This window comes from Georgenia sp. Marseille-Q6866, assembly GCF_965111665.1.
Map to the genome: position 1 here is coordinate 57,672 of NZ_CBCOOR010000009.1, position 97,167 is coordinate 154,838.

The following is a 97,167-nucleotide window of genomic DNA, read 5'->3' on the forward strand; positions in this document are numbered from 1 at the left end:
ACACGGCGCGCTGCCCCTCGGGCAGGTCCGCGGTGGGGGCGCCCTCGGCGAGTGAACCGGTCGCGGGCAGGGCCGGGTCGGCGCCGGCCGACGCGCCCGCCACCGCCCCGAGGAGCAGGGCAGCGAGGATGCTGGCGACGAGCCAGCCGTCGGGGGAGGCCGCAGCGGTCGCCGAGGCGACGTCGACCTGAGCGGCGACGCTCGCCAGCGTCATGCCGGCGAACAGCACCGAGAGCCCGACAGCCAGGCCGAGCGTGAGGCGGCGCGTGATCGCCTGGCGGCCCGCGAGGACGGAGAGGGCGGCCATGACGAGCAGCGACAGGCCGCTGATGACGGCCATCGGCACGAGGAGCTCGGCGACCGAGCCGGTGCGGTCGACCGCGCCCGTGGGGCCCCAGTGGACCGCGACGGTGTCGGGCAGGCGGGGGAGCAGGCGGACGACGACGAGCCAGGCGGCCGCCGTGACGAGCGCCGGCACGAGGACGCCGAGCACCCAGGCGCGGCGGCGGTGGGGCAGGGGGTGGGTCATGAGGTCTCCTCCGTGGAGCTGAGCAGGGCGGCGACGGCGGACATCGGCAGGCCGAGACGGCCCGCCTCGCGGCGGACGGTGGCCACGGCCTCGAGCAGCGGCGCGTAGTGCTCGACGGCGTGGGCGGTGACGACGGCGCCGCGCCCGCGGCGCAGCTCGACGAGGCCCTCGTCGCGGAGCAGCTGGTAGGCGTGGAGCACCGTGTGCTGGTTGACGTCGAGCGACTCGGCGAGGTCCCGCGCCGACGGCAGCCGCTCGCCGCTGGCCACCTCGCCGCGCAGGACGGCGGTGCGCACCTGGCCGGCGAGCTGCTCGAACAGCGGCAGCGCCGAGGACGGGTCGATCCGAATGAGCATGGCACAACCTTACTTGCTCTACCCCAACTAGAACAACTCTCCGACCCCTCCACGTCGAGCGCTGAGTTGTTCCGGGAACAACCCACCGCTCGGCGCGATGGGTGGGGCGGGAGGGCTATGCGGGAGCTCGACCACGCGCGTCCCTGCCGGCCTCACCTTGGCGACGCCGCCGGTGAGGCCCGCGACCGCGGAGGTGAGGGCGCCGTCGTCGTTCGTCGCCAGGACGAGGGTCACCTGCTCGGCGTAGGCGACGTCGTCGACGGCGAAGCCGAGCGCTCGCAGCTCGGACTCCACGCGGCCGGCGTCGGCGTGGGGGAGCGAGACCGCGTGGAGGCGGCTCTCGCGCTGCACCACCACCGGTGCCTCCTCGAGCGCCGAGCGGACGGCGTCGGAGTACGCACGTACCAGTCCGCCCGTGCCGAGCTTGACCCCGCCGAAGTAGCGGACCACGACGGCGGCGAGGTCGACCAGCCCGCTCCCGCGCAGCACCTCGAGCATCGGCATGCCGGCGGTGCCGGCCGGCTCGCCGTCGTCGGATGACCGCTCGACGAGGTTCGTCCCAGGAACCCGGACGACGAAGGCGGAGCAGTGGTGCCGGGCGTCGGGGAAGGCGTGCCGCGCGTCGTCGACCAGCGCGCGCGCCGCGGCCTCGTCGTCGGCGCGGCGCAGCCACGTGATGAAGCGCGAGCGGCGGACCTCCAGCTCGGTCGCGGTGGTCACGCCGCCGGTCAGGGTGCGAACATCCATGGTGTGGCCATTGTGGACGCCCCGGAGGGGGCAATGTCACACCCGGCCGCAGCGTCCGGCATTGGACCCGGACGCCTGCGCCGTGGCACGCTATACGACGGCAATCGTCTCGACCACGAAAGGAGCGGCAGGGCAGATGGCAGTTCCGAAGCGCAAGATGTCCCGTAGCAACACCCGCTCTCGCCGGTCCCAGTGGAAGGCGGAGCCCACCACGCTCCAGACCGTCCGCGTCCAGGGCCGCGAGATCCAGGTGCCCCGGCGCCTGGCGAAGGCCTACCAGAAGGGCCTGGAGTTCGCAGACTGATCGCGACTCACGCGTGGACGGCCGTCACCCCTCGGGGTGGCGGCCGTCTCGCGTTCCCGCCCCGTGCTGCTCGAGCCAGACGAGGACGTCGCGGGGCACGTCGCTGCTCGAGATCGTCGCCACGTGGCCGCGTCCCGGATATGTGACGAGGGTGCTGCCGGCGATCCCCGCCGCGGTCTCCCGGACGGTGTCGAGGGAGAAGAACCGGTCCTCCTCGCCGGCGAGGAGCAGGACCGGCGCGGTGATCCGTGCGAGGGCCTCCCACCCGTCGAAGGTGCGCTCGGCGTCGGCCTCGACGAGCAGGTCGCCCGGCGGCGTGGCCGACCCGGTGACGAGCCTGCCCGTGAGGTGGCCGGCGACCCGGCGCAGCCGCGCGCGCCGCTGATCGGGCAGGACGTACTCGAGGAAGACCGCCCCGGCCTCCGCGTCGCGGCCCTCGGCACGCAGGCGTGCCCACCGGGCGTCCACCTCCGCGCCCCACTCCTCGACCCGGGCCGCCGCCCCGACGAGGACGACCGCACCCACGACGTCGGCGTGGTCGGCGGCGAGGTGCAGCGCGACCAGGCCGCCGTAGGACTGCCCGAGCACGACGTCGGCCGTGCCGCCCATCTCCTCGCGGACGAAGCGGGCGTGGTCGGTGGCCATGTCGGCGACCGTGTGGCCCGGGGGCATGTGCCTGGGCCGGGTCACGGTCCAGACGGTGAACCCGGCGTCGACGTAGGGCCGCAGCTCGCGCTCGTTGAGCCGGCCCATGAGGCCCTCGGGCAGGTCGCTCCCGGGGCCGCCGGGGATGCTGAGCAGGGACCGCGGGCCGTCACCCAGGACGAGGAACTCCATCCCGCCGGCCGACGTGCCGGTGCGGCGGGGGAGCGGCGGACTGCTCGGGCGTGCCGCGGCGATGACGCCGCCGGCGACGGCGGCCAGGACGGCGCCCACTGCGAGCTGCCTGCGAGCGGTCACGGGCCACCTCCTGGAGGGGCGCACCTGCGCTGGTGCGTGGAGCGGGTGACCAGAATCGAACTGGCACCATCTGCTTGGAAGGCAGAGGCTCTACCATTGAGCTACACCCGCAGCGCGCCGGTCTCCCGGCGTGCAGCCCCGAGTGTAACGCGCCGAGCGGGGTCCCCTACAATCGGCTCGCGGCCACCGGCCGACCGGGATGTAGCGCAGCTTGGTAGCGCATCCGCTTTGGGAGCGGAAGGTCGCAGGTTCGAATCCTGTCATCCCGACCCCTGCGTGCGGCGGACGTCACCGCTGCCGGGCTCCTGCGCCGTCGCGGGCCCCCGCAGCCGTGCTCTACGATGGAACGCGCCTGTGCGCACGTCCGTCTGCCTCGGTTCGCGCACGCACAGCACCCGCACTTCCCCCGCGCGGGGGCGTCCCATGGAACCGAAGAGTGGAGAGCATCGCAGTGAAGAGCGCCGTCGAGACCCTTGAGCCCACCCGGGCCAAGCTCACCGTCGAGGTGTCGTACGAGGAGCTCAAGCCGAGCATCGACCACGCCTACTCGCACATCGCCGAGCAGGTGAACGTGCCCGGGTTCCGCAAGGGCAAGGTCCCCGCCCGCATCATCGACCAGCGTGTCGGCCGTGCGGCCGTCATCGAGCACGCCGTCAACGACGCGCTGCCGGGCCTGTACCGCGACGCGGTCGCCGAGACCGGCATCAAGCCGCTCGGCCAGCCCGAGGTCGACGTCACCGAGGTCCCCAACCTCACCGGCGCGGTCGGTGGCCAGCTCACCTTCACGGCCGAGGTGGACGTGCGCCCCGAGATCGCCCTCCCCGACCTGTCCACCTACGAGATCACCGTCGACTCCGTCGAGGTGACCGACGAGGACGTCGAGCAGCGTCTAGAGTCCCTGCGCGAGCGCTTCGGCACCCTCGTGGGCGTGGACCGCGCGGCCGCCGACGGCGACTTCGTCTCCATCGACCTCAAGGCGACCGTGGGCGAGGAGGAGGTCGACTCCGTCACCGGGACGTCCTACCAGGTCGGCGCCGGCACGATGCTCGAGGGCATGGACGAGGCCATCACCGGCCTGTCCGCCGGCGAGAGCACCACCTTCACCACCACCCTCGTGGGTGGCGAGCGCGCCGGTGAGGAGGCCGAGGTCACCGTCACCGTCAACAGCGTCAAGGAGCGCGAGCTCCCCGCCGCCGACGACGAGTTCGCCGAGCTCGCCTCCGAGTTCGACACGATCGACGAGCTGCGTGCGGACCTGCGCGAGCAGGTCGGCAAGGACCAGAACTCCAACCGCGCCGTCGCCGCCCGCGACCAGCTCCTCGAGCGCCTGCGCGGCGAGATCGAGTTCCCGCTGCCGAAGAACGCCGTCGACGCCGAGATCAAGGCGCACCTCGAGGCCGAGGGCAAGCCCGAGGACGACCCGCACGGCGAGGAGGTCCGCGAGGACACCGAGAAGGCCATGCGCGACCAGTTCATCCTCGACGAGCTGGCCCAGGCGCTGGAGGTGCAGGTCGGGCAGAACGAGCTCCTCGAGTTCCTCCTGTCCACCTCCCGCCAGTACGGCATGGACCCCAACGAGTTCATCCAGTCCGCCGGCCAGGCGGGCCAGATCCCGATCTTCGCCGGTGAGCTCGCGCGCAACAAGGCGCTGGCCGTCGCGCTGCGCAAAATCAAGGTCGTCGACGGCGAGGGCAAGGACGTCGACCTCAGCGACTTCATCGGCTCCGACGACGACGACGCCGCGGCGGCCCTCGCCGAGGCCGCCGCCGTCGCGGACGCCGCCGAGCCGGCCGCCGAGAGCGCCGAGTCCGGGGAGAGCGCGGACAGCGCCGACTCCGGCGACAGCGCCGACTCGGCCGACAGCGGTGACTCGGCCGACTCGGCCGACAGCGCGGAGTCCGCGCCCAGCGCCGACTGACTCGACCATCCGCAGGGCGGTGCCGACACGGCGCCGCCCTGCGGCGTACCCGGACCAGCCGGGTGCGCCAACAGCGAAAACACCCGTGAGGCGGCAGAGATGAGCCGCAGGCGGGGTTAGTGTCCTAAGAACATCGCCGCACGGCGGGTCCCCACGACCGCCGGTGCCCCGGACGACCAATGGGAGCGTGTACGTGAGCCACCAGCCTCGAGGTGCCCACGAGGGCAACAGCCTCGGCCTCAGCGACTCGATCTACCAGCGTCTCCTCAGGGAGCGCATCATCTGGCTCGGCACGGAGGTGCGTGACGACAACGCCAACGCCATCTGCGCCCAGATGCTCCTGCTCGCGGCGGAGGACCCCGAGCGCGACATCTTCCTCTACATCAACTCCCCGGGTGGCTCGGTGACGGCCGGCATGGCCATCTACGACACCATGCAGTACGTCCAGCCGGACGTCGCGACCGTCGGCATGGGCATGGCCGCGTCGATGGGGCAGTTCCTCCTCTCCTCCGGTGCCAAGGGCAAGCGCTACGCCACGCCCCACGCCCGCGTCATGATGCACCAGCCCTCCGGCGGCATCGGCGGCACCGCCACCGACATCCGGATCAACGCCGAGCTCATCCTCCACATGAAGCGCGTGCTGGCCGAGATCACCGCCGAGCAGACCGGCAAGACGGTCGAGCAGATCAACCGGGACGCCGACCGCGACCGCTGGTTCACCGCGCCCGAGGCGATGGAGTACGGCTTCGTCGACCACGTCGTCGAGTCCGCTGCCTCCGTCTCCGGTGGCGGCGGGACGACCGGCAAGTAGCGGACCACGACGACCACCCAGGAGCATCAGTGAGCATCGAATCCCAGTTCATGGCCCGCGCCGGACGCCTTGACGGCTCCGCCCTCGCCGGAGGTCTCGCACCGGCCGCGCCGTCCGCGCGGTACGTGCTGCCCCAGTACGAGGAGCGCACCGCCTACGGGTACAAGCGCCAGGACCCGTACACCAAGCTCTTCGAGGACCGCATCATCTTCCTCGGGGTGCAGATCGACGACGCGTCGGCCGACGACGTCATGGCCCAGCTCCTCGTCCTCGAGAGCGCGGACCCCGACGGCCTCATCACGCTGTACATCAACTCGCCCGGTGGCTCCTTCACGGCGCTCACCGCGATCTACGACACGATGCAGTTCATCAAGCCGCAGATCCAGACGGTCTGCCTTGGCCAGGCGGCCTCCGCCGCGGCCGTGCTGCTCGCGGCCGGCTCGCCCGGCAAGCGGCTGGCGCTGCCGAACTCGCGCGTCATGATCCACCAGCCGGCGGTCCAGGGCGGCGGCTACGGCCAGGCCTCGGACATCGAGATCCAGGCCCGCGAGATCCTGCGGATGCGCGAGTGGCTCGAGGAGACCATCGCCTTCCACTCCGGCACGCCGGTCGAGCAGGTGCGCGAGGACGTCGAGCGCGACAAGATCCTCACGGCCGCCGAGGCCCTCGAGTACGGCCTGGTCGACCAGGTCCTCGAGTCCCGCAAGGCACAGGCTCCCGCGATCACCGCGTGAGCCACCCCCGCCGGCCGGGCACCTGCCCGGTCGGCGGACCCGTGTCCGGGCGACGTCCGCGTATCGCTCGACACACCACGGCCCGGTGACAAGACACGCGGGCCCGTCATGGTGTCCAATGGGCGGTGACCCCACCGGCGAAGAGGAGTGAGCATGGCACGGAGTGCTGAGGGTACTGACCTGCTCAAGTGCTCCTTCTGTGGCAAGAGCCAGAAGCAGGTGAAGAAGCTCATCGCCGGGCCGGGGGTGTACATCTGCGACGAGTGCATCGACCTGTGCAACGAGATCATCGACGAGGAGTTCGCCGAGGCCAGCGAGCTCGGCCTGGTCGACCTGCCCAAGCCGCGCGCTATCTTCGACTTTCTCGAGCAGTACGTCGTCGGCCAGGAGCCTGCCAAGCGCTCCCTCGCCGTCGCCGTCTACAACCACTACAAGCGGGTCCAGGCCGCCGAGAAGACCCCCGCCGCCGACGACGTCGTCGAGCTGGCCAAGTCCAACATCCTGCTCATCGGCCCCACCGGCACGGGCAAGACCTACCTCGCCCAGACGCTGGCGAAGATGCTCAACGTGCCCTTCGCGATCGCCGACGCGACGGCGCTCACCGAGGCCGGGTACGTCGGTGAGGACGTCGAGAACATCCTCCTCAAGCTCATCCAGGCCGCCGACTTCGACGTCAAGAAGGCCGAGAAGGGCATCATCTACATCGACGAGATCGACAAGATCGCTCGCAAGAGCGAGAACCCGTCGATCACGCGCGACGTGTCCGGTGAGGGCGTGCAGCAGGCGCTGCTCAAGATCATTGAGGGCACCCAGGCGTCGGTGCCGCCGCAGGGCGGGCGCAAGCACCCACACCAGGAGTTCCTCCAGATCGACACGTCGAACGTGCTGTTCATCGTGGCCGGCGCCTTCGCCGGGCTCGAGGACATCATCACCTCGCGCGTCGGTCGCAGCGGGATCGGCTTCGGTGCCACCCTGCGCTCCACCGAGGTGGACGTGGACCCCTTCGCCGAGGTGCGGCCCGCCGACCTCCACAAGTTCGGGCTCATCCCCGAGTTCGTCGGCCGCCTGCCGATCGTCACGACCGTCTCCCCGCTCGACCGCGGCGCGCTCATCAAGATCCTCACCGAGCCGCGCAACGCGCTCGTGCGCCAGTACCAGCGGATGTTCGAGATCGACGGCGTGGAGCTGGAGTTCACCGAGGACGCCCTCGAGGCGATCGCCGACCTCGCCCTCCTGCGCGGGACCGGCGCCCGCGGCCTGCGCGCCATCATGGAGGAGATCCTCCGCGAGACGATGTTCGACGTCCCCAGCCGGGACGACGTCGAGAAGGTCGTCATCACGGCCGAGGTCGTCAAGCAGAACGTCAACCCCACGCTCGTGCCGCGCGAGAAGAAGCGCCGTCCGCCTCGTGAGAAGAGCGCCTGACGCACCTGCGATGAGGTGCGGGCCCGCGTTTCGTGGACCACAGTAGACAGCACTGCACGCGAGACGAGTGAGGTGCTGTCACATGCAGATCGACTGGCTCACGAGCCTGGTTCCTAGTGGCGACGACGTCGTCACCGTCACCTTCGACGCGACGCGCGAGTCGGAGAACGGCTACCAAGCCGTGCTCACCCGATGGCGCGACCTGCGCCGCACGCTGGAGGGCCGAGGCGTGAGCGCCCGTACCCTCGACCACGTCGACGAACAGGTGCGCGTTCCCACCCACGTCCCCGGCAAGCACGGTCGCACGATCGTGGCGGGGCCGGAGGGCGTTGTCATCGACCGGGTGCTGCCCGAACCGCCGTCCGACGACACCGGGGTCGTGGGCCTCGACGTCGTGTCGCTGGCCAAGGTCGCGGACGGCACCGTCGCCTACCTGCTGGCCGAGATCGACCGCACGGGGGCCGATCTCACCCTGCAGAGGCACGCCGCCTTCGAGTACGAGGCGGGGGGCGACGAGCTGGGCAGCGTCGAGGGCGACCAGGACGTCATCAACAAGGTGCGCCGCGCCGGCATGGCGACCCGACGCCTGCAGGCCCGCGCCGAGGACTCGTGGGAGCGCAACGCGGAGACCGTCGCCTCCGAGCTCGACCGGATCGTCACGGAGCGCCGGCCCGAGCTCCTGCTCCTCACCGGCGACGTCCGGGCCGTCGCGCTCGTGCGCGAGCGGCTGGGCGCGGAGGCAGGGGCCATCGCCACGGTGCTCGAGGGCGGCTCGCGCGCTGCCGGCGTCAACGAGCAGGCCTTCGAGCGCAAGCTGCACGAGGCACTGGAGATCTTCCGGGCACGTCGCCGCGAGGAGGTGCTCGACCGCTTCCGTCAGGAGGAGGGCCGGGACGGGACGGCGACGCAGAGCGTCGACGACGTCGTCGCGGCGCTCTCCCGCGGCCAGGTCGCCGAGCTGCTCCTGCGGGAGGACACCACGGGGCGCAACTCCCAGCTGCGGCTGCGCAGCCTCTGGGCCGGGAACGGGGCCCTCGAGATCGCCACGACACCTGCCCTCGTCGCCGACCTCGGCGTCAGCGAGCCGCGGGAGGTGCGTGCCGACCTCGCGATCGGCCGGGCCGCCGCGGAGCAGGCGGCAGGGGTGACGATCGTCGACGAGGCGGCCGCCGAGCTCGTCGACGGCGTCGGTGCGCTGCTCCGGTGGCGGGACGCCTCGACCCCGAGCGAGCACGCCTACAAGGTGAGCGGGGACAACGCCCGCTCCTGACCCGGACCGGCGGCGCCGTCCCACAGGGGCGGCGCCGTCGGCGTGTCTCGTGACGTTCTCGTCAGGTCCGACGGACAGCCGGCTCGGTGTGCGGGCCAGGGCCGGGCCGATCCGGCTGCTCGCCGCGCACGGCCGCGCGAGTGGCGAGGGCCCATCCCCACACGAGCGGCAGCAGCGCGCTTCCCAGGGACGTCACGGTCGTGATGGTGACCATGAGGGGGAGGAAGAGCACGAGGAGAACCGCGGTCGTCCGCGGCCGGAACCCGCGACGCAGCAGGAGGCTCCCGAGGGCGATCCCACTGCCGGCGATGACCAGGGCAGCGGCGATGCCGACGAGGAACATCTGGTCGGTCCACGGGGTGAAGTACTCGCCGACGACGGACACCGTCATCATCACGTAGCCGGCCAGCGTGACCAGCCACAGCGTCCGCTCGGTGCCGCCGGGGCGCCGGCGCCGGTACACGAGGTAGGCGGCTGCGACGAGGGCGAGGCAGACGGGGGTCCAGACCTTCCCGTAGGTGACGTAGACGGTCCACCCGTCGGCCCAGTCGAGCAGCGGCCGCAGGATCCGGGTAGCCGGCTCGGCCCAGGCGCGAGCGAGGGGGGATGCCGCGAGGTCGTCCGGGTGCACCTGGAAACGGGCGAGCGCGTGCAGCTGACCGACGACGGTTCCCAGGACCGCCATCGTCCAGGCGGCGCGGTTGATCCTCCGTGCGGTGGTGGGGCTGATGTCCATGACTGCTCCTCTGGCCGGACGCCGGCGTCGACATGATCGCCACTACCGACCGTAGGAACAGCCGCGAGGGCCGTCGTCGTCACGGAGGACGAGCTGCCGCTGCCGGCAGGACGGGGCCAGCGCCCCGCGTCCTCCTCGAGGAGGACGATGCGTCGCCCGGGCGGCGGTACCGTCGCGATGTGGCGCGCAGGAGCTGGGCCTTCGACATCGCACTCGCGGTGGTCGTCGGCGTGGCCGGCCAGCTCGAGGCGTGGTGGGGTGTGGGTGCGACGCACCGGCAGGGGCCGCTGTGGGCGCAGGCCCTCCTGTACGGCGTCAGCGCGGCGCTGCTCGTCGTCCGCCGGGTGAGTCCGCTCGGGTGCCAGGCGGCGATCCTCGCGGTGAGCGTCGCCGTGTTCCTCGCCTACGGGGCGCCGGAGGGGAACGCGGTCGCCCTGCCGTCCGCGATCGCCGCCTACACGGTCGGCAGGCTGGTGGAGACCCGCCGGGCGTGGTGGAGCCTGGCCCTGGCCGCCGCGTACTGGGCGGCGTGGTCCGGTCTCGATCCGCTGAACGAGGGTGCCTCGGTCGCCGAGCGGCTGGGTACCGTCGTGTGGCTCTCCCCGATCGTCATCGCGTGGCTGGTCGGGGTCCTGCTGCGGCTCTCGACGGTCAACCGGGAGCAGCGCCGGGCAGGCGTGCTGCAGCGGGAGGCGCAGGCCGTCGCGCAGGAGCGCAACCGGATCGCGCGAGAGCTGCACGACGTCGTCGGGCACAGCGTCAGCGTCATGACGGTCCAGGCGTCGGCGGTCCGCCGTCGGCTCACGCCGGACCAGGCCGTGGAACGGGAGGCGCTGGAGGCCGTGGAGGTCACCGGGCGGGCGGCGATGGCCGAGATGCGCCGGCTGGTCGGCGTCCTGCGCGACAGCGACGACGGCACCGACCTCATGCCGGCTCCCGGCCTCGCCCGGCTCGACGACCTGGTCGAGCAGGTCCGAGCCGCGGGCCTGGAGGTCTCGGTGTCGGTGACCGGCACCCCGCGAGCGCTGGCGCCGGGGCTGGACCTCACCGCCTACCGTCTCGTGCAGGAGGGCCTGACGAACACCCTGCGCCACGCCCGGGACGCCCACGGCGCCGACGTGTCGATCCGCTACGGGGCGGACCATGTCGAGGTTGCCGTCCGTGACGACGGCCGGGTGACGTCGGAGCAGGCCGCCGAGCCGGGCATCGGCCTGGTCGGCATGCGCGAGCGCGTGGAGCTCTACGGTGGCTCGCTCGTCAGCGGGCCGTGCGCACCCGGCGGGTTCGCGCTCGTCGCGACACTGCCGACGGGACCGACGTGAGCTCCCCGACCGCGGTCCCGCCGTCCGACCCGATCAAGGTCCTGGTCGTCGACGACCAGGCCCTCGTGCGAGCGGGCTTCCGCCTCATTCTGGAGATCGAGCCGGACATCACGGTGGTCGGTGAGGCAGCGGACGGGGCGCAGGCCGTGTCCCAGGCCGCCGCCTTGAGGCCGGACGTGGTCCTCATGGACGTGCGCATGCCGGTGGTCGACGGGATCGCCGCCACCCGCCAGATCGTCGCCTTGGGCAGCGGGGCGCGGGTGGTCATGCTCACGACCTTCGACATGGACGAGTACGTCTTCGCCGCTCTGCGGGCCGGCGCGAGCGGGTTCCTCCTCAAGGACGTGCAACCCGAGCTGCTCGTCTCCGGCATCCGTGCGGTGCGTGCCGGTGAGTCGCTGCTGGCACCGACCGTGACGCGACGCATGATCGAGCTGTTCCTCCAGCGGCCGCGGCCGGTCGACGTCGAGGCCCGGGCGAACCTCGCGACCCTCACCGCCCGCGAGCACGAGACCCTGCGGATGCTGGCGCGAGGCCTGACGAACGCGGAGATGGCCGCCGAGATGTTCGTGTCGGAGACCACGGTGAAGACACACGTCGGCCGGGTGCTCATGAAGCTCGCGCTGCGCGACCGGGTGCAGGCGGTGATCTACGCCTACGAGACAGGCGTCGTCCCCGGCCCTGACGGGTGACACCGCCTGTGAGGGCAGGGTGCAGCCGCTCGGCGTCCACGGCGCGGCCACGCAGCCGTCGCGGGGGACGTTGCCCCTAGGATCGGCCCATGAGCGAGACCATCCCGGCCGAGCTGGCAAGCGCCCGCGGCACGATCGACAACATCGACGCCGCCCTCATCCACCTCCTCGCCGAGCGCTTCAAGTGCACCCAGCGGGTGGGGCACATCAAGGCCGACCTCGGCCTGCCGGCGTCGGACCCCGACCGTGAGGCCGACCAGATCCGGCGCCTGCGCGCCCTCGCCGAGGTCGCCGGGCTCGACCCGGTCTTCGCCGAGAAGTTCCTGTCCTTCATCGTCGAGGAAGTCATCCGCCACCACGTCGCGACGGCGGAGTCCCGCCAGTCCGAGTAGCCCCCCACTGCCGCATATGCGCGAATATCGCGGCCGCCGCTTCGCAACGGCCGCGATATTCGCGCATATGCGGGAGGTGCTGGCGGGGGTGGGGGCTCAGGTGCCGTAGATCGCGTCGATCTCGCGGTCGAAGTCCTGCAGGACCTTGGCGCGCTTCACCTTCTGGCTCGGGGTGAGGTAGCCGTTCTCCATGGTGAAGTCGGCCGTGAGGACGGTGATCTTGCGGATCGACTCGGCCCGGGAGACGGCCTCGTTGGCGCGCGTGACCGCGCGGTCGAGGGCGGCGAGCACCCGCTCGTCCGTGGCGGCCTGCTCGACGTTCATCGGGGGCAGGTCGTGGTTGGCGAGCCAGCCCGGCAGCATGTCCTCGTCGAGCGTCACGAGCGCGCCGATGAAGGGGCGCCCGTCGCCGACGACGACGACCTGGGAGACCAGCGGGTGGCCACGCAGGCGGTCCTCGAGCACCGCGGGCGCGACGTTCTTGCCGCCGGCCGTCACGATGATCTCCTTCTTGCGGCCGGTGATGCGCAGGTAGCCGTCGGAGTCGAGCTGCCCGAGGTCGCCGGTGACGAACCAGCCGTCCTCGGTGAAAGCCTCCGCCGTCGCCTCGGGGTTGTCGTGGTAGCCGCGGAAGACATGGTCGCCCTTGACGAGCACCTGCCCGTCCTCGGCGATCGCCACGCGGGTGCCGGGGTAGGGCGGACCCACGGTGCCGATCTTCGTGAGGCCGGGGCGGTTGACGGTCGTGGGGGCGCCCACCTCGGTGAGGCCGTAGCCCTCGAGGACCCCGACGCCGATGCCGCGGAAGAAGTGCCCGAGGCGCTCACCCAGGGGGCCGCCACCGGAGATCGCCCAGTCGAGGTTCCCGCCCATCGCGCCACGGATCTTGGCGTAGACGAGCCGGTCGGCCACGGCACGCTGCGCCTTGAGCGCGGCCGACGGTCCGCCGTTGGACTCCAGGGCGCGCGAGTAGGTGATCGCGACCTTCGCGCCCCACCGGAAGATGCGCTGCTTCGCACCGGCGCCCGCCTTGGCGTCGGCCGAGTTGTACACCTTCTCGAAGACGCGGGGGACGGCGAGGAGGAAGGTTGGCTTGAAGGCGTCGAGGTCCGCGACGAGGTTCTTCGCGTCCGGCACGTGGCCCATCGTCGCGCCGGAGTAGACGCACAGGATCTGGACGAAGCGTGCGAAGACGTGCGCGATCGGCATGAACAGCAGGGTCCGCTTGTCCGTGCCGCGGACGACGCCGGAGAAGTTCGGGTCGTCGCTGCCGTTGACGACGAGGCTGACGAAGTTCCCGTGGGTGAGCTCGACGCCCTTGGGCCGTCCGGTGGTGCCGGAGGTGTAGATGATCGTCGCGAGGCTCGACATGTCGGCGGCCTCGGCGCGCTCGGTGACCCGTTCGGCAGGGACGTCGGTGCCGTGGCCGATGGTCGTCTCGACGGCGTTCTCGTCCAGCACGAGCACCCGCTCGAGGTGCTCGAGCCGCTCCACCATGGGCTGGAGCATGGCCGCCATCCCGCGGGTCTCGGCGAAGACGACGCGCGCACCGGAGTTCGACACGATCCACTCGGCCTGCTCGGCGGAGGAGGTCTCGTAGATCGGCACGGGCACGGCGCCGGCGGACCAGGCGGCGAAGTCGAGCAGCGACCACTCGTAGCTCGTGTGCGCCATGATCGCCACGCGGTCCCCGACCTCCACGCCCAGGCCGATGAGGCCCTTGGCGACGGCGGTGACCTCCTCGGCGAAGGTCTGCACGCTCACCGGGACGAACTTCGTGCCCAGGGAGGACTTGCGCTCGAAGATGACCCCGGCGGGGTCGCGGGCCAGCCGGTCGGCCAGCACCCAGGGCAGGGACATGTGCGGCTCGAGCCGCCCGACCCCGGGCGTGCTCGCCTCGGGACGCTGCTCGTTCATCGGTCGATCCTCTCGCCGGGAGTGGCTCCCGGGTGCTCGGTCGTGCGGCGGCGCTCGCGCGGGGCGGGCGTCACAGGCCTGGTCAGCGCGTCTTGGCCGGGGGCTCGTCCAGCTCGTGGGCGCCGACGACGGCATCCTCGAGGTCGGTGCGGCCCATGACCTCGAGGTCACCGCGCACCCGGCCCGCGGCGCGCAGGTCGGCGAGTGCGTGGCCGATGCGGTCGACGTCGGAGGAGGGCAGCTCCAGGCGCACCCGGGCGAAGGTCGTCCGCTGGGACACCTTGGCCTCGGACTTCACCTTGCGCAGGGCCGCGAGGGCCTTGCCGGTGGCATGGAGGAGCGCGGGGTCCGCGTCGGTCACGGCCCGGCGCAGCGGCGCGGCCGAGGGCCACGGAGCCGCGTGCACCGACCCGCTGCGCCACCAGCTCCACACCTCCTCGGTCGCGAAGGGCAGGAACGGGGCGAGCAGCCGCAGGACGACGTCGGTGGTGACCGCCAGCGCCGTCCGGGCCGAGGCGACCTCGGTGGGCGTGTACCCGGCCGCGGTGGAGCCGTAGGCACGGTCCTTGACGAGCTCGAGGTAGTCGTCGCAGAAGGTCCAGAAGAAGGTCTCGGTCAGCTCCAGGGCGCGGGTGTGGTCGTAGCGCTCCAGCGCCGTCGTCGCGCTCTCGACGACGTCGGCCAGCCCCGCGAGGAGCGAGAGGTCCAGCGGCTCGGTGACCGCGGCGACGTCGAGGCTCGCCGGGGTGTCCCCACCCATGGTGAGCGCGAACTTCGAGGCGTTGAGGACCTTGATGGCCAGGCGGCGGCCGATCTTCATCTGACCGGTGTCGAAGGCCGCGTCCGTGCCCAGCCGGGCCGAGGCCGCCCAGTAGCGGACGGCGTCGGCGCCGTGCTCCTGGAGCAGGCCGAGCGGGGTGACGACGTTGCCCTTGGACTTGGACATCTTCTTGCGGTCCGGGTCCAGGATCCAGCCGGAGATCGCGGTGTCGCGCCACGGCAGGGAGTCGAACTCCAGGTGCGCGCGGACCATCGTGGAGAACAGCCACGTGCGGATGATGTCCTGGCCCTGGGGGCGCAGGTCCATGGGGAAGACCCGGGAGAAGAGGTCCTCGTCGCGGAGCCAGCCGCCGGCGATCTGCGGGGTGAGCGAGGAGGTGGCCCAGGTGTCCATGATGTCGACCTCGCCGACGAAGCCGCCGGGCGTGCCGCGCTGGTCCTCGGTGTAGCCGGCGGGCACGTCGATGCTCGGGTCGACCGGGAGCAGGTCCTCCGACGGCGTGAGCACGCGCTCGTGGTCGACGTCACCGTTCTCGTCGACGGCGTACCAGACCGGGATCGGGACGCCGAAGAAGCGCTGGCGGGAGATGAGCCAGTCGCTGTTGAGGCCCTCGACCCAGTTGGTGTAGCGCACCCGCATGAAGTCGGGGTGGAACTTCAGCTCGCGGCCGCGCTCGAGGAGACCCTCGCGCAGGTCGCGGCCCTGGGAGTCGGTGCCTGGCCGTCCGCTGTTACGGATGTACCACTGGCGGGAGGTGACGATCTCGAGCGGCTTGTCGCCCTTCTCGAAGAAGTTCGTCTTGCGCTGGGTGGCGACCGGCTCGCCGTCGAGGTCGCCGCTGGTGCGCAGCGCGTCGACGATCTCCTTGCGGGCGGTGAAAGTCGTCTTCCCGGCCAGGGACTGCTCCCACAGCTCGACCGCGGCGGGCTGCTCGACCCACTCCGGCGCCTCGGCCAGGAGGCGGCCGTCGCGGCGGATGACCGGGCGGGTGGGCAGGTCGAGCTCGCGCCACCACTGGACGTCGGTGAGGTCACCGAAGGTGCAGCACATCGCGATGCCCGCGCCCTTGTCCATCTCGGCGGCCGGGTGGGCGAGCACCGGGACCTCGACCCCGAAGAGGGGGGAGCGGACCGTGGTGCCGAACAGCGGCTGGTAGCGCTCGTCGTCGGGGTGGGCGATGAGGGCGACGACGGCGGGCAGCAGCTCCGGGCGCGTCGTCTCGATGTGGACCTTGCCGTCCGTCACCTGCTCCAGGCCCGCGCCGGCGGCTGGGTCGGTGAGGTGGAAGGCGACCCGGTGGTAGTGGCCCGGGTAGTCGCGCGCCTCGAGCTCGGCCTGGGCGACGGCGGTCTGGAACGTGACGTCCCACAGGCCCGGCGCGGCGGCCTGGTAGGCCTCGCCGCGGGCGAGGTTGCGCAGGAACGCGGCCTGCGCGACGAGCTGGGACTCGCGCCCGATGGTCTGGTAGTGCAGCGACCAGTCCACGCTCAGACCGAGGTGGCGCCACAGCGCCTCGAACTGCTTCTCGTCCTCCTGGGTGAGGCGCTCGCACAGCTCGACGAAGTTGCGACGGGAGATGGGCTGCTGGTCGGCGGCCTTGACGCTCTTGCCCTCACCGCCGTCGTGCGGGGGCACGAAGTCCGGCACGTAAGGGAGCGTGGGGTCCACGCGCACGCCGTAGTAGTTCTGCACGCGGCGCTCGGTGGGCAGGCCGTTGTCGTCCCAGCCCATCGGGTAGAAGACGCTCTTGCCGGTCATCCGCTTGTAGCGGGCCACGACGTCGGTGTGCGTGTAGGAGAACACGTGGCCCACGTGGAGGGAGCCGGAGACCGTGGGGGGCGGGGTGTCGATCGAGTAGACCTGCTCGCGGGTGGCGGTGCGGTCGAAGGCGTAGGTGCCCTGCTCGGCCCAGCGCTCGTCCCACCTCTCCTCCAGGCCGTCGAGGCTGACCTTGTCCGGGACGGACGAGGTGGACAGCGGGGCGGCGGGGGTGGGGTCGTGCGCGTCGGTCATGGGACCAGATTGTTCCACGCTCCCGAGGCGGCGGGCTCATCCGTCCGTGCCGGTGCAGGCGGGCGAGGGGCCAGTCACACCTGACAGACTGGTCCCATGGACCTCACGATCGGGTACGCGGCCGCGCTGGAGCAGTTCCACCCCACCGAGGTGGTGGAGATCAGTGCGCTGGCCGAGGAGCACGGCTTCTCCGGCGTCATGGCCGCCGACCACTTCCAGCCCTGGACGCCCTCGCAGGGGCAGGCCGCCTTCGTGTGGAACGTCCTCTCGGCGCTGGGTGAGCGCACCCGCGGGGACATCGGCCCCGGTGTGACAGCCCCGACCTTCCGCTGGCACCCGGCGATGGTCGCGCAGGCCTCGGCCACCCTCGCGGCGATGTACCCGGGGCGGCACTGGCTGGGCCTGGGCTCGGGGGAGGCGCTCAACGAGCACGTCACCGCCAACTACTGGCCGGAGGCGCCCGAGCGGATCAACCGGATGTTCGAGGCCATCGAGATCATCCGCAAGCTCTTCACGGCCTCGCTGGCCGGCAAGGACGCCAAGCACTCGGGCACCTTCTACAAGCTCGAGTCGACCCGGCTGTGGACGATGCCCGAGGAGGCGCCGCCCATCTACGTCGCCACCGGAGGACCGGTGACCGCGCGCCGCGCCGGCAAGCACGCCGACGGCCTCATCACCGTGGGGGCGCCGCTGGAGAAGATCTCCGGACTCTTCGACAAGTTCGCCTCCGGCGCGCGCGAGGTGGGCAAGGACCCCGAGACCATGCCCAAGATCCTCCAGCTCCACATGTCGTGGGCCGAGACGGACGAGGAGGCGCTCGCGAACGCCCTGGACCAGTGGCCCAACGGCGGGATGAAGTTCCCCAAGGCCGACATTCGCTCGCCCTTCGACTTCGCCGCCATGGCCAAGCTCGTGCGCCCGGAGGACTTCGAGGGGCGGATGGTCATCTCCGCCGACCCCGACGTCCACCGCGCGGAGATCCAGAAGTACGTCGACCTCGGCTTCGACCGGATCTACCTCCACAACGTCGGGCGCAACCAGCGTGAGTGGGTCGAGGTCTTCGGCCGCGACGTCCTGCCCAAGCTCGCCCGCTGATGCTGCTCGCCCAGGCCGTCGAGGGCCTGCCCCCGGTCACCGGCGGGGACGACCTCGCCGCCGTCGTCGCGCCCGCGCTCCGGGAGCTGGTGTGGCCCGACGGGAGCACCGGTGTCGCCGAGGGCGACGTCGTCGTCGTCGCGAGCAAGGTCGTGGCCAAGGCCGAGCGACGGCTCGTCGCCGCCCGGACCCGCGAGGAGCTCGAGGCGGCCATCGCCTCCCAGACGGTGCGCGTCGTGGCTTCGCGCTCGCGGCCCGACGGGTCGACGCTGCGGATCGTCGAGACCCCGCAGGGGCTGGTCATGGCCGCCGCGGGTGTCGACTCCTCCGACGTGCCGCTGGGGACCGCGCTGCTCCTGCCGGAGGACCCCGACGAGTCGGCGCGCCGGCTGCGCCGCGGGCTCGACGCCCGTCTGGGCGTGCGGCCGGGCGTCGTCGTCACCGACACCGTGGGCCGGCCGTGGCGCGAGGGCGTCGCGGACATCGCGATCGGCGCGGCCGGCGTCGTCGTCCTGCAGGACCACCGCGGCCGGCGCGACGGGTACGGCCGCGAGCTGCGGATGACGACGATCGCCGCCGCCGACGAGATCGCCGCGGCCGCCGAGCTCGTCAAGGGCAAGGCCGACGGCCGCCCGGTGGCCGTCGTGCGCGGCCTGGCCCACCTCGTGACGACCGAGGACGGCGACGGCGCTCGCGTCCTCGCCCGGTCCGCCACCGAGGACCTCTTCCGTGAGGGCTCCGCCGAGGCCTACGCCCGCGGCCTCTCCGACGCCCAGGGCTGAGTCTTGCTCGGCGTTCTCCGCGCCGAGCGCTGAGTTGTTACGGGTCGTCCCTGTCGAGTTGTTACGGGCTCTCCCCACCCCATGGGAGCCAACACTCGCCGGGAGACCTGCGGTGAGGGACAGCTGTGACCCGTTGCCCGCGCGAACCAGACGGTAATAACTCAGCGCTCGGCGCGAGGGGGGCCTTGGGTAATAACTCAGCGCTCGGCGCGAGGGGGGCCTTGGGTAATAACTCAGCGCTCGGCGCGAGGGGGGCCTTGGGCTAGGGGCGGGTGTAGAGGAGGAGGTCGCGGCCGCGCACCGTCACCCGCTCGGCGCGGACGCCGTAGACGCGCGAGACGAGCTCCTCGGTGAGGACCTCGGTGGGCGGGCCGGCGGCCACGACGCGTCCGGTGTCGAGGACGACGACGTGGGCGCAGTGCTGCAGCGCGTGGTTGAGGTCGTGCAGCGCGGTCAGCACCGTGACGCCCGTGGCCGCGAGCTCACCGGCGAGGTGGAGCACGTCGAGCTGGGCAGCGACGTCCAGGTGGTTGGTCGGCTCGTCGAGCAGGAGCAGCCGCGGCGTCTGCGCGAGGGCCCGCGCCAGGTGGACGCGCTGGCGCTCGCCGCCGGAGAGCGTGGCGACGTCGCGGCCCTCGAGGTGCGCGGCCCCCGTGCGCCCGAGCGCCTCGCGGGCGAGGGCGACGTCGTCGCTCGAGTCCGCGGACCACGTCGGCCGGTGCGGAGTGCGGCCGAGGAGGACGACGTCCAGGACGTCGAGGGACACGGGCGCGCTCGAGTCCTGCTCCACCAGCGCCAGCTCGCGGGCGCGGGCCCGGCGGGACAGCTCGGCGAGCTCGCGGCCGTCGAGGAGGACCGTGCCGTGGTCCGGCTCCAGGGCCCCGACGAGCAGCCGCAGCAGCGTCGACTTCCCCGACCCGTTGGGCCCGACGACGGCGCTCACCGCCCCCGGGGGGAGCTGGGCGGCGATGTTCCGCAGCACCGGCGTCCCGCCCAGCCGCAGCCCGAGCCCACCCACCGTGAGGGTGACGGCGTCGGTGCGCGCCCCGGTGCGCGCCGGCCCGCTCACAGCCGGCTCCGGCGCAGGAGGACCGCGAAGACCGGCGCCCCGATGGCGGCGGTGAGGATCCCGACCGGCAGCTCCCGCGGCTCGAAGACCGTGCGGGCCGCGGTGTCGGCGAGGAGGAGGAACAGCGCGCCGACGAGCGCGGCGACCGGCATGACCCGGTGGTTGCGCGAGCCCAGGACGAGCCGGACGGCGTGCGGGACGACGAGACCGACGAAGCCGATCGACCCGCACACCGACACGAGGACGGCGGTGAGGAGCGTGACGACGACGAGCAGCAGCCACCGCTCCCGCCGCACGTCGACGCCCAGGGACGAGGCGGACACGTCTCCGAAGGCGAAGGCGTCCAGCACCCGCGAGCGTGAGGCGAGCAGACCGCCGAGGACGATCGTGCCGCCGGCGGCGAGCGTCGCCTCGGGCCACGTGATGCCGCCGAAGGAGCCGAGCAGCCACGACAGGATCTCCCGGTAGGAGTCGCCCGTCGCGGACCAGAAGATGACGAAGCTGACGAGGGCCGAGCACGCCTGCCCGACCGCCACGCCGGCGAGCACGGTCCGGACCGGAGGCAGGCCACCGCCGCGGGCCGTGGCCAGGAGAAGGGTGAGGACCAGCGCACCGACGGCGCCGACGAAGGCGGCCACCGGCAGCAGCACGGTCATCCCGAGGACGAGCACGGCGACGGCCCCGAGGGAGGCGCCGGAGGAGACCCCGAGGAGGTAGGGGTCGGCCAGCGGGTTGCGCACGACCGCCTGCATGACCGTGCCAGCAACGGCGAGCCCGGCGCCGACGCTCGCCGCCGCGACCACCCGCGCCCCACGCCCCTGCCACACGATGGCGTCCTGGATCGCGGTGAGCGGATCACCCGCGCAGCTCACGGCGCCCGGCGCGAGGGCCGAGCACACGTGGTGCCACGCCGACCCCCACACCTGCCCCACCGTGATGGAGGCCGGGCCCACGGTCACCGCCCAGCTCATCGTGAGGACGAGCAGCGCGAGCAGCGCGAGGAGACCGCCGGCCAGGGCGAGGCGGCGCGGCCGGCCGGCACCCGGGGCGGGTGCGCCGGTGGCCGGGGCGCGGCGGTCGAGGTCCGTCACGGCGCGAGCGCCTCGATCTGCCGCGTGAGGTCGGCGACGGCGGAGACGTTGCGCACCCCGGCCTCCGTCGCCGCGAAGGGCACGGTGAGGTAGCGGCCCTCCTGGACGGCGGGCATGGCGGCGGTGACGGGGTTGGACTCGAGCACCTCGATCTTGTTCTCGGCGGTGTTCCAGGCGGAGTCGACGAGGACGAGGACGTCCGGGTCACGGTCGGCCACGACCTCCCACGACAGCGAGGTCCACGTGTCCTCGACGTCGTCGGCGACGTTCGTCAGCCCGGCCGCCGCCATGATCATCTGCGGCGCCCCGATGCCGGCGCCGACGAAGGGGGTGTCGGAGCCGGAGGAGTACCACAGGGCGCTGAGCCCCTCACCGGTCGGTGTCACGGCCTCCAGGGCGGCGCGCTGCTCGGCGACCAGGGCCTGCGCCTCCTCGGGCGCGCCCAGCATCCGCCCGACCTCCTCGACCTCCGCGAAGACGTCCTCGAAGCTCAGCGGGTTCGGCTGGTGGGCCGGGTCCTGGCAGGCGGAGGGGGAGACGAAGGTGGAGACCCCGAGCTCCTCGTAGCCCGCGCGCTCGCCCGCGCCGTCGTCGGACAGGTTGGACTCCCACCCGGCGTAGACGAGGTCGGGGGACAGGTCGAGCACCGACTCGCGGGAGGGGTTGCGCTCGGCGAGGACGGGCGGCGGCGTCACGCCGTCGGGAAGGGGACCGTCGGAGAAGGCCGTGCCGACGAGCCGGTCACCGGCGCCGAGCGCGATGACCATCTCGGTGGCCGAGGACTTGATCGTGACGATCCGTTCGGGTGGCGCGTCCAGGGTCGTCTCGGTCCCGCAGCTCGTCACGGTCACCGGGAACCCGGCCGCGGACGACGACGGCGCAGCGCTCCCGCCGTCGTCGGCGTTCGTGGCGTCGTCGGCGGGCGCCGCCGAGCAGGCGGTGAGGACGAGGGCGAGCGCGCCAAGGACGGCGGCACGGCGGGGCAGGGGCACGCGTGACTCCAGAGCAGGACGGGATGAGCTCTGCGCAGTCACAGCGCCGCGCGCGGACCGTGGGCCCAAGGTCGAGGCCCGCCACCGGGCGTGGCCCGGGGTCCGCGGACCAGCCTACGCCTCGGGCCTCCGGGCGCGCGCAGCTAGGTCCGTGCCTTGCTCTGCCGGACGTCGTCGGTCATGTCCTCCAGCTCCCGGCCCTTCGTCTCGGGCACCTTCCACAGGACGAAGAGCAGGGAGAGGAGGGCGAAGGTGGCGTAGAGCCCGTAGGCGAGGCTGAGGCTGATCTCCGACAGGGTCGGGAAGGTGGTGGAGACGGCGAAGTTCGCCAGCCAGTTCGCCGCGGAGGCGACCGAGACCGCGGTCGCGCGGATCTTGTTGGGGAACATCTCCCCGAGCATCACCCACATGATCGGGCCCCACGTCGCGCCGAAGGACACGACGAAGAGGTTCGCGGCGATGAGTGCGACGGTGCCCCAGGGCTGGGGCAGGCTGACGTCCTCGCCGCTGCCCTGGGCCTGGGAGAAGGCGACGGCGAGGGTCCCGAGGGTCACGGCCATGCCGATGGAGCCGCCGATGAGGAGCGGGCGGCGGCCCACCTTGTCGACGAGGAGGATCGCGACGATGGTGACGAGGACGTTCGTCACCGAGGTGATGACCGACGTCGTCAGCGCCTGGCTCTCGTCGAAGCCGACCGAGCGCCACAGCGACGTGGAGTAGTAGAAGATGACGTTGATCCCGACGAACTGCTGGAACACGGCGAGCGCGATGCCGACCCAGACGATCGGCTTGAGCCCCATCGAGGCGCCCCGCAGGTCGCCCAGGCTCTCCTTGGCCTCCCGCTTGAGGGAGTTGTGGATCTCCTTGATCTTCGCGGCCGTGTCCTTGACGCCGGTGTACTTCCGCAGCACCTCGGCGGCCTCGTCCTCGCGGTGCTGGTCGACGAGGTAGCGCGGGGACTCGGGGATCGTGAGGGCGAGGAGGCCGTAGATGGCGGCCGGGACGGCCTCGGCCAGGAACATCCAGCGCCACGCCTCCTGGCCGAGCCACAGCTCCTGGGCGGCGCCGCCGGCGACGTCGGCGAGGAAGGCATCCGAGAGGAGCGCGGCGAAGATGCCGAGGACGATCGCCAGCTGCTGGAGGGAGCCGAGCCGGCCGCGGACGTCCGCGGGGGAGACCTCGGCGATGTAGGCCGGGGCGATGACGGAGGCGGCACCGACACCGAGACCGCCCAGGGCGCGCCACGCGATGAGGTCCCAGGTGCCGAAGGCGAGGCCGGAGCCGATCGCCGAGGCGAGGAAGAGGATGGCGGCGATGATCATCACGCGCACGCGTCCCTGGCGGGACGCCATCGGCCCGGCGAGCCACGCTCCCACCACGCAACCGAGCAGTGCAGAGGAGACCGCGAAGCCCTGGAGGAAGCCGCTGATGCCGAACTGCTCGCTCATCGCGTCGATCGCGCCGTTGATGACGGCCGTGTCGAAGCCGAAGAGGAACCCGCCCATGGCCGCTGCCAGGCTGATGCCGAGGATGCGTCCGTTCATCGTGCTGCCGCTGTCGCTCATGGCCTCTCCTCGTCGCGCCGTCCGGTCACGGGGACGCTAGCGCCGAAACGGCCACTCGGCGCGTGGAGACGGTGGGCCACGCTCCACCCCGCCCGCGAGATGGTGCGGACGCCCGCCGGGACCAGCCGACGCGCGTCCGCACCCGCGGGCAGGGCGGGGCCTGTGTCACTCGGCCCAGTGGAGGAGCAGGCCAGGCGTGATGCTGCGCCAGGAGCGGTCGTCGGTCGACGCGCCCGGTCCGGACTCGGGCGTCACCTCGCAGGTGGCCACGGCCGCCGCCTCCGGGGGGTCGCCGGCCGGGCTCGGAGCCTCCAGCGCGCCCCAGCTGCTGAGCAGCAGGGTGGTGGAAACCGCTGTGACCATGTGGTGGCGCTTGCTGCGTATGCGGAACATGAGGACCTCCTCGGGTGTGCCGTGCGCCTGCCGAACGCCAGGCGTCGCGGGTCGACCCCTCAACTGTCCGGCGCGCGCGGGGGCCGACGGAATACGACGTTGCGCGTATGTCGCTGGCACCCACCCGGGGAGTAGCGTGAGACAACGCCTCGGCCCGGGGAGGCCTCGATGGTCAACGGCAACATCACCACGGGTGACATCGCCACGCTGCGGGACATCCTCGACCTCGCCCGGCCGCGCCCCGACCTGTCACCCGTCGACGCGACGTTCCAGGTGCTCCGCCTGCTGGAGCCCCTCCTGGGCTGCGACGGCGTGTCGTTCCAGGCGATGGACTCCGTGACGCTGGCCCTGTGGCACCAGCAGGACATGGTGGATGGTGAGGGAGCCCTGTACGGGCTCGAGGACCTTGCAGTGCCCGAGGACGATCCGACGACGGACCTCTGGGAGCGCTCCTGGTGGAGCGGCACCTGCAGCCTCATCGAGCGCACCGGCGCCGCGGTGGTCACCTCCGACCGCAGCTGGTACACGGAGCGGGAGCTTGCCGAGGACCCGCTGAACCGCGAGATCCTGCACTACGTGGACGAGCTCATCGCGGGGCACCCCGTCGGGCCGTTCCGGTCCTTGCGGATCATCGCCCCCAGGACCTCGGGCAGCCCGTTCACAGAGCGTGAGCTCGTCCTCATGCGGTTGCTCCATCCGCACCTGCAGCCGCTGCTCGTGGCCGCGGCGAGCGAGCGCACGGTTGCAGCCTCGGCCCTCACCCCGCGGCAGCTGGAGATCCTGCGCCTGGTGAGATTCGGCATGCCGAACCGGCTCGTCGCACGCGCGCTGGGGATCTCCGAGGGGACGGTGCGCAAGCACCTGGAGAACGCCTACGAGCGTCTCGGGGTGCACAACCGCGGGGAGGCGGTCGCGATCGCCCTCGACCAGGACGACACCATCGCCCGGAACGTCAGGTTGGCCACCTGAGACCGCCCCACCGGGGACGGCAGGAGGACGACCCGACGGCGAGGGGCTGGGTCAGTCGCCGAGCGCGCGGTCCCGGTCGACGACGGCCCGTACCCCGCGCACGACGGCGGGGGTGAAGCCGGCCTCCTCCATCGCGACGATCCCGGCGATTGTCGTCCCGCCGGGGGAGCACACCATGTCGACGAGGTCGGCGGGGCTCACGCCGTCGTCCGCCCGCTCGAGCACCATCCGGGCGCTGCCGAGCACGGCCTGCGCGGCGATGCGTGTGGCGAGGGCCTTGGGCATCCCGTCGCGGACGGCGCCGCGGGCGAGGGCGTCGATGAAGGTGAAGACGAAGGCGGGGGAGGAGCCGGCGATCGCCGTGTACGTGGCGAAGTCCTTCTCCGCGAGGACGACGGTGCCGCCGACGGCCGCGAAGATCTCCTCGACGCGTGCGACGTCGGCCTCGCCGGCGGCCTCGTTGCCGCACAGGGCCGCCATGCCGGCGCCGATCATCGCGTTGACGTTGGGCATGACGCGCACGACCGGCACGTCACCGCCGGGCAGCAGTGTGTCGAGGGCTGCGAGCGTGATCCCGGCGGCGATGGACACGAGCACCGGGCGACGCTCGACGACGGCGGACGCCAGGTCGCCCAGGACGGCGGGCAGCACCTGGGGCTTGACGGCGAGGACGACGACGTCGCTGCCCGCGACGACCGCCTCCGCCGAGTCCGCCACGGTGGCTCCGACGTCGTCGGCGAGGCGCTGGGCCGCGGACTCGTTGACGTCGTAGAGGAGCACGTCCCCGCCCGGGACCACGCCCGCCGCGGTCACGCCGCGCACGATGGCGCCGGCCATGGTGCCTGCCCCGATGAACCCGATGGTCATGCTGCCTCCCGCTGCCGTCTGCGAACGCACCCCAGTATCCACGCCGCCCCGTCCGCGCGGCCAGGCACCATAAGGGCATGGACACCACGCAGCCCACCCCTGTCCGCCGCGCCCTCGTCACCGGTGCCTCGAGCGGGATCGGTGCCGCGACCGTGCGGCGCCTGCGCGCCGAGGGGTGGGACGTCGTCGCGACGGCCCGCCGTGCGGACCGGCTCGCCGCGCTCGCCGAGGAGACCGGCGCCGTCGCCGTCCCCGCCGACCTCACGAACGAGGACGACGTCGCCGCCCTCGTCGCGGCGGTGCGCTCTGGTGGTCCGCTCCACGCGCTCGTCAACAACGCCGGTGGCGCTCGCGGTGCGGACCAGGTCGAGACGGGCAGCGTCGAGGACTGGCGGGCGATGTACGAGATGAACGTCCTGTCCACGCTGCGGCTCACGCAGGCGCTGCTCCCGGACCTGCGGGCATCCGGGGCCGGGGACGTCCTCGTGATGACGTCGACGGCGGCGCTGGACACCTACCCGGGCGGCGGCGGCTACGTGGCCGCCAAGCACGCCGAGCGGGTCATCGCGACGACGCTGCGCCTGGAGCTCGTCGGCCAGCCGGTGCGTGTCATCGAGATCGCGCCGGGCATGGTGCGCACCGAGGAGTTCGCCCTCAACCGGCTCGGTGACGAGGAGGCCGCGGCGAAGGTCTACGAGGGCGTCGCCGAGCCGCTCGTCGCCGAGGACGTCGCGGATGCGATCGCGTGGACGCTGAGCCGCCCGCACCACGTCAACGTCGACCTCATGGTGCTCCGGCCCCGGGCGCAGGCGTCGAACACCGTCGTGGCGCGTGAGCGGTAGCCGGCCGGCTACCGAGCACCGAGGGCTGCACTTCCTGTCGCGGCGTTGCGCACGTACCGGTCGGGCCTTCAGCCACCTCGGCCTCATCCGCGCTGCCGACGCGATCCAGGGGTCCCGCGACTCCGGCTGACGCGGCCGGCCGTGGCGGCCTAGAAGGTCGGGGTGTCCGGCATGGCCTGTCTGCGGCGGCGCTCGCGGGTGACCCGGCCGCCGGGGTGGCGGCGGTAGACGTGGCCGCTGGGGGTTACCCACTCGCAGGCGCCGCTGCCCAGGCGGCGGAGCTGGAACTGGCCGCTGGTCTTGAGGATGTGGTCGTGGGTGCAGAGGTCCTCCAGGCCGAGCATGGAGGTGGTCCCTCCTGCGGTCCACGGGACGATGTGGTCCAGCTGGCAGCGGCGAGCGGAGTGGGTGCAGCCGGCGCGGACGCAGGTGCCGTCCCGTAGCCGGATGAGCTCGGCGAGCTCGGCGGGTGGCCGGTAGCGGGTGCGTCCGTGGTCCAGGACCGTGCCGCTGAGCGGGTCGGTGACGATCCGGCGCCATGTCCCGCCGAGTGCCGCGGCGCGGGCGACGGCGGGGGAGATGGGGCCGTAGCCCTCAAGGACGGCGACCTCGGCGGGCTCGCGGTCGAGGAGGGCGAGCATGGCGTCCGCGTCGGGCAGCGGGGCGAGCTCCGCGCCGGTGCTGTCGGCGGGCTTCGATGCCGGTAGGCCGAGCTGTCTGGCGATGTCGGGTGGGAGCAGGACCGAGAGCGGGACGAGGACGCGGATCTGGGCGCGCTGCCCGCCGATGCGGCCCACCGGCATGTGCCAGCGGCGGGGGACGGTCCCGGCGCTGCCGGGCGGCGGAGCATCCGCGGGTGGCTCGGGCGGCTCGGGCGGCTCGGGTGGCTCGGGTGGTGCTGCGGTGGTGGAGGAGTCGACTCTGGGCGCACCTGTCCCCTCAGACCGGTGGCTTGGTGGGTCGGGAGCAGTCGGATCGGGGCCCGTGGTGCCCGGCGGCGTGAGCCGGTCTGCGGCACCCTGGTCGGGGGCCGGTGCGGATGGGCCTGGGAGCGCCACAGGGGCGTCGGTGGCGGGGGCCTCCTCGACCGTTGGGCTGCTCGGCGCCGTCGTGTCGTCTGAGCGGCCGGTCTGTGCCGGCGACGGGTCGCGCTCAGGTACCCCTGGCCGGCCGGGCGCTGGCTGGGGTGCGGCCGGCCGGTCGGGCGCCGGCCGGGGTGCCGGCTGTTCGCCGGCCACGGTGGGGCCTGGTGGCAGTCCGACGTACCCGAGCTCGAGCGCGGTGTGGCCCATGAGAGAGAGGATGTCCGCGCGGAGCTGGTCGAGGGTGCGGTCATCGCCGCCGGCCTGGGCGGAGCGGGCGGCTGCCTCGAGCGCGAGGTCGATGGCCGCGGCGTCGGTGGCCGGCAGGACCGCGCGGATGCAGGCCATGCCGTCGGGCAGCGGGCGGGGGTGCTCGACCCGTCGCTTGGCGCGGGCCTTGGCGTGGAAGAGGTCGGCGTCGTCGTGGCTGACGGCGATGACGGCCTTTTTGATGGCCTCGACGAGCTGGCTGTGGGTCTGGGTCCCGGCGTCGTCGATGACGCAGTCCTGGACCAGGACCGCGATCTCGACGGGGTAGTCCTCGAGCATCGAGACGATCGTCGTGGCCTTGCGGGCGTCGAGGTGTCCCACGGCCAGTGCCTGACCGGTGAGGGCGAAGACGTTCTCGAAGGCGCGGGCGTTGCTCACGATCCGCTGCGCGGCGAAGCGGCTCAGCCCCAGCCGCGGAGCGAGCTCGTCGGCGGCCATGTTCCCGGCCTTGACGTGTGAGGGCAGGGCCCCGCTGCCGGTCATGAGCGGCCGCCGGGAGAGCTCACCGGCCACCCGGGTGAGCTTGGCGGTGGCCCACGCGGCGATGCGCTGGTAGCCGGCGGCCATCTCCACCAGGTAGTACTCGTCCACCTCGCGGGGGTCGATGTCCTCGAGCTCGGCGAGGAGCTGACCGTCGGGGGCCATGCCCGCCAGGGCCTGGGCCGACACCGGCTGGACCGGCTCGAAGCTCAGCTGCTCGGTGGTGACCATCGACGGCGGCGGCGTGTCCCCGCCGTCGAGGTACACGTCGGCCGCGTCCTCCTCCTGGGCCCACAGCTCCTCCAGACGGCGCGCGGAGTGCTCGCCGACCTGCTCGTGAGTGCTCGGGTCCTCGAGCCAAGCCGCGTGCGGGTCGAAGTCATCGATGGTGCTCACCGACCCCACCCCCTCTGCGGGTTCTCGACTGCTCTGCCGTCCTGCTCCAAGGCTATGACCGACCACTGACATCCGAGCCCGCCACCCATCAGGGGCCTTTAGCGGAGCTCCGACTTCCTCAGTCCGGGGAGGGGCAAGTTCGGCGTTGACCAGCGCCGATGTCGGGGCTCAAGTCCGGCCTTCCCCGGTAGACCCCGCCCGGTGACCTACCGGTGGGACACCGTTCCTGGCGATCGGACGATGGCAGCCAGCGGTGTCCGGGACGGACTGGCCCTGTCCGACCACCGGAGCGATCGGTGCTCTGACCGGCCGTGCTGGTCGAGAAGGGCTGAAGCCCCCACCTACGCCGTCGCCGCGGGGTCGTGGACGAGGCCGCGCTGGACTCGCCGGGACCCGCGCCACAGCGCGACGGCAGGGACGGCGCAGACGACGGCGACAACGGCGCACGCGGCGGCCAGGAGCGCGTGGAGCGCGCCGTCGGGCGTGCCCTCGGCCAGCTGCCAGAGGGAGTAGCCGACCGCGCACGCGGACAGCACCGCGGCCAGTGCGCCGAGACTGCCGAGGACGACCCGCGGGAAGAGCTCGGGGCGGAGGGCGGAGAGGAGGCCGTGGGCACGGTGCGCGAGACCCGACTGCCGCGCCGGGCTGCTCGTCATCCACGCCTCGGCGGCGCGGGACAGGCGGGCACCCGCGCGGAGCAGGTCGCGGGCGCGGGCAGCGGCGAGGGATCCGCCGGCGAGGGCGGCGAGCACGGCGACGGCACCAGCGGCAGCGGCCGCTGCACTCCCGGTGCCGACGACGAGGTCGAGGACGGCGACGCAGCCGACGACGGCGAGCGCGAGTGCCGCGACGACGCCAAGCCACAGGCCCACACCGGTGAGGATACGAGGGGCACCGGTGTACTCCCGGACGAGGGCGTGGACGGCCGGCCGGCGCCCGCCCCCGGTCTCTCCACGCTCCGCGGCGACGACGTAGGGCTCGACCGTCGCCGGCAGGTACCTCACGACTGCGTCGGTCCGTTGACCGGCAGCACACCGCTGGCCTTGGCGACCCCCTCCGGCGGCTCCGTCCCGACGTGCACCCCGGCCGCGATCGCGCTGACGACGTGCGCGAGCAGCGGACGGTGCTCGGTGTCGGGGGAGCTGCCCGTGACGAGGACGAGGTCGTGCGGACGCCCCGGGAGGGCGACGGCGACGACGCAGCAGCCGAGCCGCTCCACGGGCGGGGTGCCCGTGGCCGGCCGCGGCGCCGCGGACCCGTGCGCCCGTCCGAGCCGGGTCTGCGGGGTGAGGGTGAGGAAGGCCTGGACCGCCGTGCGCCCGTCGACGAGCGTGATGTCCTCGACGCGCTCGACGGTGCCCGCGGTCCCGACGGCGCGCTCGACGAGCGCGACGGGGTTGACCTCCCCGCTCGGCACGTGCTCCATCGTCGTCGAGAAGGTCCACACGGCCGGCTTGTCGTCGACCTCCGTCAGAACGACGCCCGCGGAGGTGACACCGGTGCCGGCGACCGCTGCCCGGGCCTCGCGCAGACCGACGTAGAGGTGGTCGGTGGGACCATCCCCGAGGTGCTCCCGGGCGGGCTCGATCATGTCGCGCCAGTGCGCCTCGGCGCGGGCGTCGGTGTCGAAGGCGGCAATCTCCACCCAGCCGGGCGGGGTGGGGACCCAGAACTGCTTCGGGGCGGTGGCCACGGTCATCAGTCGTTCCGATCGGCGATGTCGCGCTGCTGCTCGTCGGTGACGAAGCCGTGCCCGCCGAAGAGGTTGCCGAAGCGCTCGAACGTCCGACCCAGCGGGTTGCCGACGTCGTTGAGACTCTCCTGCGTGTCGAAGACGCTCTTGCTCTCCTCGTACGTGCGGCCGGTGACGTAGCCCCACGTCGCCATCGGCCCCACGGGGTTGAAGGACAGAGCCGCCGTCGCCGTGGCACCGGCGCCGCCCGTGCCCCGGGAGATGCCGGCGACCGCCGGGACGAGCCCGGACATCCCGCCCGAGTTCACCGCCATCGTGCCGAGGCCCTGGACGATCTTGCCGAGGCCCGCGCCGGCGAGCAGGCCGAGCGCGCCGGTGAGCATCTCGGTGGCGTCCTCACGGCCGCCGGCGAACTGGAGGAAGTCGACGGCGACCGCCGCACCGCCGAGGACGAGGCCGGCCATGCCGAGCCAGCCGACCGGTCCGGAGACGATGAGCGCGATGATCGCCGCGACGGCGACGACGACCGCGAGGATGTCGATGATGTCCTCGAGCACCGGCAGGACGTAGTCCTGGAACCAGTCCTCGACGTCACCGAGCCAGTCGGTGAAGCTGTCCCACATGCTCGAGTCCGGGGCGTCCCCGGCGGCGCAGGACAGGCATGACGCGACGTACTCCGCCTCACCCGCGTAGGTCTCCGCGAGCCCCTGGGCCTCGAGACGGATCTGGTCGAGCTCGCCGGTCGCCGCGGTGAGCTGGTTGGCCGGCCCGTCGGTGTCGACGTCCGGGTCCTCGCTCTGCTGGGCGGCGGTGAGGTCGTCGGCGGCGTTCGACACGTTGGTGATCGCGGTCGCGGCGCGGGTCTCAAGGTCGTCGGCCCGCTGCTGGAAGGTGACCAGCGAGGACGCCCACGTCTCCAGGGCGGCGGCCGCGGCCTCGAAGCTGTCGGCGGCCGTGACGACCCGGGGCGTCAGCTCGCCGGACATCGTCTCGTGGAAGGCGGTGGCGGTCTCGCCCTGCCAGTCCTGCTGGCCGGTGCCGCCGAGGACGTCCGCGGCCTCGCGGATGCGGGCGGCGGTGGTGCGGACCTGCTCGGCGACCGACTCGGCGGAGACGACGCTGCCCGGCGTGGGGTCGAAGCCGAGGGAGGGGAAGGACCTGGCGACCATCAGCCCTCACCGCCGGTGCCGTCGATGGAGGCCTTGAGGGCCGCGTCGAGGTCGGCGAAGCCCTGTGCGATCGCGGCGAGCCCCTCGGCACCGTTGCCGGAGACCTCGGAGAGCTCCCCGATGCCGTGGTTCCACTCCTCGCCGAAGCTGCTGAGCTGCTGCCGCAGGGCGTCGTGCCCCGTGACGTCCCCGGGGACGGCGGACATCGCCCCGGCCGCGCCGGACAGGGTCTCGCGGATGTTCTCCAGCGTCGTCCTCGTGGCTGCCAGGGCGTCGCCGTCGATGAACAGGTCGACCACGTGTGCGCCTCTCTCTCGCCGCTGACGTGCCCGGTGCACGCCTGCCGGGGACCATCATGGCGAGCACCGCGAGCGATGGACAGCGGTGGGCATAGGGAGAACTCCCCATGTGCCGCCCGGTCGCCGTGCCGCTGCCGCGAGCGGCTACACTTCCGGGCACAGGCATCGACCCGGCCATCACCGGTGAGCCGCCGGAAGAACGGGGCGCGAGCCCCCAGTAGAACCGGCCGGCAGCGGACCGTCACATCCGCGCGAGAGTGGCTCCGGGCCACGGCTCCGGCCAAGGACCCGGCGGCAAGCGAGGTGGTACCGCGGCAGCGGACCCGCCAGGGCGGGTACGTCGTCGTCCTCGCAGCGACGCGAACGACGACGAGGAGCACCACCACCATGGCCACCACCCCCCGCTACCCGCGCCACCAGACCAGCGGTGAGGTCCCGGCCTCCCCGCGGTTCCCCGAGCTCGAGCAGCAGGTGCTCGCCCACTGGGCGGCCGACGGCACCTTCCAGGCGTCGGTCGACAACCGGCCGGCCGGCGAGGACGGCAGCAACGAGTTCGTCTTCTACGACGGCCCGCCGTTCGCCAACGGCCTGCCGCACTACGGCCACCTCCTCACCGGGTACGTCAAGGACGTCGTCGGGCGCTTCCAGACCCAGCTCGGGCGCCGGGTGGAGCGCCGCTTCGGTTGGGACACCCACGGCCTGCCGGCCGAGCTCGAGGCCGAGCGCACCCTGGGGATCACGGACAAGTCCGAGATCGAGGAGATGGGCATCGAGGCCTTCAACAAGGCCTGCGAGGACTCGGTGCTGCGCTACACGGGGGAGTGGCGCGAGTACGTCACCCGCCAGGCCCGCTGGGTGGACTTCGACAACGACTACAAGACGCTCGACCCCTCCTACATGGAGTCGGTCATCTGGGCCTTCAAGCAGCTCTACGACAAGGGCCTGGCCTACGAGGGCTACCGGGTGCTGCCCTACTGCTGGAACGACCAGACCCCGCTGTCCAACCACGAGCTGCGCATGGACGACGACGTCTACCAGATGCGTCAGGACCCGGCGGTCACGGTGGGGCTGCGCCTCGAGAGCGGCGAGCTCGCCCTCATCTGGACGACGACGCCCTGGACCCTGCCCTCCAACCTGTCCCTCGCCGTCGGGCCGGACGTCGAGTACGTCACCGTCGTCCCCTCCGAGGGGGCGCTCGCGGGCGAGAAGGTCCTCCTCGCCGCCGCCCGCGTCGGCGCCTTCGCCCGCGAGCTCGGCGAGGAGCCGCAGGTCGTCGCCACCGTGACGGGCCGCGAGCTCGCCGGGCGCCGCTACGCGCCCGTCTTCGACTACTTCGTCGGCCGCGAGGACCTGGGCGAGAACGTGTGGACGGTCCTCACCGCCGACTACGTCTCCACCGAGGACGGCACCGGCATCGTCCACCAGGCCCCGGCCTTCGGTGAGGACGACATGGCCGTGTCCGCCGCCGCCGGCATCGGCACCGTCGTCCCCGTCGACGACGGCGGCCGCTTCACCTCCGACGTCGCCGACTACGCCGGCACGCAGGTGCTCGAGGCGAACCGCGCGATCATCGCCGACCTCAAGAACGCCACCGGCCCGATCGGCCGCCGGCCGGAGGCCGAGCGGCCGGTCCTCGTGCGCCAGGAGACCTACGACCACTCCTACCCGCACTGCTGGCGCTGCCGCCAGCCGCTCATCTACAAGGCGGTGACGAGCTGGTTCGTCCGCGTCACCGAGTTCCGCGACCGGATGGTCGAGCTCAACCAGCAGATCACCTGGGTCCCGGACCACATCAAGGACGGCCAGTTCGGCAACTGGCTGGCCGGCGCCCGCGACTGGTCGATCTCCCGCAACCGCTACTGGGGCACCCCGATCCCGGTCTGGGTGTCGGACGACCCGGAGCACCCCCGCATCGACGTCTACGGCTCCTTCGCCGAGCTCGAGGCGGACTTCGGGCGCCTGCCGGTGGGCCGCGACGGCGAGCCCAACCTCCACCGCCCCTTCATCGACGAGCTCACCCGCCCGAACCCGGACGACCCGACCGGCACGTCGACGATGCGCCGCATCCCCGACGTCCTGGACGTGTGGTTCGACTCCGGGTCGATGCCCTACGCCCAGGTGCACTACCCCTTCGAGAACGCCGAGTGGTTCGAGCACCACAACCCGGGCGACTTCATCGTCGAGTACATCGGCCAGACCCGCGGCTGGTTCTACACGCTGCACGTCCTGGCGACGGCGATCTTCGACCGCCCGGCCTTCACCACCTCGGTCTCCCACGGCATCGTCCTGGGCTCCGACGGCCGCAAGATGAGCAAGTCGCTGCGCAACTACCCCGACGTCAACGAGGTCTTCGACCGCGACGGCTCCGACGCGATGCGCTGGTTCCTCATGGCCTCCCCGATCCTGCGCGGCGGCAACCTCGTCGTCACCGAGGAGGGCATCCGGGAGAACGTGCGCCAGGTGCTCCTGCCGGTGTGGAACACCTGGTACTTCCTCTCCCTGTACGCGGGCGCCGCCAACGGCGGGCAGGGCCGCGTGGGCCGCGAGGTGACGCCCGAGGAGGCGGCCGGCCTGCCGGTGATGGACCGCTACCTCCTTGCGCGCACGCGCACCCTCGCCGCGGACGTGCGCACAATGCTCGAGGCCTACGACGTGCCCGGCGCCTGCCAGGCGATCCGCGAGCACCTCGACGTCCTCACCAACTGGTACGTGCGTACCTCCCGGGACCGGTTCTGGGAGGAGGACGAGGCCGCCTTCAACACCCTCCACACCGCGCTCGAGGTGCTCATGCGGGTCATGGCGCCCCTCGCCCCGCTCATCACCGAGGAGGTGTGGCGCGGGCTCACCGGCGGGCGCAGCGTCCACCTCACCGACTGGCCGGTGCTCGACGACGCCTTCGGCGCCGACGAGCTCGTCGCGACGATGGACCGCGTGCGCGACGTCGTCTCCACCACCCTCGGCCTGCGCAAGGCCGGCGGGCTGCGCGTGCGTCAGCCGCTGCGTGCCCTGCAGGTCGTCACCGACGAGCCCGCGGCGCTCGAGCCCTTCGCCCGGCTCATCGCCGACGAGGTCAACGTCAAGGCCGTCGAGCTGCGCTCGCTCGCCGACGACACCGCCCAGGAGTACGGCGTCTACACCAGGCTCACCGTCAACGCCCGCGCCGCCGGCCCCCGGCTCGGCAAGGACGTCCAGCGCGTCATCAGGGCCGCCCGCTCGGGGGCGTGGGAGCAGACCGACGGTGGCGTCGTCGTCGACGGCATCGCCCTGGAGGAGCAGGAGTACACGCTCACCACGGAGGTCGAGGACCGTGCCGGGGACGAGCGCGCCGCGGGCGTGCTCGACGGCGGCGGCTTCGTCGTCCTCGACACCGCCCTGGACGACGAGCTCCTCGCCGAGGGCGTGGCCCGCGACGTCGTGCGCCGGGTCCAGGACGAGCGCAAGGCCGCCGGCCTGCACGTCACCGACCGGATCACCCTCGCCGTCGACGTCCCCGGGCGCTACGCCCGCTGGATCGAGAACCACGCCGACCTCGTCACCGAGGAGACCCTCGCGGTCTCCCTCACCGTCGACGTCAGCCCCACCGATGAGATCGCCGTCCGCCTGGAGGTGGCACAGCCGTGACGAACCGTGATGACCAGCGTCCCGAGGACAGCGACGACCGCGCCCGCCGGGAGATGCTCTCCCGACGGACCGGCGACCACGCCGCCCCTCCGGCGACGAGCGGCCCCACGCCGGCGAGCGCGGCGACGCCCGACAGCACCGAGCTCGCCGCCCGCGAGGTCCAGGCCGAGCACGACCGCGCCGCCCAGGAGCTCGTCTCCTCCGGGCTGTTCAGCGGGCCCGACCCCACGGTCGTCGACGACGTCCTCGCCTCGCCGGACGTCACCGTCGTCGTCGACCCGGTCGCTCGCGCCCAGGCCGAGACGGAGGTCCACCGCGTCTACACCGAGATCCTCACCCGGGCCCCCGAGCACGACGTCCAGCCCAGCCTCGACCGGGTCCGGGAGGTCCTCGACCTCCTCGGCGAGCCGCAGCGCGCCTACCCCGTCATCCACATCGCCGGCACCAACGGCAAGACGTCGACGGCGCGCGTCGTCGAGCGGCTGCTGCGCGAGCGCGGCCTGCGGACGGGACGGTTCACCTCCCCGCACCTGTCGACGGTGCGCGAGCGCATCGCCCTCGACGGCGAGCCGATCAGCCCCGAGGCCTTCCTCCGCACGTGGGAGGACGTCGCGCCGTACATCGAGATGGTCGACGAGCGCTCCCGCGCCGGGGGCGGGCCGCGGCTGAGCTTCTTCGAGGTCTTCGTCGTCATGGGCTACGCGGCCTTCGCCGACGCGCCGGTGGACGTCGCCGTCGTCGAGACGGGCATGGGCGGGCGCTGGGACGCGACGAACGTCGCCGACGGCGTCGTGGAGATCCTCACGCCCATCTCCCGCGACCACGAGCAGTGGCTCGGGCACACGCTGCCGGAGATCGCCGCTGAGAAGGTCGGCATCCTCACGCCCGGCTCCACGGTCGTGAGCGCCGAGCAGCACGAGGAGGTCGTCCCCGTCGTCCGGGACGCCGTCCAGGCCCTGGGAGCCCGGCTCGTCGTCGACGGGCAGGACATGGAGGTCGTCGACCGCCAGCTCGCCGTCGGCGGGCAGATGCTGGTCCTGCGCACTCCGGCCGCCACCTACACCGACGTCTTCCTCCCGCTCCACGGCGCCCACCAGGCGCACAACGCGCTGCTCGCCGTCGCCGCCGTCGAGGCGTTCTTCGGCGGTGGCTCGCTGAGCGGGGAGGTCGTCGAGCACGCCCTCGCCTCCGTCGACTCACCCGGCCGCCTCGAGCTCGTCCGCACGAGCCCGACCGTCCTCGTCGACGCCGCCCACAACCCCGCCGGGGTCGAGGTGCTGCGCGCCGCCCTCGAGGAGTCCTTCGACCTGCGCCGCGTGGTCGGCGTCGTCGGTCTCATGGCCGACAAGGACGCCGAGGGCATCCTTTCCGGCCTCGAGCCGATGCTCACCGAGATCGTCCTCACCCGGGCGGCGACCGACCGGGCGCACGACGTCGAGGACCTCGCCGAGCTCGCCCGCGAGATCTTCGACCCCGAGCGGGTCCACGTCACCGACAGGATCGACGAGGCCATCGACCTCGCGGCGGCCAGGGCCGAGTACGGCGGCGAGCCGGGCGGCGCCGTCCTCGTCACCGGCTCGGTCGTCCTCGTCGGGGAGGCGCGGTTCCTCCTGCGGCGCGGCAGCTGACCGCTACGCGCCGGCGAGGTCCGCGAGGCGCATCCGGCCCAGCCACCCGGGGACCGCGCGCCGGGCGTCGCTCGGGCCGGTGAGCCGCACCGCGCCCGAGCCGAGCGCGCGCTCCCAGCTCGTGTCGGCGCGCCACAGCTCGACGAGCGTGCGCAGGGACGTCTCGACGTCGACCGTGACGTCGAAGCCGGGGTCGTAGTCGCAGACGTCGACCTCGTCGCCGGCGACGACGAGCCACCACGCCGCGGCGCCCGGTGGCAGGTCGGTGAGGTGGAAGGCGAGCACCGTGCGGGTCCGCGGCCACGCCTCGACGGGAATGGTCCGGCGCATGTCCCAGAACAGCAGATGGGGGTCGAGGTCCTCCTCGCCCAGGTCGCCGATCCACCGCAGGCTCCACACCCCCAGGGCGCCCACCACGCCCTCGAGGTCGCGGCCGGCGTCGGTGAGGGCGTAGCCGAGCTTGCCCCGCTCGCTCTCGCGCCGCACGAGGCCCGCTCGTTCGAGAGTGCGCAGGCGCTTGGACAGCAGGGCGGGGGACATGCGCGGGACACCCCGGCGCAGCTCGTTGAAGTGGCGGCTGCCGGCCAGCATCTCCCGGACGACGAGGAGCGTCCAGCGCTCGTCGAGGATCTCCATCGCCTTGGCAACAGGACAGAACTGGCCGTAGCTCGTCATCGCAGCCTCCGGTGACCAGTACACGCCCGCCCGCCTGCCCGCGACAAGTACAGATCGAGAACCGCCGACGCTACAGAGCTGGCACTGGAGCCGGTTCGCGGGCCGCCGGACCCTGGGGACACCAGTCACCGTGAAAGGGGCTTCGCCATGACACCGTCCACCGTCACCACCACTACCACCACCACCGCCACCACCGCCGACCGGGAGCTCAAGGCCCGGCACCGCGCCATGTGGGCGCTGGGCGACTACCCGGCCGTCGCCGACGAGGTCATCCCGGCCCTCGGCGCCGAGCTCGTCGCCGAGGCCGGGACCGGCCCCGGCCAGACCGTCCTCGACGTCGCCGCCGGGTCCGGCAACGTCGCCGTCCGCGCCGCGCTCACCGGCGCCCGCGTGGTCGCCGCCGACCTCACGCCCGCGCTCCTCGAGGCGGGCGCGGCACGGGCCCAGCTGCTCGGTGCCACCGTCGAGTGGGTCGAGGCCGACGCGGAGGACCTGCCCTTCCCGGACGCCTCCTTCGACGTCGTCACCTCCTGCGTCGGGGTGATGTTCGCCCCGCACCACCAGCGGGCCGCGGACGAGCTCGTCCGCGTCGTGCGACCGGGCGGGACGCTCGCGCTCACCGCGTGGACCCCCGAGGGCTTCATCGGTCAGCTGTTCGCGGCCGTGCGGCCCTTCGCCCCGGCCCCGCCCCCGGGCGCCCAGCCGGCGCCCCGCTGGGGCGACGAGCAGCACGTGCGCGCCCTCCTCGGGGACGAGGTCGAGGTCCGCACCGCCGCGCGCCGCATCCTCACGGTCGACCGGTTCACCGGGCCCGAGCACTTCCGGGACTTCTTCGCCACGAGCTACGGCCCGACCGTGGCGCTCTACCGCGCGCACGCCGGAGACGCCGAGGCCGTCGCCGGTCTCGACGCCGCGCTGACCGGCGTCGCCGACCGGTTCGGCCGCCGCGAGACGGGCGGGTTCACCATGGGCTGGGAGTACCTGCTCCTCGTCGGGCGGCGCCGCTGAGCTACGCCGCGCAGGGCGGTCGCACCCCGGCCGCCCTGCGCGCGTGCGTGGAACCAGCGGCTCGTGTCGCACCGGCCGAGTACCGTGTGGTGAGGCGGGGGTCCTCACCGGCCTGCGTCAGCCCGCCGGGAGGAGGCCACTGGTGCGGCGCGGCAGTGCGCGCCGTCCCACGACGACGAGGGAGACCGCAGTGAAGAAGCTCATCAACGACCCGGGTGACGTCGTCACCCAGTCCGTCGCCGGCCTCGTGGCCGCGCACGGCGACATCCTCACCGCCAGCACCGACCCCCTGTTCGTCTCCCGCGCCGGCGGTGCCGTCAGCGGCAAGGTCGGGCTCGTCTCCGGCGGCGGGAGCGGCCACGAGCCGCTGCACGCCGGGTTCGTCGGGACCGGCATGCTCGACGCCGCCGTCCCCGGCGCCGTCTTCACCTCCCCGAGCCCGGAGCCGATCCTCGCCGCCATGCAGGCCGCCGACGGCGGTGCGGGGGTGATCCAGATCGTCAAGAACTACACGGGCGACGTCCTCAACTTCGAGGTCGCGGCCGAGCTCGGTGAGGCCGAGGGGCTGACGGTGCGCAGCGTCCTCGTCGCCGACGACGTCGCCGTGGAGGACTCGACGTGGACGGCTGGGCGCCGCGGCGTGGCCGGCACGCTCGTCGTGGAGAAGATCGCCGGGGCCGCCGCCGAGCGCGGCGACGACCTCGACGCCGTCGTCGCCGTCGCCGAGCGCACCGCCGCGGCCGTGCGGACGATGGGCATCGCCCTCCACGCGCCCACCGTGCCGGCCGCCGGCCGCCTGTCCTTCGACCTCGAGGACGACGAGGTCGAGCTCGGCATCGGGATCCACGGCGAGCCGGGCCGCAAGCGGGTCAAGGCCGTGCCGGCCGACGAGACTGCCGCGCTGCTCCTCGACGCCGTGCTCGCCGACCTCGGCGACGTGTCCGGGCGCGAGGTCCTCCTCCTCGTCAACGGCATGGGCGCCACTCCCGCCCTCGAGCTGTACGTGCTCTACGGCGCCGCCCGGCGCCTGCTCGAGGAGCGCGGCGCGAGCGTCGTGCGCTCGCTCGTCGGCAGCTACGTCACCTCCCTCGACATGGCGGGCGCGAGCATCAGCGTCATGCCGCTGGACGAGGAGCTCATCACGCTGTGGGACGCTCCTGCCCACACCGTGGCACTGCGTCAGGGAATGTGAGGACCGCATGGACGACACGCTCGACACCTCCTGGGTGCTGCGCTGGGCCGAGCTCGCGCAGCACGCCGTCTCCGAGAACCGGATCGCGCTCATGGAGCTCGACCGCGCCATCGGCGACGGCGACCACGGCGACAACCTCGACCGCGGCTTCACCGCCGTGAGCGCCAAGCTCGCCGACGCCTCCCCGGACTCCCCGACGGCGGCCCTCAAGCTCATCGCCACCACCCTCATGTCCACGGTGGGCGGGGCTGCCGGCCCCCTGTACGGCACCGCGTTCCTCCGGGCCGCCACCGCCCTGGGCGACGGGCCGGTCGACGCGGCGGGGGTCGCGGCGCTGCTCACCGGCGCCGTCGAGGGCGTGACGGCGCGCGGCCGGGCGGAGGCCGGGGACAAGACGATGGTCGACGCGCTGCGCCCGGCCGCCGAGGCCGCCGGTGCGGTCGCCGAGCAGGGGGGCAGCGCCCGGGCCGCCCTCGAGGCCGCCGCCGACGCCGCCGCCGCGGGCGCGGAGGCCACCGAGCCGATGGTCGCCCGCAAGGGCCGCGCCAGCTACCTCGGGGAGCGCTCGGCCGGCCACCGCGACCCCGGCGCCCAGTCCAGCGCCCTCATCCTGCGCGCCGCCGCCGACGCTGCCGCGGGGGGAGCGGGGACGGGGCAGTGACGACGGCGATCGTCGTCGTCTCCCACTCCGCGCAGCTCGCCCAGGGGCTGTGCGAGGTGGCGGCGCAGATGGCGCCCGACGTCCTCCTCCGACCGGCCGGCGGGACGGACGACGGCCGCATCGGCACGAGCTTCGACAAGCTCCTCACCGCGGTCGGTGAGCTCACCGCCGACGGGGGTGACGGCGTCGTCGTCCTCACCGACCTCGGCTCGGCGACGATGACCGCCGAGTCCGTCCTCGAGATGGTCGACGACGACCGCGTGCTGCTCGCCGACGCCCCGCTCGTCGAGGGCACCGTCGCCGCCGCCGTCGCCGCGCAGGGCGGCGCCGGCCCGGAGGAGGTGCGGCGTGCCGCCGAGGAGGCTGCCCTGTCCTTCGCCGCCGCCCAGCGCAGCGGCCCCGCCGGCCCGGCACGGGACGGGGAGGTCCTCGAGCGGGTCCTCCAGCTGCGCAACCGCCTCGGCCTGCACGCCCGTCCTGCCGCGCAGCTCGCCCGCCTCGTCGCCGGCTTCGACGCCCACGTCGAGGTCAACGGCGTGGACGGCGCCAGCGTGCTCGCCCTCATCGGGCTCGGGCTCGCGGGCGGGGCGACGATGACGGTCCGGGCCAGCGGCCCGCAGGCCGAGCACGTCCTCGACGCCGTCGCCCAGGTCGTCGACGAGGGCTTCGGGGAGGAGTAGCGCCGCCTCGGCGGGACATGGTTATGGTGGCTGGAGCGCTCACCCCGACCGCACCGTCGCCCGAAGGGAACCCAACCCCATGCACGAGGTCAAGGCCGTCGTCGTCAAGGAGAAGAACGCCCCCGCCACCGTGGAGACGATCCTCGTCCCCGACCCGGGGCCGGGGGAGGCGCTCGTCGACGTCGTCACGTGCGGCGTGTGCCAGACCGACCTCCACTACAAGGTCGGCGGGGTCAGCGACGACTTCCCCTTCCTCCTCGGCCACGAGGCCTCCGGCGTCGTCTCCGCCGTCGGTGAGGGCGTCACCGAGATCGCCGTCGGGGACCGCGTCATCCTCAACTGGCGCGCCGTGTGCGGGGAGTGCCGCGCGTGCCGCAAGGGCCAGCCCTGGTACTGCTTCGCCACCCACAACGCGACGCAGAAGATGACCCTGCAGGACGGCACCGAGCTCAGCCCGGCGCTGGGCATCGGCGCCTTCGCCGAGAAGACGCTCGTCGCCGCCGGCCAGTGCACGAAGATCGAGGGCGACATCGCCCCCGAGCAGTACGCCGCCCTCGGCCTGCTCGGCTGCGGCGTCATGGCCGGCATCGGCGCCGTCCTCAACACCGGTGCCGTGCAGCGCGGGGAGTCGGTGGCCGTCATCGGCTGCGGCGGGGTCGGCATGGCAGCGGTCGCCGGTGCCGTGCTGGCCGGTGCCACGACGATCGTCGCCGTCGACCTCGACGACGAGAAGCTCGCCACCGCCCGCCGCTTCGGCGCGACCCACACCGTCAACTCGCGCGAGCAGGACCCGGTCGAGGCGATCCGCGAGCACACCGGTGGCTTCGGCGCGGACGTCGTCGTCGACGCCGTCGGGGTCGCTGCCACCTTCGCCCAGGCCTTCGAGGCCCGCGACCTCGCCGGCCGCGTCGTCCTCGTCGGCGTGCCGGACCCCGGCACGACGTGGGAGATCCCGCTCGACCAGGTCTTCGGCCGCGGCGGGGCGATCAAGTCCGCGTGGTACGGCGACACCCTGCCCTCGCGGGACTTCCCCATGCTCGTCGAGCAGTACCGCCTGGGCCGCCTCGACCTCGACGGCTTCGTCACCGAGCGCATCGGCATCGACGACGTCGAGCCCGCCTTCGACAAGATGGCCGCCGGCAAGGTGCTGCGCTCCGTCGTCGAGATCAACGACCCGCCCGCGACCTGACCCGCCGCCACCCCTCACCCCTTATCGCCGACAGCTGAGTTGTTACCGGCCGTCACCCGACCCGATGGGAGCCACCCGATGACCACCCCGTGCGCACGGACAGCAGCGGACGCGTCCGCGTCGAGAACCTCGTCACCAGCGGCACCTTCTCGCTCGACGGCGGGACCTGGGACGTCGACAACAACGTGTGGATCGTCGGTGACGACACCGAGTGCGTCGTCATCGACCCGGCGCACGACCCGGCCGCCGTCGTCGAGGCGGTGGGCGGCCGTCGCGTCGTCGCCGTCCTGCTCACCCACGGCCACGACGACCACATCCGCGCGGTGCGCGAGGTCGCGGCCCAGGTGGGCGCTCCGGTCCATCTCAACCCGGCCGACACGATGCTGTGGGAGCAGGTCTACCCCGGCACGACGGCGGACGAGGAGATCGCCGACGGGCAGCAGATCACCGTCGCGGGGGTCACGCTCACCGCCCTGCACACCCCCGGCCACTCGCCCGGCTCGACGTGCTTCCACGCACCGGACCTGGGGGAGGGCGGCGTCCTCTTCTCCGGGGACACCCTCTTCAACGGCGGGCCCGGCGCGACCGGCCGCTCCTACTCCGACTTCCCGACGATCATCGAGTCGATCCGCGAGCGCATCCTCACGCTGCCCGAGTCGACGGAGGTGCTCACCGGCCACGGGGACGCGACGTCCGTCGGGGCCGAGAAGCCGCACCTGCAGGAGTGGGTCGACCGCGGGCACTGACCGCCCGGCCCGGCCGGTAGGGCACGATAGGGGCCATGAGCGAGATCAAGCCCGTAGAGAGCTGGCTGACCGACATGGACGGCGTGCTCGTCCACGAGCAGCAGGCCATCCCCGGTGCCGCCGAGTTCATCCAGGCCCTCATCGACTCGGGGCGGCGCTTCCTCGTCCTGACGAACAACTCGATCTTCACGCCGCGCGACCTGCGCGCGCGGCTGCGCGCCGGGGGCATCGACATCCCCGAGGACGCGATCTGGACCTCGGCGATGGCCGCGGCCCAGTTCCTCGACGGCCAGCGCCGCGGGGGCAGCGCCTACGTCGTCGGCGAGGCCGGGCTCACCACCGCGCTGCACGACATCGGGTACACGATGACCGACGTCGCCCCCGACTACGTCGTCCTCGGCGAGACCCGCACGTACTCCTTCGAGGCGATCACCCGCGCGATCCGGCTCATCGAGGCGGGGGCGCGCTTCATCGCGACCAACCCCGACCCCCCCGGCCCCTCCCAGGAGGGCACCCTCCCCGCCACCGGGGCGGTCGCCGCCCTCATCACCCGGGCCACCGGCGTCGAGCCGTACTTCGTCGGCAAGCCCAACCCGCTCATGATGCGTAGCGCCCTCAACCGCATCGACGCGCACTCGGAGTCCACCGTGATGATCGGGGACCGGATGGACACCGACGTCGTGTCCGGCCTCGAGGCCGGGATGCGCACCATCCTCGTGCTCACCGGCTCCACCCGCCCCGAGCAGGTGGACCGCTTCCCCTTCGTGCCCACCCGCGTCGTCGACTCCATCGCCGACGTCACGCCGCTCGTCGCCGAGTACGCCCCGCAGGCGGACCGGTGACCCGCCGTCCCCGGCGCAGCGCGCGCGCCCTGTTCGCCGCCACGCTCCTGCTGAGCGAGGCGATGGTCGTCCTCTTCGCCGGCCTCGTCGCCTACGGCCTGCGCCTCGCCTCGGTGCGCGAGATCGTCGTCGGCGGCGCGGTGCTCGCGCTGTGGGCCGTCCTCGCCGGCGCGCTCGTGCGGCGCGGCGCTGTCGGGTACGTCCTCGGCTCGCTGCTCCAGCTCGCGCTCATCGCCACCGGGTTCGTCGTGCCGATGATGTTCGCGATCGGCGGCGTCTTCGCCGTGCTGTGGCTCGTGTGCCTGCGCGTCGGCGGGCAGATCGACGGCGAGCGGGTCGAGCGGGAGGACGCCGAGCGCGAGCACGAGGAGCGCCGTGGCGCGGGAGAGGCCGCGACGGGCCGGTAGTGTCGGTCGCGTGACTTCCACCGAACGCACCCTCGTCCTCATCAAGCCCGACGGCGTCCAGCGCTCCCTCGTCGGGGAGGTCCTGCGCCGCATCGAGGCCAAGGGCTACCGCATCGTCGCCCTCGAGATGCGCAGCGCCGACGCCGAGCTCCTCGGCGAGCACTACGCCGAGCACCGCGGGCGTCCCCACTTCGAGCCGCTCGTCGAGTTCATGGGCTCCGGCCCGCTCGTCGCCGCCGTCGTCGAGGGCGACCGCGTCATCGAGGGCTTCCGCTCCCTCGCCGGCACCACCGAGCCGACGACGGCGGCCCCCGGCACCATCCGCGGCGACCTCGCTCGCGCGTGGGACACCCAGGTGATCCAGAACCTCGTCCACGGCTCCGACTCCCCGGAGTCGGCCGAGCGCGAGATCTCCCTCTGGTTCCCCACGCTCTGACCCACCCCGTCCGCGCCGAGAGCTGAGTTGTTCCCCGGGACGGCTCAGCTCTCGGCGTCGTGGGGCGTGGGTCAGTAGAACTCCCGCGTGTCCATGACGTTGCGCAGCGGCCGGCCGTCCAGCAGCCGCGTGGCGTTCTCGGCGAAGAGTGCGGCGATCCGGCGCGGCTCCTGCTCGGAGAGTGCCGCGGTGTGAGGGCTGAGGAGCACGCTCGGGTGGCCCCACAGCGGACTGTCGACGGGCAGCGGCTCCACGGCCGTGACGTCGAGCGCCGCGAACCCGACGCGGCCGGCGTCGAGGGCCTCGACCAGCGCGGCCTCGTCGACGACGGTCCCTCGGCCGACGTTGACGAAGAGGGTGCCGGGCCGCAGGCCGCCGAAGACCTCGGCCCCGAGGAGGCCGGTCGTCCGGTCGGTGCCCGGCAACGCCGACACGATCGCGTCCGCCTGCGCCGCCGCGGCGGCGAGGTCGTCGAGCCGCACGACGCGGTCGACGTGCTCGACGGGCTCGTGCCGGCGGCTCGTGCCCCAGACGGTGGCGCCCAGCGCCGCGAAGCGCTGCGCGACGACGCGACCGATGCCGCCGAGCCCGACGACGAGGACCGTCATCTCGCTCACGTGCCGCATGAGGCGCCGGCCGTCGCCCCACGTGCGTGACGCCTGGTCGGCCTCGAGCCGCCGCAGGTCCTTCGCGCCGGCGAGCACACCGAAGAGAGCCCACTCGGCGAGCGTCTCGGCGTGCATGCCCGCGCTCGTCGTCACGGTGACGCGCCCGAGCTCCTCGGCAGTGAGCCGTGCGGCCTTGACCTGGCCGCCGCCGCCCGCGGCGGTCGTGTGGACCCACCGCAGCCGCGGGTTGCTGCGCACGGTCCGGGCGAGCGCCTCGGGCGAGACGTCGGGGATCCCGAAGAGCGCGTCCGCGTCGTCGAGCAGGGCCTCGAAGGCACGCTGCTGCGCCGGGTCGCGGCGCCAGTCGGGGTCCCCCTCCCAGTCGCCGCTCCAGCGCCACGGCGGGGTGAGCCCGGGTCCGCGCAGCAGCTCGATGCGCGGCTCGCGACGGAGGACGAGCTCGACCGACGCGTCGTCGAGGGTGACGCCGAGCGCCACCTTGAGGGTGTGGTCCGGCACGGGAACTCCTTCTGTGGGGGCGGCGGGGGCCGGGTGGGGCGCGGTCAGCGCAGCGGGCTCTCGAGGCGGGGGGCGCCGACGAGCACCGTGACCATGCGACCGGGACGGGCCTCGTGGTTGGACAGCGGGGCGCCGGCCATGACGACGTCACCCGGGCCCAGGCGCACCCACCGGGCGACGTAGGCGAGGGACTCCCTCACGGGCACGGGCATCGCCTCCACCGTCGTGCCGCACACGAGGGTGCCGTCGAGCTCGAGGGCGAGCAGCCCGGTGTCGAGGGACGCCGCGGTGTCGATCCACGGGCCGAGCGGCGTGGAGCCGTCCGCGCCCTTGGACTCGAAGTTGCGCGGGTCGAGCGTGGAGCGGTCCGGGTAGGAGATGTCGTTGACGGCGGTGACGCCGAGGACGAACTCGTGGGCGTTCCCCTCGGTGAGGTCCGAGCTCTCCGGGCTGCCGGTGTCACGGCCGATGACGACCGCGACCTCCGCCTCCATGACGGCGCGTCCCGCGTCGCGGCGCAGGCGCACCGGCTCACCGTGCGCGACGACGGTGCGCGGGCTCTTGAGCCAGGCCTGCACGGGGGAGGGGTGGTCCGACGTGCCCCGGTTCTGCGCGATGCCGACGAGCACCGTGGGGACGGTCGGGGGGAGCAGCCGCAGGCCTGCAGTCGGGACGGCCTCGCCGTCGTCGTGCGGGCGGCGTCCCTCGGCGAGGGCGACGTACGGGTCCTCGACGGGCCGGACGACGTCGCCGTCGAGCCGGACGTGGCGGACCGTGCCGTCGAGGACCGCGCGACCGATGCGCATCACCGCACCGCCGTGCTGATCGCCGCGTGCGTCTCGTCGGTGGAGACGCGGATGGCGTCGTCGTGCCTGAGGAGGTCGCGGCCCTTGGTCTCGGGCACGAGGAACGTCGACGCCGTCGTGATGAGCGCGAGCGTGGCCATGTACACGGCGGGAAGCAACCAGTCGCCGTCGGAGACCGCGAGGAGGTAGGCGCCGAGCACGCCGGCCAGCCCGCCCGCGAGGACCGCGGAGATCTCCCGCGCCATCGCGACGCCGAGGTAGCGGTGACGGTTGCCGAAGAGCTCGGGCAGCATCGCGCACTGGGGGCCGAGCATGGTGTTGACCGCGACACCGATCCCGATCGCGATGACGGCGATGACGCCGACGGGGTGACCCTGGGAGAGCACCCACCAGGCCGGGAAGGAGTACAGCAGCAGGAACACGGCCCCCGCGCGGTAGACGATGCGGCGGCCGAACCGGTCCGACAGGTGACCGCTGAGCGGGAGCACGACCATCGCGATGAGCGCGCCGAGCGTCACGCCCCACGTCGCGACACCGCGGTCGACGGGGTTGGCGATGAAGTTGCCGGCGACGAACGCCAGACCCAGCGTCTGGAACATGTAGGAGCCGCCGTTCTCGGCCATCCGCAGCCCGATCCCGACGATGACGCTGGGGAAGCCCGTGGTGAAGATGTCGCGCACGGGTCGTTCGGCGACCTGCTCGTGCTTCTCCAGCTCCACGAACGTCGGGGTCTCACGCAGCCGCATGCGGATGAACAGCGCGAGCAGGATGAGGAGGAAGGAGGAGAGGAAGGGCAGGCGCCACGCCCAGCCGAAGAAGACCTCGTCGGGCAGCAGGGACATGAGCGAGAACACCAGGGCGGCGAGCAGGGTGCCGAGCTGGATGCCGATGAAGGGCAGCGCGGAGAAGAAGCCGCGGCGGCGGACCGGGGAGTACTCGGCCATGAGCACCGTCGCGCCCGCCTGCTCGGCGCCTGCCCCGAAGCCCTGGAGGAGTCGGAGCACCGTCAGCAGGACGGGAGCCCAGACGCCGATCGAGTCGTAGGTGGGCAGCGCGCCGATGAGCGTCGTGGCCCCGCCCATGAGGGCGATCGTCACGACGAGAACCCACTTGCGGCCGAGCCGGTCGCCGAGCGTGCCGAAGAAGAGGCCGCCGAGCGGACGGGCGACGAACCCGACCCCGAAGGAGGCGAGCGAGGCGACGACGGCGAGCTCCGGCGGGAGGTTGGAGAAGAACAGGTCGCCGAAGATCAGCGCCGAGAAGAGCCCGTACAGGGCGAAGTCGAAGTACTCGAGTGCGCTTCCCACGCTCGAGGCGAGCGTCGCGCGGCGCAGGTTGTCGGCGTAGTCCGGATCGTCCGTGTGGTCCGGGCGCCTGGTGGTGTCGTCGTTGGTCACGTGCCGTCCCCTCGATAGGCGTGCTCCGTTGCGTGTGAACCGTAACACTATGCTGAACGACGTACAACCAGCTGAACAGATTGATGCTGGGTCGTCAGGCGGCCGGTCGGTGGAGGGGGTTCGTCAGGGCCTGTGCCGCCGTGAGGAGCGCGGCCCCGACCTCCGCGATCCGCGCCTCGTCGGCCTCCTCGGTGAGGAGCGCGGCGCCCATCGCCAGCGGCGGGTCGACCGGCGCCCACGGCTCGAGCGGGACGGCGACCCCGGTGATCCGCGCGAGCGAGGCGCCGCGGTCGATCGCGTAGCCGCGCTCGCGGGTCGCGGCGAGTGTGGGGAGGAGCTCGTCCACGGTCGTCGGGCTGTCCGGGGTCAGCTGCCGGAAGGGCTGCGAGTCCGCCAGGAGGGAGCGCACCTGGTCGTCGTCGACGGTGGACAGGAGGGCCAGCCCGGTGGCGGTCATGGCCGCCGGCAGCCGCGAGCCGAGAGGGGTGCCGAAGCGGTTGGGCCACCGCCCCTCGTGCCGCGCGAGGTAGACCGCCTCGCTGCCGTCGAGCATGGCGATCTGCACCACCTCACCGTGGAGCACCGGTGACGCGGCGACGACCCGGTAGAACTCGCGGACCTGGTTGAACTGCTGCGCGTAGGCGCCTCCGAGCTCGGCCACCCGCCGCCCCAGCCGGTAGCCGCCGTTGTCCCGCTCGATCATCGCGCCGTCCTCAAGGGCCGCGCACAGGTTCGCCGTCGAGGACTTCGCGATGCCCAGGGCCCGGGCGATCTCGCTGAGCGTCAAGGGGACCCCCTGCGCGTCCGCCAGCAGGGTGAGGATCCGCAGCGAGCGCGACACCGCGGGGGCGGGGCCACGCTCGGGCGCACCGGTCGGTGCATCGGTCATGCGAGGTTCCTTCGGGTCGGGAGGCGGGTACGCGACCAACCTAGCCAAGCGGACTGCGGCAGGGGACCGGCCTGCGACTCCCCGGGGACCGCGGTTCCGCCCGTTAGGCTGCTTCCGTGCATCTCAAGACGCTGACGCTGCGGGGGTTCAAGTCCTTCGCGTCAGCGACGACCCTGCACCTGGAGCCGGGGATCACCTGCGTGGTGGGGCCCAACGGCTCGGGCAAGTCCAACGTCGTCGACGCCCTGTCGTGGGTGATGGGCGAGCAGGGCGCCAAGTCGCTGCGCGGCGGCTCGATGTCCGACGTCATCTTCGCCGGCACCTCCAACCGCGCCCCGCTCGGGCGCGCCGAGGTCTCCCTCACCATCGACAACTCCGACGGGCTGCTGCCCATCGACTACTCCGAGGTGACGATCTCCCGCACGCTCTTCCGCGGCGGCGGCTCGGAGTACGCGATCAACGGCGAGGCGTGCCGCCTCCTCGACATCCAGGAGCTCCTCTCCGACACCGGCATGGGCCGGGAGATGCACGTCATCGTCGGGCAGGGGCAGCTCGACGCCGTCCTGTCCGCCGGCCCCGAGGAGCGCCGCGGCTTCATCGAGGAGGCCGCCGGCGTCCTCAAGCACCGCCGCCGCAAGGAGAAGGCGCTGCGCAAGCTGGAGGCGATGAAGGCCAACGTCGACCGCGTCAACGACCTGTCGACCGAGATCCGCCGCCAGCTCGGCCCGCTCGCCCGCCAGGCCGACGTCGCCCGCCGCGCGCAGGTCATCCAGGCCGACCTGCGCGACTCCCGGGCGCGCCTGCTCGCCGACGACCTCGTCCAGCTCACCGCCACCCTCCAGCGGGAGGTCGCCGACGAGACCGCGCTGCGGGAGCGGCGCACCGCCGTCGAGGCCGCCGCGGACTCCGCCCGCAGCCGGCTCGCCGCCCTCGAGGCGCAGGCAGCGGCCGCCGCGCCGCTCCTGCGCGAGGCGACCGACACGTGGCACTCCCTCTCGGGGCTGCGGGAGCGCCTGCGCGGCCTGCACTCCCTGGCCGCCGAGCGCACCCGCCTGCTCGGCGCCCCCACCCAGGAGCACCGCGGCACCGACCCCGAGGAGCTCGACGCCCGCGCCGCCCGTGCCCGCGAGGAGGAGCAGGCGCTCGCCGCGGAGGTCGAGGCCGCCCGTGCCGCCCGTGACGCCGTCGTCGCCGAGCGCACCCGCCTCGAGGAGGCCGAGCGTGAGGCCGAGCGAGCGCTGGCCGCCGTCCACCGGGGCGTTGCCGACCGCCGCGAGGGGCTCGCCCGCCTCACCGGGCAGGTCGCCGCCCGCCGCAGCGCCGCCGAGGCCGCCCAGGCCGAGCTCGGGCGCCTGCGCGCCAACCTCGCCGAGGCCGAGGAGCGCAGCCGCCACGCCCAGGCCGAGTTCACCGCCCTCGAGCAGCAGGTCGCCGGCGAGGAGGAGGGCGAGGAGGGCCTGGACGAGGCGCACGAGGAGGCCCTGGAGGAGCTCGACGCCGCCGAGGCCGCCCTCGCCGCGCTCCACGAGGAGGAGCGCACCGCCGAGGGCGAGCGCCGCACCTGGCAGACCCGCCGCGACACCCTCGAGCTCTCCCTCGTCCGCAAGGACGGCACCGGCGCGCTCCTCGAGGCCGCCGAGCGGCTCGCCGGGCTGCGCGGCTCCCTGCCCGACGCGCTGAGCGTCGAGCACGGCTACGAGACCGCCGTCGCCGCCGTCCTCGGCGCCCACACCGACGCCGCCGTCGTCGAGTCCACCGACGTCGCCGTCGACGCGATCCGTCGCGCCCGCGACGAGGACCTCGGCCAGGTGCGTCTCGTCGTCGCCGGCGCCGCCACCCCCGACGACGACGCCGCCGCCCCAGCGGGCGGGCGCTGGGCCCGGGACGTCGTCACGGCCGACGGCGAGCTCGCCGGTGCCGTGGCCACCCTGCTGGCCGGCGCCGTCGTCGTCGACGACCTCGCCGCCGCCCGGGCCGCCGTCGCGACGGCCGACGTCCTCGCCGTCACCCGCGACGGTGACGTGCTCTCCCGCGCCAAGGCGGCCGGCGGCACGAGCGCCGGCCCGAACGTCCTCGAGCTGCACGCCGCCCACGAGGAGGCCGCCACGGAGGCCGACGCCGCGACCGCCCGCGCCGAGCAGGCGCGCTTCGGGCTCGCCGCCGCCCGTGACCGCGTCTCCCGCGCCCAGGAGTCAGTCGACGCGACGCTCGCCGCCCTGCACGCGTCGGACGCCCGGCTCGCCGGCGTCGCCGAGCAGCTCGGCCGCCTCGGGTCCGCCGCCCGCGCCGCCGAGGCCGAGGCCGAGCGCATCCGCCCCGCGATCGCCGACCTCGTCACCAAGGGCGAGGAGCACGAGCGCCAGCTCGCCGAGCTCCTCACCCGCCTCGAGGTCGCCCAGCGGGAGCCCGAGCGCACCGAGGAGGACCTCACCGCCGCGACGGCCGAGCGCGACCGTGCCGCCGGGGAGGCCCGCGCCGCCCGGGCCCGGGAGACCGAGGCGCGCCTGGCGCTGCGCACCGTCGAGGAGCGGGCCGGAGCCCTGTCCGGCCGGGCCGCCTCCCTCGAGCGGGCCGCGGAGGCCGAGCGCGTCGCCCGCCGCAAGGCCGCCGAGCGCGAGCAGCGCCGCGCCCGGCAGGCCGAGACCGCCGCCCTCGTCCGCTCCGGCGCCGAGCAGGCGCTCGCCGTCGTCGAGCGCTCGCTGTCCGCCGCCGCGGACGCCCGCGAGGAGGCCGAGGAGGCCCGGGGGGCCCGGGAGCGGGAGATCGCCCAGGTGCGCACCGAGCTCGAGGAGGCCACCGGCGAGCTCGCGCGGCTCACCGACGCCGTCCACCGTGACGAGGTCGCCCGCACCGAGCAGCGGCTGCGCATCAGCCAGCTCGAGGAGCGCTCGGTGAGCGAGCTCGGCCTGGACCCCGAGGTGCTCGTCGAGGAGTACGGCCCCCACCAGCCGGTGCCCGTCGTCGTGCCCGAGGGGGAGGAGCCGCGCGAGCCCGTCCCCTACGTGCGCGAGGAGCAGGACAAGCGGCGCAAGCGCGCCGAGCGCGACCTCGCGCGCCTCGGCAAGGTCAACCCGCTTGCCCTGGAGGAGCACGCGGCGCTCGCCGAGCGGCACCAGTTCCTCACCGAGCAGCTCGCCGACCTCAAGAAGTCCCGCGCCGACCTCATGGAGATCGTCCGGGAGATCGACGAGCGCGTCGAGCGGGTCTTCGCGGAGGCCTACGCGGACACCGCGGCCGCCTTCGACGACGTCTTCGCCCGGCTCTTTCCCGGCGGCGAGGGCCGGCTCGTCCTCACCGACCCCGAGGACATGCTCACCACCGGCATCGAGATCGAGGCCCGGCCCGCCGGCAAGAAGGTCAAGCGCCTGTCGCTCCTGTCCGGCGGGGAGCGCTCGCTCACCGCCGTCGCCCTCCTCGTCGCGATCTTCAAGGCGCGGCCCAGCCCCTTCTACGTCATGGACGAGGTCGAGGCGGCGCTGGACGACACGAACCTCGGCCGGCTCCTGGAGATCTTCACCGAGCTGCGGGAGGACTCCCAGCTCATCGTCATCACCCACCAGAAGCGGACGATGGAGATCGCCGACGCCCTGTACGGCGTCACCATGCGCGGTGACGGCGTCACGACCGTCATCAGCCAGCGGCTGGCCGAGGAGGAGCGCGCCGGGGTCTGACCCACGCCGGTGAGACCGGGTAGCACAAATCGCCGGTCCGTGAGTGATAATGGGCCCATGACGGGGGCGATCCTGGTGACCACGCTCGCGGCGCTGTGCGCCGCGGGGATCTTCGCTGCCGTCCTCATGGCCCAGCGCCCCGAGGAGGGCTGGGGCACGTGGCTGCGTGACACGGTCCGCGCCTGGCGGCGGGAGGACTTCACGTGGGCCGACGAGGTCGACGAGGAGGACGCCGGCGGCCTCGGCACGCTGTACCTCATGAGCGAGCCCGGCAACGCCTACACGACCGCCGACGAGCTCGCCGAGCGCCTGCGCGACATCCGCGAGCACGCCCCCGCCCTGCCCGACCGCGGTGAGGGTCGCCCCACCGAGGCGCCCGCCTGACCGAGGCGTCGCGGGCGCGCTGCGCCCCCGCCCGACCTGCGCGGTGGCCCTGCGGCCGCCCCGTGGTCCAGACTTGGCTGTTGTGACCGATCAGCTCTGGGCAGTCCTTGCCGTCGTCCTCGTCGTCCTCGCCGGCGGAACCGCCGCCCTCACCGCGGGCGTGCGCCGCCGTCGTCCACCCGCGCTGCCGGAGGAGCGGCCCGCGTCCGTCGCCACGGCCGAGGCGCCGGCCGACACGCTGCCCCCCGACGTGGACGACAGCGACGTCGTCGTCGAGGAGCCCCCGGCCGTCGAGACCGAGCGGCCCGCGCCCGTCGCCGGCCGCATGGTCCGGCTGCGCGAGCGGCTCTCCCGCTCGGGCACCATCGGCCGTTCGCTCCTGTCGATCCTCTCCCGTGAGTCGCTCACCGAGGAGGACTGGGAGGAGATCGAGGAGACCCTCCTGCTCGCCGACGTTGGCATCGGCCCCACGACCGAGCTCATGGACCGCCTGCGCACCCGCGTCCAGGTGCTCGGCACCAAGGACGCCGCCTCCGTCCGCGAGGTCCTGCGCGAGGAGCTCCTCCAGCTCGTCGACCCCACGATGGACCGCACCCTGCGCACGACGAAGGGCGTGGGCGACGACGGCGAGCCGCACCCCGCGACCATCCTCGTCGTCGGCGTCAACGGCACGGGCAAGACGACGACGGTGGGCAAGCTCGCCCGCGTCCTCGTCGCGGAGGACCTCGAGGTCGTCCTCGGTGCCGCCGACACCTTCCGGGCGGCAGCCGCCGACCAGCTGCAGACCTGGGGCGAGCGCGTGGGTGTCACCACCGTGCGCTCGGACCGCGAGGGCGCCGACCCGGCCGCCGTCGCCTTCGACGCCGTCCAGGCCGGGCGCGCCGCCGGGGCGGACGTCGTCCTCGTCGACACCGCCGGGCGGCTGCAGAACAAGGCCGACCTCATGGGCGAGCTCGGCAAGATCAAGCGCGTCATCTCCAGGCAGGCGCCGGTGAGCGAGGTCCTCCTCGTCCTGGACGCGACCACCGGCCAGAACGGCCTGCGCCAGGCGCAGGTCTTCGCCGAGGTCGTCGACGTCACCGGCATCGTCCTCACCAAGCTCGACGGGACCGCCAAGGGCGGGATCGTCGTCGCCGTCCAGCGCGAGCTCGGCGTGCCGGTCAAGCTCGTCGGCCTGGGGGAGGGCGCAGACGACCTCGCCCCCTTCGTCGCCGAGGACTTCGTCGAGGCCCTCCTCTCCTAAGGCGTCCCTCCGCATATGCGGGAAAACGACGCACGCGGGGAGTCCCCGGACGTCGTACTCCCGCATACGCGGACGAGGGGGAGGGGCGGGAAACACGGCCGTCACACGGCGGCGAATAACGTCACCTGACCGAAACATGGCCGCGCCGTGCCTGAAACATGGTGCGAGCAGGGTGGTCCCAGCCGGCCGCAAGGAGCCGGGATCGAGAGGACCACCCATGGAGCTCGACAGCGGCATCACCGCGTGGATGCTGGTCTCAGCATCGCTCGTGCTGCTCATGACACCCGGGCTGGCGCTGTTCTACGGCGGTATGACCCGGTCCAAGTCCGTACTCAACATGATGATGATGTCCTTCGGGGCGATGGGCGTCATCGGCGTCATCTACGTGCTGTGGGGCTGGTCGATGTCCTACGGCAGCCAGAGCATCGGCGGCATCTTCGCCAACCCCTTCGAGATGTTCGGCCTGGACGGCGCGATCCTCGACGAGTCCGGGGAGTTCGTCCTCGACGGCGGACTGCCCGTCATCGTCGACGTCGGCTTCCAGGTCACCTTCGCCATCATCACCACCGCCCTCATCAGCGGCGCCCTCGCCGAGCGCGTGAAGTTCGGCACCTGGATGGTGTTCACCGGCCTGTGGGTCACCCTGGCCTACTTCCCGATGGCCCACATGGTCTGGGGCGGCGGCCTCCTCAGCGGTGACGGCCCCTTCGCCTCCATCGCCACGCCGATCGACTTCGCCGGCGGCACCGTCGTCCACATCAACGCCGGCGTCGCGGCCCTCGTGCTCGCGATCGTCGTCGGCAAGCGCCGCGGCTTCGGCCGCACCCCCAGCCGCCCCCACAACCTCCCCTTCGTCATGCTCGGCGCCGCGCTCCTGTGGTTCGGCTGGTTCGGCTTCAACGCCGGCTCCGCCTACGCCGCCGACGGCCTCGCCGGCCTCGCCTGGGTCAACACGACGACCTGCGCCGCCGCCGCCATCCTCGGCTGGCTCGTCGTCGAGAAGCTGCGCGACGGGCACGCCACCTCCCTCGGTGCCGCCTCCGGCATCGTCGCGGGCCTCGTCGCCATCACCCCCGCGGCCGGCGCGCTCAGCCCGGTCGGCGCGATCGTCCTGGGCCTCCTCGCCGGTGGGCTCTGCGCCCTCGCCGTGTCCCTCAAGTACCGCTTCGGCTACGACGACTCCCTCGACGTCGTCGGCGTCCACCTCGTCGGTGGCCTCGTCGGCACCGTGATGATCGGCTTCCTCGCCACCGACGGCGGCCTCTTCTACGGCGGCGGCCTCAACCTCCTCGCCGTCCAGGTGATCATCGCCGTCGTCGCGATGGCACTGTCCGCCGTCGTCACCCTCGTCATCGCCCTCGCCCTCAAGGCGACGCTGGGCTGGCGGGTGCCCGAGGACGTCGAGACGATCGGCATCGACTCCGCCGTCCACGGCGAGTCCGCCTACGAGGGCCTGGGCAGCGGCCTGGCCGCCACCCTCCCGCCGCGCGAGGCCGCTCCCACCACCGTCAGCAGCGAAGAGAAGGTCGGGTCATGAAGCTCATCACCGCAGTCGTCCAGCCGCACCGGCTGACCGAGGTCAAGCAGGCACTCACGAGCGTGGGGGTGCGCGGCATGACGGTCTCCGAGGCCAGCGGCTACGGACGCCAGCACGGGCACACCGAGGTCTACCGCGGCGCCGAGTACGCCGTCGACCTCGTGCCCAAGGTCCGCATCGAGATCCTCGTCGACGACCACGACGTCACCGTCGTCACCGGCGCCATCGTCCAGGCCGCCCAGACCGGGCGCATCGGCGACGGCAAGGTGTGGGTCTCTCCCGTCGAGGAGGTCGTGCGGGTCCGCACGGGCGACCGCGGCGCCGTCGCGGTCTGACCGTGGGCCGCGCGCACACCGTCGGCGACCTGCGCGCGGCCCGGCTTGCCCTCCCGCTGCCCGTCCCGGCCCAGGCCGGGGCGGGCAGCGGGCGTTCGGCGGGCACGCGCTACCGCGCCGAGCTCTCCGGTCTCGTCGACACCGCCCTCGCGGGCCTGTGGGAGGCGGCGGTCCCCGACGCAGCCACCGGCCTCGCCCTCGCGGTCGTCGGGTCTCAGGGGCGCCGCGACGCCGGGCCCACGAGCGACCTCGACGTCGTCCTCCTCCATGACGGCCGCCACCACGACGCCGCGTCCGTCGCGCCGCTGGCCCAGGCGCTGTGGTACCCCCTGTGGGACGCGGACCTCGACGTCGACCACGCCGTGCGCAGCCTCGCCGGCTGCCGGCAGGTCGCCTCCGACGATCTCGTCTCGGCCGTCGGCCTGCTCGACGTCCGGCACGTCGCCGGGGACGCCGACGTCGTCACCCGGGCCCGCAGCGCCGTCCTCGCCGACTGGCGGGCGGCGGCACGACGGCGGCTGCCCGAGCTGCTCGGCTCCGTGCGCGAGCGCGGGGAGCGGCACGGGGAGCTCGCCTACCTCGTCGAGCCGGACCTCAAGGAGGCCCGCGGCGGGCTGCGTGACGTCGTCGTCCTCCGCGCGCTGGCCGCCACGTGGCTGGCCGACCGGCCCCACGGCGAGCTCGACGACGCCGCCGCCTTCCTCCTCGACGTGCGCGACGCCGTCGCCGTCGTCACGCGGCGTCGCACCACGCGGCTGCTGCGGGCCGACACGCCCGACGTCGCCGACCGGCTCGGCCTCGCCGGCCCGGACGCGCTCCTCGCCGAGCTCGCCCAGGCCGCCCGCGTCGTCACCGCGTCGCTCGACCTCACCGTCCGCCGCGCCCGTCAGGCGCTGCGCCGGACCGCGCTGCTGCGCCGCGGCCCGTCGGTCGTGCGGGGGAGGCGGGTGGCGCCCCGGCTGCGGCCCGTCGCGGCCGGCCTGGCCGAGCACGACGGCGAGCTCGTCCTCGCCTCCGACGCCGACGTGGAGCAGGACACCGGTCTCACGCTGCGCGCGGCCGCCGCCGCGGCCCGGACCGGCCTGCCGCTGTCCCCGGTGACTCTCGAGAGCCTGCGGCGGGCACCCGCGCCACGGGTCCCGTGGCCGGCCGGCGCGCGGGCGGACCTCCTCGAGCTGCTCGGGTCCGGTGCCGCGCAGATCCCCGTCTGGGAGGCGCTCGACCTCGCCGGTGTGGTCACGCGGTGGGTCCCCGAGTGGCGCGACGTGCGGAACCGGCCGCAGCGGTCGCCGGTCCACCGGCACACGGTGGACCGCCACCTCGTCCAGACCGCCGCCAACGCCGCCGAGCTGCTGCGCGAGCGGGGCGCGAGCCTCACGGAGGCCGAGCGGGCCACGCTCCTGGTGGCAGCTCTGCTCCACGACATCGGCAAGGTCGACGGCGCGGCGGACCACTCGCGGGAGGGGGAGCGGCGGGCCGCGGCCGTCGTCGAGCGGCTGGGTCTGCCCGCCCCCGCCGCGGCGACCGTCACCCTTCTCGTGCGCGAGCACCTCACGCTCGCGACCCTCGCCACGACGCGTGACCCCGCCGACCCGGAGGTGGCGGAGGAGCTGCTCGACGCCGTCGGGCACCGTCCCGTCACCCTCGAGCTCCTCGCCCTGCTCACCGAGGCCGACGCGAGCGCCGCGGGCCCGGTCGCGTGGACGCCGTGGCGCGCGCGTCTGGTCGGCGAGCTCCTCGCCCGGGGCCGGGAGCGGCTGCGGCACGCGCCGTCGGTGCCGCCAAGTACCCTGGACCTCTGACCGGACCCAACGAGCACGAGGAACGTCCTTGTTCGCCAGCCTCTCCGACCGCCTGACAGCCACCTTCCGCAACCTCCGCGGCAAGGGCCGGCTGTCCGAGCAGGACATCACCACCACCGTCTCCGAGATCCGGCGCGCCCTCCTCGAGGCGGACGTCGCCCTGCCGGTGGTGCGTGAGTTCACCGCCGCCGTGCGCGAGCGGGCGCTCGGGTCCGAGGTCTCCGGCGCGCTCAACCCCGGCCAGCAGATCGTCAAGATCGTCAACTCCGAGCTCGTCGAGATCCTCGGTGGCCAGGCCCGGGACCTGCGCTTCGCCAAGCGCCCGCCCACGGTCATCATGCTCGCCGGCCTCCAGGGCGCCGGTAAGACCACCCTCGCCGGCAAGCTCGCGAAGTGGCTCAAGGACCAGGGCCAGACCCCCCTCCTCGTCGCCTCCGACCTCCAGCGCCCCAACGCCGTCACCCAGCTCCAGGTCGTCGGTGAGCGCGCCGGCGTGCCCGTGTGGGCGCCCGAGCCCGGCAACGGCGTCGGAGACCCGATCGAGGTCGCACGCTCGGGCCTGGCCCACGCGCGGGACAAGCTCTACTCCGTCGTCATCGTCGACACCGCCGGCCGTCTTGGCGTGGACACCGAGATGATGGCCCAGGCCGCGGCCATCAAGGACGCCGTCCAGCCCGACGAGACCCTCTTCGTCCTCGACGCGATGATCGGCCAGGACGCCGTCGCGACGGCGCAGGCCTTCCAGGAGGGCGTCGACTTCACCGGCGTCGTCCTCACCAAGCTCGACGGCGACGCCCGTGGTGGCGCCGCCCTCTCGGTCGCGAAGGTCACCGGCCGGCCCGTCCTCTTCGCCTCCACCGGTGAGAAGCTCACCGACTTCGAGCGCTTCCACGCCGACCGGATGGCCTCCCGCATCCTCGACATGGGCGACATCCTCACGCTCATCGAGCAGGCCGAGCGCGCCTTCGACTCAGGCGAGGCCGAGCGGATGGCCGCGAAGGTCTCCGGCGGCGAGGACTTCACGCTGCAGGACTTCCTCGACCAGATGCAGCAGCTCAAGAAGATGGGCTCGATGAAGAAGATGCTCGGGATGCTCCCGGGCATGGGCCAGATGCGCGAGCAGCTGGAGAACTTCGACGAGCGCGAGGTCGACCGCATCGAGGCGATGATCCGCTCGATGACGCCGCAGGAGCGCGCGAACCCCAAGATCCTCAACGGCTCGCGCCGCTCACGCATCGCCCGCGGATCGGGCACCACCGTCACCGAGATCAACCAGCTGATGGAGCGCTTCGGCCAGGCGCAGACGATGATGCGGCAGATGGCTCGCTCGGGCGGCAAGATGCCCCCCGGCGGCTTCGGTCCCGGCGGTCTGCCCGGTGGTGGCAAGAAGTCCAAGGGCCGCATGGCCCCGCCGCCCAAGAAGGGCAAGGCGAAGTCCGGCAACCCCGCCAAGCGCGCGAGGCAGGAGGCCGAGGCGCTGCGCAAGGCCGCCGAGCAGCCCGCCGCGCCCACCGGCTCCGCCTTTGGGCTGGGCGGCGGGCAGTCCGGTGCCCCGGAGAGCATGCCGGACCTCGAGGACCTGCAGAAGTACCTGCGCTGACGGGAGTGGGATGGGCCAGCCGCTGCACCTGACCGGGACGATCGTCGTCGGCGACGCCGCCGAGCTCGACGAGTGCTGGGTGGTCGACGGCCGCCTCACGCTCGAGCCGCCCGCCGAGCCGGCGCGCGAGGTCGAGGGGTGGGTGCTGCCCGGGCTCGTCGACGTCCACTGCCACATCGGGCTCGGCCCCGAGGGGGCGGTGAGCGTCGAGGAGGCGGAGGTCCAGGCGAAGGCCGACCGCGAGGCCGGCACGCTCCTCGTCCGTGACGCCGGCTCGCCGCAGGACAACCGGTGGGTGCAGCAGCGCAGCGACCTGCCCCGGCTCATCCGCGCCGGCCACCACCTCGCGCGGCCCAGGCGGTACCTGCGCCACTACGGGCGCGAGCTCGAGGACGTCGCCCAGCTCCCGCAGGCCATGGCCGAGGAAGCCGCCTCCGGGGACGGCTGGGTGAAGATCGTCGCCGACTGGATCGACCGGTCCGAGGGTGCCGACTCCGACCTGCGCCCGCTGTGGCCCGCCGACGTCCTCGCCGAGGGGATCGCCGCCGCGCACGAGGCCGGCGCCAAGGTCACCGCCCACGCCTTCTCCCGTGAGGTGATCGACGACCTCCTCGACGCCGGCATCGACGGCATCGAGCACGGGACCGGGATGACGGCCGACCACATCGCCGAGGCCGCCCGCCGTCGCATCCCCGTCACCCCGACGCTGCTCCAGGTGGCCCACTTCGCGGACTTCGCCGCGCAGGCCGGTGCCAAGTACCCCGTCTACGCCGCGCGCATGCGGGCGATGCACGAGCGCCGATACAAGCAGGTCCGCACCTTCCACGAGGCCGGCGTGCCGCTGCTCATGGGCTCCGACGCCGGCGGCACCATCGCCCACGGCTCCCTGCCCGCCGAGCTCGCCGAGGTCGTGCGGGCCGGGGTGTCCGTCCTCGACGTCGTCGCGGCCGCGAGCTGGCGGGGCCGCGACCTCCTCGGGGTGCCGGGCATTCACGAGGGCGCGAGCGCCGACGTCGTCGTCTACGCCGAGGACCCCCGCGAGGACGTCACCGTCCTCGCCAGCCCGCGCGCCGTCGTGCTGCGCGGCGAGCTTTTCTAGCACCCCGGCCGAGCGCTCACCTACCGCCGCCTGCTGACTTCACGCGCCAACGGCCGCGACGTGATCGGCCGCCTCGGGTCCGCGGCCGTTCTCGCGCGCGGACCTCGACATCGAGGAGTGCCAGTAACAACCCAGCTGTCGGTGACGGAAGGGGTTGACGGCCTCGACACCTCTATGGTTCATTAGTCGAGTAATGAACCAACGAGGCGAGGGAGGTGGGACGTGTTCGACGGACCGGAGCCGATCTACGTGCAGATCGCCGAGCACCTGCGTCGCCAGGTTCTCGACGGCGCGCTCGCCGAGGGGGACCAGGTCATGAGCACCACCCAGTACGCCACGACCTACCGCATCAACCCGGCCACCGCGGCAAAAGCCTTTGCGCAGCTGGTCGACGAGGGTGTCATCTACAAGCAGCGAGGAGTGGGCATGTTCGTCGCCGACGGCGCCCGGGAGCGGCTGCGTGAGCACCGCCGCGGCGCCTTCTTCACCGACCGCCTCGACGCGGTCCTCGACGAGGCGCGCGTCCTGGGCATCGGCCCCGACGACCTCGTCCGCTACATCCAGCAGAAGGGAGCCGGAGCGTGAGCGGCCTCGACGTCGAGCTCACCGGACTCACGGTCGACTACCGCGACACCCGCGCCGTCGACTCCGCCACCGTCCACTTCCCCGCCGCCACCATCACCGGTCTCCTCGGCCGCAACGGCTCGGGCAAGACGTCGATGCTCTCGACGATCGCTTCCCTGCGGCGCCCCACGAGCGGCACCGTCCGGGTCGACGGCCGCGACCCCTTCGAGGACGAGCGCCTCATGGAGAGCGTCTGCCTCATCCGCGAGAGCGGGGACGTGCTGAGCGAGGAGAAGCTCAAGGTCACCCTCGAGCTCGTCGCCTCCGCCCGGCCCACCTGGGACCAGGCCTACGCCGAGGAGCTCCTCGACGCCTTCGAGCTCGACGCGCGCAAGAAGCCGGGCAAGCTCTCCCGCGGCCAGCGCTCCGCCTTCGGCGCCGTCATCGGGCTCGCCTCCCGCGCGCCGGTGACGATGTTCGACGAGGTCTACCTCGGCATGGACGCCCCGTCGCGCCGCCGCTTCTACGACCTCCTCATCGCCGACTACGTCGAGCACCCGCGCACGATCATCCTCTCCAGCCACCTCATCGGGGAGGTCGAGCGGCTCTTCGAGCACGTCGTCGTCCTCGACGGCGGCCGGGTGCTCCTCGCCGAGGAGGCCGACACCCTGCGCAGCCACGGCCTCACCGTGACCGGCCCCGCGGCCGAGGTCGACGCCGCCACCGCGGGTCTGCGCGTGCTCGGGGAGCAGGAGCTCGGCCCGACCAGGCGGGTCACCGTCGTCGGCCGGCTCGACGACGGCGCCCGAGACCGTTTCCGCGCCGCGGGCCTCGAGATCGGCGCCGTGCCGATCGAGGACCTGTTCATCGCCCTCACCGAGAAGGAGGCCCACCGATGATCACCGGCACCTCGGCGCCGCGCCTGCGCGGCAGTGTGAGCGTCACCCGCCCGCAGTGGGTCCGTGCCACCGTGCACCACCTGCAGGTCTACGTCCTCATGTGGGTGTGGCTGTGGGCGATCTGCGTCCTCGGCGCGGGCGTCGCCATCGCGGTCGTCGACCGCGTGGGCACCGTCAACGTGTCGGTCGTCCAGTTCGTCCGCAGCGGCCCGCTCGTGTGGTTCCTCTTCTCGATCGCCGTCATCGTCGCGACGACGTACCTCACCGCGCACGTCGCCAACGGCATGACGCGTCGTTCCTTCCTCACCGGCGGGCTCGTCGCCGCGGTGAGCAGCTCGCTGCTCCACGCCGCGACCGGCGCGGGGCTCCTCCTCCTCGAGGGGGTGCTCTACGACCGCATGGGGTGGCAGCACGACGCCGAGCCGGGGGAGGAGTACACCGCGGGCGTCTGGGAGTCGGGGCTCGGGACGCTGCTCGTCGACCACGCCCTCCTCGCACTCTCCGGCACCCTCACCGGACTCCTCGTCGGCATCACCTACTACCGGCTCGGCGGCTGGTGGGGCACCCTCGCGCTGCCCCTCACCATCTCGCCGATCCTCGCCGTCATGTTCATGACGAGCTGGACGGAGGCCCCCTTCGTCCCCTTCGACGCGCCGGGCTGGAGCGCCTACCTCGTGGGCGCCGTGCTCGTCCTCGCGGCCGGCCTCGCCTTTGCCCTGCTCGTCCGCCGTGTCCCCATCGCCCGAACGGAGTCATGAGATGGAACCCGTCATCGAGGTCCGCCACCTCCGCAAGACCTACGGCGACAAGGTCGCCGTCGCCGACGTCAGCTTCGACGTCCACCCCGGCGAGATCGTCGCCGTCCTCGGCCGCAACGGCGCCGGCAAGACGACGACGGTCGAGACCGTCGCCGGCCTGCGCACGGCCGACGGCGGCGAGGTCCGCGTCCTCGGCGTCGACCCGCAGCGTCACCCCGAGCTCATCCGTGAGCACGTGGGCATCCAGCTGCAGGAGGCCAAGCTGCCGCCGAAGATCACCGTGGCCGAGGCGATCGAGCTGTACGCCTCCTTCTACGCCGAGCCCGCCGACGGCGAGGAGCTCCTCGAGCTGCTCGGGCTCACCGAGCACCGCGACAAGCGCTTCGACCGCCTCTCCGGGGGCCTGCAGCAGCGCCTGTCCATCGCGCTGGCGCTCGTCGGCAACCCGCGCATCGCCATCCTCGACGAGCTCACCACCGGCCTGGACCCACAGGCCCGCCGCGAGACCTGGGCGCTCATCGACGGCGTCCGACGGCGAGGGGTCACCATCCTCCTCGTCACCCACTTCATGGACGAGGCCGAGCACCTCAGTGACCGCGTCGTCGTCATCGACGGCGGGCGCGTGGTCGCCGACGGCACCCCGACCGAGCTCGCCGCAGGCAGCGCGGACCAGCGCAGCTTCCGGATGACCACGCCGCAGCCCGTCGACCCGGCGCTGCTGCGGACCCTGCCCGAGGTGACCGACGTCGTCGCCCACGGCCGCGAGGTCGAGGTGACGGGCACGCGCCGGGTGCTGCCCGCCGTCGTGCTCGAGCTCGCCCGCCACGACGTCGTCCCCGACGACATCACCACCGTCCGCCGCAGTCTCGAGGACGTCTTCCTCGAGGTGACCGGCTCACTGAGCACGGAAGGAGTACCCGCATGAGCGCCACCGCCACCACCGCAGCCACCCGGGCGCCCTCGGGGCGTCGCGGGCTCGGCACCCTCGTACGGACCGAGGGCCGGCTCTTCCTCCGCGACCCCGGAGGTGTCTTCTTCGCCCTCGCCTTCCCGGCCGTGCTCCTCCTCGGCATGGGGCACGCCATCCCGGGGATGCGGACGGAGGTCGAGGGCGTCCCGGGCCTCGAGGGCGTCACCCTCATCCACCTGTGGGGCCCGGTCGTGCTCGCCACCGCGATCGCGACCGTCTCCCTCACCACGCTCCCGGCCACCGTCGCCGGCTACCGGGAGCAGGGCATCTTCCGGCGCCTGTCCACGACGCCGATGCGGCCCAAGTCCGTGCTCGCCTCCCACGTCGCGGTGAGCGGTGCGGCGCTCGCCGTCGCCGTCGCCCTCGCCCTCGTGGGCGGGATGGCCACGCTGGGGATCCCGCTGCCCGAGAGCCCGCTCGTCGTGCTCGCCGCCTTCCTCCTCGCGACGCTCGCGCTGTTCGCGATCGGCCTCGTCGTGGGTGGTCTGGCTCCCAAGGCGTCGACGGCGTCCGGGATCGGGATGCTGCTGTACTTCCCGCTCCTGTTCTTCGCCGGCCTGTGGCTCCCGATCTCGCAGATGCCCGACACCCTCGCGACCGTCGCGACCCTCACGCCGCTCGGTGCGGCGAGCGAGGCCATGACCACCGGGTGGTTCGCCGGGGACGTGCCGTGGCGAGAGCTCGGCGTCATGGCAGCCTGGAGCGTCGTCGGCTTCCCCGTCGCGGCGAAGGTGTTCCGCTGGGCGTGACGAACGCCCCACCCACCCGCTGAGGGCGCCCACTTGGGAATGGGCCCGCCGGTCTGGCAGAATGACCCGCTGTACTCGGACCGGTGGGCCCCTCTCACCCGTCGGAGCCGTGTCCAGGGCCAAGCAGTCCCCGAAACCCACAGGGGACACGCGTCGGCCCACCCCACATGAACCAGGAGTGACCACCACAGTGGCAGTCAAGATCCGTCTCAAGCGCATGGGCAAGATCCGCGCGCCGTACTACCGCGTCGTCATCATGGACGGTCGCAAGAAGCGTGATGGCCGGGCGATCGAGGAGATCGGCAAGTACCACCCGACCGAGGAGCCGTCGCTCATCGACATCGACTCCGAGCGCGCGCAGTACTGGCTCTCCGTGGGCGCCCAGCCCACCGAGCAGGTCGCCGCGCTGCTCAAGGTGACCGGCGACTGGCAGAAGTTCAAGGGCCTGCCGGGCGCCGAGGGCACCCTGCGCGTCAAGGGCGTCAGCGCCGAGGACGCCGCCGAGGCTCGCGCCGCTGCGGTGAAGGCCGCCGAGGACGAGGCCGAGAAGCGCAAGGCCAAGGCCTCCGAGGCCGCCGCCGCGGCCACCGAGGAGAAGGCGCCGTCGGACGCGCCCGCCGAGGAGCCCGCCGACGAGACCAATGCTGGCTGACGCCCTCGAGCACCTGGTGCGTGGCGTCGTCGACAACCCCGACGACGTCACCGTCACCTCTCGTTCGCTGCGTCGCGGTGAGCTGCTCGAGGTCCGGGTACACCCCGACGACCTCGGCCGCGTCATCGGCCGGCAGGGGCGCACGGCACGAGCCTTGCGCACCGTCGTCTCCGCGCTGTCCACGCGCGGCCCGGTCCGCGTCGACGTCGTCGACACCGACCGCTGACCACGGACGCGAGCCCTGGTTCACCCCCGGTGAGCCAGGGCTCGCGCTCGTTCTACCCGAGGAGAGCTGAGATGGAGCTGGTGGTCGCCCGCATCGGCGCACCCAACGGCCTGCACGGCCTGGTGCGCCTGGAGGTCCGGACCGATGACCCCGCCGGCCGCTTCGCCCCCGGGACGGTGCTCGCCACCGACCCGCCCGAGCGCGGCCCCCTCACCGTGGCCGCGAGCAGCGAGCGGCAGGGCTCGTGGTACGTCCGCTTCGCCGAGGCCCCCGACCGCACCGCGGCCGAGGCGCTACGCGGCACCCTCCTGGTCGCCGCTCCCGAGGAGGACCCGGAGGAGGACGCCTGGTACCCCCACGAGCTCGTCGGGCTCCCCGTGGAGGACACCGAGGGGCGCCACCTGGGGACCGTCGCCGGGATCGAGCACCTGCCCGCCCAGGACCTCCTCGTCCTCACCGAGGAGGGCGGCCAGCGCACCCTCGTCCCCTTCGTCAGCGAGATCGTCCCGCTCGTCGACGTCCCCGGACGGCGCGTGGTCATCGACCCGCCGCGCGGGCTGCTCGCCGGCGACGACGACGAGGACTGACGTGCGCATCGACGTCCTGACGATCTTCCCGGACTACCTCGCACCGCTCGAGCTCTCGCTCGTCGGCAAGGCGCGCCAGTCCGGGCTGCTCGACCTTGCCGTCCACGACCTGCGCGCGTGGACCACCGACCGGCACCGCACCGTCGACGACACCCCCTTCGGCGGGGGCGCCGGCATGGTCATGCGCCCGGACGTGTGGGGCACGGCCCTGGACGCCGTCCTCGGGGACGGCGCCGACGACGGCGGGACGGTGCTCCTCGTGCCGAGCCCCGCCGGGGAGGTCTTCACCCAGCGCACCGCCGAGGAGCTGGCGGGCGCGCGCCGCCTCGTCCTGGCCTGCGGCCGCTACGAAGGCATCGACGCCCGCGTGGCCGAGCACTACGCCACGCGGCCGGGCGTCACCGTCCGTGAGGTGTCCATCGGCGACTACGTCCTCAACGGGGGAGAGGTCGCGGCACTCGTCGTCGTCGAGGCCGTGGCGCGGCTGCTGCCCGGCGTCGTCGGCAACCCCGAGTCGCTCGTCGAGGAGTCCCACGGCGCCGCGGGGCTGCTCGAGTACCCCGTCTACACCAAGCCCCCCGCCTGGCGGGACCTGCCCGTCCCCGAGGTCCTCACCTCCGGGCACCACGCCAAGGTGACCCGCTGGCGCCGCGACCGCGCCCTGGAGCGCACCGCCGCCCGCCGCCCGGACCTCCTCGAGCGGCTCGCGCCCGAGGCGCTCGACCGTGAGGACCGGCGGGTCCTCGCCGGGCTGGGCTGGTACGTCGGTCCGGCCGGTCCCCGCCGCGCGCAGGTGCGCCTCGCCGGCCCCGACGACGCCGTCGCCCTGGCCGCGCTCGCCGCCCTCACCTTCCCGCTCGCCTGCCCGCCGTCGCTCGGCCCCGAGGCGATCGCCGCCCACGTCGCGACCCAGCTCGACGCCGACAGCTTCGCCCGCTTCCTCACCGACCCCGGGCGCGTTGTGCACGTCGCCGCCGACGAGGACACCGGCGCGCTGCTCGGCTACACGATGGTCGTCCTCGACTCCCCGGCCCCCGGCCAGGAGGAGAGCGAGGGCGTCGCCGAGCTGAGCAAGTGCTACGTCCACCCCGACGTCCACGGCGGCGGGCTGGCCGGCCGGCTCGTCTCCGCCGCAACGGACGCCGCCGCGCAGCACGGGGCCAGGCAGCTGTGGCTCGGGACGAACGCCGGCAACCGGCGGGCCCGGCGCTTCTACGAGCGCTGCGGCTTCGTGTTCGTCGGGCGGCGGACCTACGACGTCGGCGGGGTCCTCAACGACGACGTGGTGATGAGCACACCGGTTTCGGTGCCCTGACCCGCTGTGGCAAGATGGACCGGTCATGCGCTCACGGCGCGCGGTCTGCCTCAGGGGACCGGCGCATCCGGGCAGCGTGGCCACCATCAGATGTCGGCAGCGACCGCTGCCACGAACAGCGCCGGTGACCTGTGGCACCAGCGGGAAGGCACAACCATGCAGACCCTTGACCACGTCGACGCAGCATCGCTGCGCGACGACATCCCCGACTTCCGTGCGGGCGACACCCTCAAGGTCCACGTCAAGGTCGTCGAGGGCAGCCGCAGCCGTATCCAGATCTTCCAGGGATACGTCATGGCCCGCTCCGGCGCTGGGGTCCGCGAGACCTTCATCATCCGCAAGGTGAGCTTCGGCGTCGGTGTCGAGCGCACCTTCCCGGTCCACTCCCCGTCGATCGACAAGATCGAGGTCGTCTCCCGCGGCGCCGTCCGCCGGGCCAAGCTGTACTACATGCGCGGTCTGCAGGGGAAGAAGGCCAAGATCCGCGAGAAGCGCTGACTCGCGAGCAGTACCCGTACCATCACTTCTGCCCGGCTCGTCTCGAGCCGGGCAGAAGTTCTTTTCCGACACAGGAGTGCGTAGGCCGTGACGAACGACGACGACGCACGGGCCAGCGCGACGCGCCGCGACCGTGAACAGCTGCGGTCCGAGGAGCCGGGCGAGGACGCCCGGCCGGCAGCCCGGCGCAAGGGCGGGTGGTTGCGCGAGACCGCGATCGTCGTCGTGAGCGCGCTCGTCCTGTCCGTCCTCATCAAGACCTTCCTCGTGCAGGCCTTCTTCATCCCCTCCGGCTCGATGGAGGACACCTTCGCCGTCGGGGACCGGGTGCTCGTGAGCAAGCTCGCGCCCGGGCCGCTGGACGTCAGCCGCGGGGACGTCGTCGTCTTCGTCGACCCCGGCGGCTGGCTCGAGACCCAGCCCGACACCCGCAACCAGCTGCAGCGCGGCGTCGAGGAGGTCCTCACCTTCGTCGGGCTGCTCCCGCAGAACGCCGGTGAGCACCTCATCAAGCGGATCATCGGGCTGGGCGGGGACACCGTCGAGTGCTGCGACGCGGACGGGCGGATCACCGTCAACGGCGTCGGGATCGACGAGCCCTACCTCAAGCCGGGTGTCTCCCCGAGCGAGACCGAGTTCTCCGTCACCGTCCCCGAGAACCACCTGTGGCTCATGGGCGACAACCGCTCCAACTCCCAGGACTCCCGCGCCCACCAGGGCGACCCCGGCGGCGGGGCCGTGCCGATGCGCAACGTCGTCGGCACCGCCGTGCTCATCCTGTGGCCCTTCGACAGCTGGACCGTGCTCCGCAACCCGGGCGACACCTTCGCCGAGGTCCCCGAGCCCTGACCGGGCCCGTGCCTACGATGGCTGCGTGCCTGTGAACCGTGCGCCCACCCGGCAGCTCGAGCGAGAGCTGCTCGACTCCGGCCACCGGCTCGTCGCCGGGATGGACGAGGTGGGGCGCGGCGCCCTCGCCGGGCCGGTGAGCGTGGGCGTGTGCCTCGTCGACGCGAGCACCGGGCGCCTGCCCCGCGGGCTGCGCGACTCCAAGCTCCTCACCGCTCCCGCTCGGGAGGCCCTGTGCGAGCCGGTGCGCCGCTGGTCGGTGGGCAGCGCCGTCGGGCACGCCGGGCCGGACGAGATCGACGCGTTCGGCATCATCGCCGCGCTCCGGATGGCCGGAACCCGGGCCCTGGCCACGCTGGCGGCGCAGGGACTCGTGCCCGACGTCGTCGTCCTCGACGGCATCCACGACTGGCTCACCCCGCCCGACGACCTCTTCGGCGGCCTCGACCCCGAGCTGCCCGTCCTCGTCCCGCCGGTGCGGACCCAGGTCAAGGGCGACCTGCGGTGCGCCGTCATCGCGGGGGCGAGCGTGCTGGCCAAGTGCGAGCGCGACGGGATGATGGTCGGCCTGGCCGAGCAGCACCCCGCCTACGGCTGGGAGGCGAACAAGGGCTACTCCGCCCCCGGGCACCTCGCCGCGCTGCGCGAGCTCGGGCCCACCGAGCTGCACCGCCGGTCCTGGCGGCTGCCGACGGCCCAGGACCCCGCCCCGGAAGCCGCCGTCCCCGAGGCGGCTGTGCCCGAGGCCACGCCCGTCCCGGTGCCCGCCGGTGCCGCGCCGGCCCGTCCCGGGGCATGATGGGGACGTGAGTGCTGAGGACCTGGAGAACTACGAGGCCGATCTCGAGCTCGGCCTGTACCGCGAGTACCGGGACGTCGTCGGGCTCTTCTCCTACGTCGTGGAGACCGAGCGTCGCTTCTACCTCGCCAACGAGGTGGACCTGCAGGTGCGCTCGGCGGGCGGCGAGGTGTTCTTCGAGCTGACCCTCGGGGACGCGTGGGTGTGGGACGTCTACCGGTCCGCGCGCTTCGTGCGCTCGGTGCGAGTGGTGACCTTCAAGGACGTCAACGTCGAGGAGCTGCCGCGGGCGGAGCTCAACCTCCCGTCCTGACCCGGTTGCCCCACACGACGGGCTCGCGCTGAGCCTGTCCACCGCCCGGTGACCGTGCCCGGTCCCGCGTGGGTCGCGTCGGTGACGCTGGTCGCGGAGGTGGTGGCCCGTGGCCGCAAAGGACGAGCTCGGCGCCCGTGGCGAGCGCATCGCCGCAGCGATGCTCCGTGAGGACGGTTACGAGATCCTCGACCGCAACTGGCGCTGCCGCGAGGGCGAGATCGACATCGTCGCCCGGGACCCGCGGTCCGACGCCATCGCCTTCGTCGAGGTCAAGACCCGCAGCGGTACCGGCTTCGGCCACCCCTCCGAGGCCGTGGGCGCCGTCAAGCTCGAGCGGCTGCGGCGGCTCGCCGGGCGGTGGCTGAGCGAGCACGGCACGCGCGCCGCCGAGGTGCGCATCGACGTCGTCGCGGTGCTGCGCCGCCACGGGCGCCCCGCCCTCGTCGAGCACCTGCGGGCGGTGGGCTGAGTGGGCCTGGCACGGACGTGGTCGGTGGCGCTCGTGGGCGTGGAGGGACATCTCGTCCAGGTCGAGGCGCACGCGGCGAGCGGGCTGCCGGCCTTCATCCTCGTCGGGCTGCCCGACGCGTCGCTGTCCGAGGCCCGCGAGCGCGTGCGCGCCGCGGTGGCGTCCTGCGGGCTGCCCTGGGACGCGCGGCGGCGCACCGTTAACCTGTCTCCGGCCTCGCTGCCCAAGGCGGGCTCCGCCTTCGACCTCGCCATCGCGGTCGCCTGCCTGGGGGCGGACGGCCTGCCCGACGCCGAGCGGGCCGGGCGGGCCGTCCACCTCGGCGAGCTCGGGCTGGACGGGCGCGTCCACCCGGTGCGCGGGGTGCTGCCCGCGGTGGCCGCCGCCGTCGCCGCCGGCCGGCCCGACGTCGTCGTGCCCGCCGGGAACCTTGCCGAGGCACGGCTCGTCCCGGGTGCGCGGGTGCGCGGGGTCCAGCACCTCACCGAGCTCGCGCGCGAGTACGGCGCGGACGTGAGCGTGCCGGCGCCCGAGGCGCTGCCGGTGCCGGCGCCGCCGGCGGCGCCGGCACCACCGGACCTCGCGGAGGTCATCGGGCAGGACGAGGCGCGCTTCGCCCTCGAGGTCGCCGCCGCCGGGGGCCACCACCTCCTCATGGTCGGGCCGCCCGGGGCGGGCAAGACGATGCTCGCCGCGCGCCTGCCCGGTCTGCTGCCCGACCTCGAGGACGCCGACGCCCTGGAGGTGACGGCGATCCACTCGGTGGCCGGCACTTTCAACGCCGGCGGGGGACTGCTGCGGCGCCCGCCCTTCGAGGACCCCCACCACACGGCCACGGCCCAGGCCATCGTCGGCGGCGGGTCCGGGGTGCCGCGTCCCGGCGCCGCCTCCCGCGCCCACCGCGGCGTCCTCCTGCTCGACGAGGCCCCGGAGTTCGCGCGGAGGGTGCTCGACTCGCTGCGCCAGCCGCTCGAGCACGGCGAGATCGTCGTCCACCGCGCCCGCGGCGCCGCGCGCTACCCGGCCCGCTTCCAGCTCGTCCTCGCCGCCAACCCCTGCCCCTGCGGCAAGGCGACGGGCAAGGGCCTGGCGTGCACGTGCACGCCGCTGGAGCGGCGCCGGTACCTCGCCCGGCTGTCCGGGCCGCTGCTCGACCGTGTCGACCTCCAGATCGACGTCCCCGCGGTCACCCGCGCCTCCGCCGCGCTCGGCTCGGAGGGGGAGAGCAGCCGGGTCGTGTCCGCGCGGGTCGCCGAGGCGCGTGCCGCCCAGCACCGGCGGCTGGCGGGCACTCCGTGGCAGGGCAACGCCGAGGTGCCCGGCGCGTGGCTGCGTGCCCCGGAGCAGGGGCTAGGGACGCGCCCGCGGGCCGTGCTCGAGCGGGCCCTCGACTCCGGGACGCTGAGCCTGCGGGGGATGGACCGCGTGCTCAAGATCGCCTGGACGCTCGCCGACCTCTCCGGGCGTCCCCACCCCGACCTCGACGACGTCGGGACCGCCATGAGCCTGCGCATCAGAGGAGGCACCGGTGCCTGACCTGCCCTTCGACACCACGGACCAGCGGCTCGCCGCGGCCGCGTGGACGCGCGTCGCCGAGCCCGGCGACCGTGCCGCCGGTGTGCTGCGCGCCCGGCTCGGGCCGGGCGCAGCGCTCGAGTGGTTGTGCCACGTCCGGCGCGCCGGCTCGAGCTCGGTCGTCCCGCCCGGCGGGGTCCTCGTGGACGACGCCGTCGCCGCCGACGACTGGCGCAAGGCCGTGGACCGGTGGGTCCCGCGCCTCGACGACCTCGACATCCGGCGCGAGCTGAGCATGCTCGACGCCCTCGGCGGTCGTCTCCTCCTGCCGGGCGACGAGGAGTGGCCGACCGTCTTCGCGGACCTCGCTGAGCGGGCGCCGGCGGCACTCTGGGTGCGCGGCAACGGCCGCCTGGACCTGCCGCGCCCGGCCGTGGCGATCGTCGGGATGCGCGCGAGCACCCGGTACGGGGAGACGCTGGCCGCGCAGATGGCCATCGAGCTCGCCGAGCGGGGCGTCGTCGTCGTGTCCGGCGGCGCCTACGGGATCGACGCGGCCGCGCACCGCGGCGCGCTCAGCACCGACGGCCTCACGTGGGCGGTGCTCGCCGGGGGAGTGGACCGCCTCTACCCGGCCGGCAACACCCGCCTGCTCGAGGCCATCATGGACGAGGGCGTCGTGCTGGCCGAGCCGGCACCCGGCTCGTCGCCGGGCCGCCACCGCTTCCTCGAGCGCAACCGCCTCATCGCCGCCCTCGGCCGGGTGTGCGTGGTCGTCGAGGCCGGGTGGCGCTCGGGCGCCCTCAACACCGCCCGGCACGCCGAGGACCTCCTGCGTCCGGTGGCCGCGGTGCCGGGGCCGGTCACCTCGATGGCCTCGGCGGGCTGCCACCGCCTCCTGCGGGACCACGGCGCAGTGTGCGTCACCGACGCCGCGGACGTCCTCGAGCTGCTCGCCCCCAGCGGGGAGGACCTCGCCCCGGACCGGCCCGTGCAGCCCGGCCTCCTCGACGGGCTCGACCCCCTCGGGTCCCGGGTGCTCGACGCCCTGCCGGCGAGGTCCGCCGCGAGCGTGGCCAGCCTCGCGCGGACGGCCGGGCTGAGCGAGCGGGAGGTGCGGGCCGGGGTGGGGCGGCTCGAGCTCAGCGGCCACGCCCAGCGCAGCGGCAGCGGCTGGCGCCGCACCCCGAGGCCCACGTGAGCCGCGTCACAGTGAGGTAACGTGGCAGGACGACGAGGTCGTCGTACCGGCCGCCCACCGACGCGACGTGGCGTCCACGGCCGGCTCAGCAGAGAAGGGCAGGAACATGGCAGGAAACCGAGCAGTCGCCTACAAGGCCCCCGGCAAGGTCGAGGTCATCGACACGGACTACCCCACCTTCGAGCTCCAGGACGGACCGGGCGTCAACCCCGCGAACGTGGGACGCCAGGTACCCCACGGCGTCATCCTCAAGACCGTCGCCACCAACATCTGCGGCTCCGACCAGCACATGGTCCGCGGCCGCACGACCGCGCCCAGCGACCTCGTCCTCGGCCACGAGATCACCGGCGAGGTCGTCGAGGTCGGGCGGGACGTGGAGTTCGTCAAGAAGGGCGACCTCGTCTCCGTCCCGTTCAACATCTCCTGCGGCCGGTGCGTCAACTGCAAGAAGCGGCGCACCGAGATCTGTCTCAACGTCAACCCCGACCGCCCCGGAAGCGCCTACGGGTACGTCGACATGGGCGGCTGGGTCGGCGGGCAGGCCGAGTACGTGCTCGTCCCCTACGCGGACTGGAACGCCCTCGTCTTCCCGGACAAGGCGCAGGCGATGGAGAAGATCCTCGACCTCACCATGCTCTCCGACATCCTCCCGACCGGGTACCACGGCGCGGTGAGCGCGAAGGTCGGGACGGGCTCGACCGTGTACGTCGCCGGAGCAGGACCCGTCGGGCTCGCGGCCGCCGCCTCGGCGCAGCTGCTCGGCGCGGCCGTCGTCGTCGTCGGTGACTTCAACACCGAGCGTCTCGCCCAGGCGCGCAGCTTCGGGTGCGAGACGATCGACCTCAGCAAGGGGGAGCCGCACGAGCAGATCGAGGACCTGCTCAAGGTCCCCGAGGTGGACGCGGCCATCGACGCCGTCGGCTTCGAGGCGATGGGCCACGGGGGCAAGGAGGCCCCGGCGACGGTGCTCAACAGCGTGATGAGCGTCGTCTCCGCGGGAGGGTCGGTGGGGATCCCCGGCCTCTACGTCACCGGTGACCCGGGCGGCGTCGACGAGGCGGCCCAGCGCGGCGCCCTGTCGATGGACTTCGGCACCGGCTGGGCGAAGGCCCTCACCTTCGTCACGGGCCAGACCCCGGTGATGAAGTACCACCGCGGCCTCATGCAGGCGATCCTCAACGACCGGATCCACATCGCCAAGGCCGTCAACGCCGAGGTCATCAGCCTCGACGACGCACCCCGCGGGTACGAGGAGTTCGACAAGGGCGCGGCGAAGAAGTACGTCATCGACGCCCACGGCTCCATCCGCTGAGACCGACGCGCCCGGCGGTGAGGCTTGCCCTCACCGCCGGGACGCGCGACCGTGAGCGCGTGCCCCACCCCGCCACGCTCCTCGACGACTTCGGGCGCCACCTCGCTCTGCAGCGCGGCCTGTCGGAGCACACCGTGCGCGGCTACCTCTCCGACGTGCGCTCGCTCCTCGACACGCTGCGCGAGGACGACGGAGCCGTGGACCTCACCCGGCTCGACCTCACCGCCCTGCGCGCGTGGCTGGCCGGGCAGGCCCGCGACGGGCGCTCGCGGTCGACGCTCGCCCGCCGCGCGGCGGCCGCGCGGACCTTCTGCTCCTGGGCCGTGCGGCAGGGCCACCTCGCCGAGGACGTCGGCGTGCGCCTGCAGAGCCCGCGGGCCGACAAGCGTGTGCCGCAGGTGCTCGCCGTCGACGAGGCGACCGTCCTGCTGGACCTCGCGGCCCAGGTGGCCGACGACGGCGACCCGCTCCGCCTGCGCGACTGGGCGGTCCTCGAGATGCTCTACGCGACCGGCGTGCGGGTCGCCGAGCTCGTCGGCATCGACGTGGCCGCGGTCGACCGACGCGAGCGGACCGTGCGGGTGCTCGGCAAGGGAGGCGCCGAGCGCGTCGTCCCCTTCGGGGTGCCGGCGGACCGCGCCCTGGGGGAGTGGCTGGAGCGCGGTCGCCCCCAGCTCGTGACGCCGACGTCGCCGCCGGCGCTGTTCCTCGGTGCGCGCGGCGGACGGTTGGGCGTGCGGGCCGTGCGCGAGCGGGTGCACGACCTGACGGCGCTCGCGGGCGTGCGGGACATGGCGCCCACGGCCTGCGGCACGTGCCGCCACCCACCTCCTCGCCGGTGGCTCGGACCTGCGCACTGTCCAGGAGGTGCTCGGCCATGCCTCCTCGCCACCACCCAGCGCTACACGCACGTCACCCCTGAGCGCCTCCGCGCCGCCTACACCCAAGCCCACCCCGCGCCTGACCCCGCCCCGTCATCGCCGACAGCTCACTGTTACCGCCGACAGCTCACTTGTTCGCGCCGACAGCTCACTTGTTACCGCTGACAGCTCACTTGTCCGCGCCGACAGCTCACTTGTTACCGACCAGTAGCCTGCCGCTGACAGTCGGATCCCGCCCACCAACGGATTGCCCGCTGCTCAGTCGCTGGGGCAGCCTCACTTGTCACCGACAGCCGGATCCCGCCCGCCGGAGGACTTCTGCTGCACGTCGAGCCGTGCAGCGCGCGTCAGGCCCGCCGGCGGGCGGGGCCCCTCACCCGTGCTGGGGAAGCAGCCGGATCACGACATCCTCGGTGAGAAGGGTGAGCGGATCGACATAGCCGTCCCGACCCCGTCGCGCTCCCCAGTGCAGGCACGGCTCGTCAGGGCAGTGGTGGCCGAGCGACTCGAGCACGCCGATCACCTGTCCTGCGGTCACCTGCGCGCCGCGGCGAGTTGTCGCCGTGACCGGCTCGTAGGTGGTGCGGAGGCCGTCGGCGTGGTCGACGGACACCACGCCGCGGCCGGCGACCCGACCGGCGAAGGCGACGACGCCGTCGCCGGCCGCCCCGACATCTGCGCCTGCCGGGAGAGCGAGGTCGACGCCGCGGTGACCCGCCGCCCACCGTTCGGGTGGCGCGGCGAAGGGGCGGACGACCTCTCCGGGGCCGCCGGTCGGCCACTCGTACCGGACCCGGTCGACTGACGCGGCGGTGCTCTGCACGACGACCTGTGGTGCCGGCGCGGGTTGCTCGGCCAGTAGGAGTGCACCACCGAGGACGGCGAGCACGCCCGCCGCAGCCGCGGTGCCACTGCTCAGACCCATGGCACCAGCGTCGCGGCAGCGCGCCGGCACCGCCGGACGTCGGACGGTCTCTGGGGATGACGGCCCCGCGAGGGGGACGGGTGGACCGGTCACAGGTGAGCTCTCAGCGGTAGGGGAGCGGGCAGCAAGTCCGCGCTCTGCGGTACGGGCTGGAGCAACAAGTCAGCTGTCGGCGTGGGTGGGGGCGGGCGGGATCCGGCTGTCGGCGTGGGTGGGGTGCGGGCGGGATCCGGCTGCCGGCGTGGGAGGAGTGGGGGCGGGATCCGGCTGTCGGCGGGGTGGGGGCTGGGTAACAAGTCAGCTGTCGGCGTGGGGGGAGGGGGAGGCGGGGCGGGATCCGGCTGTCGGCGTGACGGGGCGGCTGGGTGGGTAACAAGTCAGCGCTCGGCGGTAGGGGGACGGTGCGGGTTCAGTGTCGTGGGCGCCACAGGACGGCGGGGCCCTTGCGCTGCCGGGGAGGGGTGGGGTGCGGTAGAGTTGGCACCGCAGCCGGAGCGATCCGGCTGACATCGCGTGCCCACATGTCGCGCTCGCAGTCCCGGACCCAGCGACGCGAGGCAGCCGGCGCGGTCCCGCCCAGGCGGGGGCCGGCAGTCGTGAGCACCAGGAGTGGCGACCACCCGGTCGACCACAGACAACCGAGTAGCGGACACGGCAGCGGAACACTCGCGCCATGTTCGCCCGACGTGCGGAGCACCCGCACCGGAAAGGACGAGCCATGGCCGTCGTCACCATGCGCCAGCTCCTCGAGAGCGGCGTCCACTTCGGGCACCAGACCCGTCGCTGGAACCCCAAGATGAAGCGCTTCATCTTCACCGAGCGCAACGGCATCTACATCATCGACCTCCAGCAGTCGCTGACGGACATCGACCGTGCCTACGAGTACGTCAAGGAGACGGTCGCCCACGGCGGCACGATCCTGTTCGTCGGGACCAAGAAGCAGGCGCAGGAGGCCGTCGCCGAGCAGGCGGCGCGCGTGGGCATGCCCTACGTCAACCAGCGCTGGCTCGGTGGCATGCTCACCAACTTCACCACCGTCAACAAGCGTCTGCAGCGCCTCAAGGAGCTCGAGCAGGTCGACTTCGACGACGTCGCGAGCAGCTCCTTCACGAAGAAGGAGCTGCTCATGCAGCGCCGCGAGAAGGACAAGCTCTCGCGCACGCTGGGTGGTATCCGCGACATGACCAAGGTGCCGTCTGCGGTGTGGATCGTCGACACCAAGAAGGAGCACCTGGCGGTCGCCGAGGCGCGCAAGCTCAACATCCCCGTCATCGCCATCCTCGACACCAACTGCGACCCGGACGAGGTCGACTACGGCATCCCCGGCAACGACGACGCGATCCGCGCCGTCGGCCTGCTCACCCGCGTGATCGCCGACGCCGCCGCTGCCGGTCTCGTCACGCGTCACGGTGGCGGCTCGGGCAACGCCCCGACCGAGGCCGAGCCGCTGGCCGAGTGGGAGCGCGAGCTCCTCGCCGCCAACGAGGCCGACCAGAGCGCGCAGGCCTCGCCCGTCGTCGCCGAGCAGGGTGACGAGGCCGTCGACGCCGCCCAGCACGTCGCCGGCGTGACGAACGACGCCGAGCAGGTCGCCGCCGCCGCCGAGGCCGGCGAGGAGTCCGCTCCCGTCGTCAGCGCCGAGGGCCCCGACACCACGCAGGTGGCCGACAACGCCCCCGCGACGGACGCCCCCGCGGCGGACGAGCCCCCCGCCAGCCAGGCCTGATCCCCGAAACTCCGAGGAGACACACACATGGCGAACTACACCGCCGCTGACATCAAGGCGCTTCGCGAGAAGACCGGCGCCGGCATGATGGACGTCAAGAAGGCGCTGGACGAGGCCAACGGCGACGCCGACAAGGCCATCGAGATCATCCGCGTCAAGGGCCTGAAGGGCGTGGCCAAGCGTGAGGGCCGCGCGGCCTCCGACGGCCTCGTCGCGATCGAGGTCGTCGCCGACGGCGAGGGCGAGACCGGTGTCATGGTCGAGCTCAACTCCGAGACGGACTTCGTCGCGAAGAACCAGGTGTTCATCACCCTCGCCGAGCAGGTCCTCGCGGCCGCCGTCGCCTCCGGCGCGGCCGACGTCGAGACCCTCCTCGCGGCCCCCGCCGGTGACAGCACCGTCGGCGCCCTCGTCGACGAGCACGCCGCCACCCTCGGCGAGAAGCTCGTCGTGCGTCGCGTGGCCCGCCTCTCCGGCGCGAAGGTGGCGCACTACCTGCACCGCACCGCCAAGGACCTGCCCCCGCAGGTCGGCGTCCTCGTCGCCACGGACGCCGCCGGCGCCGAGGTCGGCCGGGACGTCGCGATGCACATCGCGGCCTACAGCCCGCAGTACCTCACGCGCGACGAGGTTCCCGAGGACGTCGTCGCCAACGAGCGTCGCATCGCCGAGGAGACCTCCCGCAACGAGGGCAAGCCCGAGGCCGCGCTCCCGAAGATCGTCGAGGGCCGCATGAACGGCTTCTTCAAGGAGACCGTGCTCCTCGACCAGGCTTACGCCCGTGACCCGAAGACCACGGTCGGCAAGGTCGTCGAGGGTGCTGGTGGCACGCTGACCGGCTTCGTCCGGTTCCGCGTCGGCGCCTGACGCACACAGTCAGTCCGGTGGCCCCGGCCCGCACGGGCCGGGGCCACCCGCACACCATCTTCCGGAGGTCTGCATGAACGTCTCGTCCGACACTCCCGCGAGCGGGCCCTCGCCCCGCCGGGTCCTCCTCAAGCTGTCCGGTGAGGTCTTCGGCGGCGGATCGATCGGTCTCGACGCGGACGTCGTGGCCGGCGTGGCGAAGGAGATCGCCGAGGCGAACGCCGCCGGCGTGCAGATCGCCATCGTCGTCGGCGGTGGCAACTTCTTCCGCGGCGCCGAGCTCTCCCAGCGCGGCCTGGACCGTTCCCGCGCCGACTACATGGGCATGCTCGGCACCGTGATGAACGCCCTGGCCCTCCAGGACTTCCTCGAGCAGGCCGGCGTGCGCACCCGCGTGCAGACCGCCATCACGATGGGCCAGGTCGCCGAGCCCTACATCCCGCTGCGCGCCGTGCGGCACCTGGAGAAGGGCCGCGTCGTCATCTTCGGCGCCGGTGCGGGCATGCCCTTCTTCTCCACCGACACGGTCTCGGCCCAGCGTGCGCTCGAGACGCACTGCGACGAGGTCCTCGTCGGCAAGAACGGCGTCGACGGCGTCTACACCGCCGACCCGAACCTCGACCCCACGGCCACCCGCCTGGACCACGTGACCTACGGCGACGCGCTGCGCCAGGGCCTGCGGGTCGTCGACGCCGCCGCGTTCTCGCTGTGCATGGACAACGGCCTGACCATGCGCGTGTTCGGCATGACCACGCCCGGGAACGTCACGCGTGCGCTGCTGGGTGAGAAGATCGGCACACTGGTGACGGTCGACGGCGGTGGCGACACCTCCGCGGCAGGAGACGACATGAAGGAGACACGGTGATCGACGAGATCCTCCTCGAGGCCGAGGAGAAGATGGACAAGGCTGTCGAGGTGGCCAGCGAGGACTTCGCGGGCATCCGCACCGGCAGGGCGAACGCGGGGATGTTCTCCAAGATCCTCGTCGACTACTACGGCGCTCCGACGCCGCTGCAGCAGCTCGGCTCCCTGACGATCCCCGAGGCGCGCACCGTCCTCATCCAGCCCTACGACCGCGGCGCCGCCAACGCGATCATCAAGGCGCTGCGCGAGTCGGACCTGGGCGTCAACCCCACGGACGACGGCAACGTCATCCGCGTCGCGCTGCCCGTCCTTACCGAGGAGCGCCGCCGCGACTACGTCAAGCTCGCCAAGACCAAGGCGGAGGACGCGCGCATCTCCATCCGCAACGTCCGCCGCAAGTCCAAGGACGAGCTCGACCGGATGAAGAAGGACGGCGAGGCCGGCGAGGACGAGGTCGACCGCGCCGAGAAGGAGCTCGAGGGGCTGACGAAGAAGCGCGTCGACGCCGTCGACGAGCTCCTCGCCGGCAAGGAACGAGAGCTCCTCGAGGTCTGAGTGAGCACCACCGGCGGTGACCCGCCGCTCACCCGCCGTCAGATCCGTGAGATCCAGGAGGGTGCGCGGCGCGCCATCGTGACCCAGGCGCCGCCCAAGCCGGCCAGCCGTGCGGGACGCAACCTGCCCGCGGCGATCGCCGTCGGTCTGGGCCTGCTCGGCGTGCTCCTCCTGAGCCTGTTCGTGCGCGAGGAGGCGTTCGTCGTGCTCGCGCTGCTCGCCACGAGCGGCGCGCTGTGGGAGTTCGCGCGCGCCGTCGGCACCCGCGGTGTCGACGTGCCGCTCCTGCCGCTGTGGGTGGGCAACGCCGGCATCCTCGTCTCGGCCTACACGGCCGGGGCGGGGGCGATGCTCGTCGCCTTCTTCCTCACCGCGGGCGGCGTGCTCGTGTGGCGCGTGCTCGACGGCGGAGGTCCCGACGCCGTCCGCGACGCCTGCGCCGGCATCCTCGCCTCCGCCTACGTCTCCTTCCTCGCCGGCTTCGCCGTCCTCCTGCTCACCGAGGACCGCGGGCCCTGGCTCGTCCTCACCCTCGTGCTGTGCGCCGTCGCCAACGACACCGGTGGCTACATCGCCGGCGTCCTCGTCGGCCGCCACCCGATGGCCCCCTCGATCAGCCCGAAGAAGTCCTGGGAGGGAGCCGGCGGCTCGCTCGTGCTCGCGGCCGCCGTGGGCGTGGGTCTGGCGCTCCTCGCGCTGGACGCGCCGTGGTGGGTGGGGCTGGTCCTCGGGGCCGGCGCCGTCGTCACCGCCACCGTCGGGGACCTCTCGGAGTCGCTTCTCAAGCGTGATCTCGGACTCAAGGACATGGGCACGCTCCTGCCCGGGCACGGCGGAATCCTCGACAGGCTGGACTCCCTGCTCATGACGGCGCCGGCGAGCTACCTGCTGCTCACGACGTTCGTCGGCTGATTCCCAGGAACGCATGGAACAATCGGCACCGACATGTCGACGACTTCATCCCTCCCTCCGACGCCAGGCGCTGCCGGTGCACGGCCCCAGCTGACCTTCACCGCGCGCCGCCGTGGCAAGCCGCCGCGCCACCTGGCCGACCTCACCCGTGAGGATCGCGCCGCGGTGCTGCGCGAGAAGGACCTGCCCGCCTTCCGGGCCGACCAGCTCTCGCGCCACTACTTCAGCCACCTCACGCGTGACGACGCCGCGATGAGCGACCTGCCGGCCAGCGGCCGCGACGAGCTCGTCGACGAGCTGCTGCCCGAGCTCCTCACCGAGGTTCACACCCTCCAGGCCGACGGCGGAGCCACCCGCAAGGCGCTGTGGAGCCTCTTCGACGGCGCCAAGGTCGAGTCCGTCCTCATGCGCTACTCCGAGCGCGCCACCCTGTGCGTGTCCTCGCAGGCCGGCTGCGGGATGGCCTGCCCCTTCTGCGCGACGGGCCAGCAGGGCCTGACCCGCAACCTCTCGACGGCGGAGATCGTCGAGCAGGTGCGCGTGGCGGCCGCGGCCTGCCGCGACGGGCTCCTCACCGGTGGGCCGACCCGCCTCACCAACGTCGTGTTCATGGGCATGGGCGAGCCGCTGGCCAACTACCGGGCCGTGGTCAACGCGGTGCGCCGGATGGTCGAGCCCAGCCCCGCGGGCTTCGGGCTGTCCGCCCGCAACGTCACCGTCTCGACGGTCGGCCTCGTGCCCGCGATCGACAAGCTCGCGAAGGAGGGGTTGCCGGTGACGCTGGCCGTCTCCCTCCACGCCCCCGACGACGGTCTGCGCGACGAGCTCATCCCGATCAACTCCCGTTGGAAGGTCGGTGAGCTGCTCGACGCGGCCCGCCGCTACTTCGACGCCACCGGGCGCCGCGTGAGCATCGAGTACGCGCTCATCCGCGACATCAACGACCACCAGTGGCGCGCCCAGCTCCTCGCCGACGAGCTCCTCGCCCGCGGCAAGGGCTGGATCCACGTCAACCCGATCCCGCTCAACCCCACGCCGGGCTCCAAGTGGACCGCCTCGGACCCCGACGTCGAGGACACCTTCGTCCGGACGCTGCGCAAGGCCGGGATCCCGACGACGGTCCGCGACACCCGCGGCAGCGACATCGACGGCGCCTGCGGCCAGCTCGCGGCCGAGCAGCTCGCCACCGCGGCGCCCAAGGTCGGTGTCCCCGAGGTGAAGGAGCCCACGCGATGAGCACGCTGTTCCCGGTCGTGGGGCGGATGAGCACCGGCTACGACCGCGAGCAGGTCGAGGAGTTCTTCACCCGTGCCCGCCAGGCCTACGAGGCTGGGCGTTCCGGGAACGACGGCAGCCTCACCGAGACCGAGGTCCGCCAGGTGGCCTTCGACCTCGTCCGCGCCGGCTACGCGACCGGCTCGGTGGACTCGGCGCTCGACCGCCTCGAGGCCGCGCTCGTCCAGCGGCGCCGCGACGCCTTCGTCGCCTCCCGCGGCCAGCAGGCGTGGATGGACCGCATCGCCGAGCGCGCCACCACGCTCTACCCGCGCCTCGTGCGCCCGGCCGGGGAGCGTTTCGCGGCGCCCGAGCGGGGCCGCGGCTACGACCGCGACGCCGTCGACGACCTCATGGACCGGCTCGTCGCCTACTTCGACGCCGACGGCGACCTCACCGCCGCCGAGCTGCGCACCGTCACCTTCCCCTCCGCGCGCCGCGACAAGGCCTACGCCGAGGGAGTCGTCGACGCCTACCTCGACCGCGCCGTCGAGGTCCTCCTGGCCGTCGAATGACCACGCTCACGCTGCTCGGCTCGACGGGCTCCATCGGGACCCAGGCCCTGGAGGTCGTCTCCCGCGGCGGCTACGAGGTCGCCGCGCTGGCGGCCGGCGGGGCCAACCTGCGGCTCCTCGCCGAGCAGGTCGTCGACCACGACGTGCCGCTCGTCGCCGTCTCCCGCGGCAGTGCCGCGGACGTGCGTGACGCCGTCGCCGCCGTCGCGGCCGAGCGCGGCGTGCCCGCCCCTCCGGTCGAGGTGCTCGTGGGGGAGGGGGCCGCGGCTGAGCTCGCCGGCGCCGGCAGCGACGTCGTCCTCAACGGCGTCACCGGCTCGGTCGGCCTGGAGCCCACCCTCGCTGCCCTGCGCGCCGGGTCCAGCCTGGCATTGGCGAACAAGGAGTCGCTCGTCATCGGCGGCGCCCTCGTGCGCGCCGCGCGGCAGCGGCCCGACCAGATCGTCCCCGTCGACTCCGAGCACTCGGCCATGGCCCAGGCGCTGCGCTCCGGCGCGCACGCCGAGGTCGCCCGGCTCGTCCTCACCGCCTCCGGCGGTCCCTTCCGCGGCAAGCGGCGCGAGGAGCTCACCGGCGTCACCGCCGCCCAGGCGCTGGCCCACCCCACGTGGGCGATGGGACCGGTCGTCACGGTGAACTCCGCGACCCTCGTCAACAAGGGGCTGGAGCTCATCGAGGCGCACCTGCTCTTCGACGTCGCCGTCGAGGACATCACCGTCGTCGTCCACCCGCAGTCCGTCGTCCACTCGATGGTCGAGTTCGTCGACGGCTCGACCATCGCCCAGGCGTCCCCGCCCGACATGCGTCTGCCCATCGCGCTGGCCCTGTCCTGGCCCGCCCGCCCCAGCGCGCCGTCGCCCCGTGCCGCTGGGACGAGGTGACGAGCTGGACCTTCGAGCCGCTCGACGAGGACACCTTCCGCGGGGTGCGCCTGGCCCGCCAGGCGGCCGCCGCCTCGGCCACCCACCCGGCCGTCCTCAACGCCGCCAACGAGGAGTGCGTCGCCGCCTTCCTCGACGGCCGGCTCAGCTTCCTCGCCATCACCGACATCCTCGAGCAGGTCCTCGCGGAGCACGACGGCGTCCCCGCCGCGAGCCTCGACCTCGCCACGGTCCACGCCGCCGAGGCCTGGGCCCGGCACCGCGCCCGGGAGCTGGCAGGCACGCGATGAGCTTCATCGTCGGCGTCCTCGTCCTCGTCGTCGGGCTCGTCGTCTCGATCGCGCTCCACGAGGTCGGGCACCTCGTGCCCGCCAAGCGCTTCGGCGTCAAGGTCACCGAGTACTTCGTCGGCTTCGGCCCCACCCTGTGGTCCCGCCGCCGCGGGGAGACCGAGTACGGCGTCAAGGCCGTCCCGCTCGGCGGCTACGTCCGGATGGTCGGGATGTACCCGCCCGCGCGGACCGACCGGCCCGTGCGCCGCCGTCGTGACGGCCGCGCCACCCTCGTCGAGGAGGCCCGCGAGTACGCGCTGGCCGAGGTCGGCCCCGGCGAGGAGCACCGCACCTTCTCGGCCCTCAGCGTCCCGAAGAAGCTCGTCGTCATGCTGGGCGGGCCGGTGATGAACCTCCTCATCGCCGTCGTCCTCCTGGCCGTCGTGCTCGTCGGCGTCGGCGTGCCCGCCTACACCGCCACCCTCGGAAACGTCCAGGAGTGCCTGCCCGCCGACCCGGCGGCCACCGAGTGCGCCGCCGCCGACCCGGCCGCGCCCGGCGCCGTCGCCGGCCTGCAGCCGGACGACACCGTCCTCTCGTGGGGCGGACGACCGGTCGAGACGTGGGACGACGTCCGCGCCGCCATCGCCGCGTCCGGGCCCAGCCCGGCCGCCGTCGTCGTCGAGCGCGACGGGCAGGAGCGCACGGTCACGGTGACGCCCGTGATGACCGAGCGGCCCGTCGTCGTCGACGGCGAGGTCGTCACCGACGACGCCGGTGAGCCGGTGACCGAGCCGCAGCCCTTCGTCGGCATCGGGCCGCTTGCCGAGCTCGTGCCGCAGCCCGTCACCGCCGTCCCCGGCCGGGTCGCGGAGGCGGTGGGCGCGACCGTCAACGTCGTCCTCACGCTGCCGCAGCGGCTCGTCGACGTCGCCCAGGCGGCCTTCGGCGAGGAGGAGCGCGACCCGGGCGTCGTCGGGCTCGTCGGCGTCGGCCGCTTCGCCGGGGAGATCGCCTCCATCGACAGCGAGCGGTACGGCGTCGTCGAGCGGGCGGCGGACCTCCTCGGTCTGCTTGCCTCCCTCAATCTCGCGCTGTTCGTCTTCAACCTCGTCCCGCTGCTCCCGCTCGACGGCGGCCACATCGCCGGCGCCCTGTGGGAGGGGCTACGCCGCCGGGTCGCGGCGTGGCGCGGCCGCCCGGACCCCGGCCCCGTCGACGTCGCACGGATGCTGCCGCTCACCTACGTCGTCGTCGTCGCGATGGTGGGCATGAGCCTGCTCCTCGCCTACGCCGACATCGTGCGGCCGGTCACCCTCACCGGCTGAGCCGTGCACACAGGTGGCGCGGTGGGGGATACTGGCGAGGTGAGTACACCGATCTCCCTCGGCATCCCGACCGTCAAGGAGCAGCCGCCCGTGCTGGCTCCCCGTCGGCCCACCCGCAAGATCCGGGTCGGCAACGTCGAGGTGGGTGGTGACGCGCCGGTCAGCGTCCAGTCGATGACGACGACGAAGACCCACGACATCAACGCCACGCTCCAGCAGATCGCCGAGCTCACCGCCTCGGGCTGCGACATCGTCCGGGTGGCCTGCCCCACGGACAAGGATGCCGAGGCGCTGCCGATCATCGCCAAGAAGTCCCAGATCCCGGTGATCGCCGACATCCACTTCCAGCCGAAGTACGTCTTCGCGGCCATCGAGGCCGGCTGCGGCGCGGTGCGCGTCAACCCCGGCAACATCCGCAAGTTCGACGACAAGGTCAAGGAGATCGCCAAGGCTGCCGCAGGCGCCGGCGTCTCCCTGCGGATCGGCGTCAACGCCGGCTCGCTCGACCCGCGGCTGCTCAAGAAGTACGGCAAGGCCACGCCGGAGGCGCTCGTCGAGTCCGCCGTGTGGGAGGCCTCCCTCTTCGAGGAGCACGGCTTCCACGACTTCAAGATCTCGGTCAAGCACAACGACCCCGTCGTCATGGTGCGCGCCTACGAGCTGCTCTCCGAGCAGGGCGACTGGCCGCTGCACCTCGGCGTCACCGAGGCCGGCCCCGCCTTCCAGGGCACGATCAAGTCCGCCACCGCCTTCGGTGCGCTGCTGTCCAAGGGCATCGGCGACACCATCCGCGTCTCTCTCTCAGCCCCGCCGGTGGAGGAGATCAAGGTCGGCAACCAGATCCTCGAGTCGCTCAACCTGCGTCCCCGCAAGCTCGAGATCGTCTCCTGCCCCTCCTGCGGCCGCGCCCAGGTGGACGTCTACCAGCTGGCCGACGACGTCACCGCCGGCCTGGAGGGAATGACCGTCCCGCTGCGCGTCGCCGTCATGGGCTGCGTCGTCAACGGCCCCGGTGAGGCGCGCGAGGCCGACCTCGGCGTGGCCTCCGGCAACGGCAAGGGCCAGATCTTCGTCAAGGGCGAGGTCATCAAGACCGTCCCCGAGGACCAGATCGTCGAGACCCTCATCGCCGAGGCCAACCGGATCGCCGAGGAGATGGGCCTCGAGTCGGAGCCCGGCGGACCCGTCGTCACGGTCAGCTGAGCGGAGCCCCCGTGCTGGGCAGGTGGCGCCACCCCGTGGGCCCGCGCGTCCGTCCCCTGCGGGAGGAGGACCGTGAGGCGGCCCTCGGGCTGTGCGCCGCCGACCCCGTCGGCAACGTCCTCGCCGCCGTCCAGGTCGAGGCGCTCGGCCGCCGCCGGCTGCCCGGTGCCGAGCTGCTCGGCGTGTGGTGCGACGGGGAGCTGCGGGCCATGTGCTGGTCCGGCGCCAACCTCGTGCCCGTCGCGGTCGACGAGCCGGAGCTGCTCGACGCCGTCGCCGAGCACGTTCGCGGCCGCGGGCGGCGGGCGTCCTCGATCGTCGGCCCCGCCGAGCAGGTGCTGGGCCTGTGGGACCGGCTCGGTCCCGGCTGGCTGCCCCCGCGCGAGGTCCGTGCCGACCAGCCGTCGATGGCGATCTCCGACACCCCCGCCGTCGAGCCCGACCCGCGGGTGCGGCTGAGCAGCCTCGAGGACCTCGACGTCGTCGTCCCGGCCTGCGTGGCGATGTTCACCGAGGAGGTGGGCTACTCGCCCCTCGCCTCGGGCGGCGCCTACGCGGCGCGGGTCCACGAGCTCGTCTCGACCCAGCGCTCCTACGTCCGCATCGAGGACGCCCCCGAGGGCCGGCGCGTCGTCTTCAAGGCCGAGGTCGGTGCGTGCGCGCTCGGCGTCGCCCAAATCCAGGGCGTGTGGGTCCACCCCGAGCACCGCGGGCAGGGCGTCGCCGCGCCGGCGATGGCCGCCGTCGTCGAGGACGTGCGCCGCCGGACCGCGCCGGTGGTCTCCCTCTACGTCAACGGGTACAACACCCCCGCCATCGCGACCTACCGCCGCACCGGCTTCGAGCAGGTCGGCACGTACGCCACCGTCCTCTTCTGAGCGGGATCCCGCTCTCAGCGGAGGGAACCCCTCCCGCGCCGAGCGCTGAGCTGTTACCCGGCGCCCCCGCCTCCCGCGCCGAGCGCTGAGTTGTTACGTGGCGCCCCGCCCACGGCGACAGAGGGCGCCCGTAAGAAGTCAGCCCTCGGCGGTGGGGGCGTGGGTAACAAGTCAGCGCTCGGCGGAGGGGGCGCTCCCGGTGCCGAGAGCTGGATTGGTCCGCGGGGCGATACGCTGGCCCGCGTGCTGATGCGGATGTCGACCCTGTTCCTGCGGACCCTGCGTGAAGACCCGGTGGACGCCGAGCTGCCGAGCCACCGGCTGCTCGTGCGGGCCGGCTACATCCGCCGTGCCGCCCCCGGCATCTACACCTGGCTGCCGCTGGGCCTGCGGGTCCTCGGCAAGATCGAGCAGGTCGTGCGCGAGGAGATGACCGCCGCGGGCGCCCAGGAGGTCCACTTCCCGGCGCTGCTGCCGCGCGAGCCCTACGAGGCCACCGGCCGCTGGACCGAGTACGGCCCCAACCTCTTCCGCCTCCAGGACCGCCGCGAGAACGACTACCTCCTCGCGCCCACCCACGAGGAGATGTTCACCCTCCTCGTCAAGGACCTGTACTCCTCGTACAAGGACCTGCCGCTCACGCTCTTCCAGATCCAGACGAAGTACCGCGACGAGGCGCGCCCGCGCGCCGGACTGCTGCGCGGACGCGAGTTCATCATGAAGGACGCCTACTCCTTCGACATCGACGACGCCGGTCTCGAGCGCTCCTACCGCGCCCAGCGCGAGGCTTACGAGCGGATCTTCACGCGCCTCGGCCTCGAGTACGTCATCGTCGCGGCGACGAGCGGCGCGATGGGTGGCTCCCGCTCCGAGGAGTTCCTCTTCCCGACGCCGTCCGGCGAGGACACCTTCGTCCGCTCGCCCGGCGGGTACGCGGCCAACGTCGAGGCCGCCCTCACGGCCGTGCCCGAGCCCGTCGACGCGACCGACCTGCCGCCGGCACAGGTCCGCGACACCCCCGACTCCACGACCATCGACACCCTTGTGTCGCAGGCCAACGAGCTCTACCCGCGCCCCGACCGTCCCTGGACGGCCGCGGACACGCTGAAGAACGTCGTCCTGGCCCTCGCCCACCCGGACGGCACCGAGGAGCTCGTCGTCGTCGGCCTGCCCGGGGACCGCGAGGTCGACCTCAAGCGGCTCGAGGGCGCCCTCGAGCCCACCCTCGTCGCGCCCGCCACCGACGAGCAGCTCGCCACGCGGCCCGAGCTCGTCAAGGGCTACATCGGTCCCGCCGTCATCGGCCCGAACACCGGCGACGACGGCGAGGAGCGCACCTCCCTGCGCTACCTCCTCGACCCCCGCGTCGTGCCCGGCACGAGCTGGATCACCGGTGCGAACGAGGACGGCAAGCACGTCTTCGGGCTCGTCGCCGGCCGCGACTTCACCGCCGACGGCACCATCGAGGCCGCCGAGGTGCGCGCGGGCGACCCCGCGCCGGACGGCTCCGGCCCGCTCGAGCTCGCCCGCGGTATCGAGATCGGCCACGTCTTCGCCCTCGGCCGCAAGTACGCCGAGGCGCTGGGCCTCAAGGTGCTCGACGAGAACGGCAAGGCCGTCACCGTGACGATGGGTTCCTACGGCATCGGTGTCAGCCGCGCGCTGGCCGCCGTCGCCGAGGCGACGTGCGACGACTCGGGCCTCGCCTGGCCGATGGCCCTGGCTCCCTTCCACGTCCACCTCCTCGCCACCGGCAAGGACCCCGCGGTCTTCGCCGAGGCCGAGCGCATCGGCGCCGAGCTCACCGCGCAGGGCATCGAGGTGCTCCTCGACGACCGTCCGAAGATGTCCGCGGGCGTGAAGTTCGCCGACTCCGAGCTCCTCGGCGTGCCGCTCGTGCTCGTCGTCGGCCGCGGGCTGGCCGAGGGCAAGGTCGAGCTGCGCGAGCGCGCCACGGGCGAGCGGCGCGAGGTGCCCGTCGCGGACGCCGTCGACGCGGTCGCCACGGCCGTTCGGGCCGCCCTCGGGAGCTGAGCGTCACCGTGTCCGGGCGCCGCGCGCTGGCGGCCGCGCTGCTCGCCGCGCTCACGCTGACGGGCTGCGGCGTCCGGCTCGAGACGCCGCCCCCGGAGGTCCCCACCGCCGACGCCGTGGAGGAGGCCCGCCAGGACGCCGTCCTCGTGGCCGCGCAGCTGCGTGACGCCGCTGGCACCGTGGCCGCGGGCGACGGCGCCGGCCTGGCCGACGTGCTCACCGCCGTCGAGGAGGCGTCGGCCGAGCACCACGAGGCGCTCGGCGGCGTGTGGGAGCCGTGGCCGGGTGCCGGCCCGGAGGCGACGGCGTACCCCGAGGACCCCACCACGCCCGAGCCCGCCGCGGCGGCGACGCCGCAGGAGGTCCTCGAGCTCCTCGAGGAGGGTGCTGCCACCGCGCGTGAGGACGCCCTTGCGCACGACGGTGAGCTCGGCCAGCTGCTCGCCGCCGTCGCGATCTCCCGCACCTGGCTCGCCGCGGACCTCGCGCGCACCCTGTCCGTCGACAGCGAGCGGCTCCCGGCCGAGCCGCAGCCGCCGCCCGAGCCCGGCACGGTCGACGCGGAGACCTCCCGCGCCCTCGACGCCGCCCGCTACGCCTTCGAGGTCGTCGCCGCCCGCAGCAGCGGTGCGCAGCGCGAGGCCGCCGCGGGGCGGACCGAGCAGCTTGCGCTCGTCGCCGGCGCCGTCGCCCCCGAGGAGGACGAGCGAGAGGTCGCCTACGACGTGAGCGACGCGGCGGACGCCGAGGCGCCGGAACGCGCCCTTGCAGGCGCCGCCGAGCTCGACGTCCTCGGCGCGTACGTCGCCCTGCTCGGGACACCGGTCGAGGACCGGGGCACCGTGCTCGACGCCGCGACCTACGCCGCCGGGCAGGCGCGGTCGTGGGATACCGCACTGCCGGCCCTGCCCGGCCTCTCCTGAGAGGGGCCCGCCCCCCGGGTAAGGTGTGGGAGTTCCGCAGCCGAGCCCCCAGGAGAGCACCATGGCACGCCCGTCGGACGTCGCAGCCGAGCTGCGCCGCGTCCTCGAGCCCGTCGTCACCGACGCCGGCCTGTACCTCGAGGACGTGAGCGTGAGCGCGGCCGGCCGGCACAGCGTCGTCCGGGTCGTCGTCGACCTCGCGGACGGGCCCGGCGGCGTCGGCTCCGACCTCCTCACCGACGTCTCCCGCCAGGTCTCCACGACCCTCGACGACGTCGACGTCGTCGCCGGGGCGTACACCCTCGAGGTCTCCACCCCCGGCGTCACGCGACCGCTGACGACGGCACGCCACTACCGCCGCGCCGAGGGGCGCCTTGTCCGCCTGCGCACCACGTCCGGCGCCCTGCGCGGACGCGTGCTCGCGGTCGACGGCGAGGACGTGGTCATCGACACTGAGGGCACGCGTCAGGTCGTCGCGCTGTCCGACATCACCTCGGGCACGGTCGAGCCCGAGCTGGGGCGTGCGGCAGACGCTGCCGCAGAGGGCTGAGGAGGACACATGGACATCGACATGACCGCGCTGCGCCTGATTGAGAGCGAGCGTGAGATCCGCCTCGACGTGCTGGTCGGCGCCATCGAGGAAGCACTCCTCCTCGCCTACCAGCGCACCCCCGGAGCCGCGGAGCGGGCCCGCGTGGAGGTGGACCGCCGCACCGGCCGCGTCACCGTCATGGCGACCGAGGTCGACGAGGAGGGCAACGCCGTCGGCGAGTTCGACGACACCCCCAGCGGCTTCGGCCGCATCGCCACCGCCACCGCCCGCAGCGTCATCGTCCAGCGGCTGCGCGACGCCGAGGACGACCAGGTGATGGGCTCGCTGCGCGACCGCGCCGGCACCCTCATCGCCGGCGTCGTCCAGCAGGGCCGCGACCCGCGTGTCGTCCTCGTCGACATCGGCGAGCTCGAGGCCGTGCTGCCCGCCCACGAGCAGGTGCCCACCGAGACCTACCGCCACGGCGACCGCCTGCGCGCCTACGTCCTGGAGGTGACGCGCGGTGCCAAGGGCCCCTCGGTCACCCTCTCGCGCACCCACCCCAACCTCGTGCGCGAGCTCTTCGCCCTCGAGGTGCCCGAGGTCGCCGACGGCAGCGTCGAGATCATGGCGCTGGCCCGCGAGGCCGGGCACCGCACGAAGATCGCCGTCGCCTCCACCGTCCCCGGCCTCAACGCCAAGGGCGCCTGCATCGGCCCGATGGGCCAGCGGGTGCGGGCCGTCATGAGCGAGCTCGACGGCGAGAAGATCGACATCGTCGACTACAGCGAGGACGCCGCGACCTTCGTCGGCAACGCGCTCTCGCCCGCCCGGGTGACGAGCGTCGAGGTCGTGGACGCCGAGGAGCGGTCCGCCCGCGTCGTCGTGCCCGACTTCCAGCTGTCCCTGGCCATCGGCAAGGAGGGCCAGAACGCCCGCCTCGCCGCGCGCCTCACCGGCTGGCGGATCGACATCCACTCGGACACCGAGGGCGAGCAGCCCGAGCGCTGAGCACCCTCGGCGTTGGCGTGTGAGGAAACACACCACCCCCCGCTGCGGGGCCCATCACTGTCCCGCAGGGGCCGGTGGGGGTAGACTTCCCGACGGGCCGCAGCCCGACTTCTCATGACTATGCCTCCTTCCCCCTCACCTCCCGGCGAGGGACAGGTGCGCACATGCGTGGGATGCCGGGCCAAGGCCCCGCGGTCCGCCCTCGTGCGTGTCGTCCTCGTTCCCCAGTCGCCTCGCGCGGTGGTGGACGAACGGACGGACGCTCCGGGGCGGGGGGCCTGGTTGCACGCCGACCGGGCTTGCCTGGACCTCGCCGATCGCCGGCGGGCGATCCCCCGGGCCCTGCGCTCCGCAGGACCGGTGGACACCACCGCCGTCACGGAGTGGTTCAGCACGAGAACGCCGGGTCAGACCTGAGCCGGCACGAGTCATCGACGAAGAAAGCGGGTTGGAAGCCGATGGGCACCCGATGAGTACCCAGCGATGAGTTTCAAGCACTAACACGGCCCCACCCTGTCCCGGGCGGGCCGAGACAGGAGAAATGTGGCAAAGCTTCGCGTCCACGAGCTCGCCAAGGAGCTCGGCGTCGACAGCAAGACGGTTCTGGCCAAGCTCGGTGAGCTCGGAGAGTTCGTCAAGTCGGCCTCGTCCACCGTCGAGGCGCCCGTCGTGCGCCGCCTCCGGGAGGCCATTCCCGCACCGTCGGCCTCCGAGGAGAAGCCGGCACCCAAGAAGGCGGTCAAGCCCAAGGCCCCCGCCGCCAAGACTGCTGAGCCCGAGGCCCCTGCCGCGCAGGAGACCCCGGCCGCACCCGCCGCCCCGGCACCCAGCCCAGCCCGCCCGGCGCCCGCCGCCGCGCGCGGCGTGGCGCCCAAGCCCGGTGCACCTGCACCGACCCCGGCGCCCGAGCCCAAGGCGGCCCCGGCAGCCGCCGAGCCCGCGCAGCCCGCCGCCGCGCAGCCCGCTGCCGAGGCGAGCACCTCCGAGGCGCCGACGCCGGCCCCCAAGGCCGCTGCCGGCCCCCAGCCCGGCGCCCCGCGCCCGGGTAACAACCCCTTCGCGACGAGCCAGGGTATGCCCCGGCCCGGTGGCAGCGGTGGACCCCGTCCCGGTGGTGCGCGCCCCGGCGCCCCGCGCCCGGGCAACAACCCCTTCGCCACGAGCCAGGGCATGCCCCGGCCCGGTGGCAGCGGTGGTGCCGGCGCAGCCGGCCCGCGTCCCGGTGGCCCCCGTCCCGGCGGTCCCCGCCCGGCTGCGGGCGCCGGTGCGGCAGGCCCGCGTCCGGGCGCGCCGCGTCCCGGCGGCGCACGCCCCAGCCCGGGCATGATGCCCGGCCGCAGCTCGGTCGGGACGCCTGGCGCCCCGGCTCGTGGTGGCGGCGGTGGCCGTGGCCGTCCCGGTGGCGGTGGCCCCGGTGGTCCCGGTGGCGCAGGCGGTCCCGGTGGTGGCGGTGGTCGTCCCGGCGGTTTCGCGGGTCGTGGTCGTCCCGGCGCACGCGGCGGTACGCAGGGTGCCTTCGGGCGTCCCGGTGGCCGTCCGGTGCGCGGACGCAAGTCCAAGCGCGCGAAGCGTCAGGAGTTCGAGCAGCAGGGCGCACCGAGCCTCGGTGGCGTCCAGGTTCCTCGCGGCAACGGCACTACCGAGGTGCAGATCCGCGCCGGCGCCAGCCTCGCGGACTTCGCCGACAAGATCGACGCGAACCCCGCAGCGCTCGTGACGGTGCTCTTCCACCTCGGCGAGATGGCCACGGCCACCCAGTCGCTGGACGAGGACACCTTCAAGGCGCTGGGTGACGAGCTCGGCTACATCATCAACATCGTCTCGCCCGAGGACGAGGACCGTGAGCTCCTCGGCGGCTTCGACATCGACCTCGACGCCGAGCTGGCCGGGGAGACCGACGAGGACCTCATGGCCCGTCCGCCGGTCGTCACGGTCATGGGTCACGTCGACCACGGAAAGACCAAGCTCCTCGACGCGATCCGCAGCACCGACGTCGTCGCCGGCGAGGCCGGTGGCATCACCCAGCACATCGGTGCGTACCAGATCTGGACCGAGCACGAGGGCTACGACCGCGCGCTCACCTTCATCGACACCCCCGGTCACGAGGCCTTCACGGCCATGCGTGCCCGTGGAGCCGACGTCACCGACATCGCGATCCTCGTGGTGGCGGCCGACGACGGTGTCATGCCTCAGACGGTCGAGGCACTCAACCACGCGCAGTCGGCCGGTGTGCCGATCGTCGTGGCCGTCAACAAGGTGGACAAGGAGGCGGCCAACCCCGCCAAGATCCGCCAGCAGCTGACCGAGTACAACCTCGTGGCCGAGGAGTACGGCGGCGACACGATGTTCGTCGACGTCTCCGCGCTCCAGCGGATGGGTATCGACGAGCTCCTCGAGGCCGTCCTCCTCACCGCGGACGCTGCCCTGGACCTGCGGGCCAACCCCGACAAGGACGCGCGCGGCGTCGCCATCGAGGCGAACCTCGACAAGGGCCGCGGCACGGTCGCGACCGTCCTCGTCCAGTCCGGAACCCTGCACGTCGGGGACGCCATCGTCGCCGGTACCGCCCACGGGCGCGTCCGGGCGATGTTCGACGAGCACGGCGTCCCGGTGGAGGAGGCCGGCCCCGCACGTCCCGTGCAGGTCCTCGGCCTCACCTCGGTGCCCCGCGCCGGTGACTCCTTCATCGTGGCCGGCGACGACCGCACCGCGCGTCAGATCGCTGACAAGCGGGCCGCCGCCGAGCGCGCCGCGACGCTGGCCAAGCGCCGCAAGCGCGTCTCGCTCGAGGACTTCACCGAGGCGCTCCAGCAGGGCCGGGTCGAGACCCTCAACCTCGTCCTCAAGGGCGACGTGTCCGGTGCCGTCGAGGCGCTGGAGGACTCGCTCCTCAAGATCGAGGTCGGCGACGAGGTCGCGCTGCGGATCATCCACCGCGGCGTGGGTGCCATCACCCAGAACGACGTCAACCTCGCCACGGTCGACAACGCCATCATCATCGGCTTCAACGTCAAGCCCGCGGAGCGGGTCACGGAGCTGGCCGACCGCGAGGGCGTCGACATCCGGTACTACTCGGTCATCTACCAGGCGATCGACGACGTCGAGCAGGCCCTCAAGGGCATGCTCAAGCCGGAGTACGAGGAGGTCCAGCTGGGCACCGCGGAGGTCCGCCAGGTGTTCCGCTCCTCCAAGGTCGGCAACATCGCCGGTTCGATCATCCGCTCCGGCACCATCCGTCGGAACACCAAGGCGCGCGTCCTGCGGGACGGCGTCGTGGTGGGGGAGAACGTCACGATCGACTCCCTGCGCCGCGAGAAGGACGACGTCACCGAGGTCCGCGAGGGCTTCGAGTGCGGTATCAGCCTCGGGTCGTTCAACGACATCACCGAGGGTGACGTCATCGAGACCTTCGAGATGCGCGAGAAGCCGCGCAAGTAGAGGGCTGCAGTCCTAGCGACGTGGCGCGCACCGACAGGTGCGCGCCACGTCGCGTCCCACGACAGGAGAGAACCATGGCCGACACCCCGCGGATGCGCCGCGTGAGTGACCGCATCCAGCAGATCGTCGCGTCGATGCTCGAGTCCCGCATCAAGGACCCGCGCCTCGGCTTCGTCACCGTGACGGAGGTCCGGGTGACCGGGGACCTCCAGCAGGCCACCGTCTACTACACGGTGCTGGGTGACGAGCAGGCCCAGCGGGACACCGCGGCCGCCCTTGCCTCCGCGCGCGGCCACATCCGCTCGGAGGTCGGCAAGCAGCTCGGTCTGCGGCTGACCCCGACGCTCGAGTTCACGGCCGACGTCGTGCCCGAGACCGCCGCCGACCTGGAGCGCGCCCTGCGCGAGGCCGCCGAGCGCGACGCCGAGCTGGCGCGCCTGGCCGCGGGTGCCCAGCCTGCCGGTGACGCCGACCCGTACCGCCGTCCCGCGACGGACGAGGTCGACGAGGCGGACGAGCCCGCCGACGACGCCCGCTGAGCCCGCCGTGCCGGTGAGCATCCCGCGGCTCGGCGCCTGCGGCGTCGCCGTCGGGGTGCTCTCCGGCCTGCTCGGCATCGGCGGGGGAGTGGTCCTCGTCCCGCTGCTCGTCCTCCTCATGGGGATGGCGCAGAAGCGGGCGCAGGCCACCTCCCTCGCCGCTATCACGCTCACAGCGGTGGCCGGCGCCGCCAGCTACGGCGTCGCGGGCGACGTCGTCCTCGTCCCGGCCCTCGTCGTCGCGGCCGGCGGGATCGTCGGCACGCTCGTCGGGGCCGAGCTCGTCCACCGGATGTCCGAGCGCACGCTGCGGATCGTGTTCGCCGCCGTCATGGTCGTCGTCGCCGTCCGGATGGCGCTCGCGCCGCCCGTCGAGGGCGCCGGCGAGCTCGCCCACCTCGACCCGCCGGTCCTCGTGAGCTACGTGGGCGCCGGGCTCCTCATGGGCCTGCTGTCGGCGCTGGTCGGTATCGGCGGCGGGGTCGTCATGGTCCCGTTGCTCGTCCTCGGCTTCGGCTTCTCGCCGCACGAGGCGCAGGGCACCTCGCTCGCCGTCATGGTTCCCGTCTCGCTCATGGGTGCCTGGCGTCATGCCCGCCGCGGCTACACCGACTGGCGCGCCGGGCTCGTGCTCGGGCTCGGAGGCGTCCTCGGCGCCCCGCTCGGCGCACTGCTCGCTCAGGCGGTGCCCGAGGTGTGGCTGCAGCGGCTCTTCGCCGTCCTGCTCGTCTACTCGGCCGTCCAGCTCGTCCTCAAGGCCCGCAAGCGCTGACAGACGGCGCCCCCTCTTGCGCCGAGAGCCGGATTCCTCCGCGGGCGGCGCGATGGAGCTCACCTCCTTGTGCCGAGAGCCGGATTCCTCCGCGGGCCACGCGTACGGAGGAATCCGGCTGTCGGCGAAAAAGGGGGGGCTTGCTTCTGGCGGAATCCGGCTGTCGGCGATGGGGGATGCTCGACAGCCGGGCGGAGGAATCCGGCTGTCGGCGGTGGGGG

Annotated in this window: 91 protein-coding genes, 2 tRNA genes and 2 pseudogenes (1 of these 95 cut by a window edge); 70 read left to right on the plus strand and 25 right to left on the minus strand. The window is 73.3% G+C overall.

What is annotated here, in order from left to right:
- The 3 genes in view from ACWPXV_RS09300 to ACWPXV_RS09310 are tightly spaced (at most 27 nt apart) and all read right to left on the minus strand, a layout consistent with a single transcriptional unit that may run on beyond the window.
- On the minus strand, nucleotides 1–529 hold the 5' portion of the coding sequence (locus ACWPXV_RS09300) for a DUF1648 domain-containing protein (protein WP_454084977.1). 482 nt of this gene lie to the left of the window's left edge; the window shows 529 of its 1,011 coding nt (coding positions 1–529); the start codon lies at nucleotides 527–529; its stop codon lies off the left edge, out of view.
- On the minus strand, nucleotides 526–885 hold the full coding sequence (locus ACWPXV_RS09305) for a GntR family transcriptional regulator (protein WP_454084978.1): 360 nt from the start codon (nucleotides 883–885) through the stop codon (nucleotides 526–528). The genes ACWPXV_RS09300 and ACWPXV_RS09305 overlap by 4 nt, the downstream gene beginning before the upstream one ends.
- 27 nt (nucleotides 886–912) lie before the next feature.
- On the minus strand, nucleotides 913–1,632 hold the full coding sequence (locus ACWPXV_RS09310; protein WP_454084979.1) for an IMPACT family protein: 720 nt from the start codon (nucleotides 1,630–1,632) through the stop codon (nucleotides 913–915).
- A gap of 136 nt (nucleotides 1,633–1,768) precedes the next feature.
- Here ACWPXV_RS09310 and rpmF point away from each other — a divergent pair, with 136 nt between their 5' ends.
- A complete protein-coding gene (gene rpmF, locus ACWPXV_RS09315) occupies nucleotides 1,769–1,936 on the plus strand; it encodes a 50S ribosomal protein L32 (protein WP_110853715.1) in 168 nt (55 codons plus the stop codon).
- A 24-nt stretch (nucleotides 1,937–1,960) separates the two neighbouring features.
- Here the strand turns inward: rpmF and ACWPXV_RS09320 are convergent, their stop codons facing one another.
- Nucleotides 1,961–2,896, minus strand: coding sequence for an alpha/beta fold hydrolase (locus ACWPXV_RS09320; protein WP_454084980.1), 936 nt, complete (start codon nucleotides 2,894–2,896; stop codon nucleotides 1,961–1,963).
- A gap of 37 nt (nucleotides 2,897–2,933) precedes the next feature.
- Nucleotides 2,934–3,007: transfer RNA gene (locus ACWPXV_RS09325), tRNA-Gly, on the minus strand.
- 84 nt (nucleotides 3,008–3,091) lie between these two features.
- Between ACWPXV_RS09325 and ACWPXV_RS09330 the strand changes: the two genes are divergently transcribed.
- The 6 genes from ACWPXV_RS09330 (at nucleotide 3,092) to ACWPXV_RS09355 (ending at nucleotide 9,054) form a co-directional block, all read left to right on the plus strand.
- Nucleotides 3,092–3,165 (plus strand) — tRNA-Pro (locus ACWPXV_RS09330).
- A 167-nt stretch (nucleotides 3,166–3,332) separates the two neighbouring features.
- Nucleotides 3,333–4,814, plus strand: coding sequence for a trigger factor (tig, locus tag ACWPXV_RS09335; protein ID WP_454084981.1), 1,482 nt, complete (start codon nucleotides 3,333–3,335; stop codon nucleotides 4,812–4,814).
- 193 nt (nucleotides 4,815–5,007) lie between these two features.
- Nucleotides 5,008–5,625: an ATP-dependent Clp protease proteolytic subunit gene (locus tag ACWPXV_RS09340; RefSeq protein ID WP_193311508.1), complete on the plus strand. Its 618-nt coding sequence runs from the start codon at nucleotides 5,008–5,010 to the stop codon at nucleotides 5,623–5,625.
- A 29-nt stretch (nucleotides 5,626–5,654) separates the two neighbouring features.
- Nucleotides 5,655–6,359, plus strand: a complete 705-nt coding sequence (locus ACWPXV_RS09345; protein ID WP_454084982.1) for an ATP-dependent Clp protease proteolytic subunit — start codon at nucleotides 5,655–5,657, stop codon at nucleotides 6,357–6,359.
- 153 nt (nucleotides 6,360–6,512) lie between these two features.
- The gene (gene clpX / locus ACWPXV_RS09350) at nucleotides 6,513–7,784 is read left to right on the plus strand and encodes an ATP-dependent Clp protease ATP-binding subunit ClpX (RefSeq protein ID WP_454084983.1); all 1,272 of its coding nucleotides are present in this window, start codon (nucleotides 6,513–6,515) and stop codon (nucleotides 7,782–7,784) included.
- Nucleotides 7,785–7,866: 82 nt separating this feature from the next.
- Nucleotides 7,867–9,054 (plus strand): baeRF2 domain-containing protein, encoded by a 1,188-nt coding sequence (locus tag ACWPXV_RS09355; RefSeq protein ID WP_454084984.1) that lies wholly within the window; start codon nucleotides 7,867–7,869, stop codon nucleotides 9,052–9,054.
- Nucleotides 9,055–9,115: 61 nt separating this feature from the next.
- Here the strand turns inward: ACWPXV_RS09355 and ACWPXV_RS09360 are convergent, their stop codons facing one another.
- The gene (locus ACWPXV_RS09360; RefSeq protein WP_454084985.1) at nucleotides 9,116–9,790 is read right to left on the minus strand and encodes a hypothetical protein; all 675 of its coding nucleotides are present in this window, start codon (nucleotides 9,788–9,790) and stop codon (nucleotides 9,116–9,118) included.
- Between the two features lie 179 nt (nucleotides 9,791–9,969).
- Here ACWPXV_RS09360 and ACWPXV_RS09365 point away from each other — a divergent pair, with 179 nt between their 5' ends.
- The 3 genes from ACWPXV_RS09365 to ACWPXV_RS09375 all read left to right on the plus strand — a co-directional run bounded on the left by ACWPXV_RS09365 (nucleotide 9,970) and on the right by ACWPXV_RS09375 (nucleotide 12,196).
- Nucleotides 9,970–11,112 carry a sensor histidine kinase gene (locus ACWPXV_RS09365; protein WP_454084986.1) on the plus strand — a complete coding sequence of 381 codons (1,143 nt, stop codon included), beginning with the start codon at nucleotides 9,970–9,972 and terminating at the stop codon, nucleotides 11,110–11,112.
- On the plus strand, nucleotides 11,109–11,804 hold the full coding sequence (locus tag ACWPXV_RS09370) for a response regulator (protein ID WP_454084987.1): 696 nt from the start codon (nucleotides 11,109–11,111) through the stop codon (nucleotides 11,802–11,804). Before ACWPXV_RS09365 ends, ACWPXV_RS09370 begins: the two co-directional genes overlap by 4 nt.
- 89 nt (nucleotides 11,805–11,893) lie before the next feature.
- Nucleotides 11,894–12,196: a chorismate mutase gene (locus ACWPXV_RS09375; protein WP_454084988.1), complete on the plus strand. Its 303-nt coding sequence runs from the start codon at nucleotides 11,894–11,896 to the stop codon at nucleotides 12,194–12,196.
- A gap of 96 nt (nucleotides 12,197–12,292) precedes the next feature.
- On the opposite strand, the gene ACWPXV_RS09380 is transcribed toward ACWPXV_RS09375, so the two are convergent.
- Complete coding sequence (locus tag ACWPXV_RS09380) at nucleotides 12,293–14,113, minus strand: AMP-dependent synthetase/ligase (protein ID WP_454084989.1); 1,821 nt, start codon at nucleotides 14,111–14,113, stop codon at nucleotides 12,293–12,295.
- Nucleotides 14,114–14,195: 82 nt separating this feature from the next.
- A complete protein-coding gene (valS, locus tag ACWPXV_RS09385; protein ID WP_454084990.1) occupies nucleotides 14,196–16,907 on the minus strand; it encodes a valine--tRNA ligase in 2,712 nt (903 codons plus the stop codon).
- Between the two features lie 96 nt (nucleotides 16,908–17,003).
- Here valS and ACWPXV_RS09390 point away from each other — a divergent pair, with 96 nt between their 5' ends.
- Together ACWPXV_RS09390 and cofE are read left to right on the plus strand one after the other, a co-directional pair.
- Complete coding sequence (locus ACWPXV_RS09390) at nucleotides 17,004–18,002, plus strand: TIGR03557 family F420-dependent LLM class oxidoreductase (RefSeq protein WP_454084991.1); 999 nt, start codon at nucleotides 17,004–17,006, stop codon at nucleotides 18,000–18,002.
- Nucleotides 18,002–18,784: a coenzyme F420-0:L-glutamate ligase gene (gene cofE, locus ACWPXV_RS09395; RefSeq protein ID WP_454084992.1), complete on the plus strand. Its 783-nt coding sequence runs from the start codon at nucleotides 18,002–18,004 to the stop codon at nucleotides 18,782–18,784. Before ACWPXV_RS09390 ends, cofE begins: the two co-directional genes overlap by 1 nt.
- Nucleotides 18,785–19,046: 262 nt before the next feature.
- On the opposite strand, the gene ACWPXV_RS09400 is transcribed toward cofE, so the two are convergent.
- The 5 genes from ACWPXV_RS09400 to ACWPXV_RS09420 all read right to left on the minus strand — a co-directional run bounded on the left by ACWPXV_RS09400 (nucleotide 19,047) and on the right by ACWPXV_RS09420 (nucleotide 23,894).
- On the minus strand, nucleotides 19,047–19,853 hold the full coding sequence (locus tag ACWPXV_RS09400; RefSeq protein ID WP_454084993.1) for an ABC transporter ATP-binding protein: 807 nt from the start codon (nucleotides 19,851–19,853) through the stop codon (nucleotides 19,047–19,049).
- Nucleotides 19,850–20,944: an iron chelate uptake ABC transporter family permease subunit gene (locus ACWPXV_RS09405; protein ID WP_454084994.1), complete on the minus strand. Its 1,095-nt coding sequence runs from the start codon at nucleotides 20,942–20,944 to the stop codon at nucleotides 19,850–19,852. The genes ACWPXV_RS09400 and ACWPXV_RS09405 overlap by 4 nt, the downstream gene beginning before the upstream one ends.
- On the minus strand, nucleotides 20,941–21,936 hold the full coding sequence (locus ACWPXV_RS09410; protein ID WP_454084995.1) for a putative F420-0 ABC transporter substrate-binding protein: 996 nt from the start codon (nucleotides 21,934–21,936) through the stop codon (nucleotides 20,941–20,943). Before ACWPXV_RS09410 ends, ACWPXV_RS09405 begins: the two co-directional genes overlap by 4 nt.
- Before the next feature lie 143 nt (nucleotides 21,937–22,079).
- Entirely contained in the window at nucleotides 22,080–23,501 is a 1,422-nt protein-coding gene (locus ACWPXV_RS09415) for a sugar porter family MFS transporter (protein WP_454084996.1), read from the minus strand.
- Nucleotides 23,502–23,666: 165 nt separating this feature from the next.
- Nucleotides 23,667–23,894, minus strand: a complete 228-nt coding sequence (locus ACWPXV_RS09420; RefSeq protein WP_454084997.1) for a hypothetical protein — start codon at nucleotides 23,892–23,894, stop codon at nucleotides 23,667–23,669.
- A gap of 168 nt (nucleotides 23,895–24,062) precedes the next feature.
- Between ACWPXV_RS09420 and ACWPXV_RS09425 the strand changes: the two genes are divergently transcribed.
- A complete protein-coding gene (locus ACWPXV_RS09425) occupies nucleotides 24,063–24,863 on the plus strand; it encodes a helix-turn-helix transcriptional regulator (RefSeq protein WP_454084998.1) in 801 nt (266 codons plus the stop codon).
- A 51-nt stretch (nucleotides 24,864–24,914) separates the two neighbouring features.
- Here the strand turns inward: ACWPXV_RS09425 and proC are convergent, their stop codons facing one another.
- Nucleotides 24,915–25,730, minus strand: coding sequence for a pyrroline-5-carboxylate reductase (gene proC / locus ACWPXV_RS09430; protein ID WP_454084999.1), 816 nt, complete (start codon nucleotides 25,728–25,730; stop codon nucleotides 24,915–24,917).
- A gap of 77 nt (nucleotides 25,731–25,807) precedes the next feature.
- On the opposite strand from proC, the gene ACWPXV_RS09435 reads away from it, so the two are divergent.
- Nucleotides 25,808–26,572 (plus strand): SDR family oxidoreductase, encoded by a 765-nt coding sequence (locus tag ACWPXV_RS09435; protein ID WP_454085000.1) that lies wholly within the window; start codon nucleotides 25,808–25,810, stop codon nucleotides 26,570–26,572.
- Nucleotides 26,573–26,721: 149 nt separating this feature from the next.
- On the opposite strand, the gene ACWPXV_RS09440 is transcribed toward ACWPXV_RS09435, so the two are convergent.
- The 5 genes from ACWPXV_RS09440 to ACWPXV_RS09460 all read right to left on the minus strand — a co-directional run bounded on the left by ACWPXV_RS09440 (nucleotide 26,722) and on the right by ACWPXV_RS09460 (nucleotide 31,961).
- Entirely contained in the window at nucleotides 26,722–28,800 is a 2,079-nt protein-coding gene (locus ACWPXV_RS09440) for a DUF222 domain-containing protein (protein WP_454085001.1), read from the minus strand.
- A 341-nt stretch (nucleotides 28,801–29,141) separates the two neighbouring features.
- Nucleotides 29,142–29,804 (minus strand): hypothetical protein, encoded by a 663-nt coding sequence (locus ACWPXV_RS09445; protein ID WP_454085002.1) that lies wholly within the window; start codon nucleotides 29,802–29,804, stop codon nucleotides 29,142–29,144.
- Nucleotides 29,801–30,499: a hypothetical protein gene (locus ACWPXV_RS09450; protein WP_454085003.1), complete on the minus strand. Its 699-nt coding sequence runs from the start codon at nucleotides 30,497–30,499 to the stop codon at nucleotides 29,801–29,803. The genes ACWPXV_RS09445 and ACWPXV_RS09450 overlap by 4 nt, the downstream gene beginning before the upstream one ends.
- Complete coding sequence (locus ACWPXV_RS09455; protein WP_454085004.1) at nucleotides 30,499–31,662, minus strand: hypothetical protein; 1,164 nt, start codon at nucleotides 31,660–31,662, stop codon at nucleotides 30,499–30,501. The genes ACWPXV_RS09450 and ACWPXV_RS09455 overlap by 1 nt, the downstream gene beginning before the upstream one ends.
- On the minus strand, nucleotides 31,662–31,961 hold the full coding sequence (locus tag ACWPXV_RS09460; RefSeq protein WP_454085005.1) for a hypothetical protein: 300 nt from the start codon (nucleotides 31,959–31,961) through the stop codon (nucleotides 31,662–31,664). The genes ACWPXV_RS09455 and ACWPXV_RS09460 overlap by 1 nt, the downstream gene beginning before the upstream one ends.
- A 387-nt stretch (nucleotides 31,962–32,348) precedes the next feature.
- Here ACWPXV_RS09460 and ileS point away from each other — a divergent pair, with 387 nt between their 5' ends.
- Entirely contained in the window at nucleotides 32,349–35,582 is a 3,234-nt protein-coding gene (ileS, locus tag ACWPXV_RS09465) for an isoleucine--tRNA ligase (RefSeq protein WP_454085006.1), read from the plus strand.
- A 53-nt stretch (nucleotides 35,583–35,635) separates the two neighbouring features.
- Entirely contained in the window at nucleotides 35,636–37,210 is a 1,575-nt protein-coding gene (locus ACWPXV_RS09470) for a bifunctional folylpolyglutamate synthase/dihydrofolate synthase (RefSeq protein ID WP_454085056.1), read from the plus strand.
- A 3-nt stretch (nucleotides 37,211–37,213) separates the two neighbouring features.
- Here ACWPXV_RS09470 and ACWPXV_RS09475 read toward each other — a convergent pair whose 3' ends face one another.
- Entirely contained in the window at nucleotides 37,214–37,885 is a 672-nt protein-coding gene (locus ACWPXV_RS09475; protein ID WP_454085007.1) for a winged helix-turn-helix transcriptional regulator, read from the minus strand.
- A 147-nt stretch (nucleotides 37,886–38,032) separates the two neighbouring features.
- Here ACWPXV_RS09475 and ACWPXV_RS09480 point away from each other — a divergent pair, with 147 nt between their 5' ends.
- The 9 genes from ACWPXV_RS09480 (at nucleotide 38,033) to ndk (ending at nucleotide 45,046) form a co-directional block, all read left to right on the plus strand.
- Entirely contained in the window at nucleotides 38,033–38,893 is an 861-nt protein-coding gene (locus ACWPXV_RS09480) for a class I SAM-dependent methyltransferase (RefSeq protein WP_454085008.1), read from the plus strand.
- A 190-nt stretch (nucleotides 38,894–39,083) separates the two neighbouring features.
- Complete coding sequence (gene dhaK, locus ACWPXV_RS09485; protein WP_454085009.1) at nucleotides 39,084–40,085, plus strand: dihydroxyacetone kinase subunit DhaK; 1,002 nt, start codon at nucleotides 39,084–39,086, stop codon at nucleotides 40,083–40,085.
- Between the two features lie 7 nt (nucleotides 40,086–40,092).
- Nucleotides 40,093–40,746, plus strand: a complete 654-nt coding sequence (dhaL, locus tag ACWPXV_RS09490) for a dihydroxyacetone kinase subunit DhaL (RefSeq protein ID WP_454085010.1) — start codon at nucleotides 40,093–40,095, stop codon at nucleotides 40,744–40,746.
- A complete protein-coding gene (dhaM, locus tag ACWPXV_RS09495) occupies nucleotides 40,743–41,426 on the plus strand; it encodes a dihydroxyacetone kinase phosphoryl donor subunit DhaM (protein ID WP_454085011.1) in 684 nt (227 codons plus the stop codon). Before dhaL ends, dhaM begins: the two co-directional genes overlap by 4 nt.
- Before the next feature lie 79 nt (nucleotides 41,427–41,505).
- On the plus strand, nucleotides 41,506–42,615 hold the full coding sequence (locus ACWPXV_RS09500; protein WP_454085012.1) for an S-(hydroxymethyl)mycothiol dehydrogenase: 1,110 nt from the start codon (nucleotides 41,506–41,508) through the stop codon (nucleotides 42,613–42,615).
- An 89-nt stretch (nucleotides 42,616–42,704) separates the two neighbouring features.
- Nucleotides 42,705–43,361, plus strand: coding sequence for an MBL fold metallo-hydrolase (locus ACWPXV_RS09505; RefSeq protein ID WP_454085013.1), 657 nt, complete (start codon nucleotides 42,705–42,707; stop codon nucleotides 43,359–43,361).
- Between the two features lie 35 nt (nucleotides 43,362–43,396).
- A complete protein-coding gene (locus tag ACWPXV_RS09510) occupies nucleotides 43,397–44,203 on the plus strand; it encodes an HAD-IIA family hydrolase (RefSeq protein WP_454085014.1) in 807 nt (268 codons plus the stop codon).
- Nucleotides 44,200–44,610 (plus strand): DUF4233 domain-containing protein, encoded by a 411-nt coding sequence (locus tag ACWPXV_RS09515; protein WP_454085015.1) that lies wholly within the window; start codon nucleotides 44,200–44,202, stop codon nucleotides 44,608–44,610. Before ACWPXV_RS09510 ends, ACWPXV_RS09515 begins: the two co-directional genes overlap by 4 nt.
- A 10-nt stretch (nucleotides 44,611–44,620) precedes the next feature.
- On the plus strand, nucleotides 44,621–45,046 hold the full coding sequence (gene ndk, locus ACWPXV_RS09520) for a nucleoside-diphosphate kinase (RefSeq protein WP_454085016.1): 426 nt from the start codon (nucleotides 44,621–44,623) through the stop codon (nucleotides 45,044–45,046).
- Between the two features lie 71 nt (nucleotides 45,047–45,117).
- Here ndk and ACWPXV_RS09525 read toward each other — a convergent pair whose 3' ends face one another.
- The 4 genes from ACWPXV_RS09525 to ACWPXV_RS09540 all read right to left on the minus strand — a co-directional run bounded on the left by ACWPXV_RS09525 (nucleotide 45,118) and on the right by ACWPXV_RS09540 (nucleotide 49,265).
- Nucleotides 45,118–46,173, minus strand: coding sequence for a D-2-hydroxyacid dehydrogenase (locus tag ACWPXV_RS09525; RefSeq protein ID WP_454085017.1), 1,056 nt, complete (start codon nucleotides 46,171–46,173; stop codon nucleotides 45,118–45,120).
- A 44-nt stretch (nucleotides 46,174–46,217) separates the two neighbouring features.
- Nucleotides 46,218–46,979 carry a fumarylacetoacetate hydrolase family protein gene (locus ACWPXV_RS09530; protein WP_454085018.1) on the minus strand — a complete coding sequence of 254 codons (762 nt, stop codon included), beginning with the start codon at nucleotides 46,977–46,979 and terminating at the stop codon, nucleotides 46,218–46,220.
- Nucleotides 46,979–48,376 carry an MFS transporter gene (locus ACWPXV_RS09535; protein WP_454085019.1) on the minus strand — a complete coding sequence of 466 codons (1,398 nt, stop codon included), beginning with the start codon at nucleotides 48,374–48,376 and terminating at the stop codon, nucleotides 46,979–46,981. Before ACWPXV_RS09535 ends, ACWPXV_RS09530 begins: the two co-directional genes overlap by 1 nt.
- Before the next feature lie 94 nt (nucleotides 48,377–48,470).
- Complete coding sequence (locus ACWPXV_RS09540) at nucleotides 48,471–49,265, minus strand: IclR family transcriptional regulator (RefSeq protein WP_454085020.1); 795 nt, start codon at nucleotides 49,263–49,265, stop codon at nucleotides 48,471–48,473.
- Between the two features lie 116 nt (nucleotides 49,266–49,381).
- Between ACWPXV_RS09540 and smc the strand changes: the two genes are divergently transcribed.
- The 26 genes and pseudogenes from smc to ACWPXV_RS09670 form a co-directional block, all read left to right on the plus strand.
- Nucleotides 49,382–52,936: a chromosome segregation protein SMC gene (gene smc, locus ACWPXV_RS09545; RefSeq protein ID WP_454085021.1), complete on the plus strand. Its 3,555-nt coding sequence runs from the start codon at nucleotides 49,382–49,384 to the stop codon at nucleotides 52,934–52,936.
- Nucleotides 52,937–52,993: 57 nt separating this feature from the next.
- Entirely contained in the window at nucleotides 52,994–53,320 is a 327-nt protein-coding gene (locus tag ACWPXV_RS09550) for a hypothetical protein (RefSeq protein ID WP_454085022.1), read from the plus strand.
- 82 nt (nucleotides 53,321–53,402) lie between these two features.
- Nucleotides 53,403–54,563: a signal recognition particle-docking protein FtsY gene (gene ftsY / locus ACWPXV_RS09555; RefSeq protein ID WP_454085023.1), complete on the plus strand. Its 1,161-nt coding sequence runs from the start codon at nucleotides 53,403–53,405 to the stop codon at nucleotides 54,561–54,563.
- A 217-nt stretch (nucleotides 54,564–54,780) separates the two neighbouring features.
- Nucleotides 54,781–56,100, plus strand: a complete 1,320-nt coding sequence (locus tag ACWPXV_RS09560) for an ammonium transporter (RefSeq protein WP_454085024.1) — start codon at nucleotides 54,781–54,783, stop codon at nucleotides 56,098–56,100.
- Nucleotides 56,097–56,435: a P-II family nitrogen regulator gene (locus ACWPXV_RS09565; protein ID WP_413450656.1), complete on the plus strand. Its 339-nt coding sequence runs from the start codon at nucleotides 56,097–56,099 to the stop codon at nucleotides 56,433–56,435. Before ACWPXV_RS09560 ends, ACWPXV_RS09565 begins: the two co-directional genes overlap by 4 nt.
- Before the next feature lie 2 nt (nucleotides 56,436–56,437).
- Nucleotides 56,438–58,237, plus strand: coding sequence for a [protein-PII] uridylyltransferase family protein (locus tag ACWPXV_RS09570; protein WP_454085025.1), 1,800 nt, complete (start codon nucleotides 56,438–56,440; stop codon nucleotides 58,235–58,237).
- Nucleotides 58,238–58,265: 28 nt separating this feature from the next.
- Nucleotides 58,266–59,837: a signal recognition particle protein gene (gene ffh, locus ACWPXV_RS09575; protein ID WP_454085026.1), complete on the plus strand. Its 1,572-nt coding sequence runs from the start codon at nucleotides 58,266–58,268 to the stop codon at nucleotides 59,835–59,837.
- Between the two features lie 10 nt (nucleotides 59,838–59,847).
- Nucleotides 59,848–60,936 carry an amidohydrolase family protein gene (locus tag ACWPXV_RS09580; RefSeq protein WP_454085027.1) on the plus strand — a complete coding sequence of 363 codons (1,089 nt, stop codon included), beginning with the start codon at nucleotides 59,848–59,850 and terminating at the stop codon, nucleotides 60,934–60,936.
- 222 nt (nucleotides 60,937–61,158) lie between these two features.
- The gene (locus ACWPXV_RS09585) at nucleotides 61,159–61,521 is read left to right on the plus strand and encodes a GntR family transcriptional regulator (RefSeq protein WP_251837934.1); all 363 of its coding nucleotides are present in this window, start codon (nucleotides 61,159–61,161) and stop codon (nucleotides 61,519–61,521) included.
- Nucleotides 61,518–62,399 carry an ATP-binding cassette domain-containing protein gene (locus ACWPXV_RS09590; RefSeq protein WP_454085028.1) on the plus strand — a complete coding sequence of 294 codons (882 nt, stop codon included), beginning with the start codon at nucleotides 61,518–61,520 and terminating at the stop codon, nucleotides 62,397–62,399. Before ACWPXV_RS09585 ends, ACWPXV_RS09590 begins: the two co-directional genes overlap by 4 nt.
- Nucleotides 62,396–63,157 (plus strand): hypothetical protein, encoded by a 762-nt coding sequence (locus tag ACWPXV_RS09595; RefSeq protein WP_454085029.1) that lies wholly within the window; start codon nucleotides 62,396–62,398, stop codon nucleotides 63,155–63,157. The genes ACWPXV_RS09590 and ACWPXV_RS09595 overlap by 4 nt, the downstream gene beginning before the upstream one ends.
- Before the next feature lies 1 nt (nucleotide 63,158).
- Nucleotides 63,159–64,082, plus strand: coding sequence for an ABC transporter ATP-binding protein (locus ACWPXV_RS09600; protein ID WP_454085030.1), 924 nt, complete (start codon nucleotides 63,159–63,161; stop codon nucleotides 64,080–64,082).
- Nucleotides 64,079–64,876 (plus strand): ABC transporter permease, encoded by a 798-nt coding sequence (locus tag ACWPXV_RS09605; protein WP_454085031.1) that lies wholly within the window; start codon nucleotides 64,079–64,081, stop codon nucleotides 64,874–64,876. Before ACWPXV_RS09600 ends, ACWPXV_RS09605 begins: the two co-directional genes overlap by 4 nt.
- A gap of 190 nt (nucleotides 64,877–65,066) precedes the next feature.
- The gene (gene rpsP / locus ACWPXV_RS09610) at nucleotides 65,067–65,528 is read left to right on the plus strand and encodes a 30S ribosomal protein S16 (protein ID WP_251304979.1); all 462 of its coding nucleotides are present in this window, start codon (nucleotides 65,067–65,069) and stop codon (nucleotides 65,526–65,528) included.
- Entirely contained in the window at nucleotides 65,518–65,754 is a 237-nt protein-coding gene (locus ACWPXV_RS09615) for an RNA-binding protein (protein WP_110852349.1), read from the plus strand. Before rpsP ends, ACWPXV_RS09615 begins: the two co-directional genes overlap by 11 nt.
- A gap of 71 nt (nucleotides 65,755–65,825) precedes the next feature.
- Nucleotides 65,826–66,341, plus strand: coding sequence for a ribosome maturation factor RimM (gene rimM, locus ACWPXV_RS09620; protein ID WP_454085032.1), 516 nt, complete (start codon nucleotides 65,826–65,828; stop codon nucleotides 66,339–66,341).
- A 1-nt stretch (nucleotide 66,342) separates the two neighbouring features.
- Complete coding sequence (trmD, locus tag ACWPXV_RS09625) at nucleotides 66,343–67,656, plus strand: tRNA (guanosine(37)-N1)-methyltransferase TrmD (RefSeq protein ID WP_454085033.1); 1,314 nt, start codon at nucleotides 66,343–66,345, stop codon at nucleotides 67,654–67,656.
- 156 nt (nucleotides 67,657–67,812) lie between these two features.
- Complete coding sequence (gene rplS, locus ACWPXV_RS09630; protein ID WP_454085034.1) at nucleotides 67,813–68,154, plus strand: 50S ribosomal protein L19; 342 nt, start codon at nucleotides 67,813–67,815, stop codon at nucleotides 68,152–68,154.
- A gap of 87 nt (nucleotides 68,155–68,241) precedes the next feature.
- A complete protein-coding gene (lepB, locus tag ACWPXV_RS09635) occupies nucleotides 68,242–69,003 on the plus strand; it encodes a signal peptidase I (protein WP_454085035.1) in 762 nt (253 codons plus the stop codon).
- 25 nt (nucleotides 69,004–69,028) lie between these two features.
- Nucleotides 69,029–69,802 (plus strand): ribonuclease HII, encoded by a 774-nt coding sequence (locus tag ACWPXV_RS09640; protein WP_454085036.1) that lies wholly within the window; start codon nucleotides 69,029–69,031, stop codon nucleotides 69,800–69,802.
- Between the two features lie 7 nt (nucleotides 69,803–69,809).
- Nucleotides 69,810–70,115 (plus strand): DUF2469 domain-containing protein, encoded by a 306-nt coding sequence (locus ACWPXV_RS09645; RefSeq protein WP_110852344.1) that lies wholly within the window; start codon nucleotides 69,810–69,812, stop codon nucleotides 70,113–70,115.
- Between the two features lie 109 nt (nucleotides 70,116–70,224).
- Entirely contained in the window at nucleotides 70,225–70,587 is a 363-nt protein-coding gene (locus ACWPXV_RS09650) for a YraN family protein (RefSeq protein ID WP_251304983.1), read from the plus strand.
- Nucleotides 70,588–72,123, plus strand: a complete 1,536-nt coding sequence (locus tag ACWPXV_RS09655; protein WP_454085037.1) for a YifB family Mg chelatase-like AAA ATPase — start codon at nucleotides 70,588–70,590, stop codon at nucleotides 72,121–72,123.
- On the plus strand, nucleotides 72,116–73,303 hold the full coding sequence (gene dprA / locus ACWPXV_RS09660; RefSeq protein WP_454085038.1) for a DNA-processing protein DprA: 1,188 nt from the start codon (nucleotides 72,116–72,118) through the stop codon (nucleotides 73,301–73,303). The genes ACWPXV_RS09655 and dprA overlap by 8 nt, the downstream gene beginning before the upstream one ends.
- Nucleotides 73,304–73,409: 106 nt before the next feature.
- Nucleotides 73,410–74,615 carry a formaldehyde dehydrogenase, glutathione-independent gene (gene fdhA / locus ACWPXV_RS09665; protein ID WP_454085039.1) on the plus strand — a complete coding sequence of 402 codons (1,206 nt, stop codon included), beginning with the start codon at nucleotides 73,410–73,412 and terminating at the stop codon, nucleotides 74,613–74,615.
- Nucleotides 74,616–74,632: 17 nt separating this feature from the next.
- Nucleotides 74,633–75,571: pseudogene (locus ACWPXV_RS09670) on the plus strand (tyrosine recombinase XerC); the annotation flags it as partial.
- 298 nt (nucleotides 75,572–75,869) lie between these two features.
- On the opposite strand, the gene ACWPXV_RS09675 reads toward ACWPXV_RS09670, so the two are convergent.
- Nucleotides 75,870–76,421, minus strand: coding sequence for a M23 family metallopeptidase (locus tag ACWPXV_RS09675; RefSeq protein ID WP_454085040.1), 552 nt, complete (start codon nucleotides 76,419–76,421; stop codon nucleotides 75,870–75,872).
- A 718-nt stretch (nucleotides 76,422–77,139) separates the two neighbouring features.
- Between ACWPXV_RS09675 and rpsB the strand changes: the two genes are divergently transcribed.
- The 19 genes and pseudogenes from rpsB (at nucleotide 77,140) to ACWPXV_RS09770 (ending at nucleotide 96,946) form a co-directional block, all read left to right on the plus strand.
- Nucleotides 77,140–78,147: a 30S ribosomal protein S2 gene (rpsB, locus tag ACWPXV_RS09680; protein WP_454085041.1), complete on the plus strand. Its 1,008-nt coding sequence runs from the start codon at nucleotides 77,140–77,142 to the stop codon at nucleotides 78,145–78,147.
- Nucleotides 78,148–78,174: 27 nt separating this feature from the next.
- Nucleotides 78,175–79,014, plus strand: a complete 840-nt coding sequence (tsf, locus tag ACWPXV_RS09685) for a translation elongation factor Ts (protein ID WP_454085042.1) — start codon at nucleotides 78,175–78,177, stop codon at nucleotides 79,012–79,014.
- A gap of 73 nt (nucleotides 79,015–79,087) precedes the next feature.
- Complete coding sequence (pyrH, locus tag ACWPXV_RS09690) at nucleotides 79,088–79,879, plus strand: UMP kinase (RefSeq protein WP_251304991.1); 792 nt, start codon at nucleotides 79,088–79,090, stop codon at nucleotides 79,877–79,879.
- Nucleotides 79,876–80,433, plus strand: a complete 558-nt coding sequence (gene frr / locus ACWPXV_RS09695) for a ribosome recycling factor (RefSeq protein ID WP_454085043.1) — start codon at nucleotides 79,876–79,878, stop codon at nucleotides 80,431–80,433. Before pyrH ends, frr begins: the two co-directional genes overlap by 4 nt.
- 78 nt (nucleotides 80,434–80,511) lie before the next feature.
- On the plus strand, nucleotides 80,512–81,345 hold the full coding sequence (locus tag ACWPXV_RS09700) for a phosphatidate cytidylyltransferase (protein WP_454085057.1): 834 nt from the start codon (nucleotides 80,512–80,514) through the stop codon (nucleotides 81,343–81,345).
- 33 nt (nucleotides 81,346–81,378) lie between these two features.
- Complete coding sequence (gene rlmN / locus ACWPXV_RS09705) at nucleotides 81,379–82,581, plus strand: 23S rRNA (adenine(2503)-C(2))-methyltransferase RlmN (RefSeq protein WP_454085044.1); 1,203 nt, start codon at nucleotides 81,379–81,381, stop codon at nucleotides 82,579–82,581.
- Nucleotides 82,578–83,135, plus strand: a complete 558-nt coding sequence (locus ACWPXV_RS09710; protein WP_454085045.1) for a DivIVA domain-containing protein — start codon at nucleotides 82,578–82,580, stop codon at nucleotides 83,133–83,135. Before rlmN ends, ACWPXV_RS09710 begins: the two co-directional genes overlap by 4 nt.
- Nucleotides 83,132–84,306: pseudogene (dxr, locus tag ACWPXV_RS09715) on the plus strand (1-deoxy-D-xylulose-5-phosphate reductoisomerase). The gene ACWPXV_RS09710 and the pseudogene dxr overlap by 4 nt, the downstream one beginning before the upstream one ends.
- Nucleotides 84,303–85,616 (plus strand): M50 family metallopeptidase, encoded by a 1,314-nt coding sequence (locus ACWPXV_RS09720; RefSeq protein WP_454085046.1) that lies wholly within the window; start codon nucleotides 84,303–84,305, stop codon nucleotides 85,614–85,616. Before dxr ends, ACWPXV_RS09720 begins: the two are co-directional and overlap by 4 nt.
- 39 nt (nucleotides 85,617–85,655) lie before the next feature.
- Complete coding sequence (gene ispG / locus ACWPXV_RS09725) at nucleotides 85,656–86,819, plus strand: flavodoxin-dependent (E)-4-hydroxy-3-methylbut-2-enyl-diphosphate synthase (protein WP_454085047.1); 1,164 nt, start codon at nucleotides 85,656–85,658, stop codon at nucleotides 86,817–86,819.
- Between the two features lie 11 nt (nucleotides 86,820–86,830).
- Nucleotides 86,831–87,697, plus strand: coding sequence for a GNAT family N-acetyltransferase (locus ACWPXV_RS09730; protein WP_454085048.1), 867 nt, complete (start codon nucleotides 86,831–86,833; stop codon nucleotides 87,695–87,697).
- A gap of 243 nt (nucleotides 87,698–87,940) precedes the next feature.
- On the plus strand, nucleotides 87,941–89,731 hold the full coding sequence (locus ACWPXV_RS09735; protein WP_454085049.1) for a proline--tRNA ligase: 1,791 nt from the start codon (nucleotides 87,941–87,943) through the stop codon (nucleotides 89,729–89,731).
- A gap of 8 nt (nucleotides 89,732–89,739) precedes the next feature.
- Entirely contained in the window at nucleotides 89,740–90,654 is a 915-nt protein-coding gene (locus tag ACWPXV_RS09740) for a hypothetical protein (protein WP_454085050.1), read from the plus strand.
- A 61-nt stretch (nucleotides 90,655–90,715) separates the two neighbouring features.
- Nucleotides 90,716–91,204, plus strand: a complete 489-nt coding sequence (locus tag ACWPXV_RS09745; protein ID WP_454085051.1) for a ribosome maturation factor RimP — start codon at nucleotides 90,716–90,718, stop codon at nucleotides 91,202–91,204.
- A gap of 9 nt (nucleotides 91,205–91,213) precedes the next feature.
- Nucleotides 91,214–92,197 carry a transcription termination factor NusA gene (gene nusA / locus ACWPXV_RS09750; RefSeq protein ID WP_454085052.1) on the plus strand — a complete coding sequence of 328 codons (984 nt, stop codon included), beginning with the start codon at nucleotides 91,214–91,216 and terminating at the stop codon, nucleotides 92,195–92,197.
- 120 nt (nucleotides 92,198–92,317) lie between these two features.
- Nucleotides 92,318–92,614, plus strand: a complete 297-nt coding sequence (locus ACWPXV_RS09755) for a YlxR family protein (RefSeq protein WP_454085053.1) — start codon at nucleotides 92,318–92,320, stop codon at nucleotides 92,612–92,614.
- 126 nt (nucleotides 92,615–92,740) lie between these two features.
- The gene (gene infB, locus ACWPXV_RS09760) at nucleotides 92,741–95,635 is read left to right on the plus strand and encodes a translation initiation factor IF-2 (protein WP_454085054.1); all 2,895 of its coding nucleotides are present in this window, start codon (nucleotides 92,741–92,743) and stop codon (nucleotides 95,633–95,635) included.
- Between the two features lie 74 nt (nucleotides 95,636–95,709).
- Nucleotides 95,710–96,174 (plus strand): 30S ribosome-binding factor RbfA, encoded by a 465-nt coding sequence (gene rbfA, locus ACWPXV_RS09765; protein WP_251837962.1) that lies wholly within the window; start codon nucleotides 95,710–95,712, stop codon nucleotides 96,172–96,174.
- Nucleotides 96,175–96,181: 7 nt separating this feature from the next.
- On the plus strand, nucleotides 96,182–96,946 hold the full coding sequence (locus tag ACWPXV_RS09770; protein ID WP_454085055.1) for a sulfite exporter TauE/SafE family protein: 765 nt from the start codon (nucleotides 96,182–96,184) through the stop codon (nucleotides 96,944–96,946).
- Nucleotides 96,947–97,167: the final 221 nt, after the last annotated feature.

Excerpts from the sequence above, each read along its gene's own strand:
- cofE (WP_454084992.1), top strand. The coding sequence starts at position 18,002 with ATGCTGCTCGCCCAGGCCGTCGAGGGCCTGCCCCCGGTCACCGGCGGG.
- ACWPXV_RS09450 (WP_454085003.1), bottom strand. The coding sequence starts at position 30,499 with ATGACCGTGGCCACCGCCCCGAAGCAGTTCTGGGTCCCCACCCCGCCC.
- rimM (WP_454085032.1), top strand. The coding sequence starts at position 65,826 with ATGGAGCTGGTGGTCGCCCGCATCGGCGCACCCAACGGCCTGCACGGC.
- dhaL (WP_454085010.1), top strand. The coding sequence starts at position 40,093 with ATGGACGACACGCTCGACACCTCCTGGGTGCTGCGCTGGGCCGAGCTC.
- ACWPXV_RS09540 (WP_454085020.1), bottom strand. The coding sequence starts at position 49,265 with ATGACCGATGCACCGACCGGTGCGCCCGAGCGTGGCCCCGCCCCCGCG.
- ACWPXV_RS09415 (WP_454084996.1), bottom strand. The coding sequence starts at position 23,501 with ATGAGCGACAGCGGCAGCACGATGAACGGACGCATCCTCGGCATCAGC.
- ACWPXV_RS09455 (WP_454085004.1), bottom strand. The coding sequence starts at position 31,662 with ATGGTCGCCAGGTCCTTCCCCTCCCTCGGCTTCGACCCCACGCCGGGC.
- ACWPXV_RS09375 (WP_454084988.1), top strand. The coding sequence starts at position 11,894 with ATGAGCGAGACCATCCCGGCCGAGCTGGCAAGCGCCCGCGGCACGATC.
- ACWPXV_RS09420 (WP_454084997.1), bottom strand. The coding sequence starts at position 23,894 with ATGTTCCGCATACGCAGCAAGCGCCACCACATGGTCACAGCGGTTTCC.
- ACWPXV_RS09580 (WP_454085027.1), top strand. The coding sequence starts at position 59,848 with ATGGGCCAGCCGCTGCACCTGACCGGGACGATCGTCGTCGGCGACGCC.
- ACWPXV_RS09470 (WP_454085056.1), top strand. The coding sequence starts at position 35,636 with ATGCTCTCCCGACGGACCGGCGACCACGCCGCCCCTCCGGCGACGAGC.
- ACWPXV_RS09390 (WP_454084991.1), top strand. The coding sequence starts at position 17,004 with ATGGACCTCACGATCGGGTACGCGGCCGCGCTGGAGCAGTTCCACCCC.
- ACWPXV_RS09615 (WP_110852349.1), top strand. The coding sequence starts at position 65,518 with ATGCTGGCTGACGCCCTCGAGCACCTGGTGCGTGGCGTCGTCGACAAC.
- tsf (WP_454085042.1), top strand. The coding sequence starts at position 78,175 with ATGGCGAACTACACCGCCGCTGACATCAAGGCGCTTCGCGAGAAGACC.
- proC (WP_454084999.1), bottom strand. The coding sequence starts at position 25,730 with ATGACCATCGGGTTCATCGGGGCAGGCACCATGGCCGGCGCCATCGTG.
- ACWPXV_RS09745 (WP_454085051.1), top strand. The coding sequence starts at position 90,716 with ATGGCACGCCCGTCGGACGTCGCAGCCGAGCTGCGCCGCGTCCTCGAG.
- rplS (WP_454085034.1), top strand. The coding sequence starts at position 67,813 with ATGCAGACCCTTGACCACGTCGACGCAGCATCGCTGCGCGACGACATC.
- ACWPXV_RS09355 (WP_454084984.1), top strand. The coding sequence starts at position 7,867 with ATGCAGATCGACTGGCTCACGAGCCTGGTTCCTAGTGGCGACGACGTC.
- rpmF (WP_110853715.1), top strand. The coding sequence starts at position 1,769 with ATGGCAGTTCCGAAGCGCAAGATGTCCCGTAGCAACACCCGCTCTCGC.
- rlmN (WP_454085044.1), top strand. The coding sequence starts at position 81,379 with ATGTCGACGACTTCATCCCTCCCTCCGACGCCAGGCGCTGCCGGTGCA.
- ACWPXV_RS09480 (WP_454085008.1), top strand. The coding sequence starts at position 38,033 with ATGACACCGTCCACCGTCACCACCACTACCACCACCACCGCCACCACC.
- ACWPXV_RS09565 (WP_413450656.1), top strand. The coding sequence starts at position 56,097 with ATGAAGCTCATCACCGCAGTCGTCCAGCCGCACCGGCTGACCGAGGTC.
- ACWPXV_RS09510 (WP_454085014.1), top strand. The coding sequence starts at position 43,397 with ATGAGCGAGATCAAGCCCGTAGAGAGCTGGCTGACCGACATGGACGGC.
- ileS (WP_454085006.1), top strand. The coding sequence starts at position 32,349 with ATGGCCACCACCCCCCGCTACCCGCGCCACCAGACCAGCGGTGAGGTC.
- valS (WP_454084990.1), bottom strand. The coding sequence starts at position 16,907 with ATGACCGACGCGCACGACCCCACCCCCGCCGCCCCGCTGTCCACCTCG.
- ACWPXV_RS09755 (WP_454085053.1), top strand. The coding sequence starts at position 92,318 with ATGCCTCCTTCCCCCTCACCTCCCGGCGAGGGACAGGTGCGCACATGC.
- ACWPXV_RS09310 (WP_454084979.1), bottom strand. The coding sequence starts at position 1,632 with ATGGATGTTCGCACCCTGACCGGCGGCGTGACCACCGCGACCGAGCTG.
- ACWPXV_RS09475 (WP_454085007.1), bottom strand. The coding sequence starts at position 37,885 with ATGACGAGCTACGGCCAGTTCTGTCCTGTTGCCAAGGCGATGGAGATC.
- ACWPXV_RS09305 (WP_454084978.1), bottom strand. The coding sequence starts at position 885 with ATGCTCATTCGGATCGACCCGTCCTCGGCGCTGCCGCTGTTCGAGCAG.
- ACWPXV_RS09675 (WP_454085040.1), bottom strand. The coding sequence starts at position 76,421 with ATGGGTCTGAGCAGTGGCACCGCGGCTGCGGCGGGCGTGCTCGCCGTC.
- ACWPXV_RS09530 (WP_454085018.1), bottom strand. The coding sequence starts at position 46,979 with ATGCGCATCGGTCGCGCGGTCCTCGACGGCACGGTCCGCCACGTCCGG.
- ACWPXV_RS09500 (WP_454085012.1), top strand. The coding sequence starts at position 41,506 with ATGCACGAGGTCAAGGCCGTCGTCGTCAAGGAGAAGAACGCCCCCGCC.
- ACWPXV_RS09380 (WP_454084989.1), bottom strand. The coding sequence starts at position 14,113 with ATGAACGAGCAGCGTCCCGAGGCGAGCACGCCCGGGGTCGGGCGGCTC.
- ACWPXV_RS09425 (WP_454084998.1), top strand. The coding sequence starts at position 24,063 with ATGGTCAACGGCAACATCACCACGGGTGACATCGCCACGCTGCGGGAC.
- pyrH (WP_251304991.1), top strand. The coding sequence starts at position 79,088 with ATGAACGTCTCGTCCGACACTCCCGCGAGCGGGCCCTCGCCCCGCCGG.
- clpX (WP_454084983.1), top strand. The coding sequence starts at position 6,513 with ATGGCACGGAGTGCTGAGGGTACTGACCTGCTCAAGTGCTCCTTCTGT.
- rpsB (WP_454085041.1), top strand. The coding sequence starts at position 77,140 with ATGGCCGTCGTCACCATGCGCCAGCTCCTCGAGAGCGGCGTCCACTTC.
- nusA (WP_454085052.1), top strand. The coding sequence starts at position 91,214 with ATGGACATCGACATGACCGCGCTGCGCCTGATTGAGAGCGAGCGTGAG.
- rbfA (WP_251837962.1), top strand. The coding sequence starts at position 95,710 with ATGGCCGACACCCCGCGGATGCGCCGCGTGAGTGACCGCATCCAGCAG.
- ACWPXV_RS09435 (WP_454085000.1), top strand. The coding sequence starts at position 25,808 with ATGGACACCACGCAGCCCACCCCTGTCCGCCGCGCCCTCGTCACCGGT.
- ACWPXV_RS09550 (WP_454085022.1), top strand. The coding sequence starts at position 52,994 with ATGACGGGGGCGATCCTGGTGACCACGCTCGCGGCGCTGTGCGCCGCG.
- ACWPXV_RS09360 (WP_454084985.1), bottom strand. The coding sequence starts at position 9,790 with ATGGACATCAGCCCCACCACCGCACGGAGGATCAACCGCGCCGCCTGG.
- ACWPXV_RS09605 (WP_454085031.1), top strand. The coding sequence starts at position 64,079 with ATGAGCGCCACCGCCACCACCGCAGCCACCCGGGCGCCCTCGGGGCGT.
- ACWPXV_RS09720 (WP_454085046.1), top strand. The coding sequence starts at position 84,303 with ATGAGCTTCATCGTCGGCGTCCTCGTCCTCGTCGTCGGGCTCGTCGTC.
- ACWPXV_RS09560 (WP_454085024.1), top strand. The coding sequence starts at position 54,781 with ATGGAGCTCGACAGCGGCATCACCGCGTGGATGCTGGTCTCAGCATCG.
- ACWPXV_RS09595 (WP_454085029.1), top strand. The coding sequence starts at position 62,396 with ATGATCACCGGCACCTCGGCGCCGCGCCTGCGCGGCAGTGTGAGCGTC.
- fdhA (WP_454085039.1), top strand. The coding sequence starts at position 73,410 with ATGGCAGGAAACCGAGCAGTCGCCTACAAGGCCCCCGGCAAGGTCGAG.
- ACWPXV_RS09710 (WP_454085045.1), top strand. The coding sequence starts at position 82,578 with ATGAGCACGCTGTTCCCGGTCGTGGGGCGGATGAGCACCGGCTACGAC.
- ACWPXV_RS09600 (WP_454085030.1), top strand. The coding sequence starts at position 63,159 with ATGGAACCCGTCATCGAGGTCCGCCACCTCCGCAAGACCTACGGCGAC.